Source organism: Marinobacterium mangrovicola (assembly GCF_004339595.1).
In the GTDB taxonomy this organism is placed as follows: domain Bacteria; phylum Pseudomonadota; class Gammaproteobacteria; order Pseudomonadales; family Balneatricaceae; genus Marinobacterium_D; species Marinobacterium_D mangrovicola.
This window is the reverse complement of sequence record NZ_SMFU01000009.1, coordinates 1-113,270: the sequence shown is the minus strand read 5'-3', so window position 1 is coordinate 113,270 and position 113,270 is coordinate 1. Positions and strand designations below refer to the sequence as shown.

Annotated in this window: 110 protein-coding genes (1 of these 110 running past the window's edge); 72 read left to right on the top strand and 38 right to left on the bottom strand. The window is 58.4% G+C overall.

From position 1 onward, the window contains the following. Window positions 1-188, top strand: the 3' portion of a protein-coding gene (locus CLV83_RS12960; protein ID WP_132293042.1) for a DUF4870 family protein. Its footprint begins 160 nt before the window's first position; only the last 188 of its 348 coding nucleotides appear in the window; its start codon lies off the left edge, out of view; its stop codon occupies window positions 186-188. Between the two features lie 109 nt (window positions 189-297). On the opposite strand, the gene CLV83_RS12955 is transcribed toward CLV83_RS12960, so the two are convergent. Both CLV83_RS12955 and CLV83_RS12950 read right to left on the bottom strand, forming a co-directional pair. After that, the gene (locus tag CLV83_RS12955; protein WP_132293040.1) at window positions 298-867 is read right to left on the bottom strand and encodes a DJ-1/PfpI family protein; all 570 of its coding nucleotides are present in this window, start codon (window positions 865-867) and stop codon (window positions 298-300) included. 100 nt (window positions 868-967) lie between these two features. Next, window positions 968-1,765 (bottom strand): TSUP family transporter, encoded by a 798-nt coding sequence (locus CLV83_RS12950; protein WP_132293038.1) that lies wholly within the window; start codon window positions 1,763-1,765, stop codon window positions 968-970. Between the two features lie 244 nt (window positions 1,766-2,009). Here CLV83_RS12950 and CLV83_RS12945 point away from each other — a divergent pair, with 244 nt between their 5' ends. From CLV83_RS12945 to CLV83_RS12920, 6 genes are all read left to right on the top strand, one after another. Then, the gene (locus CLV83_RS12945; protein WP_132293036.1) at window positions 2,010-3,029 is read left to right on the top strand and encodes an ABC transporter substrate-binding protein; all 1,020 of its coding nucleotides are present in this window, start codon (window positions 2,010-2,012) and stop codon (window positions 3,027-3,029) included. A gap of 9 nt (window positions 3,030-3,038) precedes the next feature. Beyond that, the gene (locus CLV83_RS12940; RefSeq protein WP_243642385.1) at window positions 3,039-3,821 is read left to right on the top strand and encodes an ABC transporter permease; all 783 of its coding nucleotides are present in this window, start codon (window positions 3,039-3,041) and stop codon (window positions 3,819-3,821) included. After that, window positions 3,806-4,537, top strand: coding sequence for an ABC transporter ATP-binding protein (locus tag CLV83_RS12935; protein WP_132293034.1), 732 nt, complete (start codon window positions 3,806-3,808; stop codon window positions 4,535-4,537). Before CLV83_RS12940 ends, CLV83_RS12935 begins: the two co-directional genes overlap by 16 nt. Window positions 4,538-4,554: 17 nt before the next feature. Continuing rightward, entirely contained in the window at window positions 4,555-4,857 is a 303-nt protein-coding gene (locus CLV83_RS12930; RefSeq protein WP_132293032.1) for a DsrE family protein, read from the top strand. Window positions 4,858-5,153: 296 nt separating this feature from the next. Continuing rightward, window positions 5,154-6,485 (top strand): sulfite oxidase, encoded by a 1,332-nt coding sequence (locus CLV83_RS12925; protein WP_132293030.1) that lies wholly within the window; start codon window positions 5,154-5,156, stop codon window positions 6,483-6,485. A gap of 12 nt (window positions 6,486-6,497) precedes the next feature. Next, the gene (locus tag CLV83_RS12920; protein WP_207894882.1) at window positions 6,498-6,875 is read left to right on the top strand and encodes a hypothetical protein; all 378 of its coding nucleotides are present in this window, start codon (window positions 6,498-6,500) and stop codon (window positions 6,873-6,875) included. Between the two features lie 150 nt (window positions 6,876-7,025). On the opposite strand, the gene CLV83_RS12915 is transcribed toward CLV83_RS12920, so the two are convergent. Continuing rightward, window positions 7,026-8,300 carry an acetylornithine transaminase gene (locus CLV83_RS12915; RefSeq protein WP_243642384.1) on the bottom strand — a complete coding sequence of 425 codons (1,275 nt, stop codon included), beginning with the start codon at window positions 8,298-8,300 and terminating at the stop codon, window positions 7,026-7,028. Window positions 8,301-8,816: 516 nt separating this feature from the next. Here CLV83_RS12915 and CLV83_RS12910 point away from each other — a divergent pair. From CLV83_RS12910 to arfB, 3 genes are all read left to right on the top strand, one after another. Then, window positions 8,817-10,280, top strand: a complete 1,464-nt coding sequence (locus CLV83_RS12910) for a C13 family peptidase (protein ID WP_165900306.1) — start codon at window positions 8,817-8,819, stop codon at window positions 10,278-10,280. Window positions 10,281-10,441: 161 nt separating this feature from the next. Continuing rightward, window positions 10,442-11,308 carry a bifunctional methionine sulfoxide reductase B/A protein gene (locus tag CLV83_RS12905; RefSeq protein ID WP_132293024.1) on the top strand — a complete coding sequence of 289 codons (867 nt, stop codon included), beginning with the start codon at window positions 10,442-10,444 and terminating at the stop codon, window positions 11,306-11,308. Next, window positions 11,308-11,724, top strand: a complete 417-nt coding sequence (arfB, locus tag CLV83_RS12900; protein ID WP_132293021.1) for an alternative ribosome rescue aminoacyl-tRNA hydrolase ArfB — start codon at window positions 11,308-11,310, stop codon at window positions 11,722-11,724. Before CLV83_RS12905 ends, arfB begins: the two co-directional genes overlap by 1 nt. A 9-nt stretch (window positions 11,725-11,733) precedes the next feature. Here the strand turns inward: arfB and CLV83_RS12895 are convergent, their stop codons facing one another. Continuing rightward, window positions 11,734-12,492 (bottom strand): DeoR/GlpR family DNA-binding transcription regulator, encoded by a 759-nt coding sequence (locus CLV83_RS12895; protein WP_132293018.1) that lies wholly within the window; start codon window positions 12,490-12,492, stop codon window positions 11,734-11,736. Window positions 12,493-12,630: 138 nt separating this feature from the next. On the opposite strand from CLV83_RS12895, the gene CLV83_RS12890 reads away from it, so the two are divergent. Genes CLV83_RS12890 through CLV83_RS12865 form a run of 6 tightly spaced genes read left to right on the top strand, consistent with a single transcriptional unit; the run spans window position 12,631 to window position 18,493 of the window. Next, window positions 12,631-13,611, top strand: coding sequence for an ABC transporter substrate-binding protein (locus CLV83_RS12890; protein WP_132293015.1), 981 nt, complete (start codon window positions 12,631-12,633; stop codon window positions 13,609-13,611). 4 nt (window positions 13,612-13,615) lie between these two features. Next, window positions 13,616-15,316: an ABC transporter permease gene (locus tag CLV83_RS12885; RefSeq protein ID WP_132293012.1), complete on the top strand. Its 1,701-nt coding sequence runs from the start codon at window positions 13,616-13,618 to the stop codon at window positions 15,314-15,316. After that, entirely contained in the window at window positions 15,304-16,332 is a 1,029-nt protein-coding gene (locus CLV83_RS12880; RefSeq protein ID WP_132293009.1) for an ABC transporter ATP-binding protein, read from the top strand. The genes CLV83_RS12885 and CLV83_RS12880 overlap by 13 nt, the downstream gene beginning before the upstream one ends. Beyond that, window positions 16,329-17,408: an MBL fold metallo-hydrolase gene (locus CLV83_RS12875; RefSeq protein ID WP_132293006.1), complete on the top strand. Its 1,080-nt coding sequence runs from the start codon at window positions 16,329-16,331 to the stop codon at window positions 17,406-17,408. Before CLV83_RS12880 ends, CLV83_RS12875 begins: the two co-directional genes overlap by 4 nt. Before the next feature lie 31 nt (window positions 17,409-17,439). Next, complete coding sequence (locus CLV83_RS12870) at window positions 17,440-18,015, top strand: histidine phosphatase family protein (protein WP_132293003.1); 576 nt, start codon at window positions 17,440-17,442, stop codon at window positions 18,013-18,015. Further along, on the top strand, window positions 18,008-18,493 hold the full coding sequence (locus tag CLV83_RS12865; protein WP_132293000.1) for a phosphatase domain-containing protein: 486 nt from the start codon (window positions 18,008-18,010) through the stop codon (window positions 18,491-18,493). Before CLV83_RS12870 ends, CLV83_RS12865 begins: the two co-directional genes overlap by 8 nt. 11 nt (window positions 18,494-18,504) lie before the next feature. Here the strand turns inward: CLV83_RS12865 and CLV83_RS12860 are convergent, their stop codons facing one another. After that, window positions 18,505-20,460, bottom strand: a complete 1,956-nt coding sequence (locus CLV83_RS12860) for an EAL domain-containing protein (protein ID WP_132292997.1) — start codon at window positions 20,458-20,460, stop codon at window positions 18,505-18,507. Between the two features lie 188 nt (window positions 20,461-20,648). Here CLV83_RS12860 and CLV83_RS12855 point away from each other — a divergent pair, with 188 nt between their 5' ends. The 3 genes from CLV83_RS12855 to CLV83_RS12845 all read left to right on the top strand — a co-directional run bounded on the left by CLV83_RS12855 (window position 20,649) and on the right by CLV83_RS12845 (window position 23,543). After that, on the top strand, window positions 20,649-21,314 hold the full coding sequence (locus tag CLV83_RS12855; protein WP_132292994.1) for a hypothetical protein: 666 nt from the start codon (window positions 20,649-20,651) through the stop codon (window positions 21,312-21,314). A 92-nt stretch (window positions 21,315-21,406) separates the two neighbouring features. Further along, on the top strand, window positions 21,407-21,832 hold the full coding sequence (locus CLV83_RS12850; RefSeq protein WP_132292991.1) for a YbaN family protein: 426 nt from the start codon (window positions 21,407-21,409) through the stop codon (window positions 21,830-21,832). A 124-nt stretch (window positions 21,833-21,956) separates the two neighbouring features. Next, complete coding sequence (locus tag CLV83_RS12845; RefSeq protein WP_132292988.1) at window positions 21,957-23,543, top strand: ABC-F family ATPase; 1,587 nt, start codon at window positions 21,957-21,959, stop codon at window positions 23,541-23,543. A gap of 108 nt (window positions 23,544-23,651) precedes the next feature. Here CLV83_RS12845 and CLV83_RS12840 read toward each other — a convergent pair whose 3' ends face one another. After that, the gene (locus CLV83_RS12840) at window positions 23,652-24,338 is read right to left on the bottom strand and encodes a P-loop NTPase family protein (RefSeq protein WP_132292985.1); all 687 of its coding nucleotides are present in this window, start codon (window positions 24,336-24,338) and stop codon (window positions 23,652-23,654) included. Between the two features lie 191 nt (window positions 24,339-24,529). Here CLV83_RS12840 and CLV83_RS12835 point away from each other — a divergent pair, with 191 nt between their 5' ends. After that, window positions 24,530-25,852, top strand: a complete 1,323-nt coding sequence (locus CLV83_RS12835; protein WP_132292982.1) for a DEAD/DEAH box helicase — start codon at window positions 24,530-24,532, stop codon at window positions 25,850-25,852. A 75-nt stretch (window positions 25,853-25,927) separates the two neighbouring features. Then, window positions 25,928-26,584, top strand: coding sequence for a DsbA family oxidoreductase (locus tag CLV83_RS12830; RefSeq protein WP_132292979.1), 657 nt, complete (start codon window positions 25,928-25,930; stop codon window positions 26,582-26,584). Between the two features lie 30 nt (window positions 26,585-26,614). Here the strand turns inward: CLV83_RS12830 and CLV83_RS12825 are convergent, their stop codons facing one another. Next, window positions 26,615-28,057 carry a mannose-1-phosphate guanylyltransferase/mannose-6-phosphate isomerase gene (locus CLV83_RS12825; protein WP_132292976.1) on the bottom strand — a complete coding sequence of 481 codons (1,443 nt, stop codon included), beginning with the start codon at window positions 28,055-28,057 and terminating at the stop codon, window positions 26,615-26,617. 465 nt (window positions 28,058-28,522) lie between these two features. Continuing rightward, a complete protein-coding gene (locus CLV83_RS12820; RefSeq protein ID WP_207894880.1) occupies window positions 28,523-29,254 on the bottom strand; it encodes an RIO1 family regulatory kinase/ATPase domain-containing protein in 732 nt (243 codons plus the stop codon). Window positions 29,255-29,545: 291 nt separating this feature from the next. Between CLV83_RS12820 and CLV83_RS12815 the strand changes: the two genes are divergently transcribed. After that, window positions 29,546-30,178 (top strand): hypothetical protein, encoded by a 633-nt coding sequence (locus CLV83_RS12815; RefSeq protein ID WP_132292970.1) that lies wholly within the window; start codon window positions 29,546-29,548, stop codon window positions 30,176-30,178. A 109-nt stretch (window positions 30,179-30,287) separates the two neighbouring features. On the opposite strand, the gene CLV83_RS12810 is transcribed toward CLV83_RS12815, so the two are convergent. Continuing rightward, complete coding sequence (locus CLV83_RS12810; RefSeq protein WP_132292967.1) at window positions 30,288-30,698, bottom strand: host attachment protein; 411 nt, start codon at window positions 30,696-30,698, stop codon at window positions 30,288-30,290. Window positions 30,699-31,125: 427 nt separating this feature from the next. Here CLV83_RS12810 and CLV83_RS12805 point away from each other — a divergent pair, with 427 nt between their 5' ends. From CLV83_RS12805 to CLV83_RS12780, 6 genes are all read left to right on the top strand, one after another. Continuing rightward, the gene (locus CLV83_RS12805; RefSeq protein ID WP_132292964.1) at window positions 31,126-31,725 is read left to right on the top strand and encodes a YitT family protein; all 600 of its coding nucleotides are present in this window, start codon (window positions 31,126-31,128) and stop codon (window positions 31,723-31,725) included. 101 nt (window positions 31,726-31,826) lie between these two features. Further along, the gene (gene trpB / locus CLV83_RS12800) at window positions 31,827-33,029 is read left to right on the top strand and encodes a tryptophan synthase subunit beta (protein ID WP_132292961.1); all 1,203 of its coding nucleotides are present in this window, start codon (window positions 31,827-31,829) and stop codon (window positions 33,027-33,029) included. A gap of 150 nt (window positions 33,030-33,179) precedes the next feature. Continuing rightward, complete coding sequence (locus tag CLV83_RS12795; RefSeq protein ID WP_132292958.1) at window positions 33,180-34,628, top strand: cytochrome P450; 1,449 nt, start codon at window positions 33,180-33,182, stop codon at window positions 34,626-34,628. Then, window positions 34,628-35,545 (top strand): lysophospholipid acyltransferase family protein, encoded by a 918-nt coding sequence (locus tag CLV83_RS12790; RefSeq protein ID WP_132292955.1) that lies wholly within the window; start codon window positions 34,628-34,630, stop codon window positions 35,543-35,545. Before CLV83_RS12795 ends, CLV83_RS12790 begins: the two co-directional genes overlap by 1 nt. An 83-nt stretch (window positions 35,546-35,628) precedes the next feature. Continuing rightward, on the top strand, window positions 35,629-36,543 hold the full coding sequence (locus CLV83_RS12785) for a phosphate/phosphite/phosphonate ABC transporter substrate-binding protein (protein ID WP_132292952.1): 915 nt from the start codon (window positions 35,629-35,631) through the stop codon (window positions 36,541-36,543). After that, window positions 36,543-38,102, top strand: coding sequence for a sensor domain-containing diguanylate cyclase (locus CLV83_RS12780; protein ID WP_132292949.1), 1,560 nt, complete (start codon window positions 36,543-36,545; stop codon window positions 38,100-38,102). The genes CLV83_RS12785 and CLV83_RS12780 overlap by 1 nt, the downstream gene beginning before the upstream one ends. 128 nt (window positions 38,103-38,230) lie before the next feature. Here the strand turns inward: CLV83_RS12780 and CLV83_RS12775 are convergent, their stop codons facing one another. After that, entirely contained in the window at window positions 38,231-41,086 is a 2,856-nt protein-coding gene (locus CLV83_RS12775; RefSeq protein ID WP_132292946.1) for a valine--tRNA ligase, read from the bottom strand. 244 nt (window positions 41,087-41,330) lie between these two features. Here CLV83_RS12775 and CLV83_RS12770 point away from each other — a divergent pair, with 244 nt between their 5' ends. Genes CLV83_RS12770 through CLV83_RS12755 form a run of 4 tightly spaced genes read left to right on the top strand, consistent with a single transcriptional unit; the run spans window position 41,331 to window position 44,826 of the window. After that, complete coding sequence (locus CLV83_RS12770; RefSeq protein ID WP_132292943.1) at window positions 41,331-42,440, top strand: MlaE family ABC transporter permease; 1,110 nt, start codon at window positions 41,331-41,333, stop codon at window positions 42,438-42,440. Continuing rightward, window positions 42,440-43,243 carry an ABC transporter ATP-binding protein gene (locus CLV83_RS12765; RefSeq protein WP_132292940.1) on the top strand — a complete coding sequence of 268 codons (804 nt, stop codon included), beginning with the start codon at window positions 42,440-42,442 and terminating at the stop codon, window positions 43,241-43,243. Before CLV83_RS12770 ends, CLV83_RS12765 begins: the two co-directional genes overlap by 1 nt. Window position 43,244: 1 nt before the next feature. After that, the gene (locus tag CLV83_RS12760; protein WP_132292937.1) at window positions 43,245-44,183 is read left to right on the top strand and encodes an MlaD family protein; all 939 of its coding nucleotides are present in this window, start codon (window positions 43,245-43,247) and stop codon (window positions 44,181-44,183) included. 10 nt (window positions 44,184-44,193) lie between these two features. Next, window positions 44,194-44,826, top strand: a complete 633-nt coding sequence (locus CLV83_RS12755) for an ABC-type transport auxiliary lipoprotein family protein (RefSeq protein ID WP_165900305.1) — start codon at window positions 44,194-44,196, stop codon at window positions 44,824-44,826. 62 nt (window positions 44,827-44,888) lie between these two features. Here the strand turns inward: CLV83_RS12755 and CLV83_RS12750 are convergent, their stop codons facing one another. From CLV83_RS12750 to CLV83_RS12700, 11 genes are all read right to left on the bottom strand, one after another. Beyond that, window positions 44,889-46,082, bottom strand: a complete 1,194-nt coding sequence (locus tag CLV83_RS12750) for an ABC transporter permease (RefSeq protein ID WP_132292931.1) — start codon at window positions 46,080-46,082, stop codon at window positions 44,889-44,891. After that, window positions 46,075-47,292: an ABC transporter permease gene (locus CLV83_RS12745; protein WP_132292928.1), complete on the bottom strand. Its 1,218-nt coding sequence runs from the start codon at window positions 47,290-47,292 to the stop codon at window positions 46,075-46,077. Before CLV83_RS12745 ends, CLV83_RS12750 begins: the two co-directional genes overlap by 8 nt. After that, on the bottom strand, window positions 47,279-48,016 hold the full coding sequence (locus tag CLV83_RS12740; RefSeq protein ID WP_132292925.1) for an ABC transporter ATP-binding protein: 738 nt from the start codon (window positions 48,014-48,016) through the stop codon (window positions 47,279-47,281). Before CLV83_RS12740 ends, CLV83_RS12745 begins: the two co-directional genes overlap by 14 nt. Beyond that, window positions 48,013-49,155: an efflux RND transporter periplasmic adaptor subunit gene (locus CLV83_RS12735; protein ID WP_132292923.1), complete on the bottom strand. Its 1,143-nt coding sequence runs from the start codon at window positions 49,153-49,155 to the stop codon at window positions 48,013-48,015. Before CLV83_RS12735 ends, CLV83_RS12740 begins: the two co-directional genes overlap by 4 nt. Before the next feature lie 90 nt (window positions 49,156-49,245). Next, on the bottom strand, window positions 49,246-50,040 hold the full coding sequence (locus CLV83_RS12730; protein ID WP_132292920.1) for a M15 family metallopeptidase: 795 nt from the start codon (window positions 50,038-50,040) through the stop codon (window positions 49,246-49,248). Window positions 50,041-50,042: 2 nt separating this feature from the next. Beyond that, the gene (locus CLV83_RS12725; RefSeq protein WP_132294307.1) at window positions 50,043-51,320 is read right to left on the bottom strand and encodes a TRAP transporter large permease; all 1,278 of its coding nucleotides are present in this window, start codon (window positions 51,318-51,320) and stop codon (window positions 50,043-50,045) included. 6 nt (window positions 51,321-51,326) lie between these two features. Next, on the bottom strand, window positions 51,327-51,806 hold the full coding sequence (locus CLV83_RS12720) for a TRAP transporter small permease (RefSeq protein ID WP_104005621.1): 480 nt from the start codon (window positions 51,804-51,806) through the stop codon (window positions 51,327-51,329). 59 nt (window positions 51,807-51,865) lie between these two features. Then, on the bottom strand, window positions 51,866-52,897 hold the full coding sequence (locus CLV83_RS12715) for a TRAP transporter substrate-binding protein (RefSeq protein ID WP_132292917.1): 1,032 nt from the start codon (window positions 52,895-52,897) through the stop codon (window positions 51,866-51,868). Between the two features lie 90 nt (window positions 52,898-52,987). Beyond that, window positions 52,988-53,920: a LysR family transcriptional regulator gene (locus CLV83_RS12710; protein ID WP_132292914.1), complete on the bottom strand. Its 933-nt coding sequence runs from the start codon at window positions 53,918-53,920 to the stop codon at window positions 52,988-52,990. Between the two features lie 21 nt (window positions 53,921-53,941). Then, window positions 53,942-54,373 (bottom strand): DNA polymerase III subunit chi, encoded by a 432-nt coding sequence (locus CLV83_RS12705; protein WP_132292911.1) that lies wholly within the window; start codon window positions 54,371-54,373, stop codon window positions 53,942-53,944. 16 nt (window positions 54,374-54,389) lie between these two features. Continuing rightward, complete coding sequence (locus CLV83_RS12700) at window positions 54,390-55,898, bottom strand: leucyl aminopeptidase (RefSeq protein ID WP_132292908.1); 1,509 nt, start codon at window positions 55,896-55,898, stop codon at window positions 54,390-54,392. A 206-nt stretch (window positions 55,899-56,104) separates the two neighbouring features. Between CLV83_RS12700 and lptF the strand changes: the two genes are divergently transcribed. Continuing rightward, window positions 56,105-57,265 (top strand): LPS export ABC transporter permease LptF, encoded by a 1,161-nt coding sequence (gene lptF / locus CLV83_RS12695; protein WP_132292905.1) that lies wholly within the window; start codon window positions 56,105-56,107, stop codon window positions 57,263-57,265. Next, the gene (gene lptG / locus CLV83_RS12690) at window positions 57,262-58,329 is read left to right on the top strand and encodes an LPS export ABC transporter permease LptG (protein ID WP_132292902.1); all 1,068 of its coding nucleotides are present in this window, start codon (window positions 57,262-57,264) and stop codon (window positions 58,327-58,329) included. Before lptF ends, lptG begins: the two co-directional genes overlap by 4 nt. 30 nt (window positions 58,330-58,359) lie before the next feature. On the opposite strand, the gene CLV83_RS12685 is transcribed toward lptG, so the two are convergent. The 6 genes from CLV83_RS12685 to gloA all read right to left on the bottom strand — a co-directional run bounded on the left by CLV83_RS12685 (window position 58,360) and on the right by gloA (window position 65,138). After that, the gene (locus CLV83_RS12685; RefSeq protein WP_132292899.1) at window positions 58,360-61,416 is read right to left on the bottom strand and encodes a PAS domain-containing hybrid sensor histidine kinase/response regulator; all 3,057 of its coding nucleotides are present in this window, start codon (window positions 61,414-61,416) and stop codon (window positions 58,360-58,362) included. Further along, on the bottom strand, window positions 61,413-61,958 hold the full coding sequence (locus tag CLV83_RS12680) for a heme NO-binding domain-containing protein (RefSeq protein WP_132292896.1): 546 nt from the start codon (window positions 61,956-61,958) through the stop codon (window positions 61,413-61,415). Before CLV83_RS12680 ends, CLV83_RS12685 begins: the two co-directional genes overlap by 4 nt. Window positions 61,959-61,989: 31 nt before the next feature. Continuing rightward, a complete protein-coding gene (locus tag CLV83_RS12675; protein ID WP_132292893.1) occupies window positions 61,990-63,087 on the bottom strand; it encodes a response regulator in 1,098 nt (365 codons plus the stop codon). A 70-nt stretch (window positions 63,088-63,157) separates the two neighbouring features. After that, the gene (locus CLV83_RS12670; RefSeq protein ID WP_132292890.1) at window positions 63,158-63,631 is read right to left on the bottom strand and encodes an RDD family protein; all 474 of its coding nucleotides are present in this window, start codon (window positions 63,629-63,631) and stop codon (window positions 63,158-63,160) included. Window positions 63,632-63,708: 77 nt separating this feature from the next. Then, entirely contained in the window at window positions 63,709-64,518 is an 810-nt protein-coding gene (locus CLV83_RS12665; RefSeq protein WP_132292887.1) for a tetratricopeptide repeat protein, read from the bottom strand. 227 nt (window positions 64,519-64,745) lie between these two features. Then, window positions 64,746-65,138: a lactoylglutathione lyase gene (gene gloA / locus CLV83_RS12660; RefSeq protein WP_132292884.1), complete on the bottom strand. Its 393-nt coding sequence runs from the start codon at window positions 65,136-65,138 to the stop codon at window positions 64,746-64,748. A gap of 128 nt (window positions 65,139-65,266) precedes the next feature. On the opposite strand from gloA, the gene CLV83_RS12655 reads away from it, so the two are divergent. The 3 genes from CLV83_RS12655 (at window position 65,267) to CLV83_RS12645 (ending at window position 66,751) form a co-directional block, all read left to right on the top strand. After that, window positions 65,267-65,590 carry a phasin family protein gene (locus CLV83_RS12655; RefSeq protein WP_132292881.1) on the top strand — a complete coding sequence of 108 codons (324 nt, stop codon included), beginning with the start codon at window positions 65,267-65,269 and terminating at the stop codon, window positions 65,588-65,590. Between the two features lie 124 nt (window positions 65,591-65,714). Continuing rightward, window positions 65,715-66,230: a flavodoxin FldB gene (fldB, locus tag CLV83_RS12650; protein ID WP_132292878.1), complete on the top strand. Its 516-nt coding sequence runs from the start codon at window positions 65,715-65,717 to the stop codon at window positions 66,228-66,230. A gap of 77 nt (window positions 66,231-66,307) precedes the next feature. Continuing rightward, on the top strand, window positions 66,308-66,751 hold the full coding sequence (locus tag CLV83_RS12645) for a c-type cytochrome (RefSeq protein ID WP_165900304.1): 444 nt from the start codon (window positions 66,308-66,310) through the stop codon (window positions 66,749-66,751). Window positions 66,752-66,865: 114 nt separating this feature from the next. Here CLV83_RS12645 and CLV83_RS12640 read toward each other — a convergent pair whose 3' ends face one another. Further along, window positions 66,866-67,540: a cytochrome b/b6 domain-containing protein gene (locus CLV83_RS12640; protein WP_132292872.1), complete on the bottom strand. Its 675-nt coding sequence runs from the start codon at window positions 67,538-67,540 to the stop codon at window positions 66,866-66,868. 303 nt (window positions 67,541-67,843) lie between these two features. Here CLV83_RS12640 and prfB point away from each other — a divergent pair, with 303 nt between their 5' ends. From prfB to CLV83_RS12615, 5 genes are all read left to right on the top strand, one after another. Continuing rightward, the gene (gene prfB / locus CLV83_RS12635; protein WP_132292869.1) at window positions 67,844-68,938 is read left to right on the top strand and encodes a peptide chain release factor 2; all 1,095 of its coding nucleotides are present in this window, start codon (window positions 67,844-67,846) and stop codon (window positions 68,936-68,938) included. Window positions 68,939-68,988: 50 nt separating this feature from the next. Beyond that, complete coding sequence (gene lysS / locus CLV83_RS12630; RefSeq protein WP_104005639.1) at window positions 68,989-70,497, top strand: lysine--tRNA ligase; 1,509 nt, start codon at window positions 68,989-68,991, stop codon at window positions 70,495-70,497. 94 nt (window positions 70,498-70,591) lie between these two features. Then, entirely contained in the window at window positions 70,592-71,038 is a 447-nt protein-coding gene (locus CLV83_RS12625; RefSeq protein ID WP_132292867.1) for a hypothetical protein, read from the top strand. 41 nt (window positions 71,039-71,079) lie between these two features. Continuing rightward, window positions 71,080-71,781, top strand: a complete 702-nt coding sequence (ung, locus tag CLV83_RS12620) for a uracil-DNA glycosylase (protein WP_132292864.1) — start codon at window positions 71,080-71,082, stop codon at window positions 71,779-71,781. A 2-nt stretch (window positions 71,782-71,783) separates the two neighbouring features. Continuing rightward, window positions 71,784-72,089 carry a monooxygenase gene (locus tag CLV83_RS12615; RefSeq protein ID WP_132292861.1) on the top strand — a complete coding sequence of 102 codons (306 nt, stop codon included), beginning with the start codon at window positions 71,784-71,786 and terminating at the stop codon, window positions 72,087-72,089. An 80-nt stretch (window positions 72,090-72,169) separates the two neighbouring features. Here CLV83_RS12615 and CLV83_RS12610 read toward each other — a convergent pair whose 3' ends face one another. The 8 genes from CLV83_RS12610 to rsgA all read right to left on the bottom strand — a co-directional run bounded on the left by CLV83_RS12610 (window position 72,170) and on the right by rsgA (window position 82,419). Continuing rightward, the gene (locus CLV83_RS12610; protein WP_132292858.1) at window positions 72,170-73,588 is read right to left on the bottom strand and encodes an efflux transporter outer membrane subunit; all 1,419 of its coding nucleotides are present in this window, start codon (window positions 73,586-73,588) and stop codon (window positions 72,170-72,172) included. Between the two features lie 6 nt (window positions 73,589-73,594). Next, the gene (locus CLV83_RS12605) at window positions 73,595-75,544 is read right to left on the bottom strand and encodes a MacB family efflux pump subunit (RefSeq protein WP_132292855.1); all 1,950 of its coding nucleotides are present in this window, start codon (window positions 75,542-75,544) and stop codon (window positions 73,595-73,597) included. 3 nt (window positions 75,545-75,547) lie between these two features. Further along, window positions 75,548-76,735 carry an efflux RND transporter periplasmic adaptor subunit gene (locus CLV83_RS12600; RefSeq protein ID WP_132292852.1) on the bottom strand — a complete coding sequence of 396 codons (1,188 nt, stop codon included), beginning with the start codon at window positions 76,733-76,735 and terminating at the stop codon, window positions 75,548-75,550. A 154-nt stretch (window positions 76,736-76,889) separates the two neighbouring features. Further along, window positions 76,890-77,927, bottom strand: coding sequence for a CAF17-like 4Fe-4S cluster assembly/insertion protein YgfZ (ygfZ, locus tag CLV83_RS12595; RefSeq protein ID WP_132292849.1), 1,038 nt, complete (start codon window positions 77,925-77,927; stop codon window positions 76,890-76,892). 25 nt (window positions 77,928-77,952) lie between these two features. Next, the gene (gene asd, locus CLV83_RS12590; protein ID WP_132292846.1) at window positions 77,953-78,849 is read right to left on the bottom strand and encodes an archaetidylserine decarboxylase; all 897 of its coding nucleotides are present in this window, start codon (window positions 78,847-78,849) and stop codon (window positions 77,953-77,955) included. Between the two features lie 35 nt (window positions 78,850-78,884). Then, window positions 78,885-79,700, bottom strand: a complete 816-nt coding sequence (locus CLV83_RS12585) for a sulfurtransferase (RefSeq protein ID WP_132292843.1) — start codon at window positions 79,698-79,700, stop codon at window positions 78,885-78,887. Window positions 79,701-79,731: 31 nt separating this feature from the next. Continuing rightward, a complete protein-coding gene (locus tag CLV83_RS12580) occupies window positions 79,732-81,345 on the bottom strand; it encodes an HDOD domain-containing protein (RefSeq protein WP_132292840.1) in 1,614 nt (537 codons plus the stop codon). Between the two features lie 36 nt (window positions 81,346-81,381). Beyond that, window positions 81,382-82,419, bottom strand: a complete 1,038-nt coding sequence (gene rsgA / locus CLV83_RS12575) for a small ribosomal subunit biogenesis GTPase RsgA (RefSeq protein WP_132292837.1) — start codon at window positions 82,417-82,419, stop codon at window positions 81,382-81,384. Between the two features lie 93 nt (window positions 82,420-82,512). On the opposite strand from rsgA, the gene orn reads away from it, so the two are divergent. Then, a complete protein-coding gene (gene orn, locus CLV83_RS12570) occupies window positions 82,513-83,055 on the top strand; it encodes an oligoribonuclease (protein ID WP_132292834.1) in 543 nt (180 codons plus the stop codon). 29 nt (window positions 83,056-83,084) lie between these two features. On the opposite strand, the gene queG is transcribed toward orn, so the two are convergent. Beyond that, entirely contained in the window at window positions 83,085-84,179 is a 1,095-nt protein-coding gene (queG, locus tag CLV83_RS12565) for a tRNA epoxyqueuosine(34) reductase QueG (RefSeq protein WP_243642382.1), read from the bottom strand. Window positions 84,180-84,269: 90 nt separating this feature from the next. Between queG and CLV83_RS12560 the strand changes: the two genes are divergently transcribed. The 12 genes from CLV83_RS12560 (at window position 84,270) to CLV83_RS12505 (ending at window position 97,354) form a co-directional block, all read left to right on the top strand. After that, the gene (locus tag CLV83_RS12560; RefSeq protein ID WP_132292831.1) at window positions 84,270-85,787 is read left to right on the top strand and encodes an NAD(P)H-hydrate dehydratase; all 1,518 of its coding nucleotides are present in this window, start codon (window positions 84,270-84,272) and stop codon (window positions 85,785-85,787) included. After that, a complete protein-coding gene (gene tsaE / locus CLV83_RS12555) occupies window positions 85,780-86,238 on the top strand; it encodes a tRNA (adenosine(37)-N6)-threonylcarbamoyltransferase complex ATPase subunit type 1 TsaE (RefSeq protein WP_132292828.1) in 459 nt (152 codons plus the stop codon). The genes CLV83_RS12560 and tsaE overlap by 8 nt, the downstream gene beginning before the upstream one ends. A 125-nt stretch (window positions 86,239-86,363) precedes the next feature. Beyond that, window positions 86,364-87,710, top strand: coding sequence for an N-acetylmuramoyl-L-alanine amidase (locus tag CLV83_RS12550; RefSeq protein WP_341540380.1), 1,347 nt, complete (start codon window positions 86,364-86,366; stop codon window positions 87,708-87,710). A 44-nt stretch (window positions 87,711-87,754) separates the two neighbouring features. After that, window positions 87,755-89,692: a DNA mismatch repair endonuclease MutL gene (mutL, locus tag CLV83_RS12545; RefSeq protein ID WP_132292825.1), complete on the top strand. Its 1,938-nt coding sequence runs from the start codon at window positions 87,755-87,757 to the stop codon at window positions 89,690-89,692. A gap of 2 nt (window positions 89,693-89,694) precedes the next feature. Next, window positions 89,695-90,633: a tRNA (adenosine(37)-N6)-dimethylallyltransferase MiaA gene (gene miaA / locus CLV83_RS12540; RefSeq protein ID WP_132292822.1), complete on the top strand. Its 939-nt coding sequence runs from the start codon at window positions 89,695-89,697 to the stop codon at window positions 90,631-90,633. A gap of 106 nt (window positions 90,634-90,739) precedes the next feature. Further along, window positions 90,740-90,979, top strand: coding sequence for an RNA chaperone Hfq (gene hfq / locus CLV83_RS12535; protein WP_027854732.1), 240 nt, complete (start codon window positions 90,740-90,742; stop codon window positions 90,977-90,979). An 8-nt stretch (window positions 90,980-90,987) separates the two neighbouring features. Then, the gene (gene hflX, locus CLV83_RS12530) at window positions 90,988-92,301 is read left to right on the top strand and encodes a ribosome rescue GTPase HflX (protein WP_132292819.1); all 1,314 of its coding nucleotides are present in this window, start codon (window positions 90,988-90,990) and stop codon (window positions 92,299-92,301) included. Window positions 92,302-92,428: 127 nt separating this feature from the next. Continuing rightward, window positions 92,429-93,631: an FtsH protease activity modulator HflK gene (hflK, locus tag CLV83_RS12525; RefSeq protein ID WP_132292816.1), complete on the top strand. Its 1,203-nt coding sequence runs from the start codon at window positions 92,429-92,431 to the stop codon at window positions 93,629-93,631. Continuing rightward, window positions 93,631-94,524 (top strand): protease modulator HflC, encoded by an 894-nt coding sequence (hflC, locus tag CLV83_RS12520; RefSeq protein WP_132292813.1) that lies wholly within the window; start codon window positions 93,631-93,633, stop codon window positions 94,522-94,524. Before hflK ends, hflC begins: the two co-directional genes overlap by 1 nt. Window positions 94,525-94,620: 96 nt before the next feature. Next, a complete protein-coding gene (locus CLV83_RS12515) occupies window positions 94,621-94,815 on the top strand; it encodes a DUF2065 domain-containing protein (RefSeq protein WP_132292810.1) in 195 nt (64 codons plus the stop codon). A gap of 30 nt (window positions 94,816-94,845) precedes the next feature. Then, complete coding sequence (locus tag CLV83_RS12510; protein ID WP_132292807.1) at window positions 94,846-96,021, top strand: ATP phosphoribosyltransferase regulatory subunit; 1,176 nt, start codon at window positions 94,846-94,848, stop codon at window positions 96,019-96,021. 37 nt (window positions 96,022-96,058) lie between these two features. Continuing rightward, window positions 96,059-97,354 (top strand): adenylosuccinate synthase, encoded by a 1,296-nt coding sequence (locus tag CLV83_RS12505; protein ID WP_132292804.1) that lies wholly within the window; start codon window positions 96,059-96,061, stop codon window positions 97,352-97,354. 86 nt (window positions 97,355-97,440) lie between these two features. Here the strand turns inward: CLV83_RS12505 and CLV83_RS12500 are convergent, their stop codons facing one another. After that, window positions 97,441-98,247, bottom strand: a complete 807-nt coding sequence (locus CLV83_RS12500) for an inositol monophosphatase family protein (RefSeq protein WP_243642381.1) — start codon at window positions 98,245-98,247, stop codon at window positions 97,441-97,443. A gap of 175 nt (window positions 98,248-98,422) precedes the next feature. Here CLV83_RS12500 and trmJ point away from each other — a divergent pair, with 175 nt between their 5' ends. The 17 genes from trmJ to der all read left to right on the top strand — a co-directional run bounded on the left by trmJ (window position 98,423) and on the right by der (window position 112,950). After that, entirely contained in the window at window positions 98,423-99,214 is a 792-nt protein-coding gene (gene trmJ / locus CLV83_RS12495; protein WP_132292801.1) for a tRNA (cytosine(32)/uridine(32)-2'-O)-methyltransferase TrmJ, read from the top strand. Window positions 99,215-99,298: 84 nt separating this feature from the next. Next, window positions 99,299-99,787 (top strand): Fe-S cluster assembly transcriptional regulator IscR, encoded by a 489-nt coding sequence (gene iscR, locus CLV83_RS12490; RefSeq protein WP_132292798.1) that lies wholly within the window; start codon window positions 99,299-99,301, stop codon window positions 99,785-99,787. Between the two features lie 24 nt (window positions 99,788-99,811). Then, the gene (locus tag CLV83_RS12485; protein ID WP_132292795.1) at window positions 99,812-101,026 is read left to right on the top strand and encodes an IscS subfamily cysteine desulfurase; all 1,215 of its coding nucleotides are present in this window, start codon (window positions 99,812-99,814) and stop codon (window positions 101,024-101,026) included. Window positions 101,027-101,055: 29 nt separating this feature from the next. Continuing rightward, the gene (iscU, locus tag CLV83_RS12480; protein WP_132292792.1) at window positions 101,056-101,436 is read left to right on the top strand and encodes a Fe-S cluster assembly scaffold IscU; all 381 of its coding nucleotides are present in this window, start codon (window positions 101,056-101,058) and stop codon (window positions 101,434-101,436) included. Between the two features lie 44 nt (window positions 101,437-101,480). Beyond that, the gene (gene iscA / locus CLV83_RS12475) at window positions 101,481-101,804 is read left to right on the top strand and encodes an iron-sulfur cluster assembly protein IscA (RefSeq protein WP_132294295.1); all 324 of its coding nucleotides are present in this window, start codon (window positions 101,481-101,483) and stop codon (window positions 101,802-101,804) included. A 29-nt stretch (window positions 101,805-101,833) separates the two neighbouring features. After that, entirely contained in the window at window positions 101,834-102,364 is a 531-nt protein-coding gene (gene hscB / locus CLV83_RS12470; RefSeq protein ID WP_132292789.1) for a Fe-S protein assembly co-chaperone HscB, read from the top strand. A 12-nt stretch (window positions 102,365-102,376) separates the two neighbouring features. Beyond that, window positions 102,377-104,257: a Fe-S protein assembly chaperone HscA gene (gene hscA, locus CLV83_RS12465; RefSeq protein ID WP_132292786.1), complete on the top strand. Its 1,881-nt coding sequence runs from the start codon at window positions 102,377-102,379 to the stop codon at window positions 104,255-104,257. Then, window positions 104,257-104,595, top strand: coding sequence for an ISC system 2Fe-2S type ferredoxin (gene fdx / locus CLV83_RS12460; RefSeq protein WP_132292783.1), 339 nt, complete (start codon window positions 104,257-104,259; stop codon window positions 104,593-104,595). Before hscA ends, fdx begins: the two co-directional genes overlap by 1 nt. Before the next feature lie 14 nt (window positions 104,596-104,609). Beyond that, entirely contained in the window at window positions 104,610-104,810 is a 201-nt protein-coding gene (iscX, locus tag CLV83_RS12455; protein WP_132292780.1) for a Fe-S cluster assembly protein IscX, read from the top strand. 143 nt (window positions 104,811-104,953) lie between these two features. Then, the gene (gene ndk / locus CLV83_RS12450) at window positions 104,954-105,361 is read left to right on the top strand and encodes a nucleoside-diphosphate kinase (protein WP_132292777.1); all 408 of its coding nucleotides are present in this window, start codon (window positions 104,954-104,956) and stop codon (window positions 105,359-105,361) included. A gap of 56 nt (window positions 105,362-105,417) precedes the next feature. After that, a complete protein-coding gene (gene rlmN / locus CLV83_RS12445) occupies window positions 105,418-106,554 on the top strand; it encodes a dual-specificity RNA methyltransferase RlmN (protein WP_132292774.1) in 1,137 nt (378 codons plus the stop codon). Between the two features lie 9 nt (window positions 106,555-106,563). Beyond that, entirely contained in the window at window positions 106,564-107,343 is a 780-nt protein-coding gene (pilW, locus tag CLV83_RS12440; RefSeq protein ID WP_132292771.1) for a type IV pilus biogenesis/stability protein PilW, read from the top strand. Next, on the top strand, window positions 107,340-108,314 hold the full coding sequence (locus CLV83_RS12435) for a RodZ domain-containing protein (protein WP_132292768.1): 975 nt from the start codon (window positions 107,340-107,342) through the stop codon (window positions 108,312-108,314). Before pilW ends, CLV83_RS12435 begins: the two co-directional genes overlap by 4 nt. 57 nt (window positions 108,315-108,371) lie before the next feature. Next, a complete protein-coding gene (gene hisS, locus CLV83_RS12430) occupies window positions 108,372-109,625 on the top strand; it encodes a histidine--tRNA ligase (RefSeq protein WP_424399127.1) in 1,254 nt (417 codons plus the stop codon). Window positions 109,626-109,638: 13 nt separating this feature from the next. Beyond that, complete coding sequence (locus tag CLV83_RS12425) at window positions 109,639-110,298, top strand: YfgM family protein (RefSeq protein WP_132292762.1); 660 nt, start codon at window positions 109,639-109,641, stop codon at window positions 110,296-110,298. Next, window positions 110,295-111,443, top strand: coding sequence for an outer membrane protein assembly factor BamB (gene bamB, locus CLV83_RS12420; RefSeq protein WP_132292759.1), 1,149 nt, complete (start codon window positions 110,295-110,297; stop codon window positions 111,441-111,443). The genes CLV83_RS12425 and bamB overlap by 4 nt, the downstream gene beginning before the upstream one ends. Before the next feature lie 73 nt (window positions 111,444-111,516). Beyond that, the gene (gene der / locus CLV83_RS12415) at window positions 111,517-112,950 is read left to right on the top strand and encodes a ribosome biogenesis GTPase Der (RefSeq protein ID WP_132292756.1); all 1,434 of its coding nucleotides are present in this window, start codon (window positions 111,517-111,519) and stop codon (window positions 112,948-112,950) included. Window positions 112,951-113,270: the final 320 nt, after the last annotated feature.

Genomic DNA, 113,270 nt, shown 5'->3' with positions numbered 1-113,270 from the left:
ACGAATCTCACTTTCGCTGGCAGATACGTACCTTCTGGTTCAGCGTCTTTTGGTTTATTACCGGTTTCCTGTCGATCATTATTCTGGTCGGTTACCTGATCCTGGCTATCAATACGGTCTGGGTGATCTATCGGATTATCAAGGGCTGGTTGCGTCTTAGCGACGGCAAGCCGATGTATGAATGGTGATTCCCAGGCATGAATTGCCAGAAGCCTCCGGCCTGAAATGGCAGGGGAGGCGCGGGCCGACGCAGATGCCGGCCCGGCAGGGGTGGTCTATCGCGCTGGGCGCGAAGCCCTAGCTGTTGAGCAGGGCCATAAACTGAGAAAGCCAGGCCGGATGCGCGGGCCAGGCCGGTGCGGTGACCAGGTTGCCATCGGTGGTGGCCTGATCCACTTCGATCTCGGCGAACTCGCCACCGGCCAGTCGTACCTCCGGTGAGCAGGCCGGATAAGCGGAACAGCGACGTCCCTTCAGCACATCAGCGGCGGCCAGCAGCTGAGCGCCATGACAGATCGCTGCCACCGGTTTGTTGGTGTCGAAAAAGTGGCGCACCATCTTGATCACATCGCTGTTCAGCCGCAGGTACTCCGGCGCGCGACCTCCGGGGATCACCAGTGCGTCATAGGCGGCGGGGTCGATCTCGTCGAAACTGGCATTCAGCGCGAAGCGATGCCCCGGCTTTTCGCTGTAGGTCTGATCACCTTCAAAGTCATGGATCGCGGTGGCTACGCTGTCGCCCGCTTTCTTATCCGGGCAAACCGCATCTACCTGATGTCCCACGGCTAGCAGGGTCTGGAAGGGCACCATGGTTTCGTAATCTTCGGTGAAGTCGCCGGTGATCATCAGAATCTTTTTGCTCATCACTCTCTCTCCTTGATGGAATGCCTTATAAAACGCCCTTAAAGCGCGGATGCAATGATTGGGAACGCCGCTAAAGGAAAATGTTCCGGCCGAAGTGTTGGGCTTAGCCGCCGAAAACTCTAGTGGCCAGCTCGCCGGGTGAGAGCCCAAATCGGTCCAGCAGCAGTTTAGCTGACATCAGCAGAGTGATGATGACAATCAGCGGGCGCACCAGTTTTGTACCGCGGCTGACGACCAGCCGGGCGCCTAGCTGGCCGCCGATCAGCTGTCCAACCGCCATGGCGAAGCCGGCCAGCCAGACGATGTGCCCGCTGAACAAAAAGAACAGCAGCGATGCGATATTCGAGGTGAAGTTAAGGACCTTGGTATGCGCCGTGGCGCGGGCGAGACCAAAGCCCGCCAGAGTGACAAAGGCGAGGGTGAAAAAGGTGCCGGTACCGGGGCCAAAAAAACCATCGTAAAAGCCCACGGCGAAAGTGATAGCGGTGCTGAACAGCAGCACGCTGATGCGGCGGTCAAGGTCCTGATCACCGATTTTCGGTGAAAACGCAAAGTAGAGTGCGATCAGTATCAGCAGCGCCGGCATGATCGCTGCGAGAATACTGCTGTCTATCAGCTGGACCATTACCGTACCCAGTGCTGAACCGATAAAGGTGCAGATGATCATCGTGCGCATCTCGCGCAGATTCACCAGTTTTTTGCGCACGAAATAAAGCGTGGCGGCCAGGGTGCCGAAACTGCCCTGCAGTTTGTTGGTGGCCAGTGCCTGCACCGGGCTCAGGCCGCTGGCGAGTAGCACCGGCAAAGTGATTAACCCGCCGCCGCCGGCGATGGCGTCGATGGTGCCGGCGCCAAGGCCGGTCAGTAGAAGTAGCAGGATCAGACTGAGGTCCAGTTCCATGGTGCGAGTGTCCCGGGTGGCGAGTGTGTGGATGCTGCTTTGCAACTGCAAAGGTGCGGTAAATTATCCCGGAAAAGGTTCGTAACGTCTGCTTCGGAGGCAATAACACTGAACGGAAAGGCTGCGGCAGGGATTACATTCGCAACTATTGATATTGCCAAAAGATCTTAATCCGACCTTTTTACTTTGTTTTTGTTTATATAGGATTGTCTCCTCTGATTTACACTTCAGCCGGAGTCTCGCCATGCGTCGTCTATTTGCTCTCGTTTCCGTCCTGTTAATGGGTTGGAGCGGTCTTACCTTTGCTGCAGACAAGTCCCTGGAGATCGGCTACATGCCGATTATTCCGGTATCCCAGTCCTTTGTGGTGCTGGAGGGGGATGCCCTGAACCAGGCGGGCGTCAGCGATCCCGATCTGATCAAGTTCCAGAACGGCCCCGCCATTGTGCAGGCGTTGCTGGCCGGTCAGCTTGATGTGGCTTACATGGGCATTGGGCCGGCCATGGTGGCTCGCGCCAAGGGGGCGGATATCAAGGTGGTAGCCTCCAACATCGTTGAGCAGATCAGCCTGATCTCTCTGGGTGAGCTGGCTCCCTATTTTACCGATGGCGAAGCGGCTACAGCCTTTGCACGTTTCCAGGCGGATAAGGGACGCAAAGCGGTTATCACCACCTTCCCTCAGGGCTCGGTGCCGGAGACGGTGCTGCAGTACTGGCTGCGTCATCAGCTGGGTCTGAGCGAGCAGCAGATCAACGATAATATCGACATCATCTACCAGGGCGCCGCCCAGGTGCAGCAGTCACTGATGACCGGCGCCGTAGACGGTGCGGCGATTCTGGAGCCGATTGTCAGCATCGTGCTGGATCGCAGGGATGACGCTCAGGTCGTTGCCGCTGGCTCCGAGATGTTCCCACATCAGCCCGGTGCCGTGTTGGCGGTGCGTGAGAGCCTGATCAGCGAGCAGCCGGAACTGGTCAAAGCGCTGGTGAAAGCGCATATCGACGCCACCAATCAACTACGCGATCAGCCGGAAGAAGCCGCCAAGGCGGTGGGTAAGTACGTTGGCGGCGGTCGTCTGCCGGCGGATATCGTGCTCAAGGCGCTGCAGCGTTCCCACGATCAATTCGAAGCTGATCCCAACGCCATCATCGACGGCACCCGCACCATGCGCGATTTCCAGGCAGAGCTGGGTTCGCTGAAGGCGGAAGTTGATCTGAGCACCCTGTTCGATACCCGTTTCTACGATGAGCTGGTTCAGGAGTAAACGCTAGCAATGACGCAACAGGTGCATCCTATGGCTCGCTCCCCCTGGGGGCGGGCCTTGCTTGGTTTAGTCGGCGTGGCGGCGTTTGTTGCGCTGTGGAAATTTGCCCAGGTCTCCGGCTGGGCGCCCTCCGGTACCATTCCCGATCCGTTTCTGCTGCCGCAGGCGCTGATGGATGAGTGGAACTCGGATCGTCTGCTACCAGCGATTCTGTCGAGCCTGGTGCATTACGCCTGGGGTCTGGCGTTGGGTACCCTGTTTGGTTTTCTGGTCGGCACAGTAGCGGCGTCTTCATCGATGATGGATGCACTGCATGCCTGGCTGGCGCGTATTCTGCGCCCGATTCCGCCGCTGGCCTGGGTGGTCTTCGCCATCGCCTGGTTCAAGGTGAGCCACGCCGGCGCTGCGTTTGTTATCGCCATCGGCGTGTTCTGGGTGAACTACTTCGCCACCTATTCCGCGGTGCGCCATGTGGACCCGAAATACTATGAGCTGGCGCGCGCCTTTGGTCAGAACGGTTATCTGCGCCAGGCGTTGCAGGTGACTCTGCCGGGCGCGGCGCCGGGGATCTTCTCCGGGATCCGTACCGGTATTGGCCAGGCGTGGATGACGTTGATTGCCGCCGAACTGCTCGGCGTGCCGGGCATGGGGCAGGAGATGAACTCCGCCGCCGGCGTCGGCGCCTATGAGGCGGTTGTTGTCTACATGCTGGTTATCTCGCTGGTGTATACCCTCAGCGATACTCTTTTTGCCCAGGTCGAGAAGCGAGTCCTCACATGGCGTCCATCCTGAATATCGACAATCTCAGTTACCACTACGGCAACAGCGAGAGCCCGGTCTTTAGCGGGCTGAATCTGCGGGTGGAGCCTGGTGAGTTTATCGCCGTGGTAGGCGGCTCCGGCGTGGGTAAGTCAACGTTGCTGCGTTGTGTCGCTGGCCTTGCTGAATCCAGCGGCGGCTCGATTTCACTTAACGTTCCCCATGATGACACCCGCCGCCGTCGCGGCATCGTTTTTCAGGATGGCCGGCTGATGCCCTGGCGCCGGCTGCGCGCCAACGTGGCATACGGCCTCAAGGGCCTGAAGCTCACCGCCGAGCAGAAACGCGAACGTGTTGACGAAGTGCTCAAGCTTGCGCGTCTGGAAGAACTGGCCGATCGTTGGCCGCATCAGCTTTCCGGTGGCCAGGTGCAGCGTGGCGGTATCGCCCGTGCCCTGGCGGTGCATCCGCATCTGCTGCTGATGGATGAGCCGTTCAGCGCTGTGGATGCGATCACCCGGCGTCATCTGCAGGACCAACTGCTCAGCATCTGGGATGAAACCCAAAAGGCGGTGCTGTTTATCACCCACGATATTGAAGAGGCGGTCTATCTGGCCGACCGTGTCATCGTGCTGGCCGGCTCGCCTGCTAAAATTGCATTAGACCGTCGGATCGATCTGCCGCGGCCGCGCGGACGCGGCGCTGAAGAGCTACAGAACCTGGCGGATGAAATCTCCCGAGCTATCTGATTGTTGAGGATTGACCCATGGCGGCGATCAAGCTGATGATCCACGCGCCCACACTCGAGGCGCTTAAGCGTGCACAGAACAATGCCCGTAACCTGCTCAAGCTTGAGGATGACGCGGAGGTCGAGATCGTCGTCAACGGCCCGGCAGCGGCTGTGGCTGTGTTGATTACTGACGCAGAAATTCTGCCACTGCTGGTGCTCTGCCGTAACAGTCTGGACGGGCAGCAACTACAGGAGCCCGAGGGCGTGCGTGTGGTTGCCGCGGCGGTGCAGCATCTGGCACGGCAGCAGGCGGCCGGATGGGCTTATATCCGAGCGTAAGCGTGGAACAGGTTTATAATTCCAAAACCTATTAGAATATTTTTATATAAGGAAAGCTGAATTTAATCCGAGCTGCTAGGCTTGAAACCGACGTGTATTGAAACCAACAGTGTTTCGGCTGGTTGCTCGGGAGGCCCTGATTTAAACATCGCTCCCCTGACTGGTTCCAAAGGGTAATACCTATAAAAATATGCCCGGTAAACAGTGAAGGTCTGGCGCCGTTATTCGACAAGGAATAACGTGCTCGCTTGCCTGTCACGCTGAACTCCTGAACCGGGCCCTGAGGAGAGTGCGTGATGTCCAAAGATAAAGAGAGAGAAACGCGCGGCCTGCATGAGTTGTACGCCGAAGATCCCGAAAAGGCGGACCGCCTTGTCTGGGGACGGGTGGTCGATCCGGAGTCTCGGCGCGGATTTCTAAAGAAAAGCGGCCTGGCCGCTATGGGGGCGGCGATTGGCGCCGCAGCAATTCCCTTCGCCGATAAAATGCCTTCGGGCCTCATTCCCGTCGCTTTGGCTGATGAGCATGAACCCTTCATGCTGGACGGCAAAGATGGCCTGACCATTCTTAATGATCGACCGATCAATGCGGAAACTCCGGCGCATCTGCTTGATGACGATATCACCCCTGGAAGCCGCATGTTTGTGCGTAACAACGGCATTCCGCCGGCCATCGAGAATATCGACCCGGCCACCTGGGAAGTGCGCATCGAAGGTGAGTCCTGCGTTAATCCGATGAGTTTTACCATCGCCGAGCTGAAACAGAAATTCCAGCACCACACCTATCAGCTGCAGATCGAATGCGGCGGTAACGGTCGCAGTGAATATGTGCCTTCCGCCAGCGGTAACCAGTGGACCACCGGTGCAGTGGCCTGCCCGACCTTTACCGGCGTGCGCCTGCGCGATGTGCTGGAAGCCTGTGGGATAAAGGACGATGCGGTCTACATCGGTTATTACGGCGCTGATACCCATGTCAGCGGCGATCCAAGCCGCGACCCGATCTCCCGTGGCGTTCCGATGCACAAAGCGCTGGAGGATGAGTCGCTTATCGCCTGGGCAATGAATGGCGAGGATATTCCCTACCTCAACGGTTACCCGTTGCGTGTGGTCTGTGGCGGCTGGCCGGGGTCTGTCTCCGGCAAATGGCTGCAGCGGATCGTGATCCGTAACCAGAAACACGATGGCACCAAGATGGGAGCTCCCTCCTACAGTGTGCCGAGGCATCCGGTGGCGCCGGGGACCGATGTACCCAAGTCCGACTTTGTCACCATAGAATCGATGCCGGTGAAGTCGTTGATTACCTATCCCGAATCAGGGCTAACCCAATCCAAGGGTGAAAAGCTGGTCGTACGCGGCCATGCCTGGGCAGGGGATCTGGCGGTGGACAAGGTGCAGGTGTCTATCGACTTTGGTGCCACCTGGATGGAAGTGGAGCTGAAAGCCCCGGCCAACCGCCTGGCCTGGCAGCGCTGGAGCACGGTGGTCGACTTCCCCGAGATCGGCTACTACGAGATCTGGGCCAAGGCCACGGACTCCGAAGGTCACTCGCAACCGATGGTCGTTCCCGGATGGAACCCGAAAGGCTATCTCAACAACGCCTGTCACCGCATCGCGGTACAGATAGTCTGAGGAGGTCTGGCCATGTTAGCGCGACGAATGCGCCGGCTGCTGTTGCCGCTGGCGCTTGTGGCTCCTCTGGGAGCCTGGGCGGAAACGGATCCGGATAGCGGGCTGGTGATCGATGAGGGCTGGGAAACGGTGAAATCCACCTGTACCGCGTGCCACTCAGGTGCGTTGGTGACGCAGAATGCCGGTTCCCGTAACCGCTGGGAATACCTGATCCGCTGGATGCAGGAAACCCAGGGCCTCTGGCCGCTGCCGCCGGAGATGGAAAACACCATTCTCGATTACCTCGCTAAGCACTATGGACCGAAAGAGGGCGCCCGCAGGCCGCCACTGCCGCCGTCCATGATGCCTGAAAACCCCTACAAGGCCGCCAAACAGGACTCGGGGGGATAAGCGCAAAGTCAGGGGAAGGTTGCTCTGCCCCTGTGCCCGACCCGCCTGAACTTTGGGCGGGCCGGGCCTTTGTGTAGCGGGGTCTGCTGCGGTGTCGATTTAAGGCTGCACGGCGGACGTCGTAACCCAACAGATCAATCGCGGCGTAATTTATAGGGTGCGTTGAATCGCCATCTCCAGAAGCCTGCCCATCTCGACAATCTCTTCGCCGCTGACATTCAACGCGGGCATAAACCTCAGGCTGTTGGGCCTTGGAGCATTCAGCATCAGCCCCAGATCGAAGGCGTGTTTTACCAGCGTGGGCGCGTCGATCCTGCCGGTATCCAGGGCCAGCAGCAGTCCCGCACCCCGCACCTGGCCCATGCCGTATTGGCTGGAAAGGTCGGTGAGCAGTTCGCTCAGTGTCTGGCTGCTCAGGTTAACCTGTTCCATAAAACCCTCAGAAGTCACCTGCTCGATCACCGCCAATGCAGCGGCGCAGACCAGCGGGTTGCCGTTGAAGGTGCCGCCCTGATCGCCGTAATCGAAGCAGCTGGCGTGCTGTTTCGCCAGCAGGGCGGAGATCGGCACGCCACCGCCGAGGCCCTTGGCCAGGGTCAGTACATCCGGTTCGATCCCCAGCGCCTGGTACCTAAACAGCGAGCCGGTCCGGCCGATGCCGGTTTGCACCTCGTCCAGCATCAGCAGCAGGTTATGTTGATCGGCCAGCGCGCGCAGGCCTTGTAGAAACTCGGCGCTGGCCGGAACGACTCCTGCTTCGCCCTGAATCGGCTCCAGCATGATGGCGCAGGTCTCCGAGTCGATAGCGGCAGCAACCGCGTCCAGGTCGCCATAGGGTACCTTGGTGAAGCCGGGCACCTTGGGGTTGAACAGCGGCTCGAATGCCGGCTTGCCAGTGGCGGACATGGTGGCCAGGGTCCGGCCATGAAAGCCGTTTTCAAAGGTGATGATTTTCCAGGCGCCGTTCTTATGTTTGCTGCCCCATTTCCGCGCCAGTTTGATTGCGCCTTCGTTGGCTTCGGCGCCGCTGTTGGCAAAGAACACCTGGTCCATTCCGCTGAGTGTCGTCAGCCGGTTGGCCAGCTTCACCGCCGGGCCGTTATAAAACGCGGGGCCAGGATTGAGCAGTGTCTGGCTCTGCGCGATCAGCGCACCGCTTATGGCTTGAGGGCTGTGGCCCAGGGTATTCACGGCCCAGCCCTGAACGAAGTCGAGCCAGGCGTTGTTCTGTTCATCGAAAAGGTAGCTGCCGGCACCCCGTGTAAAGGTGATTTCCGGCCGCGGTGCTATCTGCATCAGGGCGTTGTAATCGCTGTTGTTGAAGCTGTTTTTGAGGCTGTTTTTGAGGCTGTTGTTGAGGCTGTTGTTGAGGCCTGTGTGCGTGGAGCTTGGGTTCATCGAGCTTTTGCTCTTAAAAATAGACATGGGAGTTCCTCTGTATCGTCGACACGGCATTGCTCTGTCCGTGCCGACGGTATCCGTTAATAAAATTGAGTGGTTGGATCTGGTTAATGCTCAAAGCAAGAGCGCAGGGCGTTTGGTTGCTAAACGCCAGAAACGACAAAGGCCGCCGGGGATACCGGCGGCCTTTGTCGAAAGAATCAGCCTGAGTGACTCAGGCGATCAGCGCTTATCGGGCAGGCAGGCGTAATCCCAAGGTGAACCTTGTGGAGTGAGCCTGTCGTCGGAGCGCGGAAGTGTTAGTCATGTGTTGGAGTATTCCAGAGTTTTTCTGACCAGGGAATAGGCCTACAGGCGAAATTTTTGTACCGAGATTGACCCTTACATATCAGCGTGGAAATACGGCCTCGGTCACATTCCGGTACACTGGCAGAATCAAGTGCCGCGTTGACTATCGAAAGCCTTCTATTGATGGTTGGCTATCTATTCTCGGGTGTCGACGCGGTCGCTAATCCGGTTTTATTCAGAGGAAGCGAAACCATGCAGGTGCAGCAAGGAGCGGGAAATCCGGTTGCTAATCTGATGACCAACCTGAAGGCGGGCTGTGGGCTGGCGTTCGGCTTTACCCTGCGCAGTCTTCGTTTTCATTATTCGCTGGGACAGCTGATCGCGCTTTTTGCGCTGTTGGCTCTGCTGCAGGTGGCGCTTGCCTTCTTCACGGTTGATCCACCGCGGGCGTTCAGCCCTTACGGCGCCAACTACCTGGCGGCGGTGAATCTGCTGGTTATTCTGCTGTTGCTGGTGGTCGCCCGCATGGCCGGTGGCGGCGCCCGGGTATTCGGCCGCACTTTGTTGGCCGTAGCAGCGGCGCAGTTGCCTATCCTGGTGCTGACGCACCCGGTCAGTGAACTCTTGCTGCGGCTTGAGCTGCCCTACACCTATTACTGGGCCGGGCTGCTCGCTTTCTTCGGCTGGCAGTGGCTGGTGTTGAGCCGGGCCCTGAAGCTCAACCCTGGCCTGCGCTGGCCGAGGGTGGCGTCGACTGCGGTGCTGTTTCCGCTGGGTCTGCTGGGCAGCTTCTGGCTGTTTCCGCAGATTCCGCTCTGGTACACCGACTATCCACAGGAGTACAGCGAACCGGCGCCGGAGCTGGATGTGGAAAAGATCTACTACGCCCAGCCGGAACTGCTGGCTGCTGGCCTGTCACGGCTTGAGCCAGGGGAGGAGGGCAAGACCGAACTCTACCTGCTGGCGCTGGGTGGCTACGGTGAAGAGAATGTTTTCCTCAAGGAAGTGGAACACGTGCGCGAGCAGTTCGACAGCGACTTCGGCACCGGCTCGCACTCCCTGGTACTGGCCAATAACCCGGCGACTACGGAGCGCTATCCGTTGGCCAACGCGCCGAACCTGCAGACGGCTCTGGATGGTATCGCGGCGAAGATGAACCTGGATGAGGACCTGCTGTTCCTGTTCATGACTTCCCACGGCAGTCCCGATCATTACTTTTCACTGCAATTGGGTAATCTTGGCCTGAACGACCTGACACCTGAGCAGTTGCGCCAGGCGCTGGATAGAGCCGGTATCCAGTGGCGGATGCTGCTGGTGTCCAGCTGCTACTCAGGTGGTTTTGTCGAGGCGTTGAAGTCGCCGCAGTCCTTGGTCATCACGGCCGCGGCAGAGGATCGCAGCTCCTTTGGTTGCGGCTCGCAAAGCGACTTTACCTACTTCGGCGATGCCTACTTCCGTCAGGCACTGCCGCGGGAACCGCGCTTTATCGAGGCCTTTGATCTGGCCCGTGACTGGGTCACCGAACGTGAGCAAAAGGATGGTTTTACCCCATCCCGACCGCAGCGCTTTGTCGGCACTGAAATAGCGGCCAAGCTGGAGCTGCTCTACGAGGAGCCCAGTATCAGCGAAACCATCGAGCTGGCCGAGCGTAGCGAAGCGTGCAGACTTGATACCGGTCGCAGGCCCTGTAGCTTGGATGCAAATAAGGAGCGCTGATCGGCAGAACCTTCTTGGCAGAGACATCTTTTTTTCGCTGCCGTGCGTACCCATAGATTAGAGATAGCCTGATTTAGACACACCGAGCGACCGCTGAGATTTCCGGTCGCTGGAACAGGCACAGGCTCTTATTCAGATAGAGATAGAGACAGAGGGTGAACATGAGCTACAAACAACTGACGCCGGAAGAGCAGTACGTGATTCTGCGCAAAGGCACCGAACGCCCATTCACCGGCCAATATGACGACTTTTTTGAAACCGGTGTGTACACCTGCAAGCAGTGCGGTGCACCGCTGTACCGCTCGGAAGACAAGTTTCCCTCCCACTGCGGCTGGCCCAGCTTCGATGATGAGATCGAGGGCGCCATCCGCCGTGAAGTGGATGCGGATGGCCGCCGCACCGAGATCCTTTGCGCCAACTGCGACGGCCATCTCGGCCATGTGTTTGAAGGCGAGATGCTGACCCGTAAGAACGTGCGCCACTGCGTCAACTCCATCTCCATGGATTTCGTCAGTGCCGAGGAACTGGCCGAAAAGGTCGGCGGTACGCTGAAGAAAGCCTACTTCGCTGGGGGCTGCTTCTGGGGCGTTGAACATCTGCTGCAGCAGGTGCCGGGTGTGGTGTCTGTGGTCTCCGGCTACATGGGCGGTCATGTGGAAAACCCCAGCTACGAGCTGGTGTGCACCAAGACCACCGGCCATCTGGAAACGGTTGAAGTGCTGTACGACGTCGGCCAGACCGACTTTGAGACCCTGGCCAAGCTGTTCTTCGAAATCCACGATCCGACCCAGGACAACGGCCAGGGGCCGGATATTGGGCCGCAGTACGCATCTGCCATCTTCGTGAATGATGACGAGGAGCGCGGCATCAGCGATAAACTGATCGCGCTGCTGGAAAACAAAGGGCTGAACGTGGTGACCCGCGTGCTGCCGATGCAGACGTTCTGGCGCGCCGAAGAGTTCCACCAGGATTACTACGTGCGTACCGGCAAAACCCCCTACTGCCACAGCTACCAGAAACGTTTCTGATGCTGGAGGTTTCACGTAATGTTCATATCCCGGACGATGAGATAGAACTGACCGCCATTCGCGCCCAGGGTGCGGGCGGTCAGAACGTCAACAAGGTCTCCAGCGCCATCCATCTGCGTTTCGATATCCGTGCTTCCTCGCTGCCCGAGTTCTACAAGGAGCGCCTGCTGGCCCTGAGCGATAACCGCATCAGCCAGGAGGGCGTGGTGGTGATCAAGGCGCAGCAGTTTCGCACCCAGGAAAAGAACCGCCTGGATGCGCTGGACCGGCTGCGCGAACTGATCCAGAGCGTGACCAAGGTGCAGAAGGCGCGCCGTGCCACCAAACCGACGCGCAGCTCGCAGAGGAAGCGCATGGACAAGAAAACCCAGCGCGGTAAAACCAAGTCGATGCGTGGCCGGGTCAAGGATTTCTGATCGAGCCACTCAGGGCTTCTGCTGCAGCAGTTCACCACCACCGGCCAGCAACTGGCCCTGGAGCCGGCTCGACAGGGGCGCGTCGGTGACCACCAGGTCGTACTGTTCCAGCTGGCCGGCGCTGCAGGGGGCGCTGTTGTCGAACTTGCTGCTGTCGATCAGCAGAATATGGAAACGGCTCTGCTCCAGCATCGCTTCCCGCGCCATCACCTCGTCATCGTTGTAATCGTAGAGTTTTCCCGCTGCGTCCATAGCCCCCACCGAGGTGATGGCGATATCGGCGTGATAGCGCTGGAAAAAGCGTAGTGCATCGCCGCCGATTACATCCTGATCCCGCAAACGAACCCGACCGCCGGCCACCGTCAGCGCGCAGTCCTGGTGCTCGCAGAGCAGTCGTGCGGCGTGCAGGTTATTGGTGTACACCTGTAATCCCCGCAGTGGACCCAACTGCGCCGCCAGTTCCGCCAGGGTGGAGCCGGTGCCGAGAAAAACACTCTGAAAACCGTTCAGCCAGGTGGCGCAGAGTTCGCCGATTTTGCGTTTGCCCGCCGCATTTCTGATGCGGCGCTGGTCGTAGCTGATGTTTTCCCGGTGCGGAAAGGGCATCACCTCGCCGTGGTTGCGCAACACCAGCCCCTGCTGCGCCAGGATGCGCACATCGGTGCGGATCGTCTGCACCGACACATCAAAAGTATCCGCCAGCTGCTGCAGCTCGGTGCGGCCGCGAGTGTTGACCAGTTCGGTGATGGCCTGTCTTCGTTTATGCATTAAATCTGTCCTTTTTACCGGCGAAAGCGGTAATGGCGATAAAACGAAAGCATTGAGCGTTGAAACGAAAGTTGGCTGTCATTTTCGTGTAAGAACATGACATTACCTTTTCAGCATCGAATTCAAGGAGGTGCTGAAATGCTCAAGAAAAGCTTGCTGACCTGTGTAGGTATCGCCGGACTGTCCCTGCCGCTGCTGGCCCAGGCCGATGACAAACTGGTGCTCTACACCAGCCAGCCCAACACCGACGCCCAGGCAACGGTAGACGCGTTTAATGCAGCCTATCCGGAGATCGAGGTGGAGTGGGTGCGCGACGGCACCACCAAACTGATGGCGCGCCTGCGTGCCGAGCTGCAGAGCGGCGCCTCCCGTGCGGACCTGCTGCTGATCGCCGATAGCGTCACCATGGAATCGCTGAAGCAGGATGGCTACCTTCAGCCTTACCTCAGTGATCAGCGTGAACACTACGATGCATCCCTCTATGAGCCCCAGGGTTACTACTACAGCACCAAGCTGATCACTACCGGTATAGTGCGCCACCAGCGTGCCGCCGAAGCGCCGCAAAGCTGGGCTGACCTGGCCGGTACCGAATACAAGGGGCAGGTGGCGATGCCGAGCCCGCTGTACTCCGGCGCGGCGCTGATCCACCTGGCTACGCTTACCTCCAATCCGGATCTGGGCTGGGATTACTACCAATCACTGGCGGACAATGAGACCCAGGCTCAGGGCGGTAACGGCGGCGTGCTCAAGGCCGTCGCATCCGGTAACAAGCCCTACGGTGTGATCGTTGATTTTCTTGCCATCCGCGAAGCGGCCAAGGGTTCGCCCATCGAGTTTGCTTTCCCCACCGAGGGCGGCAGCATGGTCACCGAGCCGGTGGCGATCATGAAAGACGCCAAGAACCTGGATGCGGCGCAGAAGTTTGTAGACTTCGTGCTCTCTGAAAAAGGCCAGCAACTGGTGCGCAGCCAGGGTTACCTGCCGGCCAGCGATCAGGTGGAACCACCAGAAGGCTTCCCGGCCCGCAGCGAGATCAAACTGATGCCGTTCGATGCAGCCGATGCGCTTGAGAACGCTGAAGCCAACAAGGCACGTTTCAGCGAAATCTTCGGCGGCTGATCCGATGTTGCGTGCACTCTCCGGTGACCAGCCCCGCTGGCTGGTCGCCCTGATCCTTTCCCTGATCCTTCTGCTTAGCCTCACGCCCAGCCTGCGCCTGATGGTCGAAGCGCTGAGCCAGCTGGAGCTTGGCAGTGAGTCGCCACTGGCGCGGGTGCTGCGTGATGGCGCCACCTGGCAGGCGGCCTATCACAGTCTCTATACCTCCGGCCTGGCCACGCTGATTGCGCTGGTGCTGGGCGCGCTGTTCGCCTGTGCCTTGTCGCTGACCAATGTCTCCGGTCGTCAGTGGCTGGTGTTCTGCTTCATGCTGCCGATGATGATTCCACCCCAGGTGACGGCGCTGAGCTGGTTGCAGTTGTTCGGACCGAGCAGCCCGTTGCTGAATTCGTTAGGAATCGCTCCGGCGCTGGGTTCGTCCCAGCCGCTCTATTCCGCCGAGGGCATCGCCCTGCTGATGGGGATTCAGCATGCGCCGCTGGTGTTTTTGACGCTGAGATCCAGCCTGATCAATATGCCGGCGGAGTTGATCGAGGCGGCACGGATCAACGGCGCCAGTCAGCGTCGCGTCTGGCTCGATGTGATCTTTCCGCTCTGTCGCAGTGGCCTGGTGGCTGCGGCGGCCATCGCCTTTGTCTCGGCGCTGGGCAACTTTGGTATCCCTGCCATGCTGGGGATTCCTGCCTCCTACTACGTGCTGCCAACGCTGATCTATCAGCATATGGCGGGTTTCGGCCAGAGCATGCTCAGCGATGTGGCGGTGCTTTCCATGCTGATCGGTGTGCTGGCGCTGATCGGCGTGCTGGTGCAGCAGCGTTTTGTGCGCCGTGCCCAGTATGAACTGCTGGGCCACACCGGCCGCGCCCAGGCGTTTGTGCTGGATAGCCGTCATCGTCTGCTGTTGCAACTGCTGCTCTGGACGGTGCTGGCGCTGATCCTGGTGGCGCCCCTGATCGCCCTGATCATTAGCTCCCTGGTACCGGCGCTGGGCGTCGCGCTGGATAGCGATACCTTCACCCTGAGTGCCTACGTGGAGATGCTGACGCGTCAGGGCTCCACCGCCCGTGCCTTCGGCAACAGCCTGCTGCTGGCCAGCGGTGCTGCGCTGTTCCTGATGTGTCTGAGCCTGCCGCTGGGCTGGATGATGTCGCGCATGTCGGTGCGGGCCCGCACCAGCCTGAACAGCCTGATCGAGATTCCCTACGCGCTGCCGGGCGTGGTACTGGCGATCGCCTGCATCCTGCTGTTCGCCCAGCCGCTGCCGGTGATCGAGGTGAGCCTGTACGGCTCGCTAGCGATTATTTTTATCGCCTACCTGGCCCGCTTTATGAGCATCGCATTGAAGCCGGTGCAGGCCAGCGCCGGGCAGCTCGATGGCTCGCTGGAAGAGGCGGCGCAGCTCGCCGGGGCCGGGCCTTTGCGCCGACTGGTGCAGATCGTGCTGCCCTTGGTCGCACCGGCGCTGTTTGCCGGAGGCCTGCTGGTGTTTCTCACCGCGGTGAACGAACTCACTGTATCGGCGCTGCTGTGGAGTGCCGGTAACGAGACGCTTGGCGTGCTCGTATTCAACCTGGATGAGGGCGGCGACAGCGTGCTGGCCGCTGCCATCTCCGTCGTAATCGTTTTGATGGTGGTCGCGCTGATGCTGTTACTCAGCCTGATGGGGCGCTGGCTGCCGCAAGGAGTTATACCTTGGCGAACCTGATTCTGGATAACGTCAGCAAATATTTTGGTGATCAGCCCGCGGTGGACCGGCTTAACCTGGCGATCGAGCCGGGTGAGTTTGTCGCGCTGCTGGGGCCGAGCGGCTGCGGCAAAACCACCATGCTGAGGATGCTGGCGGGCTTTGAAACTATCACCGGCGGTTCCATCCGTCTGGGCGGTCAGTTGCTGGCGGGAGAAGGTGTGCATCTACCACCGGAACAGCGTCGCATGGGCATGGTGTTCCAGTCCTACGCACTCTGGCCGCACATGAGCGTGGCGCAGAACGTGGGCTATCCGCTGAAGATGCAAAAGCTCGCCGACAGTGAGCGCAAACGCCGCATCGGCGAGGCGCTGGAAGCGGTGCAACTGACGCACCTGGCGGATCGGGCGCCGAAAGAGCTTAGCGGCGGTCAGCGTCAGCGTGTGGCGTTGGCGCGCTGCCTGGTGACCGAACCGGACGTGGTGCTGCTGGATGAGCCGCTGGCCAACCTGGATCGCCACCTGCGCGCATCCATGGAAGAGGCGTTCCGCGAATTCCACCGCCGTACCGGCGCCACGATGATCTATGTCACCCACGATCAGGCCGAGGCGATGTCTTTGGCGAGTCGTATCGCGGTGATGAATGCGGGGCGTCTGGAGCAGTGGAGTACGCCACAGGCACTCTACACCTTCCCGCGCAGTGAATGGGTGGCCGGCTTTATCGGCCAGGGAGGCGTGGCACCTGTACACGGTGTCAGTGCTGGCATGGAGCTGGGTGAAGAGGCGCTGCTGAAAGGCCTCTCCTGCGACGTCGGCGCTGCTACGCCGGTGCTGATCCGCCCCCAGGATGTGCGCGTCAGTGAGCGCGGTATCGCCGTGGATGTGGCCGAGTCGATCTATCGCGGTGAGCGCTATGAACTCAAGCTGCGCCTGGCCAGCGGTGCTGAATTGATGGCCTATCACCACCAGCCACTGCAGGCGGGCCAGCGTGCCGCAGTTCAAATCAGCCGCGGCTGGTCACTGGAGTCCGCGCGGTGAGTGCAAGGCTTGAGATCCTCAGCGGCCTGGGTGGCAAGGCGCCGGCGGCTTTGCTGCTGGAAACCGCTGGCGCCCGTATTTTGATCGAGGCTGGCGGTGCACTGGAGCCGGGTATGGAGATCGGCTGGGAGCTGCCGGAGGGGCGGCCACTGGATGCGGTCATCATCAGTCATGACCATGTGGACCATATCGGTGCCGCTGACCGGCTGCCTGCGGATGTGCCGGTTTATACAACTGAGCCTGTTGCTGCGGCCCTGCCTGACTATCTGCAACACCGGCCGCTACCTCTGAACGGTGAGCTGGAGATCGCCGGTATCCGCGTGCGCTGCGGACAGGCGGGCCATTCGCTGGGCGGAGTCTGGCTGCACTTCGAGATCGGCGGCGGGCTGTTCTACAGCGGAGACTATTCGCTGGAATCGACACTGTTCCGCTTTGATCCGCCGCCCCCGGCTGAACTGGCGCTACTGGATGCCTCCTACGGCCTCTATGACAAACCTCAGACCGACTGCCGCGCGGCGCTGCAGGCGCGACTTGAACAACCGACGCTGTTGCCGGTACCCGCCTCGGGACGGGCGCTGGAGATGGCGCTCTGGCTGGATGAACAGGGGATCGATTGGGCCATGGATCAGCGCTGCGCCGATCAGCTGGACACTCTTAAGTCCCTGCCTGAGGGCTGTTTTCAGCCAGGCGTCAGGGAGAGTTTAGAGCGGCTGTCTGGCTCAGGTTCGCTGGACCGGAGCCATGTGGCGTTGATCGGCAGCCCCGAAGGACTGGGCGAAGAGATCGAACGGCTGATAGAGCGCGGCGACCGGCAGCTGATCTACACCGGCTATACGCCACCCAAGGCGCGTGCCGATGTGGAGGCGGGCCGGGCTTGTTGGCTGCGCTGGAATGTACACCCGCGCAGCTCAGACCTGAGTCGTCTGAGCCAGCTCCTCGGAGCACGCCGGGTCATCCCGCTGTTTACTGGCCTTGAGCCGCTGGTGCGCTGGCGCGAGGTAATGGGCGATGCGCTTTACCTGCCCGCTCAGGGCGGGGCAGGCCGGTTGGCAAACGCCGCAATAGCTATCGATTGAACCCGTATTGAAAGCACGATTGAGACGACAGATGAGTGATTCATCCCCTTTCCCGAGCCAGAGCCTGACCCGCAAACCCTTCGTGTTTATGCGTCATGGCGAGACCGAAACGAACGCTCACCGCATCATCTGCGGCGCTAGCGATGTGGCGCTGAGCAAGCTCGGTGAACAGCAGGCGCTGAGTGCTAACTGGCTGGACCGTCACTGCTGGAGCTGCGTGGCCACCAGCGGCCTTTACCGGGCACGGCGCACGGCCCATCTGGCGGTGCCGCGGCATCCTCTTTACAGCTTTGAAGGGCTGAACGAACGCCACTGGGGCAGCCTGGAGCTGGCGCCGCTGAGTGTGCAGACCCCGTACGAGGAAACCCCGCCGGATGGCGAACCCTGGAGCGCCTTTCGAGGGCGCGTACTGAAAACACTGAACCGGTTGCTGGCGGTGCATGAACTGCCGTTGGTTGTGGCGCACTCCGGCGTATACCGCGTGATCCGCGAACTGCAGACAGGTACGCCGCACGGACCGCGGATCGATAACGCCCAGCCGGTACTGATCGAGCCGGTCGAGAGTGGCTGGCAGATGACAACACTTGAGGAGAACTGGCTTGAATAAGTCTGAGTTAAACAGGTCTGATTTAGATAATGCGGATACGGTCATCGTGGATGTGGACGGCACCCTGGCGCACTTCGATCCGACCGAGGTGCATCAGTGGGTGCTCAGTGAGAAGAAAGCCTGGGATCCGTTTTTTGAGCATATGAAGCAGGCGCCGGTGATCGAGCCGGTGCGGGCGTTGGTGCAGATTCTGAAATCCCAGGGGCAGCGCATCGTGATCTGCAGCGGGCGTCCCGACTCACACCGGGAACATACGCTGGAGTGGCTGGATCGTCATGAGATTCCCTACGACGGCGCCTACCTGCGCGCTTTGGGTGACGATGAGGTGGATGACGAGGCGGTGAAGCAACAGCTGCTGGCGCAGATCCGCGCCGATGGCTTTAGCCCCTGGCTGGTACTGGATGACCGCGATGCGGTGGTGGCGCGCTGGCGCGAGCTGGGGCTGACCTGTCTGCAGTGCGCGCCGGGTGCTTTTTGATTCGTGCTATGTCATAGAATCTGCTGCTGATCGGCGGGCGCGGGTCTGCCGATGGTGAAACCCTGCATAAACTGCACGCCCCGGATTTTCAGGTAGTCGAGAATCTTCTGATCTTCGACGAATTCGGCGATCAGAGGGATATCCAGGCTGCTGGCAAAGCTGATGATTGCATCGACCAACGCGCCTGCCTTGTGGCTGGTCAGTACGCAGCTGATCAGTGAACCATCGATCTTCAGGTAGTCGGCATCGATCTTCAGCATCTGGTCGAAGTTGGAGTAGCCGCTGCCGAAATCGTCGATGGCGAGTTTTATTCCCGCCAACTTGAGTTGTTTCAGCACTCTCAGTACTTCGTCCTGGTAACCGATCGATTCGGACTCTATGACCTCGATAATCAGTCGGCCGTGAAGGCCGTGGTGCTCGTATTCCTGCAACAGGTAGGCGATGGTCTCTTCATCCATCAGGTCGAAGCGGGTCAGGTTGATCGACAGGCTTGAAGTCAGCGGGCCGAACAGGGCGAAGCTCTGGTCGATAATGGCGCAGGTCAATTGTCGGTAGAGATGACTTTTGCGGATTACCGGCAGAAAATGAAACGGCGTATGGATCTTTCCATCCTTATCCACCACTCGGGCCAGAGCCTCGTAGTGGCGTATCTTTCCTTCTGTGGTATCGAGAATGGGCTGGAACCAGGGCCGTACCCGGTGATCGCGGAATGCATCGTTAAGCACATTGAGCCAGTGCAGGTTGTCTTCGTAGCGTTGCTCCGGTCGCAGCGCATCGCTGAAAACGAGCATCTCGATACCGCTGCGTGCGGCTTCATCCATTGCTTCACGAGCGTCGTGCTGTAGGCGGACCGGATCTATTTCGTTCAGAACAAGGCCGGCGCGCGCGGTCAGCGTAATACGGCGCTGTTCATCCGCTTCGATCGGTTCGAATACGCTGGCCAGCAGACGCGAAGTGAGTTGAACAGCACGGGTTTCATCGTAACCGCGCAGCAGGATGAAATATTCGTCCACCAGTGATCGGTACAGCTTGGTGTCGGCGGGGAGTTGAGCCCGCAGTGCCTGCGCGATTTCGGCAAGCAGGTGGTCGCCTACCTCGTAGCCGAATAGTGTATTGACCGCGTGAAACTCGTCCAGATTAATCAGTATGCCGCCCAGTGGTTCGGTATTGTCCGCCAGATCCGCTTCCATTTTGGTGATGCGGGGCAGACCGGTGATCGGGTCGAAGTAGAGCTCAGCTTCCAGCTCTTCCTCCCGCCGACGACGCAGGCGATGGTAAACCCGCAATAACGGATAGATCGGTGCCAAGCCGATCAGTGATACCAGCGCGGCCAGCTTCAGGCTGTTGATCAACAGGGTATTGGGGCTATCGACCTTCATGTCGGCAGCCATAACAAAATAGGAGCCGTCGGAACGTTTTGTTGGCACAAAGGCGGAGCGGAAAGTGCCCCATTCGTTGGTGTACACCGGTGTGAATATGTCCGTTTTGGAGTGATAGGCCTCAAACAGCTCCTTCGGTGCCGAACCATAGGGGTTATAGAAGCGGCTAGGTGTGCCGCGTTGCAGATCAAGGCGGGTTTCATTGCTGACGATGAAAAACGCCTGGTCGCCCACCACGTCCATGGAATAGACGTACTCTACCTCTGGCAGATCGGCCACCAGTTGATCCAGTGTCTCGACGATCAGCCGGTAGTGCACGTCGCCGGGCTGCCGGTTCAGACTGTAGATATCGTGAAAGTAGCGCCCGATGAGGTGGCCGCCGGAGCGGGCAGCGGTGAGTAGCGTTGAGCGGGTCTGGGAAAGTTGGGCGATCTGGCTGGCGCGGAAAGTCAGGCCGGTGAGGGTCAGCGTGGCGATAAAATAGAGGATGAAGAGCGTGGCGATCAGGCCGCGCTCGCTGCGGAAAAACAGTACCAGTCCTTTGTTTGCTGCCATAACTGCGGATTTGAACGAGGACAATGTGTTCACCCGTTCCCCTTTCCTTCACGGCCATAAGATTAAGTGTTTATAAAACCACCAGACGAGTGTGGCTACAAGTGAAATTCTGGCTGTAAAACGATCAGTCCAGACTCAGGAAGGCGCAAAACTGTCTTTTTGCGCAGCGGCTCTGGTAGGGTCAGTAGAGTTGTGAGTAAAAATTAATGTTGAGGCTTTCCATGCGAGTATCGATCTTTGCTCTGGCCGCTGCCGCTATGCTGGCATCCGGGCCCTCGCTTGCCGCCGGCTCCGAGGGCGCTGCAATGGAGCAGTATCTGCGCAGCAAGCATTACATGGACCGGCTGTTCAAGCTGGGGATCTACTGGGATCGTAACGTGCTGCAACGGCAGGTGCAGTGTGAGGAGCAGTACGGGGTGGAACCGACCACATTTATGCTGCTGGACCCGCCTCAATTTGAACCCGGTAACCCGGTGCCGACGCGGGGCATTTGGCAGCAGCGTTTTCGCTTGAGTCGCTGCGGAGAGACTGCCACTTATAACGCCATCGCTGTGGCCAAGGATGGTAACGTTGATCTGCAGCCACAGGTGCCGGGAGAGTCCCGCGCGGGTCCTCGCTTGATCAAGGATCTATATGAGCAGGCCGTGGCGGTGGAGTCAGCGAATATGAGCGAAGCTCAGGGCGACTGCAAAAAAGTGCTGGTGACAGATACCTGGATCAGCCTGCCACCCGCGCCACGGGTGCTGGGCGGTCAGACCATCGATAATGTCTGGGAAGAGGAGTGGAGCATGGATCGCTGCGGTACCGAGTTCCAGATGAGCTTCTGCTTCAAGCCCAGCGCTCAGGGCGGCGTCGACTGGGCTCCGCGTAACTGCAACTCGCTATAGCCTGGTTTTATCAAAGACATAGGCAGGATCAGAGCGCGAGCCGAACCTGAATTATCTATACTGGATGACAGCGGTATGGAGGTAGAAGACTGATGGCCCGATCCGGTGAGCAAAAAACAGCGACAGACAGCGGCCTGCGCTGGCTTTGGTTGCTGCTGACCTGGGTCGCACTGGGACTGGCGATACTCGGTGCGATTCTGCCGGGGCTGCCGACCACGGTCTTTGTGCTGATCGCTGCCTGGAGTGCGTCGAAATGCTCTCCGCGCCTGCGTGCCTGGCTGGAAAATCACTCCCTCTTCGGTGAGCGTCTGCGTAACTGGGAGCAGGGCGGCGTGATCGACCGTAAATCGAAGATTACCGCCAGCATCGGCATGCTGGTGGCGGCTGTTATCGTGGTTTATGCGATAGGACATCCGCTGTTGCTGATGCTGATTCTTGGCGCCATTGCGGTCGGTGCGCTGGTGGTCTGGTCTCGGCCTGAAAACCTGCCGGAAGGCCGCCGAAATTCACGTTGCTGATTTAGCGCTGACCTGTGGTTAACCGCCTTTCTGTGGCATAATGCAGCGCAACATTGCGGGTTCGCTTCGAGCTTGAATCCGCCTCCCGGATAAATCCCCCCTTTTAAAGTTTCAGGTGTTTCCATTGCTGACCACTGCCAACATCACTATGCAGTTTGGCGCCAAGCCGCTGTTTGAAAACGTATCCGTTAAATTTGGCGACGGTAACCGTTACGGTCTTATCGGCGCCAATGGCTGCGGTAAGTCCACCTTCATGAAGATTCTTGGCGGTGACCTGGAACCCAGCAGCGGTAATGTCTCCATCGATCCGAACGAGCGCCTCGGTAAACTGCGCCAGGATCAGTTCGCCTACGAAGAGTTCAGCGTCATCGACACGGTGATCATGGGGCATGAAGAGCTCTGGGCGGTGAAATCCGAGCGTGACGCCATCTACGCCAAGGCTGAAATGACCGAGGAAGACGGCATCCGTGCCGGTGAGCTGGAAGCGGAGTTCGCCGAAATGGATGGCTACACCGCTGACTCCCGCGCTGGCGAACTGCTGCTGGGTCTGGAAATTCCGGTGGAGCAGCACTACGGCCCGATGAGCGAGATCGCGCCGGGCTGGAAGCTGCGTGTGCTGCTGGCGCAGGCACTGTTCTCCGATCCCGATATCCTGCTGCTCGACGAGCCGACCAACAACCTGGATATCAACACCATCCGCTGGCTTGAGGGCGTGCTCAACCAGCGCACCTGCACCATGGTGATCATCTCGCATGACCGCCACTTCCTGAACTCGGTCTGTACCCATATGGCGGATATCGATTACGGTGAGCTGCGCGTCTACCCGGGCAACTACGACGAGTACATGACCGCGTCGACCCAGGCGCGGGAGAAGATGCTCTCCGATAACGCCAAGAAAAAGGCCCAGATCGCCGATCTGAAATCCTTCGTCAGCCGCTTCTCTGCCAACGCGTCGAAATCGCGCCAGGCGACTTCCCGTCTGAAGCAGATCGACAAGATCGAGCTGGAAGAGGTGAAGCCCTCCAGCCGTCAAAATCCGTTTATCCGCTTTGAGCAGGCGAAAAAACTGCACCGTACTGCGCTGGAAGTGGAAGGTCTCGGCAAGTCCTTCGATGAGAAGGTGTTCGAGGGTCTTAACCTGCAGGTGAGCGTAGGTGAGCGGATCGCCATTATCGGCCCCAACGGTATCGGTAAATCCACGCTGCTGAAGTGTCTGGTCGGTGACCTGGAGCCGGATTCCGGCACGGTAAAATGGTCCGAAAATGCGGAGCTGGGTTATTACGCCCAGGACCACGCCCACGAGTTTGAAGAGGACAAGAACCTCTACGACTGGATGTCCTACTGGGGCAAAGAGGGCGATGATGAGCAGGTGATCCGCGGCACCCTGGGCCGTCTGCTGTTCTCGCAGAAGGAGATCGGCAAGTCCGTGAAGGTGATCTCCGGTGGTGAGCAGGGTCGCATGATTTTCGGCAAACTGATTCTGCAGCAGCCCAACATCATGCTGCTCGACGAACCCACCAACCACCTGGATATGGAATCGATCGAGTCGCTCAACCTAGCGTTGGAAAACTACCCTGGCACACTGCTGTTTGTCAGCCACGACCGGGAGTTTGTCTCCTCACTGGCGACCCGCATTATTGAGCTCAAGTCCGATGGTATCGTCGATTTCCACGGTGATTACGACGACTACCTGAAAAGCCAGGAAAACTGATCGGGACGCGCCCTTCGCTGTTATTGTCCCAATGTTTTGGGATAGTGAGCAGCAGTTGCCGTTTTTAGCCGTCACCCGGCAGGCGCCGGGTGACGGACAGAATCAGTATCAGGCGAACAGATTGTCGAGCTGGCTGTAGTTGTTCTTAAGCCATACCCGCATGCGCTGGCGTTCAGCGATATTCATCATGTCGCGGTTGTTGGCCGCGGCCCAGAAACTGGCGTTGGCGAAGTCCACCTTGTGGGTCAGCTTGGCGTGCAGTTTGCCCAGTTCAAACAGGCTGGCGCCGCGCGCCTTGGCGCTCTGGAAGGCGTCGGAGTCGTGCAATTGGCTGAAGTCGCTGCCGCGGCCGAAGTTCTGTACCACGACAAACTTAAGTTCCGGCTGCGGGTAACGCGCCAGTGACTTGCCCAGCAGGTCGATGGAGTCGGCGCCGTCGTCCATCACGTGCCAGAGAAAAACCTCGTAGCCCAGCTCATCAAGCAGACCGAAAACGTCGGTTTCGTCGATCCACTCGCCGAGACGGGTGGAGGTCTGTGCCGCGAGATCGATAATCAGATCGTGATCGGGTTTTGATTCGCAGGCTTCGAGTATGCCGTCCAGGCTGTCATCCTCGCCGACGATGACGGGCGAGGCGAACTCGCCGTAGAAGCGAGAAAAAGTGCCGTGGGAGGCATCCGAGTCAAAACCGAGGAACGGCAGTTCCCGGTCGATGTAGTACTGAGCTAACAAACGGGAGGTCATCGATTTGCCGACGCCGCCTTTTTCACCGCCGATGAAATGAACCTTACTCATGTGGTTTCCCTGTTCTGAAGCCAGTGGAGAAAATTGTCCGGTGTTTATACACCTGTTCGATCATACCTCACTCCTGGGTCGAAACGGTGACGATTACCGATCAGTTTCAATCCTGTGTTGTGCCTGGACACGGACCTCGGTCATCTGAGGTAGAATTAACGCCTATCAGCCCCTTATTAACGGAAGCTCAAGTGACTCGCTTTACCGACCTGAATCTCTGTCCCGAACTGAACGCCACCCTGGAAGCCCTGGGTTACAGCGAGCCTACCCCGGTCCAGGCCCAGGCGATCCCGCTGATATTGGCAGGGCATGATCTGATCGCCGAGGCACAGACCGGCACCGGCAAGACCGCCAGTTTCGCCCTGCCGATGATCGAACGTCTGAGCCAGCAACCGTCGAATCCCGAGTATCGCGAGATCCGCGGTTTAGTACTGGTGCCGACGCGAGAACTGGCGATTCAGGTGGGCGACAACACCCTGGAATATGGTCAGCTGCTGGGGATGCGGGTGATCTCCATCTTCGGGGGGGTGCGCTTTGATAACCAGATCCGCAAGATGAAGCGGGGCGCCGATATCCTGGTGGCAACGCCCGGTCGTCTGCTGGACATGCTGAAGCAGAAAAAGCTGTCCCTCGATCACCTCGAGATACTCGTATTTGACGAAGCTGACCGGATGCTCGATCTCGGCTTTATCAACGAGATTAAGGCGCTGCTGTCATACATGCCGAAGCAGAAACAGACGCTGCTATTCTCCGCCACGCTGGATGACAGTGTTGAAGCGCTGGCCGATGCGCTGCTGAACAACCCGCAGCGAGTGCGTGTGGCACCGCGTAATGCTGCCGCCAGCCAGGTGCGCCAGCGAGTCTATGCGGTGGAAAATGCCGACAAGGCTGATGTGCTCTGCTACCTGATCAAGGGTGCTCACTGGCAACAGACACTGGTGTTTACCCGAACCAAACGCCGAGCCGATGATCTTTGCGCAGCACTGCAGGCGGAAGGGATTGAGGCGCTGGCGATCCACGGCGACAAGCATCAGCGGGAGCGGATCGCGGCACTGAACGCCTTTACCGAGGGGGAAATCAGCGTGCTAGTGGCCACTGATGTGGCGGCGCGCGGGCTGGATATCGAAAGCCTGCCCCAGGTCGTTAACTACGACCTGCCGAATCAGCCTCAGGATTATGTTCATCGTATCGGCCGCACCGGTCGCGCCGGCCAGAAAGGTCTGGCGGTTTCGCTGGTCGGCCCGGATGAACGCCGCTTTCTCAAGCCGATCTCGGAACTCATCAACAAGCCGCTGCAACTGCAGCCGGTGCCGATGGCGGAGAATGGCAAGCTGGTGGATGGCAAGGCGCTACCGGATAAAGAGCCGGGTGCGAAAGCCAAACCGAAGAATGCTAAGTCTCAGAAAGGAAAGGGCGGCAAGAACGCCAAGGCAGCGACGAAAGAGTTACCCAGGCAGGAAGAGGTCAAGGCGCCGAGCCGCTCGGCTGGGCGGCGCTCGTTGTTCTCGAAGTAGAGGCCTGTTTCAGCGCAGTGAACAGTGAACAGTGAACAGTGAACAGTGAAAAGAGATCAATCGTTGGAGCCAGGAATGCCGGCAAAACTCAGAATAGATTTCGTATCCGATGTGATGTGCCCCTGGTGCGCTATCGGTTTGCATAGCCTTCTGCTTGCGCTGGAACAGCTCAACGGAGAAGTAGAGGCTGAAATCCATTTTCATCCGTTTGAACTGACCCCCGATATGCCGGCAGAAGGTGAGCGGGTGATTCCCTACCTTTGCAACAAGTACGGCATAAGCGAAGCGCAGGTGGCACAGAATCAGGCCCAGATCACCGAGCGCGGTGCCGATCTTGGATTTAAATTTGATTTCCGCAGCGACAGCCGTAAGTGGAACACCTTCAATACCCACCGATTGCTGCACTGGGCTGGCGAGCAGAACCGTGACAAACAGCTGGCACTTAAACTGGCCCTGTTCGATGCCTACTTCAGCCATAACCTCAATCCGTCTGACCGGGCGCTGCTCTGTGATCTGGCGGGACAGGTGGGTTTGGACGCTGGCGAGGCAGGGCGAGTCTACGATACTGACCTATATGCAGAAGAGGTTCGCAGTGAAGAGGCTCTCTGGCAGCAGCGCGGTGTCAGCTCGGTACCGGCCATCGTCTTCAATGAACGTTACCTGGTGTCCGGTGGGCAACCGGTTGAGACCTTTGTGCAGGTGATTCGGGATCTGCTGGCTCAGTCATCCTGATCTGGGCTCTGTGACACTGTTAAATGGCCGCTACTTGCGGCCGTACCTGTCTTTGAGGCGTTCTATATCTGACTCATCCAGGCGCTCGCCTGACTGAACCTCGATCAGCTCCAGCGGGATTTGGCCCGGGTTCTCCAGGCAGTGGATTTCGCCCACCGGGATAAAGGTGGATTGGTTCTCGGTCACGAGAAATACCTCTTCTCCACGAGTGACGCGTGCAGTGCCGCCAACCACGATCCAGTGTTCGGCGCGGTGGCGATGCTTTTGCAGCGAAAGTCCTTCACCTGGATTCACCCGCAGATGTTTGACTCGGTAGTGGCCGCTGCTATGGACCACCGTGCTGGTCCCCCAGGGGCGATAGCTTTGCGGATGCTGGCTTATTTCCTCTCGGGCGTCAGCCTCCATTCGGGAAACCAGCAGACGTATATCCTGTACCCGGTCTTTGTGTGCAACCAGCACGGCATCGGCGGTTTCAACGACGATAAGGTCGTCAACGCCCAGTGTTGTCAGCAGCCGGCTTTGGGCATGTAAGTAGCTGTTACGGCTGTGCAACGAGATGACATCACCTTGAGTGACGTTGCCCGCCGCATCTTTGTCGCTCAGGTCCCAGAGCGATGACCAGGCGCCGATATCGCTCCAGCCCGCATCCAAGGGTACCACCACCGCAGCCGATCTCTTCTTTGTGTCCTGGCTCAAAGGCTCCATCAGCGCGTGGTCTATCGACAGATCCGGGCAGTGCGAAAACGCTTCCTGACCCACCCGTATAAAGTCCAGATCCCGGCTTTCCCCGGCCAATGCCGCGCGGCAATGTTTGACGATCTCGGGGTGATAGTGGCTCAGCGCTTCTACGAACCGGCTGGCACGAAACAGAAACATGCCGCTGTTCCAGAGGTACTTGCCGCTGCGGATAAAACGCTCTGCCAGCACCCGGTCAGGCTTTTCGCGGAAGCAGGCGACTTCGAAGCCCTCTGATTCCGAGCCCTCTGAAAGTGCAGCACCGCACTCGATATAACCGTAGCCGGTGTGAGGCTCGGTGGGAGTTATGCCAAAGGTGACCAGTTTTCCCGCCTCGGCCAGAGGTAGTGCAGTGGTAAGGCTGCTGTGAAAAGCGGCTTCATCCTTGATCAGGTGATCGGCCGGTAACACCAGCAACAGCGGATCATCACCGCGTGCGTTGGCACGCAGGGCTGTCAGTGCGATGGCCGGCGCAGTGCCGCGAGCCTCAGGTTCCAGCAGCAGAGAGGCGTTCTGGAGTTGCAGCTGGCGCAGCTGCTCCGCGGCAAGGAAACGGTGCTCTTCGTGGCAGATCAGCCAGGGTGGTGCAGTCTCGATACCTTTCAGTCGTTCAAGGGTCGTCTGGAGCAGAGACAATGAGCTATCTGTCAGTGCCAGAAACTGTTTCGGGTACGCCAGGCGCGATAGTGGCCAAAGCCTTGTACCTGAACCGCCGGCGAGAATGACAGGAAGCAGCATATAGGGTCCTTGCGGAGAGTTGGAGGCGCTGTAACAGGCGGTGAATTCTACAGTGGTGGGCCGGGTTGGGGTATCTATACGGTGGTACTCGTCGGAGAGGCTACTTGCACTGAAGCGGAAGTGTCAGCTAACGGCGGTGTAAAAGCGCGAGGCCGGTAGTCATTCGACCGACAGTGTTTGCCAGTGCTGTCATTAGCAGGTCGGTAAAGCGGATTGCCAGGCGCATACGGTGGGGGGCTCAGTGAACAGGCGTTCCCGTCGTTACTGCTGCATTTCCCGATTCTGTTTATCGTGACTCGGTTGATGAACGAGGTTTGCCGGGGAGATCTCGATGCGGATCTCTATGATCCTGCTGCTGTTGGCAATTCTGGTTTATCGCCTGGACCAGCGTGTGCCGCGAAAACAGATACACACGCCAGTCTTATACTGCGCCGAGAACGAGGAAATGAGAGGGGATAGCGAGGATTAGCTGCGAGAACAGATCAGACGTTTCAGGCGTCGTTTCAGGCGGGCCACCGGATAGCCACGGAAGATCCAGCGTTTACGTACCTGGTTATACTCGTCGAGGTAGGTGGCATGCTCTGTTGGCAGAGGCTCCTCGCAGAGAATTCTCCACGCCTTGTAGACACCGGTGACATCGGCGCCCTTCATAAAACGCTGCAGGCCTGCAGGGAAAGAGCGAAAGCCGATCGCCGATTGGAAATCGATGCAGTAGGGTTTGCCATCCGGCCCAACCAGCACGTTGCCAAGGTTACGCAGGTCAAGATGCACCAGACCCTGCTGGTGAATACGCGAGACCAGGGTTTCAAAGTCGATAAAAAACTGGCGCGGTAGACGCCGCCCGGACTGTTTGATCTTGTTGAGCGGAGTCCCTTCGATAAAGGGGTAAGCCAGCATGCTTTCGCCAAGCTTGTAGCAGTGCGGTGTTACGCCGGTAATCCCTGAGAGTTGCTCTAAAGCCTTGGCCTCATGGGCGATAATAAAGCGGGCAAAGGTTTTTCTCAGCAGCCAGTTGCAGCGGGCAAAGTCTTTAACCACCAGATCAACCTGGCTGTCTTTGTAACGCATGACCACAGCGTTGGCACAATGGCCGGTGTCGCGCAGCACACTGAGATGCTCAGGGTGGAACCGCAGGTCAGGAAACTGCTGTTGCAGCGCGTGCAGTACATTGTTCTGCTGTAAACAGAATGGAGACAAGGAGAGAGTTTCGTTCATTGCAGCGGATTTAATAAAGCGTTAAGAATCTGTGAAATATAATTGTATCATGCAGGTAAATGCGTAATGTCCTGTCCCCGGCCCTAAAAAAGGGGAATAGTCTGTTCCCTGAAACTGATTCAAGAATCATATGGATGATATATATGAATAGGTTTGCTTAATTGAAGTTCGGAAAAGTATCAGCAACGCTATAGTGATAACGAAGAGTGCTTATATGGAGGATCTACGCGGGACTTTCGTAGCTCTGCGTGGTCTTAGACAGCAGGAGGAATCATGATGAAACATTCAGTAATGGCCTGTTGTATGGCGTCCATGCTGTTGGCCGGTTGTGCCGGGCCTTCATATTGGCACGAGCCTCCGGCTGCGGCCGCAGAAGCCGGTAAAGATAATATCTGGCAGGGGCTGGTACGCAACGGCTCGCTGCATTACTACGCCCGAGATCGGCTCAGAAACCTGATCTCCGTTAACTGCGCCGGATATACCGACCTGGTCAGCCTTACGCAGACTGAAGACCGTGTTGAGATCAGCCTGGGCAGTGATCCCGCCATGGAGTTTGAGACAGGTATAGATACCGATGGACGCTTCAGCCTGGTTCAGCCGGTGGACGGAGATACCTGGGTGTATGGTGGCGTTATGCTGTTTGATGAGTCACCGGAACTGCATCTCTGGGGACAACTGGACGGAGTCACCGGACTGGGTGAAGGTCGTGTTAATGTTTCGCCCGGGGATGAGCGTTTGGGGTGTGTGGGGTATTTTCAGGTCAGCCGCAATGGCGGCGCACCAGACGAGGAAAAGCGGGGCAACGCGTTCAAGATCAAGTACTGGATTGATGAAGTCGACAGTTTCGATAACCCCTGGTTTTCAGGCATGCATCCCAGGCCTTTCCCCTACCATTGGCGCTACTAGGAAAGCGACGAACTCATCGTTCTGATGCCGGTATTCGTCGCTTTCACGGGGCAGGACTTTACCGAAATCACGGATTTCCACTCTCAGTAAAGTCTTGCGGCTGACTCAGTCAGTTCCGGATGGTAGGGAAAGCGGCAAAGGCTTTCTGTACGTCTGTCACCGGCAGGTTGGTGAGTTTTTTACCTATGTCGCCGCGCAGGTGCTGGCGGACGTGGTCATCCATCGCATCGCGCACCAGGCCAAGGAAGTGCGGCGGCGCAGACAGGTAAAAACCTCTGATCTCGTTGGTGTCGACGGCGTTGCGAAGTTTGGCGACGATGTCGCGGGCGAAGCGTTTATCCTCGGTTTCCCGGGCTGAAGTTTTGGTGGGAATGCTCTGAGCATCGGTGACCAGATCGCTCTCTTTGACCCGGGCCTGGGGATGTACCAGATTTGTCAGCTCTTCCAGTTCTCCGCGGGGCTTCTCCTGTGTATAAATCACTGCTTTAGACGCATCTGCAACGACTATCCAATCTGGCATAACACACCTCTTGTTCTGGGGTTGGCTTGTTAGTTTCCGAGTGGGCCGCTCTGCGGCCGGGATTCCTTTCCTTAAAAGGCTGTATACAGGGAATATGACCCCCCGATAGGGCGTTATATCCACAAAAGCCTTCTATATGTTTAGACCAACTTGGCGTTTCAGACCTCTATTGAGGGGCGGTTGTGCGCGCTGATGAGGCGAAACTGCACCAGCCTGGTGAGCAGACGGGCCAATATTTATTCTAAGTTGCTGATTTCTGGTATAGCTGAAGCTGGCATACCTGCTGCATGAACTCTGCTGTATCATCACACGTTGTTTCACCTGGGCTTACCGGCTCGGAGGGTGAAACGCAGGTGGAGAATCCAAAAGATTCTTATCCACATCACATTATCGGTTCGGACCGCCACAAGCGGAGGGAGTCGTACACATGGTTACTACACATCGCTGGCTTTCCATTCTGGAAGGCTGTCTGCTCGTTGCTCTGGGCATACATCTACTTGAAGCCTCGGATCTGCTGATCAGCGGCACCGCTGGTATGGGTCTTATCCTTAAACAGGTCACCGACCTGAGTTTCGGTCAGCTGTTCTTTCTGTTGAACCTGCCTTTCTATCTGCTGGCCATACGCTGCCTGGGCTGGTCGTTTGCCTGGCGTACCTTTGTCGCCGTCAGTATGTTGGCGGGCCTGTCTGAGCTGATGCGACTCTGGGCTGACTTCAATATGGAGGAGCCGATCCTGGCAGCCGTACTGGGTGGTATGCTGGTGGGCTTTGGCCTGATTATTCTGTTCCGTCATCAGGCGTCTCTCGGCGGTGTGAACATCCTGGCGATCTTTCTTGAAAAACGGTTCGATATTCATGCCGGCAAAACGACTCTGGCCTGTGATCTGTTGATCGGTGCCTGTGGTTTTGCGGTTTATTCCCCGATGCAGATGGCCTGGTCGCTGGCGGCGTTCCTGGCACTTAGCTCAGTAGTAGGGCGCTATCATCGGCCGCCGCGTTGGGCGAGAGTGCCCCAGCAAGCGGGATGAAACGGGCTAACCGATTGCTTTTCCACAAAGGTTGGGTTGCTTCGACCTGTCGTTGATTTTATGTTGTTCTCACAACGAACAGTCAACATTAAGGCAGCGGTATGAGTTATCTGAAGCAGTATCCAAACCACGATGGTTATTTCGGCGATTTCGGCGGCGCTTTCCTGCCGCCGGAACTGGAGTCCCAGTTTGCCGAGATTAACAAGGCATATCTGGCGCTGGGTCGCTCGGCGGATTTTCTCAATGAGCTGCGTTACATCCGCAAACACTACCAGGGGCGCCCGACGCCGGTTTATTACGCCCGCAATCTGAGCCGTGAAACCGGTGCTCAGATCTATCTCAAGCGTGAAGACCTGAACCACTCCGGTGCTCACAAGCTCAACCACTGCATGGCTGAAGCCCTGCTTGCCAAGCATATGGGCAAGACCAAGCTGATCGCCGAAACCGGTGCCGGTCAGCACGGGGTGGCACTGGCCACCGCTGCCGCCTACTTCGGTATGGAATGCGAGATCCATATGGGCGAGATCGATATCGCCAAGGAAGCGCCCAACGTCACCCGTATGAAACTGCTGGGCGCGGAAGTGGTGCCGGTAGGCTTTGGCGGCCGCAGCCTTAAAGAGGCGGTGGATTCCGCATTCCAGTCTTACCTGGGGCAGGCGGAAACGGCGTTGTTCGCCATCGGCTCGGTGGTGGGCCCGCATCCCTTCCCGCTGATGGTACGCGACTTCCAGTCGGTGATCGGTACCGAAGCCAGGGAGCAGTTCCTGGAACTGGTGGGCGAACTTCCGGATCAGGTTGGTGCCTGCCTCGGTGGCGGTTCCAACGCCATGGGGATCTTCAGTGGGTTTATTGATGACGAAGGTGTCAGCCTCAACGGCGTCGAGCCCCTCGGTAAGGGCACCAAGCTTGGTGAGCACTCCGCCACCATGACCTTTGGTAAGCCGGGCATGATCCACGGCTTCAAGTGTCTGCTGCTCAGCGATGAAGAAGGCAACCCGGCTCCGGTGCACTCCATCGCTTCCGGCCTGGATTATCCGGGCGTAGGCCCCGAGCACTCCTTCCTGAAAACCTCCGGTCGCGTGAATTACCACGCCATCAGCGATGATGAAACGCTGGACGCTTTCTACAAACTGTCACGTATGGAAGGGATCATCCCTGCGCTGGAAAGTGCTCATGCGGTTGCCTGGGCGATGAAGCATGGCCGCGAGAATCCGGGCGAAACCATCCTGATCAACCTGTCCGGTCGTGGTGATAAGGATATCGATTACGTCAGTGAGACTTTTGGCTTTGAGTCTGAAAGATGAAGCTTAGCGGGCTCCAGTCCCGTGACTAACGTGCAATAATCAGCCAATTGTTAGGTTGGCGCAGATTAGTGGCTGCTCTTAAGCAGCCGCTAATCCAGCTCCTCCGCAAGCGTAATTCGTCCTAATAATTCAATAAAGAGACACGCGCTGATGGCAGTCATTGATGATGTAGCCAGGGTTGAAGGTTCATTGAACGATGTATTGGAATCCGAACCGGTCAATGTAAATCGACCCAAAACCTGGAAAGGAAGCCTTAGCTCCCTGACGGAGTTACGGAATAACTTGTTAAGTGTATGGCCGGATCGAGCATATAACGGCTTAACTTTCTCTATGCAGCTGCTGAATCAGCATTATTTCGTCTGCAATTCGCCGGATACAGTGAAGCGGGTTTTTCTCGAAGAACACTCCAATTACGATCAAAAAAGTCCTCAGATGCGGCGTGCGTTAGAGCCTCTGCTCGGGGATGGTTTGTTTGTTAGTGATGGAGAGCTTTGGAAGGAAAGAAGAAAGGCCTGCGCCCCAGCCTTTGAGGCAGAACTCCTGCCAGGGTTTGCTGAGGTTATGGTCAACTCGGCGCAACAGATGGTGGAATCCTGGGAGCGGGCGGGTTCAGAAACGCCGATCGATATGCTCAGTGAAATGGCTAACCTCACCTCTCGGATTATCGGTCGAACGATTTTTGGTGACGATACATCTGAGGAGGAAGCGTCCCAGGTCGTTAAGGGTTTCACTCAATACCAGCAGTTGATTGAACAGATGAGCCTCGCCGATACCTTTGGCTTGCCTTATTTACGTTGGTTAAGTAATCCGTTTACACGCTTAAAAGCAATTCGCGCGGCGGGCCAGGTCCAGGCTGTCATCGACAATATAATCGAACGGCATCAGGCGGAGCCATCCCGCAATGAGGCTACTCTGCTGAGTGTTCTGCTGAATGGTTACAACGGCAAAAAAAGTGGTCAGAAACGTTGTCCGCTGAATCACCTAGCGGCGCGTAATGAGGCGATTGTCATGTTCATGGCCGGGCATGAGACGACAGCTAACTCTCTTGCCTGGACCTGGTACCTTTTGGACCACAATCCAAGAGCCGCAGCGAAGCTGCACGAAGAGCTGGACCGCGTTCTTAAGGGGCGCACACCTTCATTGGATGATGTACCCAACCTGCCTTATACCCGTGCCGTGTTCGAAGAGTCGATGCGTCTTTATCCGCCGGTACCTCTGCTAAGTCGCCAGGCGAGGGCTGAAGACAGCATTCGTGGTAAAGAGATTCACCCGGGATCAATTATTCTCGTCGTTCCCTGGTTACTGCATCGTCATGAGCGGTTCTGGGAAAAGCCAAACCAATTTATACCGGAACGGTTTATGCCGGATCAGCCGAGGCCTGATAAGTTCGTCTATCTGCCGTTTAGTGTTGGGCATCGTGTCTGCCTTGGGCTGCGTTTCGGGCTAACCGAAGGCATTCTCTGTTTGGCAACACTTGCTCAGCGCTTCGAAGCTCGGCTGAAGCCAGATCACGAGGTAGATATAGAGTGCCGTTTAACGCTGCGGCCTAAAGGCGGCTTGCCGATGATCCTGGTCCCGCGCACCAAGGCGGATATGTAATGAAAGAGCAGATAGAACTGTTCCTTGCTCGCTCATTTTCTTATCTGCCCTTGAGTTGGGTAAGGAAGATAGGTGAGGCATTAGGTGCGCGCAGCGGGCGTAAAGCTATTGTGGCTAAGCGGAAGTGGGTCGCGCGCCTGCATGACAATATGAGGCGGCTTAGTGGTGTTGATTCGTCAGAAGAAAGGGAGCAGCGGATCATTGATTACACCCGGCGTATCGGCCGGCTATACGCAGAGATACCGGTGCTGCACCGGCTGGATGCCAACGGAAGAGTGGAAGTTCAGGGAAAAGAGCACCTGGCACAGATAGACCGTCCGGTAATCATGGTCAGCGCACATCTATCCAACTGGGAAATGATTGGTCATTTGATCAAGCATGAGATCAAGGGGCCTTGGCGAGTGCTTTACTTGCCACTGAAGAGTCGTGTTAGGACCAAGTTGGTCTGTGAGGCTCGCATGGGATGGTACTCTGCAGAACCGGAGGGCAGCGTCCTCCTTCCGACAGATACAAGCTCCAGCCTGCGAAAAATTAATCGGGCAATAGCTGAGGGTAAAAATCTGCTGATTTTCGTCGATGAAGAGAAGCATGATTATGTATGGGCCCCCAGCTTGGGACGTAGCCCGTTCTACACCGGAAATTTATGGTTTGCTGCCAGGATGGCGGTTAAACACCAAATGGATATTTTGCCTGCTTACGTAGAGCCATCGGAGAACGGAAGCTACAAAGTGGTGGTAGAACCCTTGATGAAAGTATCAGAGGATGAAGCAGCCAAACCTCAAGCTCTCAAGTTAGCCAGGCAGATGGATGAAGCTCTGGATCGCTGGGTTCGGCAGTGGCCGGAGCACTGGTACTGGCTGCCCTATCTTGAGTTAGATAAAGAGCCGCCAAGTTATAGTAGTTCGCCTGCAAGTTAGTAATGTCGCAGTTTTAATACCCAAGCTAAGGCGATACACTTTAGTGGTTTCTGTTATAGGCGCGATGCCTGGAGAACAGCTGAATGGCATGGCGCTTGCGCGGCTTAAGCAGCCGATTTCTTTTTCTTATATCAGTGTTGATGCTGCTGGCGGTGGGCGTGCTCAAGGCTGAGACTCGTCCACAGAACCCGGCAAGCATCAGCCTGGCCACCTATCCGTTCGGCGATGCGGCCAGCATCCATCAGGCGTTCTCGCCGCTGGCTCAATACCTTGAGACGCGACTGGGCGTCAGGGTCAATTTGATCGTGACGCGGGATTACGCTGAGCTGGCGCGGCGGCTTGATGAGGGGACCGTGGATCTGGCCTGGATCGGTTCTGCCAACTACGTCAGCACCTTCGATAGTGAACGCAGCCCACAATACATCGCGACTTACCGTGAGCGTTCCAAGGAGAGCGGTGAGGTTCATGCCTTTTACCGTGCCGTAATACTGGCGCTGGCAAGCTCCGGTTATTCCGGGCTGACCGATCTTCAGGGCAAACGATTCGGTTTTACGGACCCGGATTCCACATCGGGCCATGCCTATCCCCGGATGATGCTGGAACAGCAGCAGATCGACCCGGAGCAGTTTTTCTCAGATACCTATTTTCTGGGCACCCATCGCAGTGTGATTGAAGCGCTGCTCGCCGGCTCTGTTCATGCGGGGGCGGTGTCCGACGGCACCTATTACACCGCGATGGCTGAATACCCCGGCCAGTTGCAGGTGCTGGCCTGGTCTGACCCGATTCCGCTGGATGCCATTGTGGCTGCGTTTGATCTATCGCCGGATACCGTCGCTCAAGTGCGCCAGGCTCTGCTGGATATTGGCAGTGGCGACCATCCCGTTAACCTTGCTATTCAGCAAAACCTCGCCTGGCCCGCTGCCGGTTTTGAACAGCGTTCCGCCGAGTTCTATCTGCCGTTGAAACGGGCGCTTGCCGGATCTGCTGTGGAGCCTTGATGAAGCTGGTCAGGCAGGTTCTTCTCACCGCGATTTTGCCCCTGGCCGCAGTACTGCTGGCCGGCGTCTGGCTGCTGATTAGCTCGGTGGACAAGCAGGAAGAGCAGATTCAGCAGGAGGATGAACTGCTGCAGCAGATTGTTCGCGCCCGTGTAGTAACTCTGCTGAGTCGTGTCGATGCCGCCAGCAAAATACTGGCGTTGAATCGCGAGGCGGTACTCGCGGTGCAGGATCACAACGTCAATACGCTCTACGAACTGGGCCGGCAATACGAACCGCTGCAGCTAAGTCGCATCATCTATCTGGATCTGCAAGGCCGGGTGTTGAGTCGTTCTGATGATCGCTACCGTTTTGGCGATGACCTCAGCGAACAAGACGAAATCAGCCAGTTACTGGTGGATGGGGTGCAAGCCGGAGATAGGGTTGCCGGGCTTTTTCAGCAGGAGGATGGCTTTTATTACCTCATTGCCAGACCTGTGCTGCAGTACCAGGAGATTCCCATCGGCATCGTCGTCAGTCAGGTCAAGGTTACGCCAGAGCGGCTAAAACAGTTGGTGCTGGGGACCGGTGCAGATATTGAGATTCAGATCGGCGGTCAGCGTTTCTCATCGTTCGACGAGACAGAAGGCACAAGACCGGAAACGGTTCGGCGGGTCGTGCCCATGGGCTTTGGCGGTCGCAGTGCAGGCCTGGTCGTGGAAGAAGCGCAGATTCTGCTCTGGCCCGACCGTGGCATTCATTCCGTGGATAGCCTGGCGCGGCAGCTGTTGATCCTGTTCGCGGTGCTGCTGATCCTCTTGCCTATCTTGCTGATGTGGATTTTACGCCGCTATCTGCGCCCTTATGCTGAGCTGGTCGACGAGCTGCAGCAGCTGTCGGTGGGCAGTGTCGATCTGGGAGTGATCCGCAAAACCCTGGGACATGATTTCCGCGATGCGCCGGAAGAGGTGAGCCGGGTGGCGCAGGCGATCTCCGGTATGGCACAGACACTGGAGCGCCAGATGGATGAACTTGAACATCTGGCGGTGACCGATCAGTTGACAGGCCTTAAGAACCGCCGTTTCCTGACCGCTTCAATGCAGCATGCCATGGCGCGGATCTATCGTCATGGCGGTGAGCTGAGCGTGTTGCTGATTGATCTGGACCAGTTCAAGCGGATCAATGACAGGCTTGGGCACAGCAAGGGTGACGAACATCTATGCTCAGTGGCGGAGGCTTTCCGTGATAACTGTCGTAGCAGCGATATCATCGCGCGCTGGGGCGGCGAGGAGTTCATGCTGCTGTGTCCGGATCTCGATCTGAAGGGTGCCAGTGATCTCGCCGAAAAACTGCGCAAGCTGGTAGACGGCCTGCGCAGCGATGAGGTGAAGGCGATCGACCCATTGGGCAGTGTGGGCACGCTGAGTATCGGCGCTGCCCAGTGGCTGCCGGGTGAAACGGCTGAGCAGCTGCTGCAAAGGGTTGATCGAGCGCTGTATCGCGCGAAAGAGGGAGGGCGTAACCGCGTGGAAATCTGTGCTCAGGCGAGAATAGCAGCCGATCTTGGCGGGGATCACTGATCCTGCGGCGCGGCCTCGACCGCTGCTTTATAAATGGCCGCGGGTCTCAAGCCCAGCACTGAAGATGCCAAGGAGCAGAAACAAAAAAGCCGGAGCAGATGCCCCGGCTTTTTAGTACGAACGCTGTGTTAAAGCGCCTCGATCTTGGCGTACTGCTCCTGCAGCTTGGTCTGGGATTCCTGTGCAGCGGCGATCTTCTCGCGCTCCTTGGCGACCACGGCTTCCGGCGCATTGGCGACGAATTTCTCGTTCGACAGCTTGCCTTCCACACGCTTGATCTCGCCGGTCAGGCGGTCGATCTCTTTCTGCAGACGCGCCAGTTCCGCTTCCTTGTCGATCAGGTCAGCCATCGGCACCAATACTTCCATCTTGCCGACCAGCTGAGTGGCGGACATCGGCGCGTCTTCCGGGTTGTCCAGCCAGGTCAGGGAGCTGAGCTTGGCCAGTTTCTTCAGGAAGGTGGCATTGTCTTCCATGCGGCGCTTGTCGTCAGCTTCGCCGTGGGCGAACAGCAGGTCCAGATCCTGGGACGGGGCGATCTTCATCTCGCCGCGGATGTTGCGTACGCCGGTGATTACGCCCTTGAGCCATTCGATATCGGTTTCCGCCTGAGCGTCGATCTTGCTCTCTTCGGCAACAGGGTAGGACTTCAGCATGATGGTGTCGCCATCGGTGCCGGCCAGTTCCTTGATCGCCTGCCAGATCTCTTCGGTAAGGAACGGCATGATCGGGTGCGCCAGACGCAGGATCGCTTCCAGTACGCGTACCAGGGTGCGGCGAGTGCCGCGCTTGGCTTCGGCGGAGGCGTTTTCATCCCAGAGTACTGGCTTGGACAGCTCCAGGTACCAGTCGCAGTACTGGTTCCAGACGAAGTCGTAGATGGTCTGCGCAGCCAGGTCGAAGCGGAACTCGTCCATATGCTTGGTAACGGTGCTTTCTGCGCGCTGCAGTTCGCTGATGATCCAGCGATCCGCCAGGGACAGATCCACGTCGCCACCGCTCTGACCGCAGTCTTCGCCTTCGGTGTTCATCTGCACGTAGCGGGCAGCGTTCCAGATCTTGTTACAGAAGTTACGGTAGCCTTCCAGACGCTTCATATCCCAGTTGATATCGCGGCCGGTGGAGGCCAGCGCTGCCAGGGTGAAACGCAGGGCGTCGGTACCGTGTGCGGCGATCCCTTCCGGGAACTGCTTCTCGGTACGCTTGCCGATCTTTTCGGCCAGCTGCGGCTGCATCATGTTGCCGGTACGTTTTTCCAGCAGTTCCGGCAGGCCGATACCGTCGATCATATCCAGCGGGTCGAGCACGTTGCCCTTGGACTTGGACATCTTGTCGCCGCTTTCGTCGCGGATCAGGCCGGTAACGTACACGTTCTTGAACGGTACCTGCGGCTTGCCATCCTCGTCTTTCATGAAGTGCAGCGTGAACATGATCATGCGTGCAACCCAGAAGAAGATGATGTCGAAGCCGGTGACCAGCGTATCGGACGGGTGGAATGTCTTCAGGCGGTCGGTGTTTTCCGGCCAGCCCAGGGTGCCGAAGGTCCACAGTGCAGAGCTGAACCAGGTGTCGAGGACGTCATCGTCCTGACGCAGTTCAAGCTCCAGGTCCAGGCCGTATTTTTCGCGGGCCGCTTCGGCGGAGGCGGCGACGTAGACGTTGCCGGCATCGTCATAGAACGCCGGAATACGGTGACCCCACCAGAGCTGACGGGAGATACACCAGTCCTGGATATCGCGCATCCAGGCGAAGTACATGTTTTCGTACTGTTTGGGGACGAACTTGATATCGCCATCCTCAACCGCCTTGATCGCAGGCTTGGCCAGGGTCTTGGCATCGCAGAACCACTGGTCGGTCAGCATCGGCTCGATCACCACGCCGCCACGGTCGCCGTAGGGCACGGTCATATCGTTTTCGTCGATCTTGACCAGCAGACCCGCTTCTTCCATATCGGCAACGACCTGTTTGCGCGCCGCGAAGCGCTCCATACCGTGGTATTTTTCCGGCAGGCTCGGGTCCAGTTCGTTGTTGACGGTGCCGTCGAAGTTGAACACCTGGGCTTCGTCGCGGATATCGGCGTTCAGGGTCAGCACGTTGATCATCGGCAGCTGCTGACGCTGACCTACCTGGTAGTCGTTGAAGTCGTGCGCCGGGGTGATCTTCACGCAGCCGGTGCCTTTCTCCATGCTGGCGTGCTCATCGGCCACGATGGGGATGCGGCGGCCGGTCAGCGGCAGCTCGATGAACTTGCCGACCAGGTTGTCGTAACGCTCATCTTCCGGGTTAACCGCAACGCCGGTATCACCGAGCAGGGTTTCCGGACGGGTGGTACCGACAACGATGTAGTCCAGGCCATCTTTGGTCTTTTCGCCATCGGCCAGCGGGTAGCGCAGGTACCACATCTTGCCTTTGACTTCGCGGTTCTCCACTTCCAGGTCGGAGATGGCGGTGTGCAGTTTCGGATCCCAGTTGACCAGGCGCTTGCCGCGGTAGATCAGACCTTCATCGTGCAGGCGGATAAACACTTCCTGCACCGCGTGGTAGAAACCGGAGTCCATGGTGAAACGTTCGGTGGGCCAGTCGACCGAGTTACCCAGGCGACGCATCTGACCGGTGATGGTGCCACCGGACTGATCCTTCCACTCCCAGACCTTTTCGATAAACGCATCGCGGCCCAGGTCGTAGCGGCTCTCGCCGGTTTCTGCGGCCAGCTTGCGCTCTACCACCATCTGGGTGGCGATACCGGCGTGGTCGGTACCGACCTGCCACAGGGTGTTGCGGCCCTGCATACGACGGTAGCGGACCAGAGAATCCATGATAGTGTGCTGGAAGGCGTGACCCATGTGCAGGCTGCCGGTGACGTTGGGCGGCGGGATCATGATGCTGTAGGCGTCGCCTTCACCGGAGGGCGCGAAGTAGCCCTTCTCTTCCCAGGTCTGGTACCAGGATTTTTCAATCTCGTGTGGCTGGTAAGTCTTGTCCATTGGGTCCGTATCTCTGATCGTTTTGGCCGCTCGGATGGCTGTCTGACGCGGGCTGGGCGTAACTGATCGCGCTACTGTAAAGTGCACACTGTCAGGCCTTTGGAGCACCGGGCGTCGGCAACTTGGTCGAAACCGGGCATTATACAGTCTGGGAGAGGTCGATTACAGGGCCGTGACCCGGCTTGAAGCGGGCACAGAGCATCGCGAAAATGGGACCTAAACAGTTCAGAAACGGAAGCCGCTGATGGATCAGGCCGAGCCTGGAATAGAACAGGGTGCAACAACACGACTGCTCGGTGAGTGGACGCTGTCGCGGCACGCCCAGATCAAGCGCCTGCTGGCTCAGTCTCCGGCGCCAGAGGGCGATCTCTGTCTGAAACAGATCAGCGCCCTGGATACCGCCGGGGCGACGCTGCTGATCCGCTGGCTGGGTGTGGAGCGGCTGCAGCAGATCATCAGCAGCGATGCCGAGCTGCAGCCGGAGCGCAAGGCGCTGCTGGAAACCCTGACCCGCGCCATGGGGCGCGAGCCGGCTGCGCGACAAAAATCTCCTAATGCACTGATTCAGGCGCTGGAGCTGTTGGGGCAGCAAACCGAGACACTGGCGCGGCATTTCTGGCAGCTGAGCGGCTTTGTCGGTTACGTGCTGCAGACGCTGGCCACAGTGCTGCCGCGACCCTCACGCTGGCGCATGACGGCGCTGGTGAACCAGATTCATCAGACCGGTCTCAATGCGGTGCCGATTGTGGCGCTACTGACCTTCCTGGTCGGCGCGGTGGTCGCCTTTCTTGGCGCCACGGTGCTGGGCGAATTTGGCGCTGAGATCTATACCGTTAACCTGGTGGCTTACTCCTTCCTGCGCGAGTTCGGCGTGATCCTGGCGTCTATCCTGCTTGCCGGGCGCACTGCCAGCGCCTTTACCGCCCAGATCGGTTCCATGAATGCCAATGAAGAGCTCGACGCCCTGCGAACCCTGGGACTCAGTCCCATCGAACTGCTGGTGGTCCCCAGGGTGCTGGCGCTGCTGATTACGCTGCCGCTGCTGACCTTCGTGGCAGTGGTCTCGGGACTGGTGGGAGGCGCCCTGGTGTCGGTGGTTTCGCTGGATATCGCCCTGAGCCAGTATCTGTCGATTCTCGCCGATGTGCCGCTGAAGCATTACTTGGTCGGTATGGTGAAAGCCCCGGTGTTTGCCTTTGTTATCGCAGTGATTGGCTGCATGGAGGGGTTCCGGGTCAGCGGCAGCGCTGAGTCCGTGGGGCAGCACACCACCTCCAGCGTGGTGCAGTCGATCTTTATGGTGATCCTGCTTGATGCGGTGGCGGCGCTATTCTTCATGGAGATGGGCTGGTGATGGACGAAGCCATTATTGAGGTGCGCGGCCTGAGTAACCGCTTCGGCGATAACTCGGTGCACGAGGATCTGGATCTGGATCTTTATCGCGGTGAAATCCTGGGGGTTGTGGGTGGCTCGGGTACTGGCAAGTCGGTGCTGCTGCGCTCCATCGTCGGTCTGAACCGACCCAGCGGCGGGGAGGTCAGACTGTTCGGTCAGAATCTGCTGGCACTGCCGGTGGAAGAGCGTTCACGACTCGAACAGCGCCTTGGCGTGCTGTTTCAGGGTGGGGCGCTGTTCAGTTCACTGACGGTGCGGGAAAACGTCGCGCTGCCGCTGATTGAGCATGCGGGCCTTAGCCGTGACGATGCCGAGGAGCTGGCCGAGGTGAAACTGGCGCTGTCGGGTCTGGCGCCCCATGCCGGTGATCTTTATCCCGCATCGCTGTCCGGCGGCATGATCAAGCGTGCGTCGCTGGCGCGATCCCTGGCGATGGACCCGGATGTACTGTTTCTTGATGAGCCCACGGCGGGGCTCGATCCCATCGGCGCATCCGATTTCGATCAGCTGCTGCTGACGCTGCGCAATGCGCTGGGGCTCACCGTGTTTATGGTGACCCACGACCTGGATTCGCTCTGGACCGTGTGTGACCGAATCGCCGTGCTGTCGCAGAAACGGGTGCTGGTGGCGGATGCGCCGGAGCGGGTGGCGGAATACCCGGACGACTGGATACAAAGCTATTTCAAAGGTCCCCGTGGCAGGGCCGCCCATCGAGCAGTGAAAAGTGGTTCGGTGAATAATAGTGCGGTGCAAAGGAGCTGATATGGAAACGCGCGTACATCATGTAGTGGTCGGCCTGTTTACGCTGGTGGCGTTATTGGCGGCGCTGGGCTTTGGCGTCTGGCTGGTGAACTCCGGCAAGCAGGAGGAGACCCTCAGCTACCGGGTGGTGTTCAACGAGGCGGTCAGCGGCCTTAGCGTGGGCAGCCAGGTGAAGTACAGCGGGCTGCGCGTGGGCGAGGTGCGACAGCTGGCGCTGGATCCTGCCGATCCACGCCGCGTGCTGGCCGATATCGAGGTTAACGCCACCACACCGATCAATCAGGGTACCGTCGCTAAACTGGCAATCGCCAATATCACCGGCTCCGCCAACATCCTGTTGACCACCGATAACCCCAAGGCGCCGCCGTTGGAGAGGCACGAGGATGAGTTACCGATCATCCAGGCGGAGCCTTCCGCCTTTGGCTCGTTGATCGGTAACAGCGAAACCCTGTTCGCCAATGTCAACGAGCTGGTGGAGCAGGGCGCCAAGCTGCTCTCGCCGGATAATATCGAGCGTATTGGCCTGATTATCCACAACCTGGAACGGGTATCCTCCGATCTGGCGGATTCGCGCAGTGACGTTTCGACCAGCCTGAATGAGCTGACCCTGGCCGCGCAGGAAGCGCAGCGGGTGATGCTCGATGCCCGTGAATTGATGGGCCATGCCGATGAACTGCTGGTTTCCCGCGGTGGGCCCATGTTCGATGAGGGGCAGAAGGCGATGCGTTCGCTGGCCAGCAGTAGCGAACAGCTGGAGGGACTGCTGAGCCGCAATGCTACTCAGCTGGATCAAGGCTTTCAGGGCGTCGCCGAGATCGGTCCTGTGATGCGCGAGCTGCAGCGTAGCCTGGGCACGCTGAACCGTATCCTGTCGCGGCTGGAAGAGGACCCGGCGGGCTACCTGACCGGACAGGCTCCGGCCAATGAATTTACCCCTTAAGAGGCAGAGCATGTTGCGATCTGAGGCGCCGAAAAAAGTGAATAAGGGATTAGTGCTTGGGCTCTGCCTGGTGGTTATCTCTGCCATGGGCGGCTGTAGTCTGCTTCCGGAGTCCGATCCGGTACAGAGCTGGACGCTGCAGCCGGCCGCCAAGCAGGATCTTGGTCCCGTTGAACTCTCTGATCTACGTGTGTTGCGACCCCAGGCACAGGATCTGCTCAGCGGTCGTTACCTGCTGGTGGTCCCTGAGGAGCAGCCGGTCAGCGTGTACAAGGGCAACCGCTGGAGCGCCAATGTGCCGACACTCTGGCGCGATTACCTGGTCCATGCGCTGCAAAGCGACAGCCGCTTTGCCCATATCAGCAGCGACAGCGCGAGAATCGATGCCCGCTATGAACTGGTCAGCCGGCTGGATGCGTTTCAGAGCGAGTATCGTGATGGTGAACCGGTGGCGGTGATGCGCGGCTATCTGCAACTGATCGACAGCGATAGCCGTGCGTTGATTGCCGAGCGCGCCATCGAGTTGGACAAGCCGGCCGCGGGCACCGCGGTCAGCGCCGTTGTGGATGCGTTTTCTGCGTTGATGGCGGATGCCGGTGAAGAGATCAAAACCTGGCTACTGCGGGTGACGCCGAAGGACTGAGCGTTACCTAAGCAACGTAAGCAACGTAAGCAACGTAAGTAACGTAAGCAACCGGGCCCAGCTTATTCGCTTTGCAGCGCGATAACCGGGTCGAGTCGCGCCGCCTGGCTGGCCGGAATAACGCCGGCCAAAAGACCGACCAGGGCGGAGAGCCCCAGCGCCAGGAGTAAAAACAGCGGGCTGATCTGTATCGGCAGTGCCGGGATCGCCAGCGTCAGTGCGGTCAGCAGCAACCCCGACAGCAGCATGCCTACCAGGCCGCCGGCCAGCGACAGCAGGGTCGCCTCGGCCAGAAACAGCAGCAGTACCTGCCGGCGGGTGGCGCCGATGGCGCGCAGCAGACCGATCTCGCCGTGGCGTTCGCGCACCGTGGTGACCATGATCGTCAATATGCCTATGGCGCCCACCAGCAGTGAAATCCCGCCCAAACCGCCGATCGCCAGCTTGAGAATGCCGAGAATCCGGTCCAGGCTGGCGAGCATCTCGTCCTGGGTGATGATGGTGAAATCCTCTGCGCCGTGTCGGGCGATCAGCCGGTTGCGTATCCGTTCGGCCATCGCCTCGGCGCTTGTGCCGGGCTGGTAGGTGATATCCACCTCCATCAGACCGGTGCGGTTAAACAGACTTAGGGCGCGGTCGATGGGGATGTAGACGATATCGTCCAGGTCGAAGCCGAGCATCTGTCCCTTCTCTTCCATCACGCCCACCACGCGATAGCGCTCACCACCGACGCGGATAAACCTGCCCAGGGGATTTTCGGTGCCAAATAGCTCGTTACGCACCTTGTGGCCAACCACGGCAAAGGGCTGTGAATAACCGGCGCTGGGTGGCAGAAAACTGCCCAGCGCCACGCGGAACAGCCAGGCATCGGCCGCCTCCGATCCGGTGCCGAGAATATCGGTATGTCTGACCCGTTTGCCGTACTCGATGGCGCCGGCGCCCTGGACCACCGGCACCACATGGATAGCGTAGGGCAGGTTGCGCAGGCTGTTGGCATCCTCAATGCTTAGCGGGCGCGTGCTGGAGAGCAGTCCGCCGATTCCGCCGGTCTGGTTTTTGCCGGGGCTTACGGCCACGATGCGGCTGCCGAACTGGGAGAAGTTCTCCAGCACGTAGAGGCGCAGTCCTTCGCCGAGGGTGGTCAGCAGCATCACGGCAGCGATACCGATGGCGATGCCGAGGATGGTCAGCGCCGAGCGCATGCGCCCCGAGTGAAGGTTGCTAAGCGTGAGGCGAAGATAGTCGCGGCTAAGCATGGCCGATCTCCCCGTGCAGCGCTTCCACCGGTGGCAGGCGGGCGGCGCGGCTGGCGGGCAGCCAGGCAAACAGGGCGGCAACGCCCAGTGCAATCGAGAGCGCACCGAGCAGCGCCCAGAGCGGTACTGAGACAGGGAACTGAGGCCAGAGGCTGTGGCCGAGCCAGAGCAGGGCGTAGCCGCTACCGATGCCGATCAGGGCGCCGAGCAGTGCCAGCAGCATCGCCTCGCTGAGAAACAGCAGGCGGATGTCGCCTCGGCTGGCGCCCAGGGCCTTCAGCAGGCCGATCTCGGCGGTGCGCTGGCTGACGCTGATCAGGGTGATGTTCATGATCAGGATACCGGCCACCACCAGGCTGATCGCTGCGATGGCGCCGACGCTCAATGTCAGTAACTTCAAGATATCGTCGAAGGCGCCGAGCAGAGCATCCTGGGTGATCAGGGTAACATCGCGTTCGCCGCCATGACGTTTCTGCATCAGATCGAGAATTTCGCTGCGGGCCTGCTGCATGGAGCTGCCGGGGCGAACCTTCAGGAACACGCGGAACATCCCCTGCACATTGAAGATCTGCTGTGCCGAGGCCACGGGGATAATCAACTGATCGCTGACATCCATGCCGAGGGACTGGCCGCGGTCCTCGATAATGCCTATCACGCGAAAACGGCGCTCACCTATTCTCAGCCACTGACCCAGCGCCTGGGCGCTGCCAAACAGGTCGGTCTTGGCTTTCGGGCCGATCAGGCAGACCGCCTCGGCACGCTCCAGCGGTATCAACGGCAGGGAGCGTCCCTGCTTCAAGGTCAGTTTACGGATCTCGAAGAAACGTGCGCTGGTGCCCAGGGTCATCACCTCGCGGTTGCGGCCGGCATAGACCACCTGGGCGTTGCCGGCGATCAGCGGCGCCACCAGCGAGATGCTGCTGAGGCGTTCCAGCGCCGCCACATCGGCCAGCGTGATATCGCGACTGCCTTCCCCGGTCAGTGGCGGCAGGCCGCCGGTGGTCTCCTTGCGTCCGGGCAGCATAATCAGTGTGTCCTGACCCAGCAGGGAGAACTCCTCCAGCACAAAGCGGCGGGCGCCCTCGCCAAGGCCAGTCAGCAGCAGCACGGCGGCGACGCCCACGGCGGTGGCCAGCAGGATCATCAGGGTACGAAACCACTGGCGTGTCAGCAGGCGCAGGTTAAAGCTCAGCAGGTCAGCGCTGCGCATCGTCGCTACCTTTTCGAGCTTTTCGACCTGTCCGACCTTCGCGACTTTTGGCGTCGAGGTTCTCCCCGGTCAGCCTGCCATCCTGCATCCACAGCCTGCGGTGGGCGCGCTCGCCGATCTTGGGATCATGGGTGACCACCAGCAGGGTGATGCCCTCGCCGTTGAGCTCCTCCAGCAGTTCGATCACCTCGTTGCTGGAGTGGCTGTCCAGGTTGCCGGTGGGTTCGTCCGCCAGCAGCAGCGCGGGTTTACGGATCACGGCCCGGGCGATGGCCACCCGCTGGCGCTGGCCACCTGATAGCTGGTGAGGCAGGTGCAGGGCGTGTTTTTCCAGTCCCAGACGCTGCAGCAGCTCATCGATCAGCGGGCGACGCCGTTTCGGTGGGGTGCCATTCAGTACTAGTGGCAGCTCGATATTTTCGCGGGCGTTGAGCCGGTCGATCAGGTGATAGGCCTGGAACACGAAACCGATGCGCTGGTTACGCAGGGCGGCACGCTGCTCCTCGTTAAGTAGGCTAACTTGCTGCTCCTCAAGCCAGTACTCGCCGCTATCGGGCGTATCCAGCAATCCAAGCATATTCAGCAGCGTGGATTTCCCGGAGCCGGAAGGCCCCATCACCGAGAGGTAATCGCCGGCGGCGATGGCAAGATCCATATGATCCAGGGCATGCACGCTTTCGCCGCCCAGGTGATAGGTTTTGCACAGCTGCTCCAGCCTGATCATTCCGCGCGGACCTTGCCTTCAACTTGGGCACCTTCGACCGCGCCCTCGATATCGAGCCGGGAAAGGATTTGATCCCCTGCTTCGAGGCCGGAGGTAATAGAAGTCCAGGTCCAGTTTGCGGCGCCGGTGGTAATGGCGACCTTCTCAAGCGTTGAGCTGTTCGGGTTAAAGCGCAGAACATAACTGCCTTCCAGCAGTGTCTCGGTGGGGATGCGCAGCTGATCGGCATGTTGCTCGATGATCACCTCCACATCGGCGCTGTAGCCCACCAGTAAGCGGGTGGTTGCAGGGACGGGTGTGAAGTAGACATCCACATCCACGGTGCGGGCCTGTTTCTCCAGCTCCGATACAAACGGCGCGATGCGGGTCAGGGTGCCGTTGAAGCTCTCGCCTCTGAAGGCATCCAGGGTGATGCGCGCACTCTGGCCGGGTGCGAGGTGGGCCGCTTCCACCTCATCGATAGGGGCGCGCACGTAAAGGCAGCTGTCATCGATTAGATCGACGGCGGGTGGTGTCGCCACGCCGGGAGGGGAAGGTGTGGTGTATTCGCCGGGCTCGCCATTGATCTCGGCAATAATGCCGGCAAAGGGGGCGCGTAGCTGGCGTTTTTCCAGCTGAGCGGAATAGAGGGCGAGCTGGGCTTGAGACTGGGCAATGGCCACCTGGGCTCGTTCACAGTCGAGGGCGCTGGTGCGCGCTTCGGTGCTTAGCCGGTCCAACTGTTCGGCGGAAACCAGTTTGCGGGCGGCAAGGGATTGGGAGCGTTTTAGCTCGCGCTGGGTGAGATCGGCGTTGAGGCAGGATCGCTGCTGTTCCAGTTGTGCCGCTTCAAGATCGGCCCTGGATTGAGCGACCAGTGCCTGCTGCTCATCGTCGTGGAGCTGTAGCAGCAGTTGCCCGGTTTTGACCCGATCGCCTTCGTCCACCAGCAGCTGTTCCACACGACCGCCAAGAGGAACGGCAAGGCGGGAACGCTGGCAGGCGCGAATACTGCCGGCACGGCTGTTGGCGGCAATCACCTCGACCGGGCCGCGCTCGACCTGGATCAGTGTGACGGCAATGGGTTGAGGGCGGGAGAAATACCAGATCGCTGCCGTAAGCGGCAGCAGTATCGCCAGAAGTATCAGTGCTCGTTTCACCGGGGTCTTTTCCTGTCCCTTGCTTCACTCTCAGTATAGAGCGCTGAGAGCAGGCGTCAGGGCAGGAAAAGAGCCGTGCGGTGATAACGGTCAAATGCCTGGTTTCAGTCCCAGCTGGCGCTGCCAGAGACGCTCAACACCCGGTGGACGGGTGGCGCTGTAAACGGCCTTTGGCTCGCCCCTGTTCAGCGCCCAGAGCTGGTTGCCGAAGTCGTAGTGCCACCACTCGCTGGGCAGGTTGGTAAAGCCCACCGCGGTCATCACGTTGTAGAGGATACGGCGGTTGGTGCGGGCTTCCTCGTTACTGCAGCTGTCACCCTGTTCCTCAAGCGCGGCGCTCCAGGAGAGCGGGCTGGCCTCATCGAACAGGGTGCCCATATCCAGCAGGTGGCCATCGGTATCGCTGAGGGTGACATCCACGGAACCACCGGTCAGATGCGGACTCGGCGCCACGGGATCGGCACTGGGTGGAGAGACCAGGGTGCGGGCAAAGGCGTATTGCTCCTCGGCGCTGAGCTCGGGCTTGGCGTGCTGGATCAGGTTGTTCAGGGTATCGAACAGGTACTGCTGGACGATAAACGGCCGCCAGCCGTCCAGCACCACCAGCCGCAGCCCCTCAGGCAGCAGGCGGTTCGCTTCGATCAGGCGATCGAAGACGCTGCGGCGCACGAAGCACTCATCCATGGCGTTGGGCACGCCCATCTTGTAGTAAGCCGGGTAGGTGGTGATCACCGGGCTCAGGCTCAGCGGCAGCAGCGGTTCCTGGTTTTCTTCCAGTGGCATGGCGCGCAGGCTCTCCCAGTCCGGCATCGGAATGGACGGAATCACCTGGTCTATCGGTGCAGCATTGTCTGCTTGAAGCGGTGTTGTAGCGTTGTCTGTCATGGTTATCCCAGCAGCTCTGGCAGGAACAGAGTAATTTGAGGCAGTAAAATCAGCAGGATCAGGGTACACAGGGCCACCAGTACAAAGGGCCAGATCGCGCGGAACATGACGCTCAGATCCAGTTTGCTCACCGCCGCGGCGACGAATACGCAGGCGCCCATGGGCGGCGTGATCAGCGCGATGGTGATGTTCATGGTGACGATAATCCCCAGGTGAACCGGATCCACACCCGCCTGCATCGCTACCGGCAGGAATACCGGTGTCAGCAGCATCAGCGCGGAAACCTCTTCCATCAGCATGCCGGTGACAAAGGTGATCAGGCTGAGCAGCAGCAGGGTGATGATCGGGCTGTCGGAGAAGGGCGCCAGCAGCACCGAGAACTCGCTCGGCACCTGGGCAAACGCCAGCAGCCAGCTCACCACCGCAGACGCGGCAATAATCAGGAATATAGCGCAGGAAAGCCGGGTGGTTTCGCAAACCGCGGATTTAATCCCCTGCCAGTCCAGATGACGGCTGAACAGGCCGGCGGCAACGGCGTAGGCCACGATCAGCGCACCGGATTCGGTGGGGGTCACAAAACCGAACACGATACCGGCGACGATAATAAACGGCGCCATCAGCGCGGGAGCGGCCTGGAACAGTGCGACGGTCACACCCCTGAGCGTAGGACGGGTGCCGGTCACCGCCAGCTGCGCCTTGCGGGCATAGGCCCAGTTCATGATCATGAAGGCAACGCCGAGGATCAGGCCCGGAATTACGCCGGCGAGGAACAGATCACCCACCGAGGTATTGGTCAGTGAGGCGTACAGAATCATGAAAATGCTGGGCGGAATAATCGGTCCGATCAGCGAGCTACCGGCGGTAAGGCCCGCCGCGTAGGCGGTGGAGTAGCCCTCTTTCTTCATTGCCGGAACCAGCAGCGAGCCCAGCGCGGAGGTATCCGCTACCGCCGAGCCGTTAACGCCGGCGAAGAACACGCTGGAAACCACGTTGACGTAGCCGAGTCCACCGCGCAGGTGGCCCACCAGCGCCTTGGCCAGGTCGATCAGGCGCGGGGTCAGACCGGCGCTGTTCATCAGGTTACCGGCCAGGATAAACAGCGGAATCGCCATCAGCGAAAATACGTCGATGCCGGCGAACAGCTGTTGCGGCAGCATGCGCGGCAGCAGCGACAGATCGACGAAAAAGAAACCGACCACCGCAGCCAGCAGCAGACAGACAAACAGGGGCAGCCCCAGTAGAACGTTGGCGACAAACGCCGCCAGCATCGAAGCTAGCATCATGGATCAGTTCTCAGTTGAGTGCGCGGTATGGGTCACGGGGCCGCGGAGCAGCGTCAGCAGGCAGAGTGCGCCAAAACCGATGGGTAGACTCAGCAGAGGGATACTCTTGCTGATGCCAAGTCCCGGTGTCATGAAACGTTGGATGGAGATCGCGTAGCGGGCGCTGACCCAGGCGATAAAACCGGTCAGCAACAGGACAACCAGCCAGTGATAGAGCGCCAGCAACTGGCCCCAGCGGCCGGTGGCGAAGCGGTTGATGATATTGACCCGCATGTGCTCATCGCGCAGATAGACGGTGCCGGCGCAGAGCATGACGCTGGCTATCACCAGGTAGCGGGCAAGCTCATCCATCCAGATCGGCGATGCATTAAGCAAGTAACGCGCAAAGACGCCGTAGAGCAGTATCGCCAGGTTGATGACCAGCAGAGAGCAGGCCAGCAGCAACAGCCCCTGGGACAGACGCGTGCGCAGTGTTTCGATCATAAGCTAAGGTCTCGAGGTGGGTACCCCGGCATTCAGACTGAAGTACCCACGCGTTCTGGTTATTGCGCCAGACCGGCATCCTTCAGAGCGCTGTCGATCCATTTCTGGTCGATGTTCTGCTCTTTCAGCCATTCGATGTAGGAGGGCTGACCGATCTGCTGGAATTCAGCCAGTTCTGCTTCGGTCGGCTTGTACACTTCCATACCCTGTTCTTCCAGGAACTTCACGCGTGACTCGACCTGAGATTCCACCGCTTCACGGTTGATCTCGTTGGCTTCAACCACGGCTTCCTGCAGCGCTTTGCGATCTTCTTCGGACAGGCTGTCGATCAGCTCGCCGTTACCGATCAGGAACTGGTCGGAGTACTGGATATCAGCCAGGGTCAGGTACTTCTGCACCTCAAACAGGCTGCCGAGGATGATGTACATCGGCGGGTTCATCTGGCCATCGGCCACACCGGTGCGCAGCGCCATGTAAACCTCGGTCCAGGGGATCGGGGTGCCGGAAGCGCCGAAGGATTCGAACAGGGCTACCTGGCTCTTGTCCATGGCTCGGAAGCGCAGGCCGTCGAAGTCGGCCGGCGAGTGGATCGGACGCTCGTTGTTGGTGAACGCCAGGAAACCGCCCTCTTCAACCACCGCCAGGATGCGGGCGCCGGTACGGTTGTAGAACTCTTCCTGGGAGGCTTTCCAGTATTCACCGTTGTCGAAGAAATCACGGGCACTGTCGAAACCATCAAACATGAACGGAATCGCGCTGACAAAGATCTCCGGGAACTGCGGAGAGACGCCGCCGAAAGAGGCGATGTTCAGGCTGGGGGTGTTCATGACCTGTTCCATCCGCTCCTGCTCTTCACCCAGCATGCTGTTGGGGTAGAGTTTCAGCTCCAGCTCGCCGCCGGTTTTCTCTTCAACCAGCTTCTTCAGGTTGGAGGCGAACAGGTGAACGGCGTTCTTTTCCGCGTCGGGCGCGCCGTTGTAGCTCAGGTTGATGGTCTGCGCCTGCAGGCTGCAGGCAGTAGCCAGGCCAGCACCGAGAACCAGGCCTTTCAGCAGGCTCAGGGGCTTCTTGATGAAACGCTGTGAGGTCATGATCTCTCCCTAGTATTGTTGTCAGTAACCTGAGGGTCACAGTATCCGTTGCGTTGTTGACCTTTCAATGGGGTTTGTGTTGCTTTTAAGTCAACGAAGATGGGGCGAAACGTCGCTATTCAGAAACTGAGTATGACGTTTCAGGTGATCCAGCAGCGCCTGGGCCGGCAATGTCAGATCGCGGCCAGCGATACTGAGCACACGGGCCCGGGCATTGGCGAGTACTCCATCCTGCATCGGCAGTGCCTTGATAATGCCCGCCTCGATCTCGGAGCTGACGGTGAGCGCGGGCATGAAGGTGATACCGATGCCGGCGGAGACAAAGCTCTTCAACACCGATACCGAGTTGGTCTTCAGGTGCGGTTCCAGGCGCAGATGATTGCTCTCCTGGGCCAGGTTGACCAGCCGTCCCATGCCGGTGGTGCTGTCGATCAGTGCCAGCGGATAGTCGGCGATCTCGTTCAGCGCGAGCGGAGTGTCCCGGCTACTTAGCGGATGCTGGGCCGGAACGATCAGATCCAGCGGATGCAGGGTCTCTACATGGTTATGCAGCTTGGGGTTCGGCGCCGAGGCGTAGGTGACCGCAAAGTCGATCTGGTTGTCTTCCAAAAGCTGTACGGCATTCAGTGCGCCGGCCATCTGGATACTCAACCGTATACCCGGGTAGGCAGCGAGAAAGCTCTGCAGCGAGGAGGAGATCAGGTCGGTGATAAAGCCCTCGCCCAACGCGATGCTTATCTGACCACGCTGCAGCTCCTTCAGATCGTGGATCCGTGACAGCGCCGCCGCCTCGTTGGCGCGCATCTGCCGGTAGTAGACGAGCAGCTCGTTGCCCGCTTCGGTCAGCGGTGCCTGGCTGTTGCTGCGATCCCAGACCGGCATCTCCACGGCCTGTTCCAGCTGGCTGATCAGCCGACTGACGGAGGCGGGATCGACGCCAAGACGCGCGGCCGCCTTACGTAGACTGCCGGAGCGCGACAGGGCATTGAGGTACTCAAGAGCACGAGGGTTAAGTTGGCGCATGGGTGGGGCTTGTTCGCAGCTTTACTGGCGTTGACGCATATCGTTGCGGTGCAGCTCGATGCCCTGGTCGCGGCAGCGCTGGTAGTTAAGACGGGTCGCGCCGAGCACCTCTGCGTCCTGCACCACGATCTCGACAATGCGTTCAAAGGCGAAGGCATCCTCGGGCAGCTGCAGGGCCAGGTTGATAAATACCTCCTGATGATCCGGGCGCTGCTCGCCACAGCCGATCTCTATCGGTGCGGACGGGGTTTTGCCAAGAATCACATGGGGTATAAAGGCATCGGCGCGGAACGACCAGAGGTGGGTGTCGAGACGCTCCACCTCGGTCTCGTCCGAGACATGAATATAGATCCGCTTGCCCAGGGCAAGCACCTTCTCGCAGAGCCGGCAGAGGAACTGCTCACGGCTGTCCCGGTCGGCTTCTGCGAGGATGTAGTAGTCGGCGCGACTCATCGGATCGTTTTCAGTCTCAGTCTTCAGCCAGGTCTTTCTGCTCTGACAGATCCAGCAGGTACTGGCTCAGCAGTGGTACGCAGCGACCGGTAGCGCCTTTCGCCTTGCCGCTGTTCCAGGCTACACCGGCGATATCCAGGTGTGCCCAGCGGTACTCGGTGGTAAAGCGGGACAGGAAGCAGGCGGCGGTGATGGTGCCTGCCGGACGACCACCGATGTTGGCGATATCGGCAAAGTTGGAATCCAGCTGCTCCTGGAACTCGTCCCAGAGCGGCAGCTGCCAGGCGCGATCGGCAGCGTAGTCGCCGGCATCCAGCAGGGATTCGGCCAGATCGTCATCGTTACTCAAAAGGCCGGTAGCCTGATGGCCCAGGGCGATAATGCAGGCGCCGGTCAGGGTGGCGATATCGACTACGCTCTGCGGCTCGTAGCGGCCCACGTAGGTCAGGGCGTCGCAGAGTACCAGGCGGCCTTCTGCATCGGTGTTCAGAATCTCAACGGTCTGGCCGGACATGGTGGTGACGATATCACCCGGCTTGGTGGCCTTGCTGCCCGGCATGTTTTCGGCGGCAGCGATCACGCCGACCACGTTAATCGACAGGTGCATCTCGGCTACCGCTTCCATGGCACCGAGTACGCTGGCGGCACCGCCCATGTCGTACTTCATCTCGTCCATGGCCGCGCCCGGCTTCAGGCTGATGCCGCCGGTATCAAAGGTGATGCCCTTGCCGACCAGGGCATGGGGCTTCTCGTTGGCGTCGTCGGCGCCGGTGTAGCGCATGACGATCAGCTTGGAGGGTTCGGCGCTGCCGCGGCCGACGGACAGCAGGGAGCCCATGCCCAGCTCTTCCATCTGTGCTTCATCGAGCACTTCGACTTCGATGCTTTCGTAGGTTTCCGCCAGGGCGATGGCGCGCTCAGCCAGGTAGCTCGGTGTGCAGATATTGCCCGGCAGGTTCGCCACTTCGCGGGCGCTGTTGACGCCGTTGGCGATGGATACGCCGTCGAGCAGAGCGCCTTCACCCAGCTCGGTATCATCTTCTGACAATACCAGCGCGACCTTCTCCAGCTTGATCGGGTCCGCTTTTTTGCTCTTGGTGGCGTCGTACTGGTACAGCTCGGCGGTGATCCACTCCACCAGTTGACGGGTCTGGCGGTAGGTGTCGTCCTGATCGGAGGCGAGGCCGTCCAGGGAGATCACCGCGCTGGCAACGCCGGCTTTCTTCAAGCCGCCGGTGAGCGCAGTGGCCAGTTTTCGGTAGTGACGGTCCTTACGCTCGTCTGCCTTGCCCAGACCGAGCACCATCACACGGCGTGCTTTCAGGCCCGGCAGCTTGAACAGGGTGATCAGTTCACCTGCCTTGCCGGTGATGTCGCCGTTCTCGACCAGCTCGCTGATGTAGCCGGAAGAGGCTTTATCCAGGGCTGCAGCCGACGGGGAGAGTTTGCCCTCCGCTTCAACACCGACGACGATACAATCGGTTTCCAGAGTTTCCACCGGGCCATTGACGATCTCGAAATCCATGACGACTCCATACAAGACATTGCAGACTGATTGCGGGATAATGCCCCGCCTATAAGGACGCTACGAATTAAGTCTATCGCTTCCTTCGTACTCGCCGCACTATACAGCGGTTAAGGGAAGCAGTGCCAGACTCGGCACTTTTTTAACCGCGGCAGGTCCATCCCGCCGAACACCATCCTTTCAGTATTCGCGACAGGGATTGAGTTTTGATCATTTTTCGTTATCTCTCCCGCGAGGTTTTGATCTCCACCACCGCAGTGACTGCGGTATTGCTGCTGATTATCACCAGCGCCCGGTTGATCAAGTATCTGACCGAGGCGGCCACCGGCAAGCTGGATGCAGACTTTGTGCTGCTGGTGCTGGCCTACCGTATTCCCGGATTCCTCGAACTTCTGCTGCCGCTGGGGCTGTTTCTCGGCATCCTGCTCGGCTTTGGTCGCCTTTACCTGGAAAGCGAGATGGTGGTGCTACGCGCCTGCGGCGTGAGCCACAAGCGCCTGGTGGTCTATGCGCTGGGGCCAGCCGTGCTGATCTCCGCTATCGTCGCGGGCATATCGCTGATGGTTGCGCCCTGGGGCGTCGGTGAGGCCAAAACCATTTTTGCCCAGCAGGATGCCCGCAGTGAGCTTGAGCTGCTGACACCGGGGCGTTTCCAGTCGCAGAGCAATGGGCGGCAGGTCACCTATGCCCAGAGTCTGGATCAGGAAAGTTCAGCGCTGCAGGAGGTTTTCATCGCCCAGCGCAACGAGGATGGCCATCCGATGCTGCTGGTGGCGCAAAGTGCGAGTCAAAGAAGCATTGATGGCCAGGGGCGCTTCCTGGTGCTTGAAAACGGCTACCGTGTGGATGGCCAGCCGGGTAAAGCGGATTACAGCATCACCCAGTATGGCGAGTACGGTATCCGCCTGCCGGAGGCGCAGGCGGCCGATATTAACGAGATTGAAGCCGTACCCACTCTGGATCTGTTCAACGCGACGGGGGCCGAGGAGCGCGCTCAGCTGCACTGGCGCCTGTCACTGCCGGTGCTGGCCTTTATCGTTACACTAATTGCGGTGCCGCTGTCGCGCACCAATCCGCGCCAGGGCCGTTTTGCCAAGCTGATTCCGTCGATCATTATCTACCTTCTCTATGTCACGCTGCTGACCGCAACCCGTTCCGCCATCGAGGATGAGAAAATCGGTGTCTGGGCGCTCTGGGGTATCCATCTGGGCTTCCTGGCATTGGCGGCGAACCTGATCTTTGCCGACCGCTTCTGGGAAGCGGTGTTCAGCCGCCTGCCTTCGCTGCCCAGTTTCCGCAAGCGCAAACCGGATTCAGAGGTTGATGCGGAGACGGGCCCAGAGAATAGGCCGGAGGGTGAAGCATGATTTTCGGACAACTGGATCGCTACATTGCCCGCCATGTGCTGTCAGCCATCGGCGTAGTGCTGCTGATTGTCGTCGGCCTGGATCTGCTGTCGGCCCTGATCGATGAACTGGAAGAACTCACCGAGCAGTACACCTTCGTCAAGATGCTTGGCTATCTGGCGATGACCACGCCGAAGCGAATCTACGAGATGCTGCCTCTGAGCGCGCTGGTCGGCTGTTTGATCGGTTTGGGTTCTCTGGCGAGTCAGTCCGAACTGACGGTGATGCGAGCCTCGGGGTTCTCTACCGCCCGTATCGTGCTGGCGGTGTTTAAGCCTGTGCTCCTGCTGATGGTGATCGAGCTGGCGCTGGGTCAGTATATCGCCCCGGTGAGCGAGCAGGTGGCGGTCAACAGCCGTGCCATCGCCAAGGCCAAGGATGGGGTGCTGGACGCCGAGGAGGGCGCCTGGCACCGCGAGGGTAACGAGTTCATCCACATCGCGGCGATTGAGCCCGGCGGCTCTATTCACGGGGTTACACGCTACGAATTTGATGACCAGCGCAAGTTACTGCGTTCCAGCTTTGCGCGTATTGGTGAGGCGACCGATGATGGCTGGATCCTGAAAGATGTGCGCGATACCCGCTTTGTCGATAACCGTACCGAAGCGGGTGAGGAGCCCGAGGAACACTGGAGTACCGGCCTGACTCCGAACCTGCTGTCGGTGATTATCGTCGAGCCTATGGATCTTTCGATTACCGGCCTGTCCAGCTATGCCGGGTATCTGGACGAGCAGGGGGTGAACTCCGATTCCTACCGCCTCGCGATGTGGGGCAAGCTGCTGCAGCCGCTTTCCATCGCGGCGCTGGTGTTGATCGGCGTATCCTTTATCTTTGGGCCGCTGCGTAATGTAACGGCGGGTCAACGGGTCATCGCAGGCGTGATCTGCGGTGTCTGCTTCAAGTTTGCCCAGGATATGCTCGGCCCCGCCAGCAGTGTGTTTGGTTTTGAGCCGCTGATGGCGGTGGCCACACCGATCGTACTCTGCTTTGTGGCAGGGTTCTGGCTGCTGCGCCGGGCAGGTTAGCCCGCGGCTGGCGGCTCGCCCGTTCAGGCGTCAGGTCAGATTTTCCCGCAGCCGGGTTGCACTGCCGAGCGCCGCGTCGAAATCGAAATTGTCCGCCTGTTTCAGCAGGCGGGCGACCGGGGCTGCCAGCGGTCCCGGCGGTGTGATCTCCGCCAGTCGCCGGGCCTTTTCAATGCTGTCGATATCACCCAACTCCAGAAGCTGGATAAGCTCGTCCAGGGTTGTCGCTACCTGTTTGTCATTGATCGCCAGCGTTTGCACCGTTTCCCGTGTCTCGCTCGCGCTGGCAGGTTGCGAATAGCTTCGCATCGCTTCGATAGCCTGTTCCAGAGACTGCCTGAAAGCGCTCAGCTGTGCCTCGGTTGGCAGCATGTTGCGGCGCAGGGAGGTCTCCAGGGTGCCGCTCTGTTGTTTCAGCTCGGCCAGCGCAAGGTTACCGGCGATCCCCTTCAGCGAGTGGGTAATCAGCGCTGCCTGTGACCTATCCTGCTTGGCGATGGCAACTTCTATGCGTTGCGCATCCTCACTGTGCTGCTCGATGAACTGATCGCAAAGATGTTTGAGCAGCTGCTCGTCGCCACCGAAGCGGCGCAGTGCCGATTGGGTATCGAAGGACACTGAGTTCTGGGGGCTCTCCGGGTTTATCTTCCAGCGGGCAAGGCATTCCCGCAAAGGGCCTATATCCAGCGGTTTGCCGAGCAGATCGTCCATGCCGGCCTCCTGCGCCTGCGCGAGACATTCGGCTTCATTGTGTGCCGTAAGGGCGATGATCGGCGTGCGGTCGCCAGTATCCCGGATTTTACGGCTTGTTTCGTAACCGTTGAGGCCGGGCATCTCGATATCCATCAGGATCAGGCTGAAGCTTTTTTCGTGGCTCAGACTGATCGCTTCCTCTCCGCTCTGGCAGTGGCTGGTTTTCAGACCCAGGCGTTCAATCATCCGACGCGCAATCAGGGCGTTTATGGCGTTGTCTTCTACCAGCAGAATATGCGGTGTTGTCGGTGCGGAAAACGCGGTGTCCAGAGCCGTGGCCAGGGCCCGTGCTGTTAGCAGGCTGCAACCTTCCGCTTTCCTGACGCTGCGCTCGGCGTTGAAGCGCTCCAGCTGCTCGGGTGACGCCACCAGCACCAGCGGATGGTCGTCGGTACAGTGATCGATCTCCTCGTCATTGCCCGAGGCAAACAGGTCGGCAATCGTGGCGTCGGCTTCAGTTTCTGTGCGGCCGATGCTATCCAGTGTCGGATAACCGAGCTGTCGGCACAGGGGAGCAAGTCGCCCCAGAGGGTCGATAAGACGCAGGTTTTGCTGTCGTACAACGGTTGGTGAGGTGGGCTGGAAAGGCAGCTCCAGCTGCAGGCTGAAACAGCTGCCTTCACCCTCCCGGCTGCTGACATCGATAACGCCACCCATGGTGTGAGCAAGGCGGTAGCAGATCGACAGGCCTAGCCCTGTGCCGCTGAACCGGCGTGTGGTGGAGCTGTCGCCCTGGGAAAATGGGGTGCCCAGGAGCGCCAGTTTGTCCGGGCTGATTCCCACGCCCTGGTCCGACACCGAAATCCTTAGCTGAAGTAGTTCTGCGCTGCGCTGCTCGCTGCTGACCGCCACCCTGATCCGGCCTCGGGAGCTGAACTTGATGGCATTGTTGGTCAGTTTCACCAGGATCTGGCGCAGTCGCAGAGGGTCGCCGATCAGCCGGTGGGTATCTTCGGCCAGGTTTTCCATCTCCAGAGTCAGTCCCTTGTCCTGCGTCTGCACCCATTCACCGTCGTAGACCGCCTGCAGCACCTCATCCAGGTCGAAACCGCTGTTGCGCAGCTGCAGCGTGCCTGCATCCAGGTCGGAGAAGTCGAGCACATCGTCGACCACTTCGAGCAGATTGTGAGCGGAAACGCGGATCTTATTGGCGTAATCCTTCTGCTTTGGCTCCAGCGGGGACTGCAGCAGCATATTGCTGAAGCCGAGCAGAGCGTTGAGTGGTGTGCGGATCTCGTGGCTCATGTTGGAGAGGAAGCTGGACTTCGCAGCAGCTGTGGCTTGAGCGTCGCGTAGCGCTTTCTCGCGGGCTTCTTCCAGTTGGCGGGTGGTGCTGATATCGCGGATTACACAGACGGCACGTCGCTGTGAGTCATCCTGCACCAGAGGACTGGCGATCAGGCTGACCGGAAAAACGGAGCCATCGTGACGGAGGAATTCAAAGTGCTGCTCTTTCTGCTCGCGGCTTTCGCCCAGATTGCTGAGCACAGGGTCTTCGGGCCAGTTGTCGAATCCTGCCATCACGCTTGGGTGCAGACTGCGGTTGAGGCACTCCTCCCGCTGGCGGCCGAGCAGACGGGCGGCGGCCTCGTTGATAAACAGGCAGATACCCTGGCCATCAATGACGTAAACGCCCTCATCCATACTGTCGGTGAGGTTTTTAAGGAAGTTCTTCTCCTCTTTGAGCGCCTGCTCAAGTGCCTTGGAACCAGTCAGGTCGGTCTGTATCGCAATGAATTCCACCGGGTCATTATTCTCATCGAAAATTGGCACGATGGTGGCCGAGACCCAGAAGCTGCTGCCGTCCTTCGCCCGGGAGTTGATCTCGCCACTCCAGACCTCGCCACGGTGTATCTGCTGATCCATCTGCTCGAAGAACTCGGCGGAATGGTAATCGGAGTGCACCAGGTCGTAGGTGCCCCCGAGAATCTCTTCACGGGCGTAGCCGGAGAGTTTGCAGAAGCGGTCGTTGACGTAGGTAATGATGCCGTTCGTATCGCTGATACTGACGATGGCATGCTCATCCAGGGCGAACTTCTGTCGCGCCAGCAGCTTCTGAACACGACTGTTGTCTTTGATCAGGCCGGCGAGCAATGAGGGGAGTGCGGCGGTGCTGATGTGGCTGTCGTCTGTGGTAGAAGTCGCCTCATGCAGCAGCTGGTTAACTGATGACTCCACCGTTTCTATCAATGCGGTCAGTTGGGAGCGTTCCTGCTCAAGCTGCTGGTTGGCAGCAAACAGCTCGGCGGCCTTGTTCTCCAGCAGTCGCTCCGCTTCTTTACGGGCCGCTCGCTCCCTGTCCAGGCGTCTTTGCCAGATAGCTTCGTCGGTCATATTGTCGTTGTGATGTAAAAGCTGGCTTTGTTATCGGCCGTTTCGCGGGAGCGTATGACCTCGACCTGGTAATCCTGTCCGAAATAATTCGCGGCTCCCTGGATCAGGCCCCGCGCCAGATTGACGAAGGGGCGCTTGGATTCGTAATGCATGGTCAGATGATTGCTGTCCTCTCGAATGCACTCGAAGCGCGGGAGCTGGGCGCTTGGGTAGAGGGCACGAACCTGGGTGTGGACACTGGTTTCAATGCCTTGGAGAAAATCGAGCAGGTTGTCGCAACCGTCAACCATCTGCGGGTAACGCTCTACCAACTGGTGGAACAGGTATTCGCCGAAAACCGGGACCAGGTCGTCTGCGGGAATGCCGCTGATCTCGCTGAGGTGAACAGCCATGCGGATGATGTCATGGTGTTCGTAGGAGCCGACCGCAGTGTAGATGCCGCCGTATTGAAGCTGAGGGTTCTCCAGTAGCTGGTCTGCCACCTCGGGAGAAAATTTCTCCTCGACCATCTCGATAAAGCTTGTGTAGACAACGCCTAGCATCACAATTCTCCCGTTGTAACAGGTGAAAGGGTCAGTCTTCGTCCGAGAAGCGTTTGGCTATATCAATGAAGCTGTTTTCGACTTTCAAGAAGGCCTCAACCACGGCGGGGTCGAAGTGCTTGCCCTTGCCTTCCAGCAGCAGTTCACGTGCGCGCTCGTGGGTGAAAGGTTCCTTGTAGGCACGGCGGGAGATCAGCGCATCGTAGACATCCGCCAATGCCATCAGTCGGCCGGCCAGGGGGATATCTTCTCCCTTGAGTCCCTGAGGATAGCCGGAGCCATCCCATTTTTCATGGTGGCAATAGGCGATCTGGCGAGCGTAGCGCAGAAAAGAGTTGTCCGGGTTGCAGAGGGATTTTTCCGCTTCGTCGATGGCGGCGCCGCCCAGCTCCGCGTGGGTTTTCATGATGGTGAATTCAGCGTCATCAAGTTTGCCCGGCTTGAGCAGAATCGCATCGGGAATCCCCACCTTGCCGATATCGTGCAGCGGTGCCGAACGGTAGAGCAGGTCGATATTTTCGTCGGTCAGTTCGGGATAGTCGCCCATCTCCCGCAGTGCTTCTGCCAGAGTTTTGACGTAATACTGGGTGCGGCGGATATGGTTGCCGGTCTCGTTGTCACGGGTTTCCGCCAGGGTAGCCATGGCGTGGATCGTGACCTGTTGGGTGTTGTACAGCTCGGCGGTGCGTTCGCGAACCATTTCATCGAGGCGCCGGTTATCGTCGGACAGACGGCGGCGATGCCACTGCAGCTCCAGTTGGGCGCGAACACGGGCCTGCACGATAGCGGGGCGCACCGGCTTGGTGATGTAGTCGACGGCGCCAACATCGAAGGCGGCGGATTCGTCCAGTTCCTGGGTCATTGCGGTGACAAAAATCACCGGGATCTCCGCAGTCTGGGGATCCTGCTTCAGGCGGCGGCAGACCTCGTAACCATCCATCTCCGGCATCATGATATCGAGCAGGATCAGGTCAGGCGTAATATCACCCCGGGCGCGAGTAAGCGCCTGCTCACCGTTGCGAGCCGCAAGAATACGATATTTGTCCTTGAGAATATCCGACAGTACCGAGATGTTGATCGGTTCATCGTCTACGATCAGAAGGGTGTAGCGATTGTCATCTGTCTGCATGGCGGCGACATGAGTCTGTTGTAATTGTTGTTAACACTATCCGACCGAGTGAAGTCGTGTCGAGTGCTGACTAGCTGCCGGACTTTTTGTTTTTCTCTCGCTTTGGCAGGCTGACCACGCTGGTTTCGGACCAGCGGTCATGCCAGGTCAGACGCTCGTCGCCGAACAGCATCCACAGGTAGCCCAGTCCCGCAGGAATCCATGAAACGATAGCACAGAGAAAACGGATCAGTGCCTGGGTCCAGCTGATGCGCTGGCCATCGAAGGTCTGTACGCGCAGTCGCCAAGCCTGCATACCGAGGGTCTGGCCGTTTTTGGTCCAGAAATATCCGAAAAACAGAAAGCTGCAGCAAAAGGCGGCCGATTGCATCGCGGCGCGTCCTAGCGGCGTGATCACTCCGCCGTGGTTAATCAGGGTGCCGACGATGGCGACACCGATCCAGATCGAAACCAGGATCAGACCATCGTACACCATGGACATGAGCCGTTTGCCGAAACTGGCTGGACGGATATCGCTGATCTCTTCTCGAAAGGGGCGTTGCATGTTCGGGGGCGTCCTGGGCGGGAGGAGAAGCGGGCAGTCCCTGGAGGTTGCCCGCCCGATCTCTTGTGATTAAGAACTCAGTTGCTGAACGGATCGACGTACTGGCTCTTGTACTCCTTAGCCAGCGCCTGGGCTTCGCTGAGCTGGGCGTCGGTCAGTTTCATCTTCATGCGGCTCTCGATGGCGCGGGCCGTACGGTCACCCTGCTCGGCCACATTGTATAGCCAGGCGTAGGCAATAACGTCGGAATCCTTGCTGGTATCGGTGCCGTGATTGGTGGCGTAAAGCGTACCGAGGAAGAACATCGCCTGTTGATGGCCCTGCTCGGCAGCCTTCAGATACCACTGCTCGGCGGTTTCGTAGTTCTGCTCGACACCGGTGCCGAAGTTGTAGGCACGACCCAGGTTGTGCCAGGCGGTGATGTTGCCCTGATCGGCGGCTTTCTGATACCAGCTGAAGGCGGTATCTGCATCGCGGTCTACGCCCTGGCCAAACTCGTACATTTCGCCAATGCGGTTCTGTGCGCTGGCGTTACCGGATTCAGCATCCGGCAGCAGGCTATCGAACTCTTTCTTGAACTCGCGGTTTTTCAGGGCGCGCAGGCCGTTGACGCTTTCCAGGTTGCCCTGGCGTGCGCCGCGCTCGTAATAGCGCTTGGCCTGATCGACGTCTGCTTCGACGCCCCAGCCGTTTTCGTACATCTTGCCGAGCATATTCAGTGCGTCTGCATTGCCCTCTTGTGCCAGAGGGGTTAGTTCCGCCATCGCTTCGGAGTAGTTCTGCTCATCAAAGGCGCGCTTCGCAGCGCTGATCGAAGCGGCTGAGGCCAGCTCAACTTGGAAGCTGAGCAGCAGGCCGGCGGTTGTCATCAGTGCGATCTTTTTCATTAAAACCCATGCCTTGCGAAATAACTGACTGTCCCGGGCCCGCGTTGGGCGGGCCCGCCGGTAAACTCTGCATTCGGCTACATATCTACCCCGCAAGGTCCGGAAAAGCTGGATCCGAACATTAGGAGTAACTTAAGTTTCTTCTAATATGGTTGCGAATTGTACCGGATTTCGCCGGCGGGCGCAGCCTTGGGGAGACTTCACCTCCAACGAATTAAGCCGGCTCGTCAGTCTTTACGCTGAGGGCTGAGCAGCTCGATCATGTAACCATCCGGGTCTTTGACGAACGCCAGAATACTGGTGCCGTGTTTCATCGGACCGGCTTCGCGAACCACTTCGCCGCCCTTGGCTTTGATCGCGTCACAGGCGGCGTAAACGTCTTCAACTTCGATGGCGATATGGCCATAACCGCTGCCCAGATCGTAGGCGCTGGTGTCCCAGTTGTGGGTCAGCTCCAGGGCTGCCTGCTCGGACTCGTCGCCATAACCGACAAAGGCGAGGGTGAATTTACCTTCCGGGTAGTCTTTGCGGCGCAGCAGTTTCATACCGAGGATGTCGGTGTAAAAGGAGATCGATTTGTCCAGGTCACCGACTCGGATCATGGTGTGTAGAAAGCGCATGGGAATACCTCGTGAAAATTTGCCAAACGGCGTCTTGCGAAGATAAGTCTACAATGCTTAATTAAAGGAAACTGCATTAACGTCAGTAGCTTCCTCTATAAGTAAATAACATAAGGATGGGGTGCGGCATGTTTCAAGATATGAACAAAATGTTCAGCCAGTCGATGGAGCCGTTTAAGGAGCTGGTCGATATCCAGACGAAAATGCTCGAAGAGCTGACTCGTCATCAGATGGACTGCACCAAGGCTTGTATCGAGGCCACCGTGCATCAAACGCAGGAACTGCAAAACTGTAAAACACCCGGCGATATCCTACAGCTTCAGCAGGCCTATGCCAAAGAGCTGGAAGACACGCTCAAATCCGCCAATCAGCAAAACCTGAAGGCGCTGACTCAGGCCAGAGAGGCGATGGAAACGCTTACCAAGGGCGCGATGGACAAGTTCAGCGGTTAAGATTTCGGCTTGGAAAAGAGGTTGTTTGAAAGTAAGTCGTTTGAAACGCAAGTCGGTTAAAATTGAAAAGCAGCCAGCGGAGGCTGCTTTTTTGTTGTTTTACGTTAGCGATACGGATTAATAGATGGAAAAGATTGGCCTTTTCTACGCCAGCACCACCGGGAATACAGAAGCGGTTGCGGAGCAGATCGCCGGGCTTATCGGCGGTGAAAATGTTGATCTGCACGACCTGGCCGTGGAACCGGTGACCAGTATCAATGGATACGCATGTCTGATCTTCGGCATCTCCACCTGGGATTATGGTGAGCTGCAGGAAGATTGGGAGGCGATCTGGGAGGAGCTGAAACTGCTCGATTTCAGCGGCCGCCGGGTGGCGTTGTTCGGCCTTGGCGACCAGATCGGCTACGGCGAATGGTTCGTAGATGCCATGGGGCTACTGGCAGAGCTGCTGCAGCAGCGTGGAGCGGAGCTCGTTGCGCCCTGGTCGGCAGAAGGATACGAGTTTGAAGAGTCCAAGGCGCTGAACGAGGATCGTAGTCAGTTTGTCGGGCTGGCTATCGATGAAGATGCCCAGTCTGGGGAAACCAGCGAACGTGTGGAACGCTGGGTGCCGGAAGTGCTGTCGGCCTTCGGTATTTGATTTGTGCATTGCGGAACTTGATGCATGATCAACGTCTAATGAAGTTGAAAACCATCCCAATAGAAGGAATCTATAGAATGAAGAAGCTTGTCATTGCAACGCTGAGTGGTGCGCTGCTCGCTGGTAGTTTGAATGTCTACGCCAACGATGTAGAAGATGCTATCGAGTACCGCCAGGGCGTGTTCCAGGCGATCAAGTGGTACTTCGGTCCGATGGCAGGCATGGCCAAGGGCGATATCGAATATGATGCAGCCGAATTTACCCGTCGTGCCGAAATGCTGAACCAGTTGAGCTACATGGCGGAAGAGGGCTTTATCGAGGGTTCCGCTGAGGGTGACACCGACGCCTTGCCTGCGATCTGGGAAGATATGGATCAGTTCAGCGCCGGTTTCGATAAGCTTCAGGAAAACACCGCAGCACTGGCAGAAGCCTCCAAGTCTGGCGATATGGGCACCATCATGCCGGCCTTCGCTGAAGTGGGTAAAACCTGCAAGGGCTGCCACGACAACTTCCGCGACTGATCTTTATCGCGAAAGCCATTACATGTCGTGAGATCTGTGTGGGGTCTGCGGCAAGAAAAGGGCGCCTTCGGGCGCCCTTTTCTGTCTTTGCAGGCTGTGTTTTCGAGTAGGGAATCAGCCGATCCAGTAAAGCGTTACAAACAGTGCGACTGCGAGAACAGCAACAACAGCACCGCGCATAAACGGGGCCAGTGCCGGGTGACTGTGAACATCGCTGACCGGCTTGCGACCGTGGATCATCCCCTGTACCAGGGGTTCACGCTTGAAGCGCTGGTGATACACCACACCCAGCAGGTGCAAGCCCACAGCGGCGAGCAGAATGTTGAAGTTGATCTTGTGCACACTGGTCAGGAAAGAGGCGGTATCGCCACTGACCATGGAGGTGAGCGGTCCTTCGGTAAAGATATCGTCGGTGGCGAAGAGACCGGTGATTCCCTGCACGGCGCACAAAAGAATCAGCGCCAGTACCATCCAGCCGCCCAGCGGGTTGTGACCTGTATAGGTGGGCGCTTTACCGGTAAGCACCTGCTTGAGGTAGCCCAGGGTAAAGCCCGGACCGCGCAGGAACTCCTGGAAGCGGGAGTAAGGGCTGCCGGTAAAACCCCAGATCAGGCGGAACAGTACCAGCGAGACCACGGCGTAACCGGCGATCATGTGCCAGCTCATCCACAGGCCGCCCTCTTCGCCGCTCCACCAGGCGAAGCCGATGGCGCCCACGAGGCCCCAGTGAAACAGACGGGTGAAAACATCCCACACGGGAAGTGCTTGGGTTTTGGTACTCGCGTCCATGTATCGCGCTCCGTTTAATCGTCACTGACAGGCTGGATGGCAGATTCCTCTGCGGGAATTTCCGCCTTGAATAATGTTACTGATTTTAAGAGAAAAGCGTGACGAATTGGTTCCCAAATACCTATATGACGGGGTGTTTTTCGGTAAAAATGGTCTTTTGGCATGCCGCGGGTGGGGGCTGTTCACTGTTGCGGAAGTTTTCCTGAGTGTTTCGTTCGCTCTGAGGGCGTACACAATTCAAACAGTGCGCCAGATCAGGTAGAATACGCTCCTTTTTCCAAGCAGCGAGTTTTTGAAACCCAGATGGAAATTAACCCGATACTGAATAGCCTCAAGGATATCGGCGAGCGCACCCAACTGCTGCGTACCTACCTCGAATACGACGTCAAGAAAGAACGCCTCGAAGAGGTGGAGCGCGAGCTCGAGGATCCTGAGGTCTGGAACAACCCGGACAACGCCCAGCAGCTGGGCCGCGAGCGCTCCAGCCTTGAGGGCGTGGTCAGCACGATTGATGCGCTGGAAACCGGCGTCAGCGATGCCCGCGAACTGCTCGACCTGGCGGTTGAAGAAGATGACGAAGACACCGTCGCTGAAGTTGAGTCTGAAGTCGCATCTCTGACCGAGAAGCTGAGCCAGCTCGAGTTCCGCCGCATGTTCTCCGGCGAAGCCGATGGCAACAACGCCTTCATGGATATCCAGGCCGGTTCCGGCGGCACCGAAGCCCAGGACTGGGCTAACATGATGCTGCGTATGTACCTGCGCTGGGGCGAAGCCAAGGGCTTCAAGACCGAACTGATCGAAGTATCAGACGGTGATGTGGCCGGTATCAAATCCGCCACCATCCGTTTTGAGGGTGAGTACGCCTTCGGCTGGCTGCGCACAGAGACCGGTGTTCATCGCCTGGTGCGTAAGTCGCCGTTCGACTCTGGCGGTCGCCGTCACACCTCGTTCTCCTCGGTTTTCGTCTCCCCGGAGATCGATGACAACGTGGATATCGAGATCAACCCGGCGGACCTGCGCGTAGACGTTTACCGTGCCTCCGGTGCTGGTGGTCAGCACGTTAACCGTACCGAATCCGCCGTGCGTATTACTCACGAGCCGTCCGGTATCGTCGTGCAGAGCCAGTCCGCACGTTCGCAGCACCAGAACCGCGACACCTGTATGAAACAGCTGCGCGCGAAACTCTATGAGATGGAGATGCTCAAGCGTCGTGAAGCGGCCCAGGAAGTGGAAGACACCAAAGCCGATATCGGCTGGGGCAGTCAGATCCGCTCCTACGTGCTCGACGACCAGCGCATCAAGGATCTGCGCACCAACGTGCAGACCTCCAACTGTGATCGCGTGCTTGATGGCGATCTCGACCAGTTTATCGAAGCAAGTCTGAAGGCCGGTCTCTGATCCGGAGCCTTTAGAAACGATATAAGCCGACTTTTTAAGGTACAGACCTGATGTCCGACAACGCTCAGACCCCTCAACAAGATGAAAACCGCCTGATCGCCGAGCGCCGCGAAAAACTCGCAGCTCAGCGCGAGCAGGGCAACGCCTTCCCCAACACCTTCCGCCGCGACAGCTATGCTGGCGATCTGCAGAAGGAACACGGTGAGAAGAGCAAAGAGGAGCTGGCCGAAGCGGGCATCAAGGTATCCGTGGCGGGACGCATCATGCTTAACCGTGGCGCCTTCATGGTGCTGCAGGATATGAGCGGCCGTATCCAGCTGTACGTCACCAAGGAAGCGCGTCCGTTCGCCAAGTCCCTGGACCTGGGCGATATCGTCGGTATCACCGGTACGCTGCAGAAGTCCGGCAAGGGCGACCTGTACGTGAACCTGGATGAGTACCAGCTGCTGACCAAGAGCCTGCGTCCGCTGCCGGACAAGCACAAAGGTCTGCAGGACATGGAGATGCGCTACCGTCAGCGCTATGTGGACCTGATCACCAACGAACAGTCCCGCACCGTGTTCGAGACCCGCTTCCGTATCGTCGCCGCGATCCGCCAGTTCCTGGCAGAGCGCCGCTTCCTCGAGGTGGAAACCCCGATGCTGCAGGCGATCCCGGGTGGCGCCAGTGCGCGTCCGTTCGTGACTCATCACAATGCGCTGGATATCGACATGTACCTGCGTATCGCGCCGGAACTGTACCTCAAGCGTCTGGTCGTTGGCGGCTTCGAGCGCGTGTTCGAGATCAACCGTAACTTCCGTAACGAAGGGCTGTCGACTCGTCACAACCCCGAGTTCACCATGATCGAGTTCTACCAGGCGTACGCGGACTACCACGACCTGATGGACCTGACCGAAGAGATGCTGCGCACTGTGGCGCAGAGCGTCCTCGGCACTACCACCCTGATCAACACCGTGCGTGATGAAGAGGGTGAGGTGATGGAAACCTTCGAATACGACCTGTCCAAGCCGTTCGCGCGCATGTCTGTGTTTGATGCGATCCTGCACTTCAACCCGGATATCACTGCCGAAGCGCTGGCCAACGAGCATGCTGCCCGTGAAATCGCCCAGCGTCTGGATATCGATGTGAAAGATGGTTGGGGCCTCGGCAAGATCCAGATCGAGATCTTTGAAGAGACCTGCGAGCACCGCCTGCAGCAGCCGACCTTCATCACCGAATACCCGACCGAAGTCAGCCCGCTGGCCCGTCGCAGCGATGACAACCCGTTCGTTACCGACCGCTTCGAGTTCTTCGTTGGCGGCCGCGAACTGGCCAACGGCTTCTCGGAGCTTAACGACGCCGAAGACCAGGCCGAGCGCTTCCGCAAGCAGGTGGAAGAGAAGGACGCCGGTGATGACGAAGCGATGCACTACGATGCGGACTTCGTTAACGCCCTGGAATACGGCCTGCCGCCGACCGCTGGCGAAGGTATCGGCATCGACCGTCTGGTGATGCTGTTCACCGACTCCGCTTCGATTCGCGACGTCATCCTGTTCCCGGCCATGCGCCCGCGGGTCTGATTCGCGCAGGTGTAGATGTTTACAGAAAGCCGCTCAGTGCGGCTTTCTTTTTGGCTGAAATCCAAAGCGGGCCGAGCCCCGTTGGGAGAAAACCTTGGGCTTCAAGCAGATTCTGTTTCCGCAGACCTCCCGGGAGATTCCCGGCAAGCGCTATATCAGCCTGACGTTGCGCGGCCTGCATCTGGTCGGTGTGGCGGGTGTGGCGGGGCTGTTTCTGTTCCAGCTGCCGTTTGAGCAGTGGCGTATCTACGGCCTGATGGCGCTGGCCAGCGGTGTACTGATGATGGCGATGGAGATCTGGGGCGATGGTGTCTGGCTGTTTCAGCTCAGGGGCCAGGCGGTACTGTTGAAGCTCGTGTTGCTGGTGCTGGCGCTGATCTGGCCGGCCAGCGCCGCGATCAACTTTATTATCATTGTGCTGCTGTCGGCCTTCTTCTCCCATGCGCCGGGCAAGATTCGTTACTATTCGATCTGGCACGGTGAGGTGGTCAAGGCGCTACGTACCGCCGATGGCCGTATCCGCAACAGCGGCCAGCGATGAAATAAATTGCAATATGAGTCCCTGGGACAAATGAGGTAAAGATGGCACTGGATAACGCCCCCAGCTGGCAGCCGCGGCTGGCGCCGGAGTTCGAAAAGCCCTATATGGTTGAGCTCAAAGCGTTTCTCAAACAGCGCAAGGAGCAGCACGTCACCATCTACCCGCACTCCAGCAACTGGTTCCACGCACTGGAAGCCACGCCGCTGGATAACGTGCGCGTGGTGATTATCGGGCAGGACCCCTACCATCAGCCGGGGCAGGCGCACGGGCTCTGCTTCTCGGTCAAGCCGGGCGTAAAAGTGCCGCCGTCCCTGGTGAATATCTACAAGGAGCTGCACTCGGACCTGGGCCTGGTGCCGCCGAAACACGGCTACCTGGAATCCTGGGCCAGGCAGGGCGTGCTGATGCTGAACGCGGTACTCACCGTGGAAGACAGCAACGCGAATGCGCATCAGGGCAAGGGATGGGAGCAGTTTACCGATCGGGTTATCCACCTGGTCAATGAACAGTGCGATCACGTGGTGTTTATCCTCTGGGGCAGTTATGCACAGAAGAAAGGTGCCTTTATCGACCAGAGCAAACACCTGGTGCTGAAGTCACCGCACCCGTCGCCGCTATCGGCGCATCGCGGCTTTTTCGGTACCCGTCCCTTCTCTCAAGCCAATGAATGGCTTAAGGCTCAGGGGCGCGAGCCGGTGCAGTGGCAGCTGCCCGAGCAGGTTGAAGAGCTGGCTGAGGAGTAAAGATGGCTACATTGCTGCAGATCGATTTTCCCTTCGCGGGCCCCTTTGGTGAAGAGATGGCGCAGGCGTTTGCTGAATTGGCGGCGACCATTAACGATGAACCGGGCTTTATGTGGAAGATCTGGACCGAAAGCCAGAGTGCTCAACAGGCTGGTGGCATCTATCTGTTTGATACCGAAGCGAACGCCCGCGCTTATCTGGAAAAACATACCGCGCGCCTGAACGGCTTTGGTATCAGCGGGATCGAAGCCAAGGTGTTCGATGTGAATGAGGGCCTGTCGGCGATCACCCGCGGCCCGATTAAATAGCCCTGTTAAATAGCGCTTTGGCATAGACCGGCCGGTATCTGATCTCTTCCTGAACCGGCCGACCGATTATCCTTATTTCTTTACTCTGCCCCCTCCGGTTCAGCCTCAGGCATTGCCGGAGCCGTGTCGCTGCCGCCCAGTGCCTGGTATAGCGTCGCCACCGCGGTGAGGCGGTTGTATCGGTTTTCCAGCAGTGACTCCTCTGCACTGCGGCGATCGTCCTGGGCATCAAGCCAGTCCTGAATCGCGGCGGCGCCGTTGCGGTACTGGTTCTCGTACAGCCGCTCCGCCTCCTCGGCGGCCTGGTACTGCTGCTCCAGCTCCTCACTCTGCAGGCGGTAGTGGCTGATCGCCGATAGTGAGTTATCCACATCCTCAAACGCCTGGTAGAGCGTATCCCTGTAGGTGATTACGGCGCTTTCGTAATCGATCTCGGCGATATCCCGGTTCAGCTGCATCTCGTTCCACTGCAGGAAGGGCAGCACAAGGCCGACACCGAGGCTGCCCACTGGATCGCGCAGCAGTTCTCTCAGTGCCGAGGAAGAATCGCCGATCTGGCCGGTCAGGGTCAGGGTCGGCAGATAGTCAGCGAAGGTCGCGTCCCGGCTGGCGAGGGAAGCCTGGAGGCTATAGAGCGCAGACTTCACATCCGGGCGGCGCACCATCAGATCGGCGGGAATACCGGCGCGTACCTCCGGAACCTCTGCCGTGGGCAGCTGGGTGATCGAGGTTTCGATCTCACCGGGCGGCTGGTTGAACAGGATCGACAGGGCGTTCTGTGCCTCGTTCAACTGACGATCCAGCTCTATCCGGCTGGCACGCTGGCTGGAAAGACTGCGGGTTGCCTGCAGCACATTGAGCCGGGAGACGGCACCGGCCTCGTATTGTGTCTGGGTCAGCTCCAGCGTCTGTTCGGCGTAATCGATACTGGCGTCGGCCAGGGCCAGCCGCTGCTTCAGGTAGCCGATCTGCCAGTAGAGCGAGGCGGTGGTGGCCACCAGGCTCTGCGCCGTAGCTTCACGATCCTCGGCGCTGGCCAGGGTGCTCCAGTTGGCAGCGTCCAGGTTGGCGGACAGGCGACCCCAGAGATCCAGCTCGTAGCTGACCGACAGGTTGGCGGAGTAGCTGTGGCTGTTGGCGCCGCTGTCCAGATCTTCACTGTGCGATCCAGAGATGCTGGATGATAGCTGTGGATAAAGGTCCTGGCGGCTGATACCGGCCTGGAGTCGCGCACGCTGTAGCGTCAGCGTGGCCAGGGCCAGGTCGTTATTGTTTGCCAGAGCACCGGCAACCAGCGTATTCAGCTCAGGGTCGTTGAACTGCCGCCACCAGGGATCCATGGAAACGGCGTCGCTCAGGGCTTCGCTCTGCCAGTTGGCGGGTACCTGCACGCTTGGTTCTTGAAACTCTGAGCGGGTCAGGGCGCCGCAGCCGCTCAGCAGAGCGACACTGAGGGCGAGAATGCTTAGCTTGGGGTGAAAAGGGCGTTTCATCTTCATCGCGTTTTACTCTCGGGCCAGGGCATCGACCGGGTCGAGCCGGGCGGCGTTGCGTGCGGGTAGGAAGCCGAACAGCACGCCGATCAGGGTGGAGCAGGCAAAGGCGGCCAGGATCGAGTTGCTGGAGTAGATCAGGTTGAAGCTGCTGCCGGAGTAGCTGAAACCGACACCGATCAGGTAGGCGAGCAGGATGCCAAGCAGACCGCCACAGAGGCACACCAGCACCGCTTCGATCAGGAACTGGCGCAGAATATCCGCCTGCCGCGCGCCCACCGCCATGCGTACGCCGATCTCCTTGGTGCGCTCGGTCACCGACACCAGCATGATGTTCATCACGCCGATACCGCCCACCACCAGTGAGATCACCGCAATCGCTGAGATCAGCAGCGTCATCGTCGCCGTGGTCTGCTCGATGCTGGCGCGGATGGTATCGGTGTTGATGGTGAAAAAGTCCTGCTTGCCGTGACGCATCTTCAGCAGGGAAACGATCCCCTGTTCCGCGGCATCGCTGGGCACCGAGGCGTTGACCCGCACGGTGATACCGTTGAGGTAACTCTGCCCCACCATGCGCCCCGCGATGGTGGTGTAGGGGATCCACACCGTCAGCGAGTCATTATTGCCAAAGGCACTCTGGCGCGGCGCGGTAACACCAACGATGCGCACCGGCAGATCGCCGAGGAAAATAACCTGGCCGATCGGGTTGGAGTCCGGGAACAACTCCTTAAGAGTGTTGTTATCGATCACCGCTTCCTGCGCCAGGGTTTTGACGCTGGCGTCATCCCAGTATTGGCCCTGGGCCAGTTCATAGCCGCGCACACGGAAGAAGTCCGGTCCCACGCCGCTGATGCTGGCGCTGACCGCCTGGTTGCCGAAGCGGATGGTGGCGCTGGAACTGATCGACGGCGTCACACTATCGACAAAACTGAGGTTCTCCAACGCCTCGCTATCCTGGCTGGTCAGCGTACGGACACGGCCGGAGCGCCGGTCGCCAAAGCCGCTGCCGGGGCGGATATCGATGGTATTGGTGCCCATGGAGGCGATGTTCGAAAGTATCTGCTGCTGCGAGCCGGCGCCGAGGGCCACCACCGAGACCACCGAAGCGATACCGATGATGATGCCGAGCATGGTCAGAAAGGTACGTAGCCGATGGGATGACATGGCCAGCAGCGCCATCTTCAGCGCTTCCAGCTGCGCCTCCCAGGCATTCAGCCAGGGATGGCGTGCCTTGGGAGGTGCTTCGTCGAGGCTGTTAGCGTTTTCCGGGGGCGGCTTTTTGCTGTGGTCGCTGACGATCTCGCCATCCTTGATCTCAATGATGCGGTCGGCAAACTCGGCCACCTTCGGATCGTGGGTAACAATAATAATAGTGTGACCGTCATCGTGAAGCTCTCGCAGCAGGCGCATCATCTCTTCGCCGCTGGTGCTGTCCAGGGCGCCGGTGGGTTCATCGGCGAGAATGACGTCACCGCCATTCATCAGTGCGCGGGCGACGCTCACGCGCTGCTGCTGACCGCCGCTGAGCTGGCTGGGCTTGTGATCCAGGCGCTCGCCAAGACCCAGCCGCGTGAGCAGTTTTGCGGCGCGTTCATGCCGGGTCTCGCGGTCCTGCAGTGAGTAGATCGCCGGCACTTCCACGTTGCCCATGGCATTGAGATCGCCGAGCAGGTGGTAGCGCTGGAAGATAAAACCGAAGTACTCGCGGCGCAGCTCCGCCAGGGTGTCCGCATCCAGGGTGGAGATATCCCGGCCGTTGATCCTGTAGGTACCGGATGAGGGGCGATCCAGGCAGCCGAGAATATTCATCAGCGTGGATTTGCCGGAGCCTGAGGAGCCGATAATTGCCACCATCTCGCCGCGATGGATACTCAGGTCTACCTCTTTGAGTACGGTCAGCGGCTGATCACCGGCGGGGAAGGCGCGGCTGATTCCGCGCAGTTCAAGCAGTGCCTCGGCCATGATTTAGAACCCCATCGGCCCGCGGCGTGCCTGGAACATGTTGCCTTCGCCGTTAGACATGCCGGTGACCACCTGGTCGCCTTCGCTGAGCCCCTCGGTGATCTGGGCGAACACCTTGTTATTGATGCCTACCTTGACCGGGCGGTATTCCAGTTTGCCCTCAGCCAGCACCGGCACCTGGTAGCCACTTTCACCGCGGCCAGCCGGCTTTTTCTGCAGGATCTGGGCGGGTACCAGCAGTGCGTTGTCCGCGTTGGCCAGCACGATGGAGACCTCGGCGGTCATGCCGATGCGCAGCACGCCCTCCGGGTTATCCACATCGAACAGGCCGTTGTAGTAGATCGCATCGCTGTCGCTGGCGCTCATATCGGCATCGTCGCCGTCCATTAGCGTGGGGCCGGGTTCGATGGCGCGCAGGGTGCCGCGATAGCGCTTGTCGGGCTGACCGAGAATGGTGAAGTAGGCTTCCTGACCCGGTTTGACGTTGATCACGTCGGCCTCCGAGATCTGCGCTTCCACGGTCATCTTATCCAGCTGCGCCATCTCGACGATGGTCGGGGTGCTCTGGTTGGCGTTGACGGTCTGGCCCTGTTCGACGGCGGTGTAGACCACGGTGCCGTCCATCGGTGCGGTGATCTCGGTATAGCCCAGGTCCAGCTTGGCGGTATCCACGCTGACCACGGCCTGTTCACGCTGGGCGTTCAACTGCTCAAGTTCGGCGCGATAGACGGTGAGGCTGGCGCGGGCGCTTTCGAAATCCGCCCGGGCGCTGGCGTTGGCCGCCTGCATCCGCTCCTGGCGTGCAAACTCCAGGCTGGCCTGTTCGATCTGTGCTTTCTTGGCGCGGATCTGGGCGTCGATGCTTTTCAGCGAGGCTTCGGCCTCTTTCAGATTGTTCTGCTGGCTGAGGCTGTCGATCTGGGCGATCAGATCGCCCTCCTTAACCTGTTCTCCAAGGGCGACTGCCAGGGATTCGATCTGGCCGGACACCTGGGCGCCCACATTAACCAGCCGGGAGGCCTGCAACATGCCGGTGGCGAGTACGGTCTGTTCTATCTGGCCTGTACGTACCGCTTCGGTGACGTAAGAGGGCGCGGGTTCAGCGCTGTAAACTGTGTATCCGTAGCTGACAGCGGCGACTAAACCGATGGCGGCCAAGCCGATGAGGCCAAATTTGGATGATCTGTTCATGAGGAGGGTGCAGTCCTGACAAGTGGAAATCCTTTCAGAATCTGCAGTATATCGATGTGACAGGGAGAGTTGTTGCGGTGAGACGTAAAGTTTTATTAAGAATCATTAACCTTTGGGTGTCACTATCAATAAGGACACCCAAAGATTGTCAGGCTTAACGCTTGCTTTCAAACAGGCGTGGATCCAGCGTATACGGGAGCTCCAGCAGGGTGAGCTTGGGTCCGCTGGCGGATTCCAGGTGGACCGTTGAGTTGTCCGCCTGCTCCTTGTTGATCACGGCCAGCAACTCATAGTTGTCGCCGTCGGTGGGGGCTGCAATCACTACCTGGCCGATATTTTCCTTGGCTTCGGAGTGTAGCGCCTGGCCGGGCTGCGGGCGTTCGCTGCTGCTGACTAGAGCGCGGTACATCGGCTTTTTCAGAATGCCGCGGTGCTGCAGGCGGGTGACTACTTCCTGGCCGGTGTAGCAGCCCTTGGTAAAGCTGACGCCGGAGAACACCTGCAGGTTGGTCATCTGCGGAATAAAGGCTTCGGAGGTGTCGGCACGCAGGTCGGGAACGCCTGCGCGTACCTCCTGCAGCAGCCAGTCATCGGTGCTGGCCAGCGTCGCATCAGCGCTCAGGCTGTCGAGCAGATCGATCGCCTGATCCGCCGGCAGCCAACATTCAAAGCGGTTCTCTCCCGGCAGTTTCACCACCAGAGAGTCGTTATCGACGCTGACGCCATCGACCTCTTCGGGTAGTGACGCGACGACCTTGGCGGCCAGCTTATGGGCACCGGGTCCAAACAGGCCGATACCGACCAGGGCTTCGTTCAGTTCCGCCTCTGCTTTGGAAAAGATGATGTACTTCTTCAGCGTGGTGAGTGCCTTGTCCGCATTGCTGGCATCGGTACGCAGGTGCAGTGTTTCCGGCGACTGCCGGATCACCCGGAACAGGCTGATCATATGGCCCTTGATGTTGCAGTGAGAGCCAAGGCGGCTGCCAATACGGTCCACGTCGGCGATATCGCAGCTCAGCTGTCCCTGAAGGAATTTTTCTGTTTCCGGGCCGTTGATGCTGATGATGCGCTGATGGGTCAGCGGCACCAGTGCTGTGTTTTCAGCGCTGAACGGGGCACTGGCTGTGGCCGCGCCCTGGTCGTCGAATGTGTAGCCGAGTGTCTGGAGTTTGTCCTGCCAGGCTGTAGTCATCTTTTCCCGCCTCGTAATCGATCTGTTAGCTGTTTGATGGGGCCGCAGGTTCGGATTTAAAGGTGGCGCCTTTAAACGTGCCGATGCGATGTCCCAGGGTGACGGTGGACAGGTGGGTGAGGCTTTCTTCCCACTCCAGTGCCTCAGGCCCGAAGGCGAGAATCACGGTGGAGCCCAGGTGGAAACGTCCCATCTCCTGTCCCTTCTCCAGTCGGATCGGGGCGGGTTCCGAGCGGCTGTAGAGTGTTTGTGGCTGGCGCGTTGCTGGCGCAACCTGACCGCCCCAGACCGTTTCGATACCGGCGACGATCATGGCGCCAACCAGCACCATCGCCATAGGACCGTACTCGGTATCGAAGATGGTGACAAGGCGCTCATTGTGGGCGAAGAGGTTATCCACACCCTCGGCGGTGGTGTTGTTCACCGAGTACAGATCGCCGGGAATATAGATCGCCTCGCGCAGGGTGCCGCTCACCGGCATATGCACACGATGGTAATCGCGCGGTGACAGATACAGGGTGGCAAAGCGGCCGTTGATAAACGGCTCCGCCCGTGACGGCGTACCGCCGAGCAGGGTGGTCAGGCTGTAGCCGCGGCCCTTGGCCTGAATCAGGCGGCCGTGCTGGATTAGTCCCGCCTGGCTGACGGCACCGTCGCAGGGAGAGACCAGTGCGTGGGCGTCTTCATCGATCGGACGCGCATCAGCCTTGAGGGCGCGGGTAAAGAAGTCGTTGAAATTGGCGTAAGCGCGGGGATCCTCCTCCAGCGCCTGGCTCATATCCACCTTGTAGTGTTTGCGGAACACTTCGATAAAGGTGTTCTTCACCCAGCGGATACGGCACTCGGCGATCATGCCGACCAGGCGCGACAGCAGGTGCTGGGGCAGCAGGTGCTGCAGCAGAATAAACAGTTTGTCTTTCAAGGGTCTCTCCATGGGCCGAGATGGCGGCCCTAAACTTAGCGTTCGACCGGCAGGTCCGGGGTGTTACCCCACTCGAACCAGGAACCATCGTAGCAACGAATATCATCCAGTCCCAACCAGCGGCCCACCAGCCAGGTCAGTCCCGAGCGGCGATGGGTCTGGCAGTGGGTGATGATGGTTTTGCCGGCGTCGATACCCGCGTCGGCAAGCAGTTGGCGCAGGCTGTCCTGGTCTCTAAGACGCGGCACAGGCCCCGCTTCAAGCAGGTCGGTCCACTCCAGCAGTTTGGCGCCAGGAATATGGCCGCCGACCTGGGCGTTGGTGATCTTCTCACCGCGGTATTCATCGCCACCGCGGGCGTCCCAGACGCAGAGGTCGCCATTGTCCAGGTGGGACAGAATCCAGGGGATATCGACCACCAGGTTGGTATCGTATTCAGCGTTAAAGCTTGTCGGCGTCGGCAGGTTGGCTTGGGTCTCAATCGTTTGCCCGGCAGCGGTCCAGCCAGCGAATTGGCCATTCAGGAAACTGGCCTGGTTGTGACCAGCGATCGCCAGGGTCCATATCATGCGCCCCGCCCAGGGGCCTTTCTGATCGTCATACACAACCACCTGGTGTTCCGGCTTCAGGCCGACCTCGGAGAACAGGGCGCTGAGCTGCTCCATGCTCGGCAGTTTATTCGGTACCGGTGCTTCGCCGCGCAGCAGGCGCTGGGGATTGACGTTGATGGCGCCAGGGATATGACCGGCCGCGTAGTTTTCGGCGCTGGAAAGGTCGATAACGAGCAGGTTCGGATCGCCCAGGTGGGCAGCCAGCTGTTCCGGTTCGATAACAAGCGGTAGATGGGTCAAAACGAAACTCCGTTAATTTGGTCGTGCGACATCAGGACGGTTTCTGGGCCGAAAGCGTTTTCAGTGCGCGGGTAGCGGCGCTGCAGAGAATACGGAAATGCTCCAGGTGGAATGCTTCCAGCGCGCTGTTGCTGCCCTGACGGTCGGCGTAAATAAGCGCCAGAGGCTGTTTGCCGCAGTAGATCGACATCATCAGGCAGTCATTCTGTTCCACCAGGCCTTGCAGCTCCGGGCTCAGGGTTTTGTGGATCTGCGCTCTGTTGGACTCATTAATATGCAACAGCGAGGGCTTTTCGCACAATCGTGAGAAGATGCTCGGTTGTGTCAGATCGATCTCCAGTTGCGATAGCGGCTCGGATGGGTCGACGCCTATCGCTTTGGCTGCACGCAGGGTGGAGGTGCGGGAGTTGATCAGACAGAGTGCCACCCGCTCCATGCCGAGGCCCCGGTTCAGTCCCTGAATCAGCCCCTGAAGAATATGTGCCTGCTTGGTGTAGAGCTCGTAGCCGTGACGGAAGCGGTCGAGAACTTGCTTGTAAATATGCGGATTCAGCAGCTCTGGCGGTTGCGGCTGCTCCTCTTCGACCTGGGGCTCTTCCGCCTGAGGTTCGACCGGCTCTGGGAAACGCGAGGCGTAGAGGTTCAGCTCCTTGTCGGTGAGGCGATGAGGCAGTTGACCGCCACCCGGTAGCAATAGCAGTTCTGCGGCTGGCATCATCACGCCGGGTACGTGGAACTCTCGCGCCGACAGGGCACAGTTACGATGCAGTCTTGCCATGGTGGCAGACAGCGGCTGATCCAGATAGTCGCCAATGATATCGAAGGTGCGCAGAGAGCGATCGCTGGTCCAGCTGCGGCTGACGTTGAGTGCCATCCAGTTGGCCAGCTTAACCGGGAAATAGTGCTGCTGGACCAGATGATTCAGCTCTCGCAGATCTTCCTCTTCGAGCCGCGGATCATTCAGCGCACGCATATGCAACTGCTTGATTTTGCTCAGCGACGGCGAGGTGTCATGATCCAGAGCCTTAACAGTGAGCTCATTCAGTTTCCAGCGGTCCGCCAGGGCCCGTCCCAGCTCCTGGGTCGTGCAGCCGAAAACCTGGCGCTCCATCTCGACCGGGCTGGCGTGCTCTTCCATAACGCCGACCTGGAAGCGGTGCTTATGCAGCGGGGCGTAAAGCCAGAGCATCCAGTGCACCAGACCGTAAAACAGCGCCGCCAGTCGTGCTTCTTCAGCGTAGGGCAGCTGTTTCAGCGACACCCAGTCGGCGACCTGTACCGAAGCGTGGTGGCTGGCAGCAACGGCACGGAAAAAGGAGCGCTCCGATACCGAGTGCGGGTGGACCTTCATGGTGTCCAGCTCGCGGATCAGGGTTTCGATGGCGCCAAAGCCCAGTGAAGCGATGGCGTGGTCGACGCTGGTGACGACACTGCCCTTGGCTTCATGGCGTGACTGCGCCAGACGGGTGACATGCAACGCCAGTACCGGGTCTTTGAGAACCTGGTGCCCGAGGCTGGCCAGCGTGGAATCGTCATTGGCCAGGGTATGCTTTAGCCGAACCAGCGAGCTGGTACGTACCGGAAGTGTTTTCTCTCCCAGGTAAGCGGTCCAGTCGTCGAGGCCAAAAAGATTTTTGCTGATCATAGGCTTGTGCCCGCCGTTACCGGCGGGAAACTTCCCTTAGCTGTCGCGAAGCTGTCCATCATCCAGTGAGGCCAGTATTTGTCGGTAGCTGTTGAAACGGGGCTCGCTGATCTCGCCCTCTTCCAGGGCCCGCTTGAAGGCGCAACCCGGCTCTTGTTCATGCTTGCAGTCGCGGAATTTGCACATCCCTCTGAGTTCACGCAGCTCAGGAAAACCGTCCAGCACCTGTTCCGCATCGATATGCCAGAGCGCGAACTCGCGGATTCCGGGGGAGTCGATCAGATCGCCGCCGTCGGGGAAATGGAACAGGCGCGCGGTGGTGGTGGTGTGGCGCCCCTTGCGGCTCTGTTCGGACAGCTCACCGACACGCAGGTCGATTCCCGGCAGCAGTTTGTTGATCAGTGATGACTTGCCCACCCCGGACTGACCAACGAACACGCTGATGCGGTTGTTGAGCAGGGTTTTGAGTTCATCCAGCCCGTGTTCTGCGGTGGTCGAGGCCTTGAGGACCCGGTAGCCGAGCTTCTCGTACTGTTCAAGCAGTGGCGGCATATAGGCGCCGGCCTCGGTGTCGAGCAGGTCGTACTTGTTCAGCAGCAGTACCGGCTCAATACCGCAGGCTTCGGCGGCGACCAGATAGCGATCGATCAGGTTGGCGTGGGCGCGGGGCTCCACCGCAAAGACGATGACGATAAAGTCGATGTTGGCCGCCACCGGTTTCAGTTCGCCCTGGTTGTTGGGGCGCTGCAGCTCGCTGCTACGGGGCTGGGTGGCGACAACCACTCCGCCGTCGTTGGACGCGCGCCAGACAACGCGGTCACCGGTGACCAGCTGGCCCAGGTTGGTGCGCATATGGCAGCGGTGAATATTGCCCGCCTCTTCGCCCTCCAGCGCCTCCACATCCACGCTGCGGCCAAAGTGAGAGATGATCAGTCCGGCCTGCTCCGGGCCGAGATCGCCTCCCTCGAGCTTGTCATCAAGGCGGTTATCTCGGCGTTCGGCGCGCTTTGCGCGCTCTGCCTGAATCTTTTCCACGCGCCAGGCTTGGCGCCTTGTCAGTTTGCGTTTCGCCATCGTTGCGGGCGTTGTCCCAGAGGCCAGTTATTTGATGTGCTAAGGTATTCTAAATTCGCTAGAATTTACAGCTTTGGACGGGGAGAGGGTGATATGGCGAAGGATCAGCGGCTGATCTGGGTCGATCTGGAAATGACCGGTTTGATACCGGAGAAAGATCGCATTATCGAGATGGCGGCCATCGTGACCGATGCGGATCTGAACCTGATCGCGGAAAGCCCCGTTATCTGCGTGCATCAGTCGGACGAACTGCTTGATGGCATGGACGAGTGGTGTACCCGTCAGCATGGCCAGTCGGGACTTACTGCCCGGGTCAAGGCCAGCGAGATCACCGAATCCCAGGCTGAGCAGACGATGCTCGATTTCCTTAAGCAGCACGTGGAAAAGGGTGTTTCCCCCATGTGCGGTAACAGCATTGGCCAGGATCGCCGCTTTCTTTACGCCTATATGCCGGAGCTCGAGTCTTACTTCCATTATCGCAATCTGGATGTCAGCACCATCAAGGAGCTGGCGCGTCGCTGGAAGCCTGAGGTTCTCGATGGCGTGAAGAAGAAAGGCTCACATCTGGCGCTGGACGATATTCGCGATTCCATTGAAGAGCTGCGCTACTACCGCGAGCATTTTTTCGCGCTCTAATCCCTGATAGTACTTTAACTATTGAGGTGTTAGTCCTTGATTCTGCGGGCACCCGGATGCTGCTGAATCGGCAGTGGCGCCGGTCCTGCCCTGGAGGCCAGTCGTTCCAGGGCCCAGTCGATATGCTCCTGCACCAGCGCAGACGCGCTTCCCCGGCGCTGCCTTAGCGCGCTTTCAACTCTCTCGCCGCCGCGGCTGTTGCCCAGGGCAACAGCCAGATTGCGCTGCCAGCCTTCAAAGCCCGTACGACGGATCGCCGAACCCTCGGTATTCTTGAGAAAGGTTTCCTCATCCCAGTTGAACAGCGTCAGTAGATCCACGTCGTCCAGGTTATGGCGCGGTTTGAAGTCCTCCTCCGCTGTGCGCTTGGCAAAGCGGTTCCAGGGGCAGATCAGCTGGCAGTCGTCACAGCCGAAGATGCGGTTGCCCATCAACGGGCGCAGCTCTTCAGGAATGGAGCCGTCGTATTCGATGGTCAAATAAGAGATGCAGCGCCTGGCATCGAGTACGCCCGCTTCCGGGAACGCGTTGGTTGGGCAGATATCCAGGCAGGCGTTGCAACGGCCGCAGTGGGACTCGGTTTCCGGTGCATCGATCGGCAGTGGCAGATTGGTAAACAGTTCTCCGAGGAAAAACAGCGATCCGGCCTGACGGTTCAGCAGCAGGGTGTGCTTGCCGATCCAGCCGATTCCGGCGTTGCGGGCCAGCGGGCGCTCCAGTATCGGCGCAGAATCCACAAAGGGGCGGAATTGAACGGCAGCCTCATCGCCGGCTTCGGCTGCCAGCCACTGCCCCAGTTGCTTCAAGCGTTTACGGATCAGTTTGTGGTAGTCGCGGCCCAGGGTGTAGCGTGCGATATACGCCTTGTCCGGGTTGGCCAGGGTCTTGAGCGTTGTGGTCTCGGGTGGCAGGTAATCCATACGCACCATAACGATCCGCTCGCAGCCGGGCACCAGTAGTTTAGGGTCTATCCGCTTGTCGAAATGCTGTTCCAGATACCCCATTTCACCCTGATAGCCGGCATCAAGCCACTGCTGCAGATGTTCTGCCTCGGCGGAGGCGTCCGGCAGGGTAATGGCGCATTGCTGAAATCCCAGTTCACGGGCGCGCTGTTTTAGACGCACTGCCAGTGAGCTTAGAGGTTCGGGCTGGTTTGCGTTTGCGATGGGCTGTTCCACTATAATGGCGTGCAGATCAGTGATGGGTGAAGGCCTATGAGCATCAATAGAGAAGCGTTGCCGAGCACATTATACACAGCGGAACAGTGCCGCGCGCTGGATCGGACCGCTATCGAACAGTTTGGTATCCCCGGTTTTCGCCTTATGCAGCGCGCCGGGCAGGCTGCCTGGGCGGTGATCGGGCAGCGCTGGCCGCAGCTGCGCAAAATTAGCATCGTTTGTGGTGCCGGCAATAACGGCGGCGATGGACTGGTGATCGCGGGGCTAGCCTGGCAGGCAGGTCTCGAGGTGCAGCTGGTTGTGGTCGGTGAGCGCTACGCGGAAAAACTGCGCGGCGAGGCGCTGGAAGCCTGGCAGTGGCTGTGTGGCTTTGGCGTCAAGGCAGATAGCTGGTATCCGGGGCTGGAATTGCACGGCGAGCTGATCGTTGATGCGCTGCTCGGTATTGGTCTCAGTGGCCAGGTACGGGGCGAAGCCGCCAGTGTGATCGCCCAGATTAACCGCTGTGAACAGCCGGTGCTGGCTGTGGATATTCCTTCAGGGCTCTGTGCCGACACCGGTGCCGAGTTGGGCATGGCGGTAGACGCGGATGTGACGGTTACCTTTATCGCGTTGAAACAGGGACTGTTGACCCATCAAGGCGTGGATCATGTGGGAGCCCTGCTGTTTGATGCACTGCTGCTTCCGGATGAGGTGTTCGAAGATGTGCCGGTTAGTGCCTTTCGTACCGATACCGAAGACCTGCGTGAGTTAATCCCTGCACGCCCGGCCTCTTCACATAAAGGGATGTACGGTCATCTGCTGGTGGTCGGTGGTGACCTCGGGATGGGTGGGGCCGCTTTGATGGCGGCTCAGTCTGCGTTGCGCACCGGCGCGGGGCTGGTCTCTCTGGCTACGCGCGAGGAGCACCGCATGGCGGCGCTGACCCGCGTGCCTGAGGTGATGTGTCACGGCATCGATGAAGCCGATGAACTTGAGCCTCTGCTGGCAAAGGCCGATGCGGTGGTGATTGGGCCGGGGCTCGGTCAGGGTGTATGGGGGCGTCGGCTGTTCGAGGCTGTACTGGAAAGTGATAAACCGATGCTGCTCGACGCCGATGCGCTGAATCTGCTGGCTCAGAGTGACTCGCCCCTGCCTGAGCATGACTGGGTGCTGACCCCTCACCCTGGTGAGGCTGCCCGGCTGCTCGATACCGATACGGCGGATATTCAGGCTAACCGCTTCGAGCAGGTGCGGGAACTTCAGAGCCGCTGCGGTGGCACAGTGGTATTGAAGGGCGCCGGTACGCTCAGTTGTGATGGCGACGTGATCCACCTCTGCAGCGACGGTAACCCCGGAATGGCGACGGCCGGTATGGGCGATGTGCTCAGTGGCATTATCGGCGGTGTGCTGGCGCGTGGCATGCCCTCAGTCGATGCGGCTCGGATTGGTGTGCTGGTTCATGCCCGCGCGGCTGATCTTTGTGCGCGGCAATTAGGTGCGTGCGGATTGCTGGCGACCGACCTTATGAATACCATTCCGCTGGTTATCAACGGGTTGGAAAAAAATGTCTGAATATTCGATTGAGCTGGTTGATGAGCCGGCGATGGTGGCCTTCGGTGAGCATCTGGCCGCCTGCTGTAAGGATGGCGCGGTCATTTTTCTGCATGGTGATCTGGGCATGGGGAAAACCACGCTGTCGCGCGGCGTATTGCGCGGTTGCGGTCATCAAGGTTCGGTTAAGAGTCCCACCTATACGCTGGTGGAACCGTACGAAACGCCCGCAGGCCCGGTCTACCATTTTGACCTCTATCGCCTGGGGGATCCGGAAGAGCTGGAGTTTCTTGGTATTCGCGACTATTTCGATGAGCGCTCACTGAGCCTGATTGAGTGGCCGGAGCGGGGGGAGGGGATTCTGCCCGTGGCGGATCTTGAGATCGAAATTAGCGCCGAGGGGACAGGCCGTCGGCTATCATGGCAATATAATACTGAAAAAGGCCGTAAATTGGCCGATAGTTTAAAATAGCGGTAAATTCGGCGTTATATAGCTTTTGCAGGGTATCTGTATTTCTGTTTACTGCAGTTTGGTAGCGCTGAAAGAAACGCCTGAAAATTGAAATATTCGCGTGAAGTGAAGGGGTAAAGAGGCTGGTGCGTATACTCACCGGAACGGTTCTGATGCTGACGCTAGCCTGGGCTCAGCTGGCTCAGGCCGTCACCAACATCGACAATATCCGTGCCTGGCAGGCGCCGGACAATATTCGTCTGGTGTTTGACCTCAATGCGCCTGTTACACACAAGGTGTTCATGCTGGATAACCCGCAACGCCTGGTTCTGGATATTGAGGATACCAAGCTGGACCTCAACGTTGATGCGCTGGGGCTGGCCAAAGGGCCGATTCAGAAAGTGCGCACCGGCAAGCGCGGCGATGGTATTCGTCTGGTGCTGGATCTGGATGGTGAGCAGATCAGCCCGAAAAGTTTCCAGCTGGCCCCCAACGATCAATATGGCCATCGCCTGGTGCTGGATCTGGCGCTTCCGGAAGCCGAAAAGGCTGAAAAAGCCAGTGTGGCTGAGAAACAGGAAGCCAATACCGGCCCGTTGCGCGATATCGTCGTTGCTGTGGATGCCGGGCATGGCGGTGAAGACCCCGGAGCGCTGGGTCCGGGTGGGTTGCGTGAAAAGAATGTGGTGTTGTCGATCGCCAAAGAGGTCGCCCGGTTGATTGATGCGGAGCCGGGCTATCGCGCTGAGCTGATTCGCGGCGGTGACTACTACGTGAGCCTGCGCGGTCGCACGCTCAAAGCACGCAAGATAAACGCCGACCTGTTTGTCTCTATCCACGCGGATGCGGCCCGTAACAAGAGTGCTCGTGGAGCATCGGTCTGGGTGCTGTCGGGGCGGGGAGCAAGCAGTGAAATGGGTCGCTGGCTGGCGCAGAAAGAAAATGGCGCCGACCTTATCGGTGGTGTGGGTAGCGTGAGCCTGGAAGACAAGGATGACCTCCTTGCCAGCGTGTTGCTGGATATGTCGATGACGGCAAGCCAGTCCAGCAGTCGCGAAGTGGCCAAGCGTGTGCACAGCAATATCGCTGGTTTTGCGCGGATGCATAAGAATCATGTCGAGCAGGCAGGTTTCGTGGTGCTCAAATCCCCTGATATTCCCTCCATCCTGGTGGAGACCGGTTTTATCTCCAACCCGGGAGAAGCCGCCAATCTGAAAAAGAGCAGTTATCAGAAGCAGATGGCGAGAGCCATCGTTGGTGGTGTCAAAGCGCATTTCTGGGATCGGCCGCCGAGCCGCACCCATATCGCGGCCCGCAAGCGCGCTGGCGAAACCCTGGCCGGTGTCGAGAGTACCTACAGGGTGGCTCCTGGTGATACGCTCTCGGTTATCGCCGTACGTAACGGCATTTCTCTGGATCAACTGCGTCGCGCCAACGAGCTGCGCGGTGATAGGATCCGTGTAGGTCAGGTGTTAAAAATACCGGCCAGCTAAGTGCAGTTTCTTCTTCCCGCTTTAACTCCTCAGGCACAGATTTTATGAGTCGTATTCACCTGCTCTCACCGCAGCTGGCGAACCAGATCGCCGCCGGTGAGGTCGTCGAACGTCCCGCTTCCGTCGTTAAAGAGCTGCTGGAAAACAGCCTCGATGCCGGTGCCACCAAAATCGATGTGGATGTGGAGCAGGGCGGCATCAAGTTGATCCGGCTGCGTGATGATGGTGGCGGTATCGAGAAGTCGGATCTGGCGCTGGCATTGAGCCGTCATGCGACCTCCAAGATTGTTCAGCTGGAAGACCTGGAAGCGGTCGCCAGTCTCGGCTTTCGTGGCGAGGCGCTGGCGTCGATCAGCTCGGTGGCGCGCTTGACCCTGACCTCCCGCACCGAAGATCAGGACGCTGCCTGGCAGGTGCGTGCCGAGGGGCGTGATATGGAGGCGGTGCTGGAGCCCGCAGCACATCCCCGTGGGACGACTGTTGAGGTGCGCGACCTGTTCTTCAATACGCCGGCACGGCGCAAGTTTATGAAGAAAGAGCAGACCGAGTTTCGTCATCTCGAAGAGGTGATCAAGCGGATGGCGCTAAGCCGGTTCGATGTCTCGTTTAACCTGCAGCACAACGGTCGTCGGGTACAACAGCTGCGCCCGGTGGATAGCGAGCAGGCGCGAGAGCGACGTCTGGCATCTCTGCTGGGTGGCAATTTTATCGAACAGGCGGTGCATCTGGATGTGAGTGCGGAAGCTTCGGGCCTGCGTCTTTGGGGCTGGATCGGTCTGCCCACCTATTCACGCAGCCAGGCTGACCAGCAGTACTTTTTTGTTAACGGTCGCATCATCCGCGATAAGGTCGTAACCCACGCGGTACGCCAAGCCTACAGCGATGTGCTGTTCCACGGCCGGCACCCGGCCTTTGTGCTCTATCTCGAGCTGGATCCGGCACTGGTGGATGTGAACGTTCACCCCACCAAACATGAGGTGCGATTCCGCGAATCGCGCCTGGTGCATGATTTTATCTTCCGGACCCTGCATCGTGTGATTGGCGATCTTCGTCCCAAGGACGCGGTGCCTGCCGGTGCCGGTGAAACGGCGTCAGGTGAGGCAGGTGCGCCGGCGATGGCGATGCAGTCGGCGCCAGGCAGTGTCTCGGGTGAAGGGAGCTTTAGTCAGGGGCGGATGCCGCTGTATCAGTCTTCCGACAACTATCAGTCTTCCGGTAATAGCCAGTCCTCTGGAAATTACGGCCAGCCGGCTGGAAGTTACGGCAGCTATGGCGGCTCGGCGGGCTCTGCCTCTGCGGTGAGAGAGCAGATATCTGCCTATGCCGACCTGCACACCCCCGCTACGCCTAATCAAGGGCGGCCAGGTATGCCGATGCCGGAGGACGATGCCGAGAAGGCGCCGCCGCTTGGCTATGCGATTGCTCAGTTGCACGGTGTTTATGTGCTGGCGCAGAACGAGATAGGCCTGGTGCTGGTGGATATGCACGCGGCCCATGAGCGTATCGTCTATGAGCGGATGAAGACCGCCTGGAATGAGGACCGGGTGCGCTCCCAGCCCCTGTTGGTGCCGGTGAGTCTAAGCGTCAGCGAACGAGAGGCGGATCTGGCGGAGGAACAGCCCGAACTGTTCCAGCGCCTGGGCTTCAGGCTTGAGCGCATGGGAGCGGATACGCTGACCGTAAGAGAAGTGCCAGTGTCTCTTGCCAAAGCGGATGCACCTCAGCTGGTGCGTGACGTGCTGGCCGACCTGGTGGTGTTTGGCAGCAGTCGGCGCATCGAAGAGAGTATCAATGAGCTGCTCGGAACCATGGCCTGTCACGGTGCCGTGCGCGCCAACCGCCAACTGAGCATCCCCGAGATGAACGCCCTGCTGCGTGATATGGAAGCTACCGAGCGCAGTGGCCAGTGCAACCATGGTCGTCCGACCTGGACCCAGCTGTCGATGAATGAGCTGGACAAACTTTTCTTGCGAGGCCAGTGATCTTGGCGGATAAACTCCCACCGGCGATTTTTCTGATGGGGCCGACGGCGTCTGGAAAAACAGCGCTGGCTATGCACCTGTTCGATAATCTTCCCTGTGAGCTGATCAGTGTCGATTCGGCGTTGATCTATCGTGGCATGGATATAGGCACCGCCAAACCAGAGCCCGAGGAGCTGGTAAGTTATCCCCATCGGCTGATCGATATCCGTGATCCTGCGGAAAGCTATTCGGCGGCGGAGTTTCGTGAAGACGCCCTGGCGGCCATGGCCGACATCAGTTCTGCCGGAAAAATACCGGTGCTGGTCGGCGGTACCATGCTCTATTTCAATGCCCTGCAGAAGGGATTGGCGCGGCTGCCGGAAGCTAATGCCGAACTTCGCGCCGAGCTTGAAGCCGATGCTGAGCGTCTCGGCTGGCCTGCCATGCATGAGCGTCTGGCAAAGCTGGATCCGGCTGCCGGAGAGAGGCTGAAGCCTACCGATTCCCAGCGTATAGAGCGTGCACTGGAAGTGGTGTTGCTGACCGGCAAGCCGATCAGCGAACACTGGGCGGAGCAGGGCGAGGCGGCGTTGCCCTATGATCTTTTGCCGTTGGCGCTGATGCCCGCTGATCGATCGCGTCTGCATCAGCGTATAGAACAGCGCTTTGACCTGATGCTGGAGCAGGGCTTTGAGCAGGAAGTGTTGAAGTTGCATGAGCGTCAGGATCTTACGCCAGACCTGCCATCGATCCGCTGTGTCGGTTACCGCCAGATGTGGGACTACATTGAGGGCCGGCTGAGCTATGATGAAATGAGGTATCGCGGTATTGTTGCGACCCGCCAGCTGGCGAAACGTCAGCTAACTTGGCTGCGCGGTTGGCAGGGGGTGCAATGGCTGGATAGTGAGGCGGATAAATTACTGGAATCTGTCTTGAAACTGGCCGAGGCAAACACTATATAATGGAAGGCTTGTCGCGGGTGCGAGTCTGGCCGGTATTTCGGCCTACTGTCCTGGCGCAACCTATTACAACTAAACGTTTTTGTTCTTTTTTGGGAAGGAGTTTGCAATGTCAAAAGGGCAGTCTTTACAAGACCCTTATCTGAATGTGCTGCGCAAGGAGCGTATTCCGGTATCCATCTTTCTGGTCAACGGTATCAAACTGCAGGGGCAGATCGAATCTTTCGATCAGTTCGTGATTCTGCTGAAAAACACTGTTAGCCAGATGGTTTATAAACACGCCATTTCTACCGTTGTTCCGTCGCGTCCGGTGAAACTGCCGCAGGGCGACGAAAAGGCGGCAGACTGAGGTCCTAATTGTTTTTCGAACGTCCCGAATCGGGCGAGATAGCGATTCTCGTCCACATTGAGCTGTCCTCAGATGCGGATAGCGAAGATCCCCGGGAGCTGGAAGAGCTAGCGCTCTCAGCAGGTGCAGATCCGGTCGCATTTTTGACCGGGTCCCGTGCCGATCCCAGTCCTAAATTCTTTCTCGGTGCAGGTAAGGTCGACGAGTTGCGGGCTTTGGTGCAGTCGCATCAAGCTGAACTTGTGATCTTCAACCATGCGCTGAGCCCCGGTCAGGAGCGAAATCTCGAGCGCGAGATTCAGTGTCGTGTACTCGACCGTACCGGGCTTATTCTCGATATCTTTGCCCAGCGTGCCCGCACCCACGAAGGTAAGCTCCAGGTGGAGCTGGCCCAGCTTGAGCATATGTCCACCCGGCTGGTACGTGGTTGGACTCACCTTGAACGTCAGAAAGGTGGTATCGGCTTGCGCGGCCCGGGTGAAACCCAGCTTGAGACCGACCGTCGCCTGTTGCGGGCCCGTATCAAGTCGATTCAGAAACGGCTCGAGAAAGTGCGTACGCAGCGCGAGCAGGGTCGGCGTGCGCGGCAGCGTGCAGAAGTGCCTACCGTATCGCTGGTGGGATACACCAACGCCGGTAAGTCCACTCTGTTCAACCGTATTACCGACTCTGGCGTCTATGCTGCGGACCAGCTGTTCGCGACTCTCGACCCGACGCTGCGCCGGATCGAGCTGGACGATGTGGGGCCAGCGATCCTGGCGGACACCGTGGGCTTTATCAAGCATCTGCCGCACAAGCTCGTAGAGTCTTTCCGCGCCACGTTACAGGAAACCGTGGAAGCGACGTTGCTGCTGCATGTGATCGACTGTCAGGACGAAGAGCGGCAGGATCATATCGATCAGGTGCATAACGTGCTTGATGAGATCGGCGCCGATGAGGTGCCTGCGTTGCAGGTCTTCAATAAGATTGATCTTCTCCCGGGTCAGGGCGCTCGCGTCGACCGTGACGAAGAGGGTGTGCCGCGCCGTGTCTGGTTGTCTGCACAGACCGGAGAGGGTATAGAGCTGTTGATGGATGCCGTGCGTGAGCGTCTCAGCGGTGACATGTTCCACGATACCCTCAGTCTGACGCCAGAGCAGGGTCAGTTCCGCGCTCGTCTTTATGCCCAGGGTGCGGTGGTCAATGAACGGATAGAGGATGACGGCCGTATGTCTCTGGAAGTGAGGATGCCGATGCGTGATATTCGACAGCTCCTCAGTCGCCTGAGTATCCCGGCGGAACGTTATCTGCCCGAGCCTGTCCACGAAGAAGATCTCTGGTAGAACAAAAAATACCCGGGCGGGGTGCACTGAGGGCGAAGCTGCTTTAGGCTGGTGCTCAGTTGCGCGGATGCGCGGGTATCCCTAGAATTTTCAAAAATATAACGCCCTTACAACGACGGAGAACTGTATGGCCTGGAATGAGCCTGGCGGGAATGGCAATAACCATGACCCCTGGAGCAGTGGCGGCGATAAGAACCGCGGTAAACGCGGACAGGATCAGGGGCCGCCTGATCTGGATGAGGCACTGCGCAAGCTGCAGGACCGGATGAATTCACTCTTTGGTGGCGGTAAGCGTCGCGGCAGCGGTTCGGGTGGTAGCTCGGGCGGTAAAGGCGGCGGTTTCGGCTTCCTGATCGTGATCGCAGTGGTTGCTGCGCTATTCTGGGCCGGTATGGGCTTCTACACCGTGGATCAGCCCGAGCGCGGTGTTGTACTGCGTCTGGGTAAGTTCTATGAAACGGTAAACCCCGGTCTGCAGTGGAATCCGCCGCTTATCGATGACGTCACCAAGGTCAACACCGAGATGGTGCGTACACATAATCACGATTCCCAGATGCTGACTGAAGACGAAAACATCGTTTACGTCGATCTGACCGTGCAGTACGTGGCGACCGATCCGAAAGCGTTCATCCTCAATGTGCGTGATCCGGAGCAGAGCCTTTCCCATGCGGCTGAATCGGCGCTGCGTCATGTTGTGGGTACCACCGAACTTCACTCCATCCTGACCGAGGGTCGTGAGACTCTGGGTATCCAGGTGCAGGAGCGTCTGCAGCGTTATATGGAGTTCTACGGCACCGGTATCAATATCATTCAGGTCAACATCAAGAACGCCCAGGCTCCAAGTCAGGTGCAGGACGCGTTTGATGACGTGATCAAAGCGCGTGAAGATGAGCAGCGTGTGATCAACGAAGCTCAGACCTACGCCAATGGTGTGGTTCCTGAAGCGCGTGGTGAAGCTCAGCGTATTATCGAAGAAGCTAACGCCTACCGCGAAGAGATCGTTGCCCGTGCGACCGGTGAAGCTAACCGCTTTACGGCCCTGGAGAAAGAGTACGCCAAGGCGCCGGAAATTACCCGTCAGCGCCTCTACCTGGAAACCATGCAGGAAGTGCTCGGCAAAACACCGAAGGTGCTGGTTGATGTCGAAGGTGGCAACAACATGATGTACCTGCCGCTCGATAAGCTGATGGAAAAACAGGATAGCGTTCGCGACAGCAGTGGTCGTCCGCTTCGTCTGGATGATGCCAGTCTGAAAGCCATTACCGACCAGGTGATGGAGCAGGCTCGTCAGCGCCAGAATTCTTCCACCACTACACGGGAGGGTCGCTAATGAACGCTCGATCGCTCTATTTACTGATCGCCGTGCTAGTCGTGGTGATGATCGGCTCCAAGTCGGTCTATATCGTCAAAGAGACCGAGCGCGCCGTTAAGCTGCGTTTCGGTGAGATCGTCGATGGCGATATCCAGCCGGGTCTTCATTTCAAGATCCCGTTCGTCAACACCGTGCGTACTTTTGACGCCCGTGTTCAGACTCTGGATGCGCGTCCGCAGTCCTTCCTGACACTGGAGAAGAAGCGTTTGATCGTGGACTCTTTCGTGAAGTGGAAGATCGCAGATCCGACCAAGTACTACACCTCTATCTCCGGTGATATGTTCCAGGCCTCTGAGCGTCTGGCTAACAACATCGAAGAAGAGCTGCGTAACCAGTTCGGTGAGCGTACTGTAACCGAGGTAATCTCTGGCGAGCGTGAAGAGCTGATGGACGCGGTTATCCGCGACCTGAGTCGTCGTGCCGATGAGCAGTTCGGTATCGAAATCATCGATGTACGCGTGAAGCGAATCGATCTGCCGACAGAGGTTTCCTCTTCCGTGTATCAGCGTATGCGTACCGAACGTCAGCGTCTGGCGCGTGAGCTGCGTGCCCGCGGTCAGGAACTGGCAGAGGGTATACGTGCGGATGCGGATCGTCAGCGTACCGTTATCCTGGCGGAAGCCTACCGCGAGTCTGAAGAGACTCGAGGTGAGGGTGATGCGCAGGCGGCAAGCATCTATGCAGAAGCCTATTCGGCGGATGAAGAGTTCTACAGCTTCAACCGCAGTCTGCAGGCCTACCGCGATACCTTTAAAGGTGGCGGTGATGTGATGCTGCTGGAACCGGATTCGGAATTCTTCCGTTATCTGGATGATGCGCGTCCGCCGGCAAGAGGCACCACGCAGCCATAGTGCAAAACAGAAATCGGGTGCCCTTGGCGCCCGATTTCGTGGTAGTATTCGTTAACCGGGTCGAGGCCCGGTTTTTTTGTGGACTTTAGGTGAGTAATGGTCGATCTCTGGCGCGAATTATTGATCGCGTTCTGTCTGGTGTTGGTGATTGAGGGCGTCCTGCCTTTTCTATACCCCCAGCGTTGGCGTCGGCTGGTTGCCAAGCTGGCTTATGTTCCGGATTTGTCACTCAGAGTGGCGGGATTCGTATCGATGTTGCTTGGCGTAGCGCTGCTTTATCTGGTCCACTGATATCAAGAGTTATTCGTACTGGAGTACTGCATGACATTGGCAGATCGCTGGTTGCTGCCCGATGGAATGAAAGAGATGTTGCCGCCTCGTGCGCGTCAGGTTGAAATGATGCGTCGTCGCGTGCTGGATCTGTATGACTGCTGGGGCTACGACCTGGTGATGCCGCCGCTGGCGGAGCATCTTGAATCGCTGCTGACCGGCGTCGGTCGCGACCTGGAGATGAAAACCTTCAAACTGACCGACCAGGTCAGTGGTCATACCCTCGGCGTGCGCGCCGATATGACTCCTCAGGTAGCGCGTATCGATGCCCATCGGTTGCGTACCGAGGGTCCAAGTCGACTCTGTTACTGCGGTTCGGTGTTGCATACCCGGCCCGGCAACATGCTGGCGTCGCGCAACCCGCTGCAGCTCGGTGCCGAGCTTTATGGCCACGCGGGCCTCGATAGTGACGTGGAAGTGATCTCGCTGATGCTTGAGACGCTGCGTACTGTCGATGTGAAGGGTCCGGTGAGCCTGGATCTGGGGCATGTGGGCGTTTTCAGTGAGCTGATGCAGGAAGCGGCGCTTGCCGGTGAAGAGCAGGATCGTTTCATCGACATGCTGCAGCGCAAGGCTTTGCCGGAGATCGGCAGTTTTGTGGCGGGGCTTGATCTCGCTGAGGGCGTTGCTGAAAAGCTCCTCGCGCTGCCGCGGCTCAATGGCGGTGTTGAGGTTCTTCAGCGTGCGCGCGAACTGTTTGCGGGTTCCGAGAGTATTCTGGCTGCGTTGACCTATATTGAACAGGTGGCGCAGCGGGTGGAAAGTCGCTATCCGGCGACCGACCTCTACTTTGATCTTGGTGAACTGCGTGGCTATCACTATCACACCGGTGTGGTGTTTGCTGCCTACTCACCTCACTTTGGTCAGGCGCTGGCCAAAGGTGGTCGTTACGACCGTATTGGAGAAGACTTTGGTCGAGCACGCCCGGCAACGGGTTTCAGTGCCGATCTGAAAACCCTGCTTGAAGTCGCGCTGGCGATGCCGGAGATTGATCGCTCCGCTGTGCTGGTGCCGGCCACCGAAGAGCAGGATCTCCTTGCTGCGATCGCGGATCTGAGACAGGCCGGTGTGCGTGTCGTACAGATGCTGGGTGGAGAAGTGGTACCGGGCTGCTGTGATCGTCAGCTGGTACTGAAGGACGGGCAGTGGGTCGTTGAGACCCGGTGAACTTTTTCTCAATTTTTAAGAGTTTTTAGAGACAGCAATGGGTAGAAACGTCGTTGTTCTGGGCACCCAGTGGGGTGATGAAGGCAAGGGTAAGATCGTCGATCTGCTGACCGAAAAAGTCGCAGCGGTGGTTCGCTTTCAGGGCGGTCATAACGCCGGCCATACACTGGTAATCGATGGACAGAAAACCGTACTGCACCTGATTCCGTCGGGTATTCTGCGGCCGAATGTCGAGTGCCTGATCGGTAACGGGGTGGTGCTTTCTCCTGATGCACTGCTGGAAGAGATCGCCGGTCTGGAAGAAAGTGGTGTGCCCGTGGCTGAGCGTCTGCGTCTGAGCCCGGCCTGCCCGCTGATTCTGTCCTACCATGTGGCACTGGATCAGGCGCGCGAAAAGGCGCGTGGTGAGGCCAAGATCGGTACAACCGGTCGTGGTATCGGCCCGGCCTACGAAGACAAGGCTGCCCGTCGTGGTCTGCGTCTGGGTGATATGGCTGATCCTGCAAGCTTTGAGGTGAAGCTGCGTGAAGTGATGAAATATCACAACTACATGCTGGAGCATTACTACGAAGTCGACCCGATCGACGTCGATGCTCTGCTCGCGCACTGCCTGGAGATGGCCAAGACCCTGGTGCCGATGATGACCGACGTGACTACGCGTCTGCATCAGCTGCGCAAGCAGGGTGCCAGCATCATGTTTGAAGGTGCGCAGGGCTCTCTGCTGGATATTGACCACGGTACTTATCCGTACGTGACCTCTTCCAACACTACCGCCGGCGGTACCTCTACCGGTAGTGGTTTCGGCCCGCTGTACCTGGATTACGTACTGGGTATTACCAAGGCTTACACGACTCGAGTCGGCGGCGGCCCGTTCCCGACCGAGCTGAACTGCGATATCGGTGCGCGCCTGGCTGAGCGTGGTCATGAGTTTGGTGCGACTACTGGTCGTGCGCGTCGTTGTGGCTGGTTCGATGCCGTCGCGCTCAAGCATGCGATTCAGATCAACTCTGTTTCCGGCATCTGTCTGACCAAGCTCGACGTTCTGGATGGCCTGGATCAGATTAATATCTGTATCGGTTACGCCGATGCCGAGGGTAATCCAGTGACTTCTCTCTGCGGCAGCGAGGCTTACGAGTCCGTGCAGCCGGTTTACGAGGTTGTGTCGGGCTGGAGCGAGTCTACCGTGGGTCTTAAATCTCTCGACGAGCTGCCGGCGAACGCCCGTGCATACATTGAGCGCCTGGAAACCCTGGTTGAGACCCCGATCGATATCATCTCTACCGGTCCTGACCGTATTGAGACTATCGTTCTGCGTGATCCGTTCGAAGAGTAATCTTCGCCGGGTCCGTCAGGGCATAAAAAAAGCCGCGCTTGATAGCGCGGCTTTTTTGTATCTACGTTCTGCTCCGGCTCGGAGGGTTAGCTCTGAATTGCCGGGTGCAGGGTTTTTAGCAGTGTTTTGAACATCTTTGCGTTACCTGCAACCAGTTTGCCGCTGTCGCGGTGGTTGCTGCCGCCGGCGGTATCGCCGACCAGTGCGCCTGCTTCCTGAAGTAGCAGCAAACCCGCGTCCTGTTCGCTCTGATACAGGCCTAGCTGGCAGAAGCCGTCAAGGCGTCCTGCAGCGGTATAAGCCAGGTTCAGTGCGACGGAGCCGGTGTTGAACGGAGTGGCTCCGGCGCTAACCAGTTCGCGCATGATAGCGATCTGAGTATCAAGTCCAGACTGGTCGCTGTTGCGTCCGAGGAAACCGGTTCCGATCAGGGCGCCATCCAGAGCTTTGCGAGCGCTGACGCGCAGGCGCTTGCCGTTAAGCTGGGCGCCTTCACCGCGGCTGGCAGTGAACTCCTCGCCGGTGATCGGGTTCAGGATCAGGGCGTGGGTAACCTTGCCCTTGACGCGCCCGGTGATGCTTAGCGCAAAGGAGGGAACCGCATTGGAGAAGTTTGTCAGGCTGTCGATAGGGGTTACCTGCCACTCGCAAGGAGTGGGGCCTTCGCCGCTGGCTTCGTGTCGTCCGCTGTAGTCGCCGATTACCGTGTGGTGGGGGTAGGCTTTCTGCAGTGTGTGGGCGACTGTGCGTTCAGCCTGAAGGCAGAGGTCATTGATAAAGCCGGCGACCTTGTCCTGTTCGGACTTGATCAGATCCAGGCGTTCGGTGCCGCGGGCGATCTGCTCGGCGGCGAGACGTGCGGCGCGCAGAGCGATGTTGACCATTGGTTGCATTGGGTATGGAGTCCAGTCGTTCGAATGGGGGAATCAAACGGAAATTATAACGCACTCTGTGGGGTTGAATAAACGTTGACCGCAAAGATGCTGTAAGTGTCGCACTCGAGTCGCTCTGCGCGGCCCAGTTCTGTTATTATATGCGCCCTTTTTTGACAGGTTCTTTGGCGCGCTCATGCTCGAACATATCCGTATCGTTCTGGTAAATACCACACATCCCGGCAATATCGGAGCCGTGGCTCGTGCCATGAAAAATATGGGGCTGAGCGACCTCTGCCTGGTTGAACCCAAGCACTACCCGGATGAGGCGGCAACAGCGCGCGCTTCGGGGGCTACCGATATTCTGGATAATGCGCGTGTTGTGTCGACGCTGGAAGAGGCGTTGGCAGACTGTCAGCTGGTGGTCGGTACCAGTGCCCGGGGGCGTCACATTCCCTGGCCGGTTATCAATCCGCGTGAGCTGGGCGCCATCGCCATGCCCTTGGCCGGTAAGTCACGCGTGGCTGTGCTCTTCGGTCGCGAGGATCGGGGGCTGACCAATGATGAATTGCATGCCTGTCATCATCACGTTCATATCCCTTCAGTGGAGGGGTTTAGCTCTCTCAATATTGCCGCCGCCGTGCAGGTGATCTGCTACGAACTGCGTATGGCTAAGCTGCTTGAAGATGAGCAGAGTAAGCCGCAGTGGGGCACAGACTGGGATATAGAGCTTGCCGATCACGCTGAGCTCGAGCGTATGTTCGAACACCTTGAACAGACTCTTGTTGATATCGACTTCCTTGATCCGAATAACCCGCGTCAGTTGATGACCAGGTTGCGTCGGCTACTGCTGCGTGCCGTTCCGGATAAGGTCGAGGTGAATGTACTGCGCGGGATTCTGAAGTCGGTCAATCGTGGTTTTGGTGCGGGTTCCAGCAAGGATGGGGATTCCACAAAAGAGAGTGGCGAAAAGGGTTCTCAATCCTGACTTTAATGGTCGGGAATATACTTGACTAAATCTCTTGGTTTTTGCACAATGGCGTCAGGCTCGCAGCAGCAGGTGAGGATGACTATGCGATTGACAACTAAGGGGCGTTACGCCGTAACGGCGATGCTCGACTTGGCCCTTCATGAGGGCAAAGGACCGATCAGCCTGGCGGATATATCAGAGCGCCAGGGCATATCGTTGTCCTATCTGGAGCAGCTCTTCGCCAAGCTGCGTCGCAACGAACTGGTGCACAGTGTGCGCGGTCCGGGCGGCGGATACCAGCTCAAACGTGAGCGCGGAGAGATTAATGTGGCGGAAGTGATCGATGCTGTCAATGAGTCGGTCGATGCCACGGGTTGCCGCAGTACCGGCAACTGTCAGAGCGGCGAAGTCTGCCTGACCCACCATTTATGGTGCGATTTGAGTGAACAGATCCATGGTTTCCTGAGTGATATCAGCCTGGCGGATCTGGTGTTGCGAAATGATGTGCAGGAAGTTGCCGAGCGCCAGGGGCAGCGTAGCCGGACTCAACCGGAACAATTGATCGCCAGCAGTGTTGCGTCAGCATCCTGATAGCGAAGAGCTTTGGAGATTGAAATGAAATTGCCGATCTATCTCGATTATTCAGCAACAACACCGGTAGATCCGCGTGTGGCCGAGAAGATGATGAGCTGCCTGACGCCCGAAGGAAACTTCGGTAACCCGGCTTCCCGCTCTCATATGTTTGGTTGGAAAGCTGAAGAAGCGGTCGAGACAGCGCGTCGTCAGGTGGCAGATCTGCTTGGTGCGGATCCGCGTGAAATCGTCTGGACTTCTGGTGCAACCGAGTCCGACAACCTGGCAATCAAGGGTGTAGCGCACTTCTATCAGAAGAAGGGCAAGCACATCATCACCTCCAAAATTGAACATAAGGCAGTGCTTGATACCTGTCGTCAGCTGGAGCGTGAAGGTTTTGAAGTGACCTATCTGACGCCTGGCAGTGATGGCATCATCACGCCGCAGATGGTCGCTGACGCGCTGCGTGAAGACACTATCCTGGTGTCTTTGATGCACGTGAATAACGAGATCGGCACCATTACCGATATTGCTGCGATCGGCGAGCTGACCCGTAGTCACGGTGTGCTGTTGCATGTAGATGCCGCTCAGAGTGCAGGCAAACTGCCGCTGGATATGTCCAGCATGAAAGTGGATCTGCTGTCCGTATCCGGTCACAAGATGTACGGCCCGAAAGGTATAGGTGCGCTGTATGTGCGCCGTAAGCCGCGTGTACGTCTGGAAGCCCAGATGCACGGCGGTGGTCATGAGCGTGGCATGCGCTCCGGCACTCTGCCGACCCACCAGATCGTGGGTATGGGTGAAGCGGCCCGCATCTGCCAGGAAGAGATGGAGAGCGAAGGCGAGAAGCTGAAAGCGCTGCGCGATCGCTTCTGGCAGGGCGTTAACAGCATGGAAGAAGTGCACGTGAATGGCTCTCTGGAGCAGCGCGTTGCCGGTAACCTGAACGTCAGCTTCGCCTTTGTTGAAGGTGAATCTCTGCTGATGTCTCTGAAGGACCTGGCGGTTTCTTCGGGTTCCGCATGTACTTCTGCCAGCCTTGAGCCCTCTTATGTGCTGCGTGCACTGGGGCTGAACGACGAGCTGGCACACAGCTCCATCCGTTTCTCCTTCGGTCGGTTTACCACCGAGGAAGAAGTGGACTACGCCGTCAAACAGATTCGCGTTGCTGTCGACAAGCTGCGCGAGCTGTCCCCCCTGTGGGACATGTTTAAAGACGGAATCGATTTGAACACAGTTGAGTGGGCTCACCACTAAGCGGGCTACACGAGCTCTTGGAGGTCATCATGGCTTACAGCGAACAGGTTATTGATCATTACGAAAACCCGCGCAACGTCGGTAAGATGGACGACAAAGACGGTCACGTCGGTACCGGCATGGTGGGTGCTCCGGCATGTGGCGACGTTATGCGCCTGCAGATCCGCGTTAACGACGACGGTGTGATCGAAGATGCGAAATTCAAAACATACGGCTGCGGTTCAGCTATCGCATCCAGCTCCCTGGTGACCGAATGGGTTAAGGGTATGACGCTGGATCAGGCGGCTGAACTGAAAAATGCTCAGATCGCAGAAGAGCTTGCACTGCCGCCAGTGAAAATTCACTGCTCGGTGCTTGCTGAAGATGCTATCAAGGCAGCTGTTGAAGACTACCGTAAAAAGCAGGGCTAAGGCCTCAGGCCTTGGCGTTGCCAGCAGAACAGGGTGAGGGTTATATGGCGATCAGCATGACAGACGCTGCGGTAAACCATGTCGCGCGCTTTCTCGAAAAACGCGGCCACGGCAGCGGTATTCGTGTCGGCGTGCGTACTTCCGGATGTTCCGGCATGGCTTATGTGCTCGAATTCATCGATCAGGTCGAAGATGAAGACCAGGTGTTTGAGTTCGGCGACGTGCGTGTGGCGATCGACCCGAAAAGCCTGGTCTACCTTGACGGAACCGAGCTGGATTTCGTCAAGGAAGGTCTGAATGAAGGCTTTAAGTTTAATAACCCCAACGTCAGCAGCGAATGCGGCTGCGGCGAAAGCTTTAACGTCTAAATACGCTAGCGAGGGTGCCCGGCTTACCAATGGATATGACCCGAAATTACTTTGAGCTGTTCGATCTCCAGCCTGGATTCGAGCTGGATCTTGGCTTGCTCAGCGAGAGATATCGGGAACTCCAGAAGCAGTGGCACCCTGATCGCTTTGCCCATCTCTCCGAGCGGGAACGCAGGCTGTCCGTGCAATACACGGCGCATTTGAATGAAGCGTTCCAGTCGCTCAAGTCTCCACTGCGCCGTGCGCAGTATCTGTTGTTGCTTCAGGGGCGGGATACCCATGGGGAATCCGGTGCGCAGCTCGATCCTATGTTCCTGATGGAGCAGATGGAGCTGCGTGAGCGCCTGTCAGAGGTTGCCGAGCAGGATGATCCGGAGGCGGAGCTTGAGCAGTTGCAGCAGGAAGCTGAACAGGCGCTGCGGGAGCTGCGGGCTGAATTTGTCTCACTCTACACGGGCGGCGATCTCGAAGGCGCTGAGCGGACGGTGCGTAAGATGCAGTTCGCCACCAAGCTCGAAACCGAGATAGAAGCGCTCGAAGATCGTTTGTTCGACGACTGAACGGAACCCCTTATGGCTTTGTTGCAAATCGCCGAACCCGGCCAGAGTGCTGCGCCTCACGAGCGCAGGCTGGCGGTTGGGATCGACCTAGGAACCACCAACTCACTGGCTGCGACTGTGCGTAGCGGTGAGGCGCAGACGCTGCCGGATATCAACGGAGAGCATCTGCTGCCTTCGGTGGTGCATTACTCTGGCGACGGCTCGCTCCAGGTAGGTTCTGAGGCGCTCGAATGCGCCGCTGAGGATCCCTACAACACAATTATATCGGTTAAACGTCTGATGGGGCGTGGTGTTGAGGACGTGCTCTCCTTCGGGGATGAGCTGCCTTACCGCTTCTCGCCGGGCGATGGCGGCATGCCTTATATCGAAACCAATGCCGGTCCGCGCAGCCCGGTCCAGGTGTCGGCCGATATTCTTCGTACTTTGCGTGAACGCGCTGAAGACTCGCTGGAAGGTGAGTTGACCGGCGCGGTTATCACCGTGCCCGCCTATTTCGACGACGCTCAGCGTCAGGCCACCAAAGATGCGGCTCGTATCGCCGGGTTGCATGTTCTGCGTCTGCTTAATGAGCCCACCGCAGCAGCCGTTGCCTATGGCCTGGACCAGGGGGAAGAGGGTGTTATTGCGGTCTATGACCTCGGTGGCGGCACCTTTGATATCTCCGTTCTGCGCCTGAATAAAGGTGTGTTCGAGGTGCTGGCGACCGGCGGTGATAGCGCGTTGGGTGGCGATGATTTCGATTACGCTCTGGCACGCTGGATATTGAAAGAGTCCGGTATCGAGCTGGAGCCTGATGCTCAGCAGGCACGATACCTGACGACCCTGGCAAAAAGTGTCAAGGAACGTCTCAGTGCAGAGCCTCAGGTTCAGGTGACGCTGGAGCTCGCTGGCAAGGTTGCTGAGGTTGCCGTTAGTCGTGAGCAGTTTGACGCCGCGGTAGAGCCTCTGGTGAAAAAGACCCTGCGCAGCTGTCGTCGCGCCCTGAAGGATGCCGGAGTTTCGGCTGAAGAGGTGCGGGATGTGGTGATGGTGGGCGGCTCTACACGTGTACCTCTGGTGCGTGCCAAGGTGGGTGAGCTCTTTGGTCGCGAGCCGCATATCGATATCGATCCCGATCGCGTGGTTGCAGTTGGCGCTGCGCTTCAGGCGGACGTACTTGCCGGTAACAAACCGGACAGCGATATGTTGCTGCTCGACGTGATCCCGCTTTCTCTGGGGCTTGAAACCATGGGTGGGCTGGTGGAGAAAGTTATCCACCGCAATACCGCGATTCCGGTGGCGCGTGGCCAGGAATTTACCACCTATCAGGATGGCCAGACCGCCATGGCGATTCATGTGGTGCAGGGTGAGCGTGAGCTGGTCTCCGATTGTCGCTCTCTGGCGCGCTTCGTGCTGCGTGGTATTCCGCCGATGGCTGCCGGTGCTGCCAAAATTCGTGTCACTTTTCAGGTGGATGCGGATGGCCTGCTCAGCGTCTCCGCGCAGGAGTTGTCTACCGGTGTCGAAAGTAGTATCCAGGTGAAGCCCTCCTACGGTCTTACCGATGACGAAATCACCGGTATGCTGCAGGACTCTTTCAGCCATGCGGCGGAGGATCTCACCGCCCGTGCGCTGCGTGAGCAGCAGGTCGAGGCCGAGCGTCTTGCCTCTGCGGTAGAGGCGGCCATCGTCCAGGACGGAGAACTGCTTGATTCTGATGAATTGGCGGCTCTTAAAGCGGGTGTGGCAGAACTGCGTAAAACAGCGGGTGGCAGAGATTCTGCCGCCATCGAAGCGGGTGTGAAAACGCTTGCTAAACTGAGTGATGATTTTGCTGCTCGGCGCATGGATAAGGGTATCCAGAGTGCGCTGAAGGGGCATCGAATTGACGAACTGGATAAGGAGTCGGAGTAATGCCGCAGCTGATTTTTCTGCCGCATGAGGAGCTCTGCCCGGAAGGCAAGGTAGTTGAAGTAGAGCCGGGTATCAGCATTTGCGATGCCGCTCTGGCTAATGGTGTGGATATAGAGCACGCCTGCGAGAAATCCTGTGCCTGCACAACCTGCCACGTCATTGTGCGTGAGGGGTTTGAGTCACTTGAAGAATCCGACGAGCTTGAAGATGACATGCTGGATAAGGCCTGGGGCCTGGAGCCTGAGTCGCGTTTGAGTTGTCAGGCGATTGTGGCCGATGAGGATCTTGTGGTTGAGATTCCCAAGTACACGATCAACCAGGTTTCAGAGCAGCACTGAGCGGGGTAGGCATCATGGGTTATAAATGGGTTGATGTACTGGATATCGCCATAGAGCTTGATGAGCTGTATCCCGATGTGGATCCGATGCAGATCAGTTTCCCGGACCTGTATCAGAAGGTGCTGGATCTTGAGCAGTTTGACGATGATCCGTCACATTGCGGTGAGAAAATCCTCGAGGCGATCCAGATGGCCTGGATCGAGGAAAAGGACTGAAACAAACTTCACTTGTGATGGTCTATAAGCCCGGCTCAGTGCCGGGTTTTGTTTATCTCGGTGGAACTGTTCAGCCTTTAATCACTCGCGTATAATGTCGCGCCTTGTCATTTTTATATAATCAATTGGATTAGGTTTAAACCATGGCTACTGAACGTACTCTCTCCATCATCAAGCCGGACGCTGTTGCCAAAAACGTCATCGGTGAAATCCTGTCTCGCTTCGAAAAAGCGGGCCTGAAAGTAGTCGAAATGCAGATGAAATCTCTGAGCAAAGCTGAAGCTGAAGGCTTCTACGCTGAGCACAAAGAGCGTCCTTTCTTTGCTGACCTGGTCGCTTTCATGACCTCTGGTCCGGTTGTTGTTCAGGTTCTCGAAGGCGAAAACGCTATCGCTCAGAATCGTGAGCTGATGGGTGCTACCAACCCGAAAGAAGCTGCTGAAGGTACTATCCGTCGCGACTTCGCTGAGTCTATCGATGCGAACGCCGTACACGGTTCCGATTCTGCTGCTTCTGCAGAACGTGAGATCGGTTACTTCTTCGGTAACTGATTCTGTCGGAGCCGCTCATTCGAGCGGCTCCTATACTCCAAACGCGGTGACTTTTCATGACTGACGCTCCCTCCAAGGTCAATCTTCTCGGTCTTTCTCCCTCTCAACTCGAACAGTTCTTCGATGAAATGGGTGAGAAACGTTTTCGTGCCACGCAGGTACTGAAGTGGATGCATCAGTACGGTGCCAGCAGCTTCGACGAGATGACCAATATCAGCAAGGCGCTGCGCGCCAAACTGGCTGAGATGGCGGATATTCGTGAGCCGGAAATCGTACTGGAGAAATTTTCCAAAGACGGTACCCGTAAGTGGGTAATCCGCATGGATGGTGGTTCTGCCATCGAAATGGTGCTGATCCCAGAGGGTGATCGCGCCACGCTCTGCGTTTCCTCACAGGTTGGGTGCTCACTGGATTGCAGCTTCTGCTCCACCGGTAAACAGGGCTTCAACCGGGATCTGAGTACCGCCGAAATTATTGGTCAGCTGCGGGTTGCGATTCGTTCATTTGGGCCTTTCGACCCCAATGGCGACCGCCGGGTGACCAACGTCGTATTCATGGGTATGGGCGAACCGCTGCTCAACTTTGACAATGTGCTCGCGGCTACCCAGCTGATGATGGACGATAACGCCTATGGCCTGTCCAAGCGTCGTGTAACAGTTAGTACTTCGGGTGTGGTGCCTGCGCTGGATAAACTCTGTAATGTCAGCGATGTGTCACTGGCGGTGTCCCTGCATGCGCCGAACGATGCGCTGCGTGACCAGCTGGTGCCAATTAATCGTCGTTACCCGATTGCTGAGCTATTGGCCGCCTGTAACCGCTATCTGGACAGCCTGAACGACAAGCGTTCAATTACCATCGAGTACACTCTGATGGCCGGCGTCAACGATCAGCCGGAGCATGCCCGGGAACTGGTAAAAGTGCTGCGCAAGGTACCGTGCAAACTGAACCTGATTCCGTTTAATCCCTTCCCTAATTCCGGCTATGAACGGCCGAGCGAGAAGGCGATTGCCGCGTTCAAGCAAATCATGCTGAACAGTAATATTATCACCACCGTACGTCGCACCCGTGGCGACGACGTGGATGCCGCCTGTGGCCAGTTGGTCGGGCAGGTAGCTGACCGTACCCGACGTAGCCAAAAATACATCGCTGTGGTACAAGAAGAGCCTGTTCAGGGGAAGAGCCAGACTCTGTAAGGGGGAGTAATGCGACAAGTTCATGCTGTGCTGCTGCTATTGATGGCAATAATGGTTTCAGCATGTTCGACGACCTCCTCAGACCGGTTTGAAAAAGCCGGTGCTTCCCGGGAAGATGCGCTCGAATCCTACACCAGTCTAGGTCTCCAGTATCTCCGTGCCGGAGATACTGCCGGGGCTAAATCGCCACTACAGCGTGCACTTGATATCGATGATAGTTATGCGCCTGCATATAATGCCATGGCGCTGGTGTTCCAGGCCGAGCGTGACCTGGATATTGCCGAGAGCTATTTCCGCAAGGCGATTGATGCCGATCCTGAATCTGCCATGATTCACAACAACTTCGGTGTGTTCCTGTTCTCTCAGGAACGTTACCAGGAAGCTTGTACGCAGCTTGCCCGTGCCACCGAAGATCCTTTCTATTCCGCCCGCGCTCAGGCTTTCGAGAACCTGGGGCGCTGCTATCGTCGTACCGGGCGGCCAGATGTGGCGGAACACGCACTGCGACGAGCTCTGACGCTGTCACAGCAACGTCCGCTTGCTCTGGTCGAGCTCTCCGATCTGATGCTGGAAAAGAATCAGGAAACCGAGGCTGCGGCTCTGTTCAATCGTTTTCGCGAGCTGGTTGATAGCAAACGTGTGAACCACTTCCCGTTGAGTCTGTGGGTAGGGATACGCGTGGCCAGATATGAAGGTAACGCCAATATGGCGGCAACCTACGCGCTGTTGTTGAAGAATATGTATCCTCGGTCCAGTGAATACCGGGCTTATAAGGAGTCTGCGCAGTGAGCAGCGAAGAGATATCTCAGGATAGTGGTGCCACTTTTACCGGCGGTAACTTCGTTAAGGCCAGAGAAACTCTCGGGGTCAGTCTGCAGGAGCTCAGTCGCGAGCTTCACCTGCCGGTTGCTACGCTGGAAGCGATCGAAAGGGGCGAGTTTAAAGGCCTGGGCGGGCCGGTGTTTGTGCGTGGCTATATCCGTTCCTACGCCCGTCGCCTGAAAATGAATCCGGATACCTATGTCAGTCAGTTCGATCGTATGTCTGGCATCAAGGATACCGCTGCGCCGGTGCGCGCGGTGGGGACAGTGTCTACTAGTCCCGCTCGGCAAAGCCGTTCGGTGATGCGTTTTGGTACGCTTTTGTTCATCGTTGCAATTGTCGGCTTTATCGTCTGGTGGTGGCAGACCCAGTACTCCATCGATAGCGTGATTACTCCGGTTGGGGATTCACCGGTCACCGTGGATACCGCTGACGGCAACACTCTAGTATTGCCGCCGCTGGATGATGAAAGTAGCAGTGCACCTGTCGATCAGCTGCCCGCATTTAATTCACCGGATACCAGTGTCATAGAGTATGACGCGGAAGCTCCGGCAGAAACCTTAGAGCAGGCCGCATCATCGGCGATTCCTGGCGTCGCTGAAATAACAGCCAGCGACGATGCTGCCACCGTGGAATCTGAAGCCGCCAGCAATGAAGCGGAACCGGTGGAACAGCCTGTCGCGGCTGCCGACCAGTTCCATCTGGTGCTGGCTGATGAGAGCTGGCTCAGTGTAAAGGATGCAACAGGTCGTACCCTGTTCAATGGCATTGCCCAGTCGGGCAGTGATCTGACATTTGACGGCGAGGAGCCACTCGCGGTAGTGATCGGTCGTGCCAGTGCGGTTGCCAGTATCGAATATCGTGGTGAGCCGGTTGATCTCTCACAGGTGAACAATAACAATGTCGCCCGTTTGAGTCTGCCAATGTCTCAGCGTTAACCACCATCTGCAATACGGGAAAGTAATACCTTGGCGAAAATCAAAGCCATACGGGGCATGAACGATATTCTGCCGGAGCAGACCCCGGTCTGGCAGTATCTGGAAAAACAGGTAGAGACGGTGCTTGGTGCTTACGGCTACAGCGAACTGCGTATGCCGATCGTCGAGCAGACCGACCTGTTCAAACGCTCTATCGGTGAAGTGACCGACATCGTCGAAAAAGAGATGTACACCTTCGAGGATCGTAATGGCGATAGTCTGACTTTGCGTCCTGAAGGCACGGCGAGCTGCGTACGCGCCTGTGAAGAACATGGGCTCACCTTTAACCAGGTACAGCGTCTCTGGTACATGGGGCCGATGTTCCGTCACGAGCGTCCACAGAAGGGACGCTATCGCCAGTTTCATCAGATCGGTGTTGAAACCTTTGGTATGCAGGGGCCGGACATCGATGCTGAGCTGATCATTATGACTGCGCGTCTCTGGCGTCAGCTGGGGATGGAGGAAGCGGTTACCCTGCATCTGAATACCCTTGGGACTGCGGAGGAGCGTGCACGCTTCAAGGCGGACCTGGTCGAGTACCTCAAGCAGCACGAGGAAGCCCTGGACGCCGACAGTCAGCGTCGACTGAAAACCAACCCTCTGCGGGTATTGGATAGCAAAGACCCTGGTACTCAGGCGCTGCTGGATAACGCTCCGCATTTCCATGATTACATCGATGCAGAGTCACGCGAGCACTTTGATCGTCTCTGTACCTTGCTTGACCGCGCCGGCGTTGCCTATGAAGTCAATGCGCGTCTGGTGCGTGGTCTGGATTACTACGGCAAGACAGTGTTCGAGTGGATTACCGACAAGCTTGGCTCCCAGGGTACCGTGTGCGCGGGTGGTCGATATGATGGTCTGGTTGAACAGCTGGGTGGCCGTGCCACACCGGCGGTTGGCTTTGCCATGGGTATGGAGCGTCTTATTCTGCTGCTCGAAACCCTCGAGCTGGTACCGGAAAGCGTGCATCAGAAAGTCGATATCTACGCGATGGCCATGGGGGATGATGCTCAGGTTGAGATGTTCCGTATTGCTGAAGAGCTGCGTGATCAAACCGGCCTGCGTGTTCAGCTTCACTGCGGTGGCGGCAGCTTCAAGAGCCAGATGAAGAAGGCCGACAGAAGCGGTGCTCGTTTCGGTTTGCTGATGGGTGACGATGAGCTGGCCAATGGCGTAGTTACCCTTAAACCTCTGCGTGAAACGGCCGAGCAAAAACAGATAACACTTAAAGAGCTGACAGCTGAGCTGGTCAGCATCTATAGCGAAGATTAAGAGAGGCAGGATCGTGGCTGAGTTGCGTACCGAAGAGGAACAGATCGAGGCGATCAAAAGCTGGTGGAAGGAAAATGGACGTTCACTGCTCCTGGCTATTGCTGTGGCTGTTGCCGGTGTGGTCGGTTGGCAGGCATGGCAGAAGCGTGTCGAAGTTCAGTCAACCAACGCATCGGTCACCTATCAGGAACTGCTCCAGGCAGTGACAGCGCTGCGTGACACTCCAGACGATGGGGCGCAGTCAGCGACCGCAGAACACCTGGCGGGTGTCCTTCAGGATGAGTATTCCAGCACCGGTTATGCATCGCTCGGTGCGATGCTGATGGCGCGTGTAGCGGTGGATGCAGGTGATCTGGATAAAGCGCTGACTCAGCTCGATTGGGCTCGCCAGAATGCTGAAGACGAAGAGTTGAAGCAGTTGGCGACTCTGCGTAGCGCGCGTATCAAACTGGCTCAGGGCGATGCAGCAGCTGCCAGCTCAATCTTGGCAGAGGCCAACGCTGATCACTTTAATGCTGCATACGCGGAGCTGCGGGGTGATGTTCTGGTGGCTCAGGGGCAGGTGGCTGAAGCGCGTCAGGCTTATGAGCAGGCACTGGAGTCTGCAAGCCCGCAGATGCGCCCGGTGATCCAGATGAAGCATGATGATCTGGCCGGGGGAGAGCGCTCATGAAACCGGTAACCCGTATTCTGGCCTCAGGTCTGCTTGCCGCGACCCTGTCCGGCTGCGGCTTGTGGAGCAGCCCCGATGAGATCGAACCTGCTGAACTCGTTGACTTCGATGCTGAAAAAGAGGTGTCGGTAGTCTGGAGTTCCCAGGTCGGTGACGGCCCCGGTGAAGGCTACCATCAGTTCGCACCGGCCATTGGCGATACCCGTATCTTCGCAACGGATGCTGAAGGTGATGTTCACGCATTCGACCGCGCCAATGGCGATCGCCTTTGGGAAGTTGAACTTGATATGCGCCTCTCCGGCGGTGTCGGTTATGGTTTCGGTACCGTGATCGTTGCCTCCGAGAACGGCGAAGTGATCGCCCTGGACAGTGATAATGGCGCCGAACTCTGGCGCACCCGTGTTGCTTCCGAAGTGGTGGCTCAGCCGCAGGTAAACGCTGACCTGGTGGTGGTTCAGGTGATCAACGGCCAGGTTGCAGCATTCGACCGGGTCACTGGTGAGCATCGCTGGACCTACGACAGTCAGATTCCGCAGCTGAGCCTGCGTGGCACCAGCGCACCGGTGGTCACGCCTCAGGCAACTCTGACCGGGTTTGCCAACGGCAAGCTGATCGCTATCGATAACGCCTCGGGTAACGCGCTGTGGGAAGAGCGTGTCGCCCTGGCTGAGGGACGTTCTGAGCTGGAGCGTATCGTTGATATTGATGGTCGACCGTTGATCTACAACGGCACCGTATTTGTCAGCAGCTACCAGGGTCGCCTGGTGGCGTTGAATCCCTATGGCCCGCGCATTATCTGGAATATCGATTTCTCCAGTTATCGCAGTTTGGCTGCAGGGTTCGGCAATATCTACGCGATTTCGGCGGATGATAAAATTGACGCCCTCGATGCTGGCAGCAGTGCCAGCGTATGGCAGCAGCCCGCGCTTTATTATCGCGGCCTCACCTCTCCGGCGGTGATCGGCAATACCCTGGTGGTTGGTGATGCCGAGGGTTACCTGCACTTCATGTCGCAGGTCGATGGGCATTTTGTGGCACGTTATAATTTTGATTCCTCCGGTATCTACAGTGATCCGCAGGTGGTCGATAATGTGCTTTACGTACTCAGCAACGATGGTCGTTTGTCGGCTCTCACGCTGAACTGAATTAAATCTTAAGTGAAGCGCGGCGGCGTTCTGCTTGGGTGGGACGCCGCCGCGCTGTTTTGGGTGAATAGCTATGCTTCCGGTGATTGCACTGGTGGGCCGACCGAATGTCGGTAAATCGACTCTTTTTAACCGACTGACCCGTACCCGTGACGCATTGGTTGCCGATCTGCCGGGCCTGACACGCGACCGCAAGTATGGCGAAGGCAAGTTGGGCGAGCGCGACTACATCGTTATCGATACTGGCGGTATCTCCGGTGATGAAGAGGGTATCGACAAGGTCATGGCCGAGCAGTCGCTGCTGGCCATCGATGAAGCCGATGTGGTGCTCTTCCTGGTTGACGGCCGCGCAGGGCTCAATCCCGCTGACGAGATGATCGCTGATCACCTGCGTCGGGAGCAGAAGAGCTGTTACCTGGTAGTCAACAAAACCGACGGTATAGACCCGGACGTCGCCCGTAGCGAATTCTTTAGCCTGGGGCTTGGTGATCCATTGACCATTGCAGCGGCTCACGGCCGTGGCGTGTCTGCGCTGATCGACTTGACTCTGGACGAGCTCGGTATCCCCGAGCCGGACGAAAACGCTGTCGAAGAGGAAGAAGACGACAATATCAGGATCGCTATTGTCGGGCGTCCCAACGTGGGTAAGTCCACCCTGGTAAACCGCATGCTGGGTGAAGATCGGGTAGTCGTCTTCGACCAGGCCGGCACCACCCGGGACAGCATCTATATCCCTTATGAGCGTGATGGTCAGCCCTATACGCTGATCGACACGGCGGGTGTGCGTCGTCGTAAGCATATTCGCGAAGCGGTGGAGAAGTTCTCCATCGTCAAAACCCTGCAGGCGATCAAGGATGCCAACGTGGTCGTGGCAGTGATTGATGCCCGTGAGGGGGTTACCGAGCAGGATCTGCATATGCTCGGCTTTGTGATCGATTCCGGGCGTGCGCTGGTTCTTGCGTTGAACAAATGGGACGGAATGACCCAGGAGCAAAAAGAGAAGGTTAAAACCCAGGTGGATCGTCGCCTGATGTTTGCTTCTTTTGCCCGTTTCCACTTTATTTCAGCGCTTCATGGCACGGGTGTTGGCGATCTTTACCGCTCGATCAATGAAGCCTATGACTCAGCCATGGCTAAATGGTCCACCAACCAGCTGACCAAGCTGCTGGAAGATGTGGTCGCTGATCATCAACCGCCGCAGGTGAACAATCGTCGCATCAAGCTGCGTTACGCTCACCAGGGGGGATCTAACCCGCCGATCATCGTTGTGCATGGTAACCAGACCGATTCGCTGCCTGGCTCCTACAAACGTTACCTCGAGAACCGCTTTATTAAGTTCCTCAAGGTGAAGGGTACGCCGATCCGCTTCGAGTTCCGTACCGGGGATAACCCCTTTGCCGGCAAGCGCAACATCCTGACGGCAAGGCAGCAGGCAAAGAAAGAGCGTCAGCGTCAGCACGTGAAAGAGATGAAGTACCGTCAGAAAAAGAAAGCTAAGAAGGCTTAATGCGTTCTTTGAATAGGTAAGGGAGCTTCGGCTCCCTTTTTTATTGCTCGTTTCAGGCCCAAAAAGGGCGCTTTGAACTTTTTGTAAATTATTTCCAAGAAGGCTGTTGACTCCCTCCGGCAGGTCTGTAGAATGCGCCTCCTCGCTTGAGACGACACACCCTTCGGGGCTGCAGACGACCAGCGAGGCGGTTTTCCAACCACTTGAATTTCTAAGAAGTTTTCAGAAATTCCCCGGTTCGAAAATCGCAGTGAAAAGCGAAAATAAACGCTTGACACTGAAAACGGAGGCGGTAAGATATGCGCCTCGCTTGAGACGGA

Bases quoted from the DNA above. Each gene is read 5' to 3' on its own strand.
- CLV83_RS12745 (WP_132292928.1), bottom strand. From the start codon at position 47,292: ATGCGCAGCGCTGACCTGCTGAGCTTTAACCTGCGCCTGCTGACACGC.
- CLV83_RS12945 (WP_132293036.1), top strand. From the start codon at position 2,010: ATGCGTCGTCTATTTGCTCTCGTTTCCGTCCTGTTAATGGGTTGGAGC.
- rlmN (WP_132292774.1), top strand. From the start codon at position 105,418: ATGACTGACGCTCCCTCCAAGGTCAATCTTCTCGGTCTTTCTCCCTCT.
- CLV83_RS12885 (WP_132293012.1), top strand. From the start codon at position 13,616: ATGTTGCGTGCACTCTCCGGTGACCAGCCCCGCTGGCTGGTCGCCCTG.
- CLV83_RS12610 (WP_132292858.1), bottom strand. From the start codon at position 73,588: ATGAAGATGAAACGCCCTTTTCACCCCAAGCTAAGCATTCTCGCCCTC.
- trpB (WP_132292961.1), top strand. From the start codon at position 31,827: ATGAGTTATCTGAAGCAGTATCCAAACCACGATGGTTATTTCGGCGAT.
- CLV83_RS12755 (WP_165900305.1), top strand. From the start codon at position 44,194: ATGTTGCGATCTGAGGCGCCGAAAAAAGTGAATAAGGGATTAGTGCTT.
- CLV83_RS12855 (WP_132292994.1), top strand. From the start codon at position 20,649: ATGCGAGTATCGATCTTTGCTCTGGCCGCTGCCGCTATGCTGGCATCC.
- der (WP_132292756.1), top strand. From the start codon at position 111,517: ATGCTTCCGGTGATTGCACTGGTGGGCCGACCGAATGTCGGTAAATCG.
- ygfZ (WP_132292849.1), bottom strand. From the start codon at position 77,927: ATGACTACAGCCTGGCAGGACAAACTCCAGACACTCGGCTACACATTC.
- iscX (WP_132292780.1), top strand. From the start codon at position 104,610: ATGGGTTATAAATGGGTTGATGTACTGGATATCGCCATAGAGCTTGAT.
- CLV83_RS12765 (WP_132292940.1), top strand. From the start codon at position 42,440: ATGGACGAAGCCATTATTGAGGTGCGCGGCCTGAGTAACCGCTTCGGC.
- CLV83_RS12775 (WP_132292946.1), bottom strand. From the start codon at position 41,086: ATGGACAAGACTTACCAGCCACACGAGATTGAAAAATCCTGGTACCAG.
- CLV83_RS12925 (WP_132293030.1), top strand. From the start codon at position 5,154: ATGTCCAAAGATAAAGAGAGAGAAACGCGCGGCCTGCATGAGTTGTAC.
- CLV83_RS12685 (WP_132292899.1), bottom strand. From the start codon at position 61,416: ATGACCGACGAAGCTATCTGGCAAAGACGCCTGGACAGGGAGCGAGCG.
- mutL (WP_132292825.1), top strand. From the start codon at position 87,755: ATGAGTCGTATTCACCTGCTCTCACCGCAGCTGGCGAACCAGATCGCC.
- CLV83_RS12640 (WP_132292872.1), bottom strand. From the start codon at position 67,540: ATGGACGCGAGTACCAAAACCCAAGCACTTCCCGTGTGGGATGTTTTC.
- arfB (WP_132293021.1), top strand. From the start codon at position 11,308: ATGCTGGAGGTTTCACGTAATGTTCATATCCCGGACGATGAGATAGAA.
- CLV83_RS12795 (WP_132292958.1), top strand. From the start codon at position 33,180: ATGGCAGTCATTGATGATGTAGCCAGGGTTGAAGGTTCATTGAACGAT.
- fldB (WP_132292878.1), top strand. From the start codon at position 65,715: ATGGAAAAGATTGGCCTTTTCTACGCCAGCACCACCGGGAATACAGAA.
- bamB (WP_132292759.1), top strand. From the start codon at position 110,295: ATGAAACCGGTAACCCGTATTCTGGCCTCAGGTCTGCTTGCCGCGACC.
- CLV83_RS12645 (WP_165900304.1), top strand. From the start codon at position 66,308: ATGAAGAAGCTTGTCATTGCAACGCTGAGTGGTGCGCTGCTCGCTGGT.
- CLV83_RS12935 (WP_132293034.1), top strand. From the start codon at position 3,806: ATGGCGTCCATCCTGAATATCGACAATCTCAGTTACCACTACGGCAAC.
- CLV83_RS12670 (WP_132292890.1), bottom strand. From the start codon at position 63,631: ATGCAACGCCCCTTTCGAGAAGAGATCAGCGATATCCGTCCAGCCAGT.
- ung (WP_132292864.1), top strand. From the start codon at position 71,080: ATGGCACTGGATAACGCCCCCAGCTGGCAGCCGCGGCTGGCGCCGGAG.
- CLV83_RS12830 (WP_132292979.1), top strand. From the start codon at position 25,928: ATGCCGGCAAAACTCAGAATAGATTTCGTATCCGATGTGATGTGCCCC.
- iscA (WP_132294295.1), top strand. From the start codon at position 101,481: ATGGCGATCAGCATGACAGACGCTGCGGTAAACCATGTCGCGCGCTTT.
- CLV83_RS12760 (WP_132292937.1), top strand. From the start codon at position 43,245: ATGGAAACGCGCGTACATCATGTAGTGGTCGGCCTGTTTACGCTGGTG.
- CLV83_RS12560 (WP_132292831.1), top strand. From the start codon at position 84,270: ATGAGCATCAATAGAGAAGCGTTGCCGAGCACATTATACACAGCGGAA.
- tsaE (WP_132292828.1), top strand. From the start codon at position 85,780: ATGTCTGAATATTCGATTGAGCTGGTTGATGAGCCGGCGATGGTGGCC.
- CLV83_RS12815 (WP_132292970.1), top strand. From the start codon at position 29,546: ATGATGAAACATTCAGTAATGGCCTGTTGTATGGCGTCCATGCTGTTG.
- CLV83_RS12710 (WP_132292914.1), bottom strand. From the start codon at position 53,920: ATGCGCCAACTTAACCCTCGTGCTCTTGAGTACCTCAATGCCCTGTCG.
- CLV83_RS12910 (WP_165900306.1), top strand. From the start codon at position 8,817: ATGCAGGTGCAGCAAGGAGCGGGAAATCCGGTTGCTAATCTGATGACC.
- CLV83_RS12615 (WP_132292861.1), top strand. From the start codon at position 71,784: ATGGCTACATTGCTGCAGATCGATTTTCCCTTCGCGGGCCCCTTTGGT.
- CLV83_RS12675 (WP_132292893.1), bottom strand. From the start codon at position 63,087: ATGCAGACAGATGACAATCGCTACACCCTTCTGATCGTAGACGATGAA.
- CLV83_RS12920 (WP_207894882.1), top strand. From the start codon at position 6,498: ATGTTAGCGCGACGAATGCGCCGGCTGCTGTTGCCGCTGGCGCTTGTG.
- gloA (WP_132292884.1), bottom strand. From the start codon at position 65,138: ATGCGCTTTCTACACACCATGATCCGAGTCGGTGACCTGGACAAATCG.
- trmJ (WP_132292801.1), top strand. From the start codon at position 98,423: ATGCTCGAACATATCCGTATCGTTCTGGTAAATACCACACATCCCGGC.
- CLV83_RS12840 (WP_132292985.1), bottom strand. From the start codon at position 24,338: ATGAGTAAGGTTCATTTCATCGGCGGTGAAAAAGGCGGCGTCGGCAAA.
- hisS (WP_424399127.1), top strand. From the start codon at position 108,372: ATGAACGATATTCTGCCGGAGCAGACCCCGGTCTGGCAGTATCTGGAA.
- CLV83_RS12665 (WP_132292887.1), bottom strand. From the start codon at position 64,518: ATGAAAAAGATCGCACTGATGACAACCGCCGGCCTGCTGCTCAGCTTC.
- hfq (WP_027854732.1), top strand. From the start codon at position 90,740: ATGTCAAAAGGGCAGTCTTTACAAGACCCTTATCTGAATGTGCTGCGC.
- CLV83_RS12810 (WP_132292967.1), bottom strand. From the start codon at position 30,698: ATGCCAGATTGGATAGTCGTTGCAGATGCGTCTAAAGCAGTGATTTAT.
- CLV83_RS12940 (WP_243642385.1), top strand. From the start codon at position 3,039: ATGACGCAACAGGTGCATCCTATGGCTCGCTCCCCCTGGGGGCGGGCC.
- hscA (WP_132292786.1), top strand. From the start codon at position 102,377: ATGGCTTTGTTGCAAATCGCCGAACCCGGCCAGAGTGCTGCGCCTCAC.
- lptG (WP_132292902.1), top strand. From the start codon at position 57,262: ATGATTTTCGGACAACTGGATCGCTACATTGCCCGCCATGTGCTGTCA.
- ndk (WP_132292777.1), top strand. From the start codon at position 104,954: ATGGCTACTGAACGTACTCTCTCCATCATCAAGCCGGACGCTGTTGCC.
- CLV83_RS12825 (WP_132292976.1), bottom strand. From the start codon at position 28,057: ATGCTGCTTCCTGTCATTCTCGCCGGCGGTTCAGGTACAAGGCTTTGG.
- CLV83_RS12700 (WP_132292908.1), bottom strand. From the start codon at position 55,898: ATGGATTTCGAGATCGTCAATGGCCCGGTGGAAACTCTGGAAACCGAT.
- CLV83_RS12805 (WP_132292964.1), top strand. From the start codon at position 31,126: ATGGTTACTACACATCGCTGGCTTTCCATTCTGGAAGGCTGTCTGCTC.
- CLV83_RS12715 (WP_132292917.1), bottom strand. From the start codon at position 52,897: ATGACCTCACAGCGTTTCATCAAGAAGCCCCTGAGCCTGCTGAAAGGC.
- hflK (WP_132292816.1), top strand. From the start codon at position 92,429: ATGGCCTGGAATGAGCCTGGCGGGAATGGCAATAACCATGACCCCTGG.
- CLV83_RS12485 (WP_132292795.1), top strand. From the start codon at position 99,812: ATGAAATTGCCGATCTATCTCGATTATTCAGCAACAACACCGGTAGAT.
- prfB (WP_132292869.1), top strand. From the start codon at position 67,844: ATGGAAATTAACCCGATACTGAATAGCCTCAAGGATATCGGCGAGCGC.
- CLV83_RS12895 (WP_132293018.1), bottom strand. From the start codon at position 12,492: ATGCATAAACGAAGACAGGCCATCACCGAACTGGTCAACACTCGCGGC.
- CLV83_RS12790 (WP_132292955.1), top strand. From the start codon at position 34,628: ATGAAAGAGCAGATAGAACTGTTCCTTGCTCGCTCATTTTCTTATCTG.
- CLV83_RS12930 (WP_132293032.1), top strand. From the start codon at position 4,555: ATGGCGGCGATCAAGCTGATGATCCACGCGCCCACACTCGAGGCGCTT.
- fdx (WP_132292783.1), top strand. From the start codon at position 104,257: ATGCCGCAGCTGATTTTTCTGCCGCATGAGGAGCTCTGCCCGGAAGGC.
- CLV83_RS12905 (WP_132293024.1), top strand. From the start codon at position 10,442: ATGAGCTACAAACAACTGACGCCGGAAGAGCAGTACGTGATTCTGCGC.
- CLV83_RS12730 (WP_132292920.1), bottom strand. From the start codon at position 50,040: ATGACAGACAACGCTACAACACCGCTTCAAGCAGACAATGCTGCACCG.
- CLV83_RS12655 (WP_132292881.1), top strand. From the start codon at position 65,267: ATGTTTCAAGATATGAACAAAATGTTCAGCCAGTCGATGGAGCCGTTT.
- hscB (WP_132292789.1), top strand. From the start codon at position 101,834: ATGGATATGACCCGAAATTACTTTGAGCTGTTCGATCTCCAGCCTGGA.
- CLV83_RS12870 (WP_132293003.1), top strand. From the start codon at position 17,440: ATGAGTGATTCATCCCCTTTCCCGAGCCAGAGCCTGACCCGCAAACCC.
- CLV83_RS12780 (WP_132292949.1), top strand. From the start codon at position 36,543: ATGAAGCTGGTCAGGCAGGTTCTTCTCACCGCGATTTTGCCCCTGGCC.
- CLV83_RS12915 (WP_243642384.1), bottom strand. From the start codon at position 8,300: ATGTCTATTTTTAAGAGCAAAAGCTCGATGAACCCAAGCTCCACGCAC.
- CLV83_RS12720 (WP_104005621.1), bottom strand. From the start codon at position 51,806: ATGATCGAAACACTGCGCACGCGTCTGTCCCAGGGGCTGTTGCTGCTG.
- CLV83_RS12770 (WP_132292943.1), top strand. From the start codon at position 41,331: ATGGATCAGGCCGAGCCTGGAATAGAACAGGGTGCAACAACACGACTG.
- pilW (WP_132292771.1), top strand. From the start codon at position 106,564: ATGCGACAAGTTCATGCTGTGCTGCTGCTATTGATGGCAATAATGGTT.
- CLV83_RS12515 (WP_132292810.1), top strand. From the start codon at position 94,621: ATGGTCGATCTCTGGCGCGAATTATTGATCGCGTTCTGTCTGGTGTTG.
- iscR (WP_132292798.1), top strand. From the start codon at position 99,299: ATGCGATTGACAACTAAGGGGCGTTACGCCGTAACGGCGATGCTCGAC.
- CLV83_RS12785 (WP_132292952.1), top strand. From the start codon at position 35,629: ATGGCATGGCGCTTGCGCGGCTTAAGCAGCCGATTTCTTTTTCTTATA.
- CLV83_RS12580 (WP_132292840.1), bottom strand. From the start codon at position 81,345: ATGATCAGCAAAAATCTTTTTGGCCTCGACGACTGGACCGCTTACCTG.
- CLV83_RS12705 (WP_132292911.1), bottom strand. From the start codon at position 54,373: ATGAGTCGCGCCGACTACTACATCCTCGCAGAAGCCGACCGGGACAGC.
- CLV83_RS12850 (WP_132292991.1), top strand. From the start codon at position 21,407: ATGGCCCGATCCGGTGAGCAAAAAACAGCGACAGACAGCGGCCTGCGC.
- CLV83_RS12505 (WP_132292804.1), top strand. From the start codon at position 96,059: ATGGGTAGAAACGTCGTTGTTCTGGGCACCCAGTGGGGTGATGAAGGC.
- CLV83_RS12725 (WP_132294307.1), bottom strand. From the start codon at position 51,320: ATGCTAGCTTCGATGCTGGCGGCGTTTGTCGCCAACGTTCTACTGGGG.
- CLV83_RS12500 (WP_243642381.1), bottom strand. From the start codon at position 98,247: ATGCAACCAATGGTCAACATCGCTCTGCGCGCCGCACGTCTCGCCGCC.
- CLV83_RS12600 (WP_132292852.1), bottom strand. From the start codon at position 76,735: ATGAACAGATCATCCAAATTTGGCCTCATCGGCTTGGCCGCCATCGGT.
- CLV83_RS12890 (WP_132293015.1), top strand. From the start codon at position 12,631: ATGCTCAAGAAAAGCTTGCTGACCTGTGTAGGTATCGCCGGACTGTCC.
- hflC (WP_132292813.1), top strand. From the start codon at position 93,631: ATGAACGCTCGATCGCTCTATTTACTGATCGCCGTGCTAGTCGTGGTG.
- lysS (WP_104005639.1), top strand. From the start codon at position 68,989: ATGTCCGACAACGCTCAGACCCCTCAACAAGATGAAAACCGCCTGATC.
- iscU (WP_132292792.1), top strand. From the start codon at position 101,056: ATGGCTTACAGCGAACAGGTTATTGATCATTACGAAAACCCGCGCAAC.
- CLV83_RS12750 (WP_132292931.1), bottom strand. From the start codon at position 46,082: ATGCTTAGCCGCGACTATCTTCGCCTCACGCTTAGCAACCTTCACTCG.
- CLV83_RS12510 (WP_132292807.1), top strand. From the start codon at position 94,846: ATGACATTGGCAGATCGCTGGTTGCTGCCCGATGGAATGAAAGAGATG.
- orn (WP_132292834.1), top strand. From the start codon at position 82,513: ATGGCGAAGGATCAGCGGCTGATCTGGGTCGATCTGGAAATGACCGGT.
- CLV83_RS12605 (WP_132292855.1), bottom strand. From the start codon at position 75,544: ATGGCCGAGGCACTGCTTGAACTGCGCGGAATCAGCCGCGCCTTCCCC.
- CLV83_RS12950 (WP_132293038.1), bottom strand. From the start codon at position 1,765: ATGGAACTGGACCTCAGTCTGATCCTGCTACTTCTACTGACCGGCCTT.
- CLV83_RS12740 (WP_132292925.1), bottom strand. From the start codon at position 48,016: ATGATCAGGCTGGAGCAGCTGTGCAAAACCTATCACCTGGGCGGCGAA.
- CLV83_RS12680 (WP_132292896.1), bottom strand. From the start codon at position 61,958: ATGCTAGGCGTTGTCTACACAAGCTTTATCGAGATGGTCGAGGAGAAA.
- rsgA (WP_132292837.1), bottom strand. From the start codon at position 82,419: ATGGCGAAACGCAAACTGACAAGGCGCCAAGCCTGGCGCGTGGAAAAG.